Source organism: Silvibacterium dinghuense, from assembly GCF_004123295.1.
In the GTDB taxonomy this organism is placed as follows: Bacteria; Acidobacteriota; Terriglobia; order Terriglobales; family Acidobacteriaceae; genus Silvibacterium; species Silvibacterium dinghuense.
This window is the reverse complement of record NZ_SDMK01000001.1, coordinates 288,358-403,700: the sequence shown is the minus strand read 5'-3', so window position 1 is coordinate 403,700 and position 115,343 is coordinate 288,358. Positions and strand designations below refer to the sequence as shown.

The following is a 115,343-nucleotide window of genomic DNA, read 5'->3' as shown; positions in this document are numbered from 1 at the left end:
TCGGGGCGCCTTTGCGCTGGGTGGACCGCCGAAGCTGGTTGCCGCCGCGCTCAGCTGGGCCATTTACGGAGCTGCCACCTCGGCACTCCGAGCGCAGGGCGAGGCTGGAGAGCTGGAAGACCGGCTGGTGGACGAAATCTATACCTTACTCTTGCCGTTATTAATCCCGGGCTTAACAGCTGCGAACATCGAAGCCAGCCATTCTGCATAGCCACAACGCAAGGAATAGCTTCTATCTAAACAGTGCAGAATGATGATCTTCGGGAGATCATCGTGTGTCCCTCTGCGTTGTGGAAAAGGCGTAAGGGAAGCGCCTGATGGAGTAGCACCCTCCGCTATTTCATAGAAAGTTATTGTTTTATTGATATTTTGGTTTCGGATGGAGCTGTTTCCACTGAATGAGCTCATCGAATCAATAATTTGCGCGTTTGGCTCTGTAATTGCAATTAGGTAGCGTTGCCATTGAGCCAGATAAGTTACGGCTGTCTGGACCAGCGTGACAAATCAAAACGATTGATCCGAGTGAGGACCTAGTGAAGCGCGCTCTTCCGATTCGTCTTCTGCCTGTATTGTTCTTTTTCCTTTTCCCCCTGCTGCTTAAAGCTCAGGATGTGGCCTCCATTACCGGTTTGGTGACGGACCAGACCGGGGCGGTGATTCCGAATGTGCAGGTGACGCTGCACAACCCGGCTACGGGTGTTTCGTACGTGGGTGTGACAAACGGCGGTGGCTCGTACACCATCAAGCTGGTGAAGCCTGGTCCGGGCTATGTGATCGATTTCGAGGCATCCGGCTTTACGAAGACGGAGATTACCGGCCTTTATCTGAATATTGACGCAACGCGTACACAGAACGCGAAGCTGAGCGTGGGCTCCACGCAGACCGTGCAGGTTTCGGGCAGCAATCAGGACGTGACCCTGAATACGACCGATGCCACGGTGGGCAACAACTTCCAGGTGCAGTTCCTGAACGATCTTCCGGTGCAGGACCGCAGCAGTCCGTCTGCGTTGTTTACGCAGCAGCCGGGTGTGACGTTGGATGGCGCGGTTTCGGGTGCACGAGTCGACCAGAGCAATGTGACCCTCGATGGACTCGATGTGAATGACAACGAGACCGGCAATTTCGGCGCGATCGTGGCCAATGCCCCGGTGGACTCGGTGCAGGAGTTCCGTGGCGTGACTGCGGGCGACCTCTCGAGCGCGGGTGAAGGCGGCGGCGGCCAGTTCGAGCTGGCGACGCGCAGCGGAAGCAACAAGTTCCATGGAGCGCTGGTGGAATACCACCGCGACACGGACATGGAAGCCAATGAATGGTTCAACAATAATTCCAATGTTCCCCGCACGGCTCTGGTACGTAACCAGTTCGGTGGGAACGTGGGTGGCCCGATCCTCAAGGACAAGCTCTTCTTCTTCTTCGATTACGATGGTCGCCGCGACGCGAAGACGACAGCGGTTGAGCAGACGGTGCCGCTGGACTCATTCCGCAATGGCACTTTGACATACGTCAATGCGAATGGAACGAATTCTTCGCTGACGTCGGCGCAGGTGGCTGCGCTCGATCCGCAGAAAATCGGCTTCAACCAGCCGCTGCTGAACCTTTTCTCTAGCCGTTACCCGCATGCCAACGATCTCAGCGGTAATTACGGCGATCTGCTCAACACGGCGGGTTATCGCTTCAATTCGCCCGATCCGGTGAAGGAAGATAACTATGTTGGCCGTGTGGACTGGAATATCAACGAGAAGATGAAGCTTTCGCTGATCGGTCATGCGACGCAGCAAAACAGCGTCGAGAGTAACATTCAGTTCCCAGGCGATCCAGAAACCCACCCGTTCCTCGATAAGAGCTACTCGTATGCCATTCAGCACAGCTGGACGCTGAACGAAAACATGATCAATATGGCCGAGTTCGGCTATACCTACGAGAACTACAACTTCCCCGATACCTACAATCCGACTGGTACCACGCAGTTCTCCAACTTCGGCGGCAACGGCAGCGGCGGCAACATCATTACTGCTCCATACAGCAGCGCCAGCAATGCTCAGGGGCGTACTTTCCCCATTCCGATGGTGAAGGATGACTTCAACTGGCAGAAGGGCAAGCATGGCCTGGCCTTCGGCGGCAGCTTCAAGTGGGAGAGCCCGGACAACCACGTCATCCTCGATTACAGCTCACCGTCGATCGGCCTGGGTGGCGCCAACTTCACCGGCTTGAATTCTTCGCTGCGTCCTTCCAACATCACGTCGGGCGACTACCTTGCAAATTATGACAGCGCTTTTGCCCTGGCCCTTGCACCGTACAGCGTCAGTGCTGCGACCTATAACTATGACAACTCGTTGAACCCACTGCCGCTGGGCTCCTCTTCGCTGCGCGATTACCGTTACTACGAAACCGAGCTCTATTTCGGTGACACCTGGAAGGTGACGCCTTCGCTGACTCTCTCCTATGGTCTGCGCTGGCAGAACTACTCCGTGCCCTACGAGCGCAACGGTCTGGAATCAGTTAGCCAGATTACCGGTCTGTCAGCCAAAGATGCGACCTTTAACAACTACTTTGGCGACCGTATTGCACAGAGCGCTGCGGGTGAATCGGGTGATACTACTGTTCCGTTTATCAACTATGTGCTGGGCGGTAAGGCCAACCATGGTCCCAGTCCCTACCATAACGACCTGAAGAACTTCGCTCCGCGTTTTGCGTTCGCTTACAACCCTAGCTGGGATCGCAAGACGGTCTTCAGCGGCGGCGCCGGCGTGATCTACGATCACACCGTTGTGAATGCGATCCTTTACCAGCAGACGCAGTATTCCTACATCTTCCAGGCGTCGAACACTGATCTACTTGGGCCGGCCTCCGATCCGGTCGGCAACCTTCAAACCGATCCCCGCTTCAATGGCCTGACCACGGCGTCGGCACCCGCAGCTCCTGCAGCTCCGAGCGTCACAGTGCCATATTCGCCATATGTCTCTGGTGGAGCTGGCATTGGTCTTGCCAACGGACAGTTCAACGAAACGATCGATCCTTCGTTCAAGACTCCGTATTCGATTCAGTACAACTTCGGTTGGCAGCATGAGTTCCCGCAGGGCTACATCCTGAAGACCACCTATGTCGGCCGCCTTGGCCGCCGCCTGATGGCGCAGGCCGATGCCTCGCAGCTGATCGACTTTCCAGATAAGACCTCGGGACAGGAGTACAGCGCCGCATTTGCCGCTCTGTCGAAACAGCTGCGTGCCGGCGTCAATCCCACTGCCGTTATCGCTGAGCCGTGGTTTGAAAATGTCGTGACACCGGGAGTTGGCGTGGCCCATGGATATGCCAGCAACACGGCCTTTCTCGCCGAAGCCCTGCAAACCTACGCGACCCGCGGCGACTTCGCGGATTTCACGCAGGCGCTGGCTTCTGCCGCACTCCTGCCTGCCAATGTAGGCATGGATAGCCAGTTTGCCGAGAACACCATGTATACCAACAAGGGTTTCTCATCCTACAACGCGCTCCAGACCACACTGCATAAGAACCTGAGCTACGGCCTGCAGTTCGACCTGAACTATACCTTCTCGCACTCGATCGACAACGTCTCGGTGACGGCGAATACGCCGGCCATCGGGGGCGCCGGCTTCATCTGCGACGCGCTGCGTCCGCGTGAATGCCGTGGCAACTCAGACTTCGACGTGACGAATTACCTGAGTGGCAACTTCATCTACGACCTGCCCTTTGGCCATGGCAAAGACTTTGGCACTGCCATGCCTCGCTGGTTGGACGAGATCGTAGGCGGCTGGAAGGTCAGCGGTCTTCCCTCGTGGCATACAGGTAAGGCTTACTTCGCCGCAGCGAATGCCTTTGTAGCTGGCTATGCCAATGATGCTCCAGCGATTCTGACTGGCAACATTAACGACATGAAGGCCCATGTGAACGGCGGTAAAGGCGGTGCGGTGTACGCCTATGACAATCCGTTGAAGGCGGATGCGGATTATGAGGGCCCGCTAGGCTTTAGTATCGGCGGCCGTAACAACCTGCGTGGACCGGGCTTCTTCAACATGGATGCGGGTCTGGGTAAGACCTTCCACCTGTACAACAATATGAACTTTAATCTCCGTGGCGACGCGTTCAACGTCTTCAACCATCCGAACTTCAGCACGCCGAGCACGGATATCACCAACAGTTCGACGCAGTTCGGAACCATCAGCAGCACGGTGGAGGCCTCAGGCGCAGATCAGGCTGCTCGTGTCCTTCAGATCTCGGGACGTATCGAGTTCTAACCTCTATCGGAAGCGCAACTCCACCGGAAGGCTCTCGCCGCACACGCGGCGAGGGCCTTCCGCTTTTTGAGGCATCCGTTTGCAGGCGTATTAGACTGAGGCTCAACCCCTCCTGTCGGAGCATGAATCCTTGAGCCTGGCTGCGGCCGATTCTCCTGCGGATACCACGATCGACCAGCCTCCTGCGCGGAATCTGGCTGCGCCCCACCTGTTTCTGTGGGTGGTGCTGCCGTATGCGATTTACATGGGGTTTACCACCAATGGAGGCGCCTCCTATCTGTTGCGGCAGGTGGGCATGCCGGCCGAAGAGGTCGCAAACGCAATTGCGCTGCTGGGGATACCGTCCTCGTTCTACTTCCTGTGGAGCCCGCTGGCCGATATCTGGATGCCGCGGCGCTTCTGGCATCTTGCTGCAACATGCGGCTCGGCGGCTTCGCTGGCGGTGGGCTCGGTGCTGCTCTACCGGCACGTGCATGCGGCAGTGTGGCTCTACTTCTTTGGGATGGCATTCTGCATGCTCATCTCGTCGGCGTATGGCGGCCTGATCTCGGCGATGATCGAGCCGGGGAGCCGCACGCGCACTGCCGCATGGGCGCAGGCGAGCAACCTGGGAGGCGGCGCGGTTGGGCCGGGGCTGATTCTGTTTCTGGCCTTGCATTGGCCAGTGATGGCGTGGGCCACTGCCGCCGCGTTCCTCATGGTGTTGCCGGGGCTTTCTGTTCTCGGATTGAAAGAACCTCCGCACCGTCAGAGCCCGTCCTTCGTGCAGCACTGGCGGGCTGTAGGACGTGAGCTGCGGCTGACGTGCCTGACACCGAAGAATGCGTTTGGGCTGATCCTGCTGCTGGCGCCTCCAGGCGCAGGTGCGCTGATTGGCCTCTTGCCAGCGATTGCGACCGATTACGGAGTGAGCGGAGCATCGGTGGTGTGGATCAATGGAATCGGCGGCGGCCTGCTGATGGCGGTCGGTTGCCTCGCGGGTATGTGGGTTCCGGTAAAGCTCGATCGGCGGATTGCCTATGCGCTGGCCGGGGCGCTGAACGCTGTTCCGGCATTTTTTCTCGCGCTGGCTACGCCGACCCCGACGGTCTACATGGTGGGAACCGTGACATATCTGTTCACTATCGGGTTTACATCGTCGGTGTGCATGGGGCTGGTGCTCGATGTGGTAGGCGCGGTGGGCCACAGCGGCAGCCTGCGCTATTCGATCCTGATGTCGTGCTCGTATGTGCCCATCGCATACATGTCGTGGATCGAAGGCCGCGCCGCACACTACTGGGGCTTCCGCTCCTTCCCGGCGGCCGAGGCAGTAAGTTCGCTCGCAGACCTGCCGCTGATTTTGCTCTGGCTGTGGTGGAGACGGAGTAGCCGGCGCGTGGCTGCGTGATCTGTCGGATGCGCGAACCACGAGGCTTCGGATTCTGCGGCGGCGTGGTAGTCTTCTGCCGGTACATGTCATGACGCCTGCCTTTACTCCCGGTTTTACTCCCAGTTCGATTGCCGCGCTGGTCATCGCCGTCAGCTTCGCCGCCGGGCTGAACGTTTATGCCACGGTTCTTACTCTGGGGCTGCTGGCGCGCGCGCACTGGGTCATGTTGCCGCCGGGGCTCGAAAGCCTGGGTCACTGGTGGGTAATCGGCGTAGCGGGAGCCCTCTTTGCCGCCGAGTTCGTTGCGGATAAGATTCCTGGTTTCGATCTGCTCTGGAACGCGCTGCACACCTTCATTCGTATTCCGGTGGCCGCGCTCATGGCCTACCATGCCACCGCGCAGCTCTCGCCGCAGATGCAGATCCTGGCCGCAGCTTGCGGCGGAGTCATTGCGCTGGTGACGCACAGCTCGAAGACGGCGGTCCGCGCAGCCGTCACGCCCAGCCCCGAGCCGTTCTCGAACATTGCGCTGAGCACCGGTGAGGATATCGGCGTGGTGAGCCTGACATGGCTTGCGACGCAGCATCCCTGGGTCGCGGCCGGCATCGCGCTGGCGCTGCTGGCCGTGGCTATGCTTGCGGCGCGCTGGCTTGCGCAATGGATCGGCCGCTGGCTGAGGCAAATGCGCAACAGGCCGTCACCGGCCGCCCAGGCCTGAGCGCGGACCCTACCGGTGGCCGAGCTCCTTCGTCATGCAGAGAAAGTGGCAGAGCTGGGTGATGGGCATTTGCGTGGCGGGGAAGGGCTTGGTGCCGGTGATGCGGTAGCCGAGCTTCTCATAGATAGGCGGCAGCTCGGTGCGGAGATTGACCACGGTGATGTCCATGAACCAGGCGCCGGACTCGCGGGCAAACTCTTCGGCCGCGGCGACCAGACGGCGTCCAATGCCGGATTTCTGGTGATGGGGGGAGACGGAAAGCAGGCCGAAATAGGCGCGTTTCGGCTCGCCGTCAGGCGGCGTTTTCACCTCGACAAAGATAGCCCCTGTCAGTGCGCGGTCAGTCTCGAGTAGAAGAAAGGTGCCCTGCTGGAAATATCCGCGGAGCATGGAGGCGTCTACGCGATCACCTGCTTTGAAGAACTTCTCGACTTCAAATGCTGCATTGATGAGGTGCATCAGGGGCTCGAAATCGGCCTCGGTAGCGGTACGAATCTGCATAAAGAAATTGTAGAGCCCGGAAATATTTTGAGGGGAATGGAACCGGAACGCAGGGAGTTCCGTAATTCCTGTGGTGCTGCCACAGGAGTACGTGTTATTCCTGTGGCAGCACCACAGGAGAAAGCATGGGTGAGGCGAAGCTGGATTTGCTGCAGGGGACACTCGATGTCATGGTGCTGCAGACTCTGGTCACGATGGGAGCGCAGCACGGCTACGGAATTGCGAGGCGCATCGAGCAGGTGAGCGGCGATGAAGTGCTGCTGAATCAGGGGACGATCTATGCGTCTCTGGTGCGGCTGCAGCAGCGTGGCTGGATTCGCGCAGAGTGGGGTCTCTCTGACAACAACCGCAAGGCGAAGTTCTATGAGATCACCCGCGCCGGCCGGAAGCAGTTGGCTGAGCACACGGCGCACTGGGAGCGGCTCTCGCGGGTGATGGGCCGGGTTCTGGCGATGGAGAGCGAGGGAGGCCAGTGATGGGCGCGTGGCGCAGGGGTTGGGAGCGGGTGCGGGCGTTTTTTCATAAGCCGGCGCTGGATGGTGAGCTGGAACAGGAGATGGCCTCGCACCTGGAGTTTGCCGTGGAGGAGAATCTGCGGCAAGGTATGTCGCCTGAGGAGGCGCGGCGGCAGGCGCTGGTGCGCTTTGGCGGCGTAACGCAGGTGCGCGAGCAGCATCGCGAAGAGCGCGGCTTGCCCTGGCTCGACGGCCTTACGCAGGACGTGCGCTACACGCTGCGCGTGCTGCGTAAGGACCGTGGTTTTACAGCGATTGCGGTGCTGATTCTCGCGCTCGGCATCGGTGCAAATGTAGCGGTGTTCAGCGTGGTGAATGCGATTCTGCTGCGGCCGCTACCCTTTACCGATCCGGACCGCCTGGTTTGGATCGCGCCGCCGAACAGTGGGCATGATCTTTCTTCATCGACGTATTCGGCCGATGCCTACGACGATCTGCGGGCAATGAATAAAAGCTACACGGATGTGACTGGCTATTATGCTTTTTCCTCGCCAGACAATGTGAAGCTGACGGAAGGACATGGGCAGGTGACTCCTCTGACGCTGATTGGCGTCGCCGGAAATTTCTTCGCGGTTCTCGGCGTGCAGCCGATGCTGGGAAGGTGGTTCAATGCGGAGGAGACACGCGCAGGCTCGGATGTGGTGATGCTCTCCTACCCGCTGTGGATGCGGCGTTTCGGCGGCGATCCGAATATTGTGGGCAAGACGATTGTGCTGGATGGCAAACCCAACCCGGTGATCGGCGTGCTGCCGGAGAGCTTCGACTTCGGAGCGGCATTTGCGCCGGGTTCGCGGGTCGACATGTTCGGTCCGATCAGCATGGACGGCATCCGGATGGAAGGGAACACGCTTACCTTCATCGGTCGACTGAAGCCCGGCGTCACGCTGGGGCAGGCGCGCAGCGAGGCGAGCACGCTTTTCCCGAAATTCTACTGGTCCAAGAAAGAGCCGACTTCGCTGGGTAGTTACAAGGACCGGGGCTGGCCGATTCCGCTGAAGGAGCACGTGAGCGGCGAGGTGCGCAGGCCGCTGATCGTGTTGTGGAGCGCGGTCGGGATGATCCTGGTGATCGTGTGCGTGAATCTGTCCAACCTGCTGCTGGCGCGCGCGGCCGGACGGCAGAAGGAATTCGCCATGCGCATTGCACTGGGCGCGGACCGGAAGCGGATCGTGCGCCAGATGCTGACGGAAAGCCTGATTCTCGCAGCGACCGGAGCGGTATTCGGACTGGTGCTGGCATGGCTGCTGGTCCTGTGGCTCGCACATCAGGGATCGATTGCGCTGCCGCTGTTGACCAGTCTGCGCATGGATACTGCAGGCTTGGTGTGGACATTGGGCATCACGCTCATCACCGCGGTGCTCTTTGGACTCATGCCGGCTTTCCGCATCTCCGGCAAGGAGCTGCAGGGATCGTTGAAGGATTCAGGACAGGGAATGAGCGCCGGACGCGGGCATGAGCGGCTGCGTGCCGGACTGGTGATCGCGGAGATTGCCCTGGCCTGCATTCTGCTCGTCGGTGCCGGGCTGCTGCTGCGCAGCTTCCTGCACGTGTTAAATATCGATCTCGGATTTACTCCGGCGCAGGCAGCGGCCATTCGCATCGATTACAACGATGGCAACGACGCAGAGAAGCGCGGTGCCATCGTTGAAGAGATGCTGCGGCGTGTGAACGCAATCCCAGGTGTCGAGGTGGCTGGTATTACGGATAATCTGCCGCTCGAGCGGAATCGCGGCTGGGGAATCTCCGTCAAAGGCGCAGATCCGAAGAAGGAACGCTCGTCGGGAACCTTTGTTTATCTGGTGACACCCGGCTATCTGCGGTCGATCGGCATGCGGCTGCGCGAAGGACGGGACTTTAGCTGGCAGGATGGACCGAAGAGCCAGAAGGTTGCCATCCTGAACCGAGCCGGCGCCGAGGCTATGTGGCCTGGCGAAGATCCCATCGGTCGAATGGCAAGCATCGGCGGTGAGGATGTCCGCATCATCGGCGTGATCGATGATGTCCACGAGAGCAACGTGGAAGGCAAGCCGGGCGTGCAGAGCTATCTGCAACTCACGCAGTTCGGTCCTGACGACCAGTCTCTGGTGGTGCGCAGCAAGCTGCCTGCGGGCACGCTTGCGCCGATGGTGCTCAATGCGCTCAGGCAAGTGAATCCTGAGCAGCCGGCAACAGAGCTGCGGCCGATTCAGCAGATTGTCGACCATGCCACCTCACCGCGCCGGTTCTTCGTTGTCCTGGTGGCGAGCTTCGCGGGATTGGGGCTGCTGCTGGCCTCGCTTGGCATCTATGGCGTGATTTCGTACGGCGTGACGCAGCAATCCAAGGAGATCGGGATACGGATGGCGCTCGGTGCAACCATGGGCCGGGTGCAGCTGGGAATCCTGCGGCGGACGATGCTGCTGGCGGGGATAGGGCTACTGGTGGGTGGCGTGCTCTCGCTGGCGGTGGCGAAGATGATCGCCAGCCTTCTCTACGGAACCGAGCCGACCGATCCGGTGACCTTTCTCGGGATGATCCTGGTGCTGGGGCTGGTTGCGCTGCTGGCGGGTTATCTGCCGGCCCGGCGAGCTTCGCGCATCGATCCCCTGATCGCGCTGCGGACTAACTGACTGCTGCGCGCAGGGCGAATCGCCTTCGGCCTCTGCTCCCTTTGGTTGTGGTCCGAATGGTCCCGCACCCAGGCTTCGTTTGCTTGGGTGCGGGACAGGATTCACCGCCGTGTCGAGCGCTCTCTGCGGGTTCGAAGAGCCCTTCAGAACATGGCAGGAGAGGAATCCGGGTGCCCACCTCTCACATGGAAGAGGTGCGAGGGCTTTCTGCTGGCCGTTTTGTGACTGACCGCTTCTGCTTCTCTCAGCGCGAAGCCTGGGCCTTGCTGCCCAGACTGTCGAGATCGATCTGCTGATAGTCGCCATGCTCGATGCCGTGGCGGATCTCGTCCGGAGTCTTACCGAGCTTTGTCATCTTGTAGGCGTATGCACCTTCCTTTGCGCAGGTCGTGCACTCGGCACCATGTGTTCCGGAGAAGCAGCTGTGCAGGCTGGTGTGGCCGAGCGCGCGATCGCAGCGGCAATAGCAGGGAAGCTGGTAGAGAACCTTCGGAATCCTGGCTGCTTCGTGATAAACCTCGACCTGCCAGGGGTAATGGAAGCTGGGACCGGTAAGCTGTTTGCCTGAGAGGATGGGAGGAAGCGCTTCGCCCTTCGCTGGTGCCGCATCGTGATAAGCCGGGATGGTGTCGAAAGGATTGGACCACTGGGCATAGCCGGCAACTGTGACGAGAGCAAGAGTAACGGTGAGCAATAGACGGCGCAAGACGGCTCCGTGAACGAGGGATGGCAGCGTCTTCAGGGTAAACCCTGCATCGGTCCATTTTGGGAAAGCGGTCTTCCTTGTGGAGCCGGGAGAAGGAGAAGCTGGTAGCATTTCCAGGCGCAAACAAAAAAAGACGGCACGAACTTGGGGTCCGTGCCGGGAGGCCAGTGACGCAACTTAATGTCTCTGTTGGTGGGGAGCACCGCTCAACCTGTCCAACATGTTTCTACAATAAATCAGATGCTCGATTCTTGCAAATGGTATATCGATTTTTTTGTATCGAGCTCTTCTAATTTATGGAAAGACGTATTTGTTGATTTTAAAAGCCTTGCCATCAATCAACGTCTTTCCTTACACATATTCAGACGAGAAACTCCCAAAAAAAGTTTTCCAATTTATGTAGAGAGCAAACTTTTTGGGGGATTGGGAATCAGTGGTACAGGATGACGATCGACAAAGACGCTGAAATTCAGGGAGAGAACAAGGCTGTGGAGCCCGATATTTCCACAGCTTCGGTGGCTGCGCCACCGATTCAGGGAGCGGCTACGCAAGAGAAGCGCACCGGGCGCAGGATTGGGCGCACGCTGCTCTTTTTTGCCGGCTCTGCCCTGTTTGGAGGCCTGGCCGTGGCGCTATGGGAACGGAAGACGCTGGCAGAGATCCGGAAGCGCGAAGCCGAAGACATCGAGGTCGAGCTAGACAGGTAAATCCCAAAATGGGAAACGAACGCCTCGAAACCGCTTTCCGCGCCGCGTTTCCAGGGGTGACTGCTCCTGCCTAAAGGGCGTCGATGGCGGCCGCGAGATCGAAGTCGCGATGCGTGAGGCCGCCGGCGTCATGGGAAACAAGCGCGAGGCGGACGCGGTTATAGCGGATATCGATATCCGGATGGTGCCCGGCGTGTTCTGCCTCTTCCGCGACGGCGTGGACAAAATTCATGGCCGCGACAAAGTCCGGGAATTCAAAATTCCGGACCATTTCTCCGTGTTCGAGCTTCCATTTAGGAAATTCTTTCAGGCGGAGTTGTACTTGTTCGGATGTGAAGACGGGCATGGGGGGACCTCGGTCTGGGGAATTACGAATCGGTGCCGGTCTGCGGTGTGGCCTGGGGTGTCTTGTTTTGTGAAGCGTTGCCGAAAGAGATAGGGCTGAGCCGGTCCTGACGATTGATTTCGGCGCGCAGGTCAATCCATATTTTGTCCGGCAGTGAGAGAAATGCCTTTACGACTGTGGGGTCGAATTGGGTTCCGGAGCAGCGTTTGATCTCTTTGCGGGCTGCTTCGAAGGAGTTGGCGCGCCGGTAGGGCCGGTCTGAAGTGATGGCGTCGAGGGTGTCGGCAACAGCAAAGATGCGGGCGCCGAGCGGAATCTGTTCTCCGCGAAGCCCTCGCGGATAGCCGGAGCCGTCATAGTGCTCCTGGTGACTGTAGACGATCTCGGCCGCGCCCTGCAGAAAGGGAATTTTGCGGACAATCTGGTAGCCGCGCAGGCAATGCTCGCGCATCATGGCCTGCTCGTGCAGGTCGAGCTTACCGGGCTTGAGCAGGATCGAATCCGGGATGGCCATTTTGCCGATGTCGTGCAGATAGGCGCCGCGGGCGATGGTGCGGATTTCGGCGGAGTCGACATTCATGGCGCGGGCCAGGGCGATGGTGTAGGCGGTAACGCGTTTGGAGTGGCCTTCGGTCTCGGCATCCTTGAGATCCAGGGCATCGCCAAGCGCCTCGAGGGTGATGTCATAGGAGCGCTCGAGATCGGCCATAGCGCGATGAAGCATTTCTGTGCGCGCTTCGACGAGTTGCTCGAGATTCTGCTGGTACATGGCATTTTGCTGGACCAGGCGGCGGTATTCGAGGGCTCGCTTGACGGTGGCCAAAAGTTGCTCCTTTTCAAAGGGCTTCAGCAGATAGTCGTAGGCGCCTTTGCGCATGGCGGAGATGGCCACATCCACATCGTGGATGGCCGTGACCATGACCATGGGCACACCAGGCTGGAGGGTGCGTACGCGCTCAAGCAGGCCGATGCCATCGAGGCCGCTCATCATAATGTCGGAGAGAATCAGGTCGTAGGGAGCGTCTTTTTCGAGATGCTCGATGGCCTCCAGGCCATTCGAAGCGAGGATGGGCTCATAATTGCAAATCTCAAGCATGGCGCACATGACTGCGCGCACGTAGGGCTCGTCGTCGACGATCAGGATGCGTTCTGCCGTCATCAGTCTCCGCGTATATCTCTTCGATGATACCTGTGCTGTGTACGCAAGTGGCAACTCTGTTTCCCGGAGTGCGAAAGAAATTGTACCGTTCGGCGAGGAGAGTGGGTGTGGCAACCCATTTGTCTCAGATTCATCCAAGGAAATAAGCAATACGACATGTCTGTGTAAGGAGCGCACTGGCTGCATGAATCCGGATGGCGGAGCCCATGGGCTGCGTTCCGTCGAAAATGTGAAAGCGTGTTGCGACTTTTCTGGAAGCGCGTTGTTATAAGAGCAGGGCAGCACGGAAACGGAAGACGGGGCTAGGATTTGTACGATTTCGAAAGACTGATCGAGGGGGCAGGAACGGCGCGAGTGGCATTCACGCAGCGCCACGCTCAGCGCGCCGAGGACCGGCGCCGCGATATCTTCGACAGCCACCGGCACCGTGTTTTTGCCCTTTCCTATTACATGACTGGTAATGAGGTGGACGCCGAAAAGCTGCTGGGCGATACCTTCATCGCCGCTTTCCGCAAAACGGACGAGCCTACGTCCCAGGATGTGGATGCGGCCCTGGTGAAACACCTCCAGGAACAGTTTCCATTGCGCGAGACTGGAGCTCCAATTCAGCCCGAGCCGGGGAGCAGCGCACCGATGGGACGGAATGTGAAGCGCACCGAGCTCGAAGAAGCGCTCGCTACTCTGCCTCCCTCGGAGCGGCTGCTGTACCTGCTGCGTGACGTGGAAGGTTATACCCCCGCAGCCATCGCGCAATTACTCGAGATGACTGAACCGCAGGTGAACCGCGGTCTTTTCACCGCACGTCTGCGGCTGCGCAAGGCATTGACGGCCGGGCGAGGCGGAGACAACGCCGCAGCCTGATGGCGGTTGCCATCGGTATCTGGAGATAAGCCTTTAGCGGGGCAAGAGAATCCAAAAGAGGGCGCGCTGTCATCACAGCGCGCCCTCTTTTTCTTTGCCGAAATCAGGAATTCAATGACAGCTTCTTTTTTGCCGCGGCGCTTTTGCTTGTGGCCCAGCCCGGCTTGGTGGTCTGGCGGGAGCGCGCCAGCGCCAGAGCATCTTCGGGCACATCTTCGGTGATCGAAGAGCCGGCGGCAATATAGGCACCGTTGCCGACGGAGATCGGCGCGACGAGGGTGGTGTCGCTTCCCACAAAGACGCCGTCGCCGATCGTGGTGAGGTGTTTATTCACCCCATCATAGTTGCAGGTGATGGTGCCGGCGCCGATGTTGGTGCCTTCGCCGATCACCGCGTCCCCGAGGTAGGTAAGGTGGTTGGCCTTCGAGCCCTTGCCGAGCGTGATTTTCTTGGTCTCGACAAAATTCCCGACGTGAGCGCCTTCGCCGATCCGGCTCTCTGGGCGGATGTGCGCATAAGGGCCAATCAGCGCGCCTGAATCGATGTGGGCGCCGCTGAGGATGCAGCCCTGGCGAACGATCACGTGATTGGCGATGTTGGTGTTCTCGACCACAGAGTAGGAGCGGATACGGCAGTCTTCGCCGATCTTCGTCACGCCGAGCAACTGCACGAAAGGCTCGATGACGGTGTCGGGGCCGACTTCGACCGCGGCGTCAATCACCGTGGTTTCCGGACGCAGGATGGTGACGCCCTGGGCCATCAGCCTGCGTGCTGTTTCCATGCGCAGCTCGCGGTCGAGGTCCATCATCTCGGCAATCGTGTTGGCTCCGAGAACCTCGACGGGATTGCCGGCCTCAATGGCGAGAACGCGCTCCCCGGCCTGAACAAGGAGACCAGCCATGTCGGTGAGATAGAGCTCACGGTGGGCATTTTCGGTCTTCAGCTGGCCAAGATGGGCGAAGAGCGGCTCGGTCCGGAAGGCATAGATGCCGGAGTTGATTTCGCCGACGTGAGTCTGCTCGGATGTGAGCGCCTTCTGCTCGACGATGGCCGAGACCTCATGGACGCCGGGGGCCTTGCGCAGCACGCGGCCATAGCCGGTGGGGTTCTCCGGCACGGCGGTGAGGATGGTCATCGCGGCGCGCTCCAGGATATGAAAGTCGCGTAGCTGGGCGATGGTGCTGCTCTTGAGCAGCGGCACGTCTCCGGAGAGGACCAGGATGTTTTCGTAGCCGCGTACGGCAGCTTCCGCCATCTGGATGGCGTGGCCGGTGCCGAGCTGTTCATCCTGATGGATGAAGTGGACGCCGGTGTCATACACCGCGTCCTTGACGTGCGCAGCCTGGTGGCCAATGACCACGTAGATGTCGTTGGGAGGGACAATGTGGCTCGCAGCGCGGATGACATGGCGCAGAAGAGCTTCGCCGCCGATTTCATGAAGGACTTTCGGTCGCTTGGACTTGAGGCGGGTGCCTTTTCCCGCAGCCATGATGACGATTGCCAGTTGCATATACGGAATAGGGTATAGGGGATGAGGCTCAAGGGGGTAGTGGGCGTTGCTGGAAAGAGACGCCTCGAGTCCATGGGCCATTTTCTGAGATGCGGCTGCCAGGATGCGCGTGCCCGGCCGTGATATACCGGGGATCATGTCGGCTTCGAAAAAAGGATCGGTGCCCGCGCCGGCGGGTGAAGGCAGGCTGACGTTCTTGGTCTGGCTGCTGCTGGTGATGGCCGCGTTGTGTATCGGGCGGGCAGCGGTTTCACAGAACACGAACTATATCGACCTGGGCGACTATGCGCATTACCAGGCGAAGCAGCCTTTCCAGAGCCGGTTGCTGATGGTGCCGGTGTTGCGTGCGGCGGAGGGGAGCCATGGCTTCGCACAGGTGTACGACACGCTCTTTCGCAAGACGGTGGATTCTCCGGCAGACCTTGCCGTGATGTTGACCGATAGCCTGTGCCTGCTGCTCCTGCTTTGGGCGACAGCAGCATTGCGGCGTGGATTTACTCCGGAAGCGAGGACGAGCTGGCTGGCCCCGTTGGTGATGCTGCTGGTGATGGCGCTGACCTACGTGGTGCGCTATGAGCAGCGCTTCACGATGCCGTATGACTTCCTTTCCGTGCTGCTGTATACGGTGGGACTGGTTGCCATCGTGCGCCGGCAGGGGTGGCTGTTGTTGCTGGTGTTATTGGCCGGAATACCGAATCGCGAGACGGCGGTCTTCCTGGTGCCGGTGTGGATGTGGCTCGAGTGGCGCGATGGGCGCAAGGCCTCGGCGGCGGTATATGGCCTGCTGGGGCTGGTCATCGCGATCGGCTGGCGGTTGTGGATCGCGCATTTTCTGCATACGGGGCAGGCCCAGTACGAGTGGCCTTTTCGCAACAACCTGACATCCATGTTCGTTCCCGTTCACTGGCCGCAGTTACTGAGTGTCTTCGGCTATCTCGCGCTGCCGATGTGGATGCTGCGGCGCGAGGTGCGCGATGAGCGGCTGCGGGCGATGTGGGTAGCCACCGTGCCGTTCCTGGCGGCCGCGCTGATCGTTGGCGTCTGGCGTGAAACGCGCATCTTCGGAGAGCTGAGCGCACTGGTGGCAGTGACCTTCGCGATCCAGCTGGAACAGAAGTTGCGTGCGGCGTAATGCACAGAAAAACAAGGCCGGAGCCGATAAGCTCCGGCCTTGTTTTTATGCGAAAAAGACGAGCGCGGCGCTGGCTGCAGGCAACTGAATGTGTGCAGTGCCGTCATGGAGTGGCAGCTTTTCAGTGTGCCGGGGCTGCCAGGGCTGATGGAGATCGAAGGAGGCTCCGGCAAGGGTAATGCCGGAAGTCGCATCGAGTGCCGGGGCTGCGAGACGCCATGCTGTTGCACGATGAACAGCTTGCGGCGCTGTGATGGCGATGTCGACTGGATGAGATTCGTCCTTGTTGAAGATAGCGATCTGATAACCTCTGGCCGTGTGTGCAGCGTAGGCCGTGACATGGGTCTCCGGATGAAAGGAGACATCGAGCATGGTGGCGCCGGCAAACTGCTGGGCGAGAAACATGCCGTAGGCCACGGGCATAAGGCCCACGGGCTGATTCTGCTCCGAATCGATGGGCGTATAGAAGCCGCCGCTGCGTTTATCCGGACCTTTCGCCACATCGCGTCCCGGCGTGTGGTCCCCGAGACTGGCAGTGAGAAAACGGCTGTCGCCGCCGTGCAGGTTTACGCCGGCGCAGCCGAGCGTGGCCAGTTCGAGAAGATAATCGCCCGCCCAGAGTGAGGAGGCGAAAGCATTGCTCATACCCGGCTTGCCGCCGCGATAGCAGGAGTTGCCCTCGGTCATGCGATAGACAAGGTGATGCGCATCCGCGGCGGCGACAACGGCCTGCGTATTCTTCGCGAGCGCGGGATTGCCCGCGAGCAGGCGTGCGGAGGTCACGCGCGGATCATCCGGAGGACCTTCGGCGTAGTAGTGGCCGGTAACGGCGACCAGACTTTCCCCGAGTTGGGGGGCGACCTCATTCGCGAAGCGGGTCATCCAGTCGGACGAGGCGCCGACGTCCGGTCCGCCGAAGCGGGCGCCGGGAACGGCTGCCGCGATGGCGCGGGCAAAGGCCAGCCATTCACGGGCATAGTCGGGAAAGTCCCAGCCCGCGGGACGGGTACCGTTGTTCGCATCGCGATAGAAGTCGGGCTCATTGCCGATCTGGAAGAAAAGAAGGCTGGAACCGAGACGCTTCGCTGCATACGCGGCTTCGACGGCGGCGCGTTCCGGTGTGCTGTTGCCGAAGTTGACGCCGTAGATCACCTGCCAGCCCGTCGCTTCGAGAAACCCGGCGAGGTGATCGATGGCCTGCGGCGGGATGGCAAAGAGGCGGTGCGGCATCCAGTTGGAGGTGAGATTGCCGGGCGGAATGTGGAGCTTTGGTGCAGGCGTCGAAGGCGTAGCCTCGAACCAGCAGAACTCGCTGCTGTTGCCGCCGAGTCTCAGCACGCCTTGTGGGCTGAGCTGGCGGAAGGCCGCGACGAGGCCATGATTTTCCGCCGAGAAAAAGTTGGGTTCGGTGAGCTGGGCAAGCTCATAGCTGAGCCCCGTGAAATTGCGGGGGACGGTGCATCCGGTGCGATCGGAGATGGTGATCGAGAGCGGCTGCTCGCCGCTGGCGGCAAGGGCTGCGCGTCCGAGCGGTGCAGCGAGCGCGGAGACAGTCGCGCTGCGGAGGAAGTGGCGGCGGTTCATGGACGCTCCAGACTGAAGTTCACAACATGGTAATTGCTTTGCTAAAAAGCGAAGCCTGCGGCGGGTGCGCGCAGGCTTCGGGTGGTTGAAGGGGTTGAAGGGGATCAGTTGCCCGGTCCCTGCTGCTGCTCCATCTGCTGGCGCATGGCGGCGGGCATGGGGATGGTGATGTCGACGGGGTGAGGCTGGCCCATGTTCATCTCGGAGAGTGGTGTGCCGAACTCCGACTGGTTGCCGACCACAAGAATGGCGAGCTTCGAGGGATCAATGTACTTCTTCGCCACCCGGGCAAGATCGGCCGTGGTCACTGCCTCGATGGCCTTCTGATACTTCTCGAGAAAATCAGCCGGATAGCCGTAGAACTCGAGAGTCGAGGCCTCGGTGAGCACCTTGTCCTTGCTGTCGACGCGGAAGATGAACGAGTTCAACAGCTGGTCCTTCGCGCTCTGCAGCTCGGCATCGGTGAAGGGCTCGGTCTTGAGCTTGTCGATCTGGTCGAGCATGGCCTTGGTTGCGGCTACGGTGCTGGCGCTCTTGGTCATCGCGGTGGTGTAGAACATGCCGGGATGATCGTAGGAGGCGCCATATCCGCCGCTCACCGAGTAAGCGAGGCCAAGGCGGGTGCGGACATCCTGGAAGAGACGGGAGCCGAAGCCGCCGGAGAAGATTTCGTTCATCACGGCGAGCGCATAAAAGTCAGGATTGCTGCGCTCGGTACCGAGACCCACGATCCAGACATTGCTCTGGTTCACGTCCGGCTTGTTGATGACGTAGAGGCCGGGCTTGGGTCCGGGGAACTCGCCGCCGGGCTTGGGCCACGCTGTGCCGCGCGGCATGCCTTCGAAGGCCGCGCGGAGCTTGTGCTCCATCTCTGCCGGGTCGAAGTCGCCTTCGACGGAGACGATGATGTTGTTGGGTGCGACGGTCTTCTCATGCCATGCCTTCAGGTCGTCGAGCGTCACGGACATGACGGTCGCAATCTCGGGCTGGCGCGCATAGGGGCTGTCAGCACCGAAGACAAGCTTCGTCGCCTCGCGCTGCGCAACTTCCTCGACTTCGTCGTTACGGCGGACGATGCCGGTGATGGCCTGCTGCTTGGCCAGCGTCAGCTTGTCGGCCTTGAAGGCCGGATGCTCGAGCAGGTCGAGAGCAATCCCGAAAACCTGGTCTTCGTCTTTCGCAAGGCAGGACCAGGAGACGCCAGTCGAGTCGATGTCGCCGCTGGTTTCCACTTTTGCGGCCTTGGCTTCGAGCAGGTCGTCGAGTTTATCGCCGTCCTGTGCAGTGGTACCGCTGGTACGCCATGTGTCACCGTAGAGGCCGACGAGACCGACCTTGGCGGCGGGAACATCGCGTGAGCCGCCGCGGATGGTGATGGTGCCACCGATGAAGGGCAGTTCGTGATCTTCCTGCAAGAGAATCACGAGCCCATTCTTGAGCTCAATGCGCTTCGGCTGCTGCGGATGGAATTCCGCAAGCGGGGGGATCGGAATCTGGGTCCATGGTTCAGGCTGATGGGCCGCCTTGGCGTCCGGCGGAACCGTCGTGGTCTGCTGAGCGAACGCAGCGCCAACCCCGGCACCGGTGCAGAGCGTGGCTGCGAGAAGGGGGGATGCGAAGCGATGCATGCGAAGAGAAACGGTCACTGAGCACCTCCGTTGGCAGCCTGCTGAGGTGCGGCGGTTTCGACCATGGCGTAAGTGCGGTTGGTATCGAGGAACACCTTGTTGGCGACGCGGCGGATATCGGCCTTGGAAACGGCATCGATCTTCTGCAGCTGGTTGAAGAGCTCGCGCCAGTCTCCGTATCGCAGCTGATAGGTGGCAAGCTGCTCGGCTAGCCCCTCGTTGTCGCCAAGGCCCTGCAACAGGCTGGCGCGGGCGCGGGTCTTGAACATGGCCAGCTCTTCGTCGGAGACGTCCGTGGTCTTCAGCTTCTCAATCTCCTTATGGATGGCGGTGCGCATCTCCTGCGGCGAGTGTCCCTGGTTGGGCACCGCAAAGAAGGCGAAGAGGCCGGGATATTTATCGCCGGGGAAGCCACTGAAGCCCTCGGCCTCGGCTGCGATCTGCTGGTCGCGGACCAGCGAACGGTAGAGGCGCGAGGTGCGGCCATTCGAGAAGATGTCCTGGATCGCGTCGTACACCGCATCGTCAGGATCGCGGTAGTCGGGCCGGTGATAGCCCTCGAGGTAGAGCGGCTGCGACGGGTCCTTGATAATGACGGACTTTTCGGCAGTCTGCGGCGGCTCGACCGTAGTCATCTCCTCGGGCTTGGGACCGGCGGGGATGGCCCCGAAGTACTTCTCGAGCATCGGCATGTCACTGGGTTTTACATCGCCGACGACGGCCACGGTGATATTCGCAGGCACATAGTACTTCTTGTGGAAGGCCTCGGCCTCGGTCGCCGTAATCTGGCTGAGCTCGCTGGCCCAGCCGACATTCGGCCGGTGGTAAGGATGAGCCACGTACGCGGCAGCGAGGAACTGCTCGACCATGCGGCCGATGGGGTTCGAATCGACGCGCATCCGGCGTTCTTCCATGACCACGTCGCGTTCCTTGTAAAACTCGCGCGGAACGGGATTGGCGATGCGGTCGCTCTCCATGTAGGCCCAGAGCTGGAGGCGGTTCTGCGGCATGCTCCAGAAGTATTGCGTGGAGTCGAGGCTGGTCGAGGCATTGAGGCCGCTGGCTCCGTTCGCCTCGGCGATCTCCGTAAATTCATTGGGGATCACATATTGCTGGGCGTCCTTCTGGGCAGCAAGAAAAGCATCATGAAGCTGTTTCAGCTTTGCGGGGTCCTGGCCGACGCGCTTGCGGTACTCGGTGTCATAGGCGGCATAGGCCGCTTCCACCTTGTCGAGCGCGATTTTCTCGGCGGCATAGTCTGTAGTGCCGATGTCCGTGGTGCCCTTGAAGGCGAGGTGCTCGAACATGTGCGCGAGTCCGGACTCGCCGCCGGGGTCGTTCGCATCCCCGGCGTCCACGATGGTGAAGTAGGAGAAGACCGGCGCCTCGGGGCGCTCACAGATCATCAGCGTGAGGCCGTTGGGCAGCACCTTCACCGTGACCCGCTTCTCGAAGTTGGAGAGGAAACGCGCCGGGGAGGTGTCGGAACTGGTGGCTGGAGCCTGTGCAAAAGCCGCTGCGGGCGCCAGGCCCTCCAGCGCGATCAGCAGGCAGGAGCCGAGCATAAGAGCGCGCACAGTCTGGCGCGCGGCAGGGAGATATCGCATGAAACCTCGATCCCAAAGGTACGGAGTACAGAGAATTGGCCGCTTCATCGATCCGTTGCCGGCCGTTTCCCCGGTTTTTGATGCTGCTAGGATTTGACGCTAACCGGCGGAATTCGGGGTGTCAATCGCATGCGGGGTTGAAAAGGCAACGCGGACCGGACGGAGATTGAAGTAGACCAGCCACCAGAGGCCGACAAACGCGAAGAGCGCATAGAGCAGCGCGAAGAGCAGCAGCAGCGCTCCGATAGGGAAGGGAATGGCCGGATTGGGATGGGCATCCATGCCGGCGACCATGGGGTTGGCGCGGGCCAGCAGCATGAGCCCGGCAAACGCGGCGAAGACGACGAGGTCGATGGCGCCGATGGCGAGCATGGAGAGGCGCGCGGCAGGACGAAGGCGGAAGAGGCCGACGATCGTCCACGCACACCAGAGCAGAAAGAGCAGCAGAACAAGATCGAAGCCGGCGATGCCGGCGCGCACCGCCGCGATACGGGGCACGATGGGATTGCGGGTGAGGAAGAGCGCGAAGACGGCGCTGAGCAGGCAGACGGCTCCGAAAAGCGTCATGAGGCTGAGAACGGCGGCGGCAAGCGTAACTCCGGCCGGCCGCTGCTGGGTGGAAGACATCGCTTGACTCCTTGAACGGAGGAAGATGGAGACGGCTCAGTATGCCACGGAACGAAGAGAATACGCCTTACTGTTTCTGCGGATCGGACCCATGCAGCGAGGCATAGTCGGGCATATAGATCAGCAGGCCGAGGCTGGGGGTGATGCGGCAGTAGCCGGCTTCAACCTGCTCGACATAGTGGTCGAGCGAGAAGTCGAAGCTGTTGGCCGGGGTGCGGTCGATGAGCTGCAGATCGGCGTCGCTCATGACAAACTTGCCGAATTTCATACTGCCGCCCCGGAAATACAGGAAGTTGGCGGCCGGAGTCGGCGGAGTGGGCATGGCGGCCCTGGGGTCGCCGAAGACCTGGATGAGCTGTGAGCCTTCTATACGTACGCTGGTGAGTTTGCCGGTCACGCGCGGCGGCGGAAACAGCGCGTGAATGGGCAGGATGACGTCATTGCCATCAATATAGAAGCGCGAGGTCTTGCGCGGCTGGGCGACCGAGGCCAGCTTGATGCCAAGTGCGTCGAGAATGCCTTTCCTGATGACGCCGGCGACCTTGACTTCAGTGAAATGGATACGCAGCTCATCGTCATCGGCAACGGAGACGGTGCCTGTACCGGAAAAAGGGATATCGACAACCTTGTGCAGCTCGCCTTTGATCAGAACCTGCCCGTTTTCGAACGAGACCTCGATGTCCTTAATGGGGGTGTGCGCATGGGGCAGCAGGTAATCATTGAGCAGGGCGCTGAGGTCTTTGGCTTCGAGGTGCGTCTCTCCGGAGTTGATCTGCAGAATGAAGCTCTTCTTGTCATCGAGCGAGATGGCCTGGCCTTCACGCGGAACGATCCACGCGTCAAGACGAGGGACGGTCACCACGACGTTGTCCATCACATGAAAGAGGCCGTTGCGTACCCACAGGTGAACTCCGCCGTGCGTTTCCGGATGCGCAAGCGGCCGCAGCTCCTGGGCGGGGATGCGGCTCTGCGGACGTGCTGCTGTAGGCATGAAAGCGGCAGCAAGTATGAGCAGGCTCAACAAACGGCAGGTGCGCAAGAGGAAGTCCTTTCGGAGAGAGGAAGCGGAGCCATGGAACAGTGATACGGTGGCTGCATTGTAGAAGGGGACAGGATTGTGCCTCTGTAAAAACTTTCTCTTGAGGGCAGAGAGATTGCCATAGACGTTAGGATGCAGGCGAAGGGCGCGGCTTGACCCGCGCAGAACGCAAACGTATTCTTCCGGCGTGTCGCGTGTCTGGTGAGGAACAGTTTCCGGCGCGGTGCGGATATCGCCTTCGAGGGAGCCATGGGGCAGACAGAAGTTCAGGAAGATCATCGAGCGCAGGTTGCTACCTCCTTCCTTCTGGGCCGTGCGGCGGTTCTGGGGGCAGGGGCCATGGGATCGCGGATCGCGGCGCATCTCTCGAATGCGGGCGTGCCGGTGGTGCTGCTGGATGTGCCTGCGCAGCAGGGGCCGCGTAACGGTGTGGCGGCCGGGGCAATCGCGGCGCTGCTGAAGGCGAAGCCAGCGGCATTCTATGACGTTGCGAATGCGGGCCGCATCACGGCTGGAAACTTCGACGATGATCTCGCGCTCTTAAAGGATTGCGACTGGGTCATCGAAGCGGTGACGGAAAATCTCGCCATCAAGCAGTCTTTGCTCGAGAAGATTGCGCCGCATCTCAAACCCGATGCCCTTGTCACGACAAATACCAGCGGTCTGCCGGTGGTCTCGATCGCGGCAAAGATGGATGCGGGATTTCGTCGACGCTGGTTCGGGACACACTTCTTCAATCCGCCGCGCTACATGCGGCTGGTGGAGGTGATTCCGACCGCCGAAAGCGACCCGGCGCTGGTAGGCGCTCTCGCGCAAATCGTAGACCGGCGCCTGGGCAAGACCGTCGTCATGGCGCGCGATACGCCGAACTTTATTGCCAATCGTATCGGGACCTTCGCCATGTTGACGGCGGTGCGGCTGATGCAGGAGCAGGGGCTGACCATCGAAGAAGTGGACGCGCTCACCGGCTCGGTAATCGGCTGGCCCAGGACCGGAACCTTCCGGCTCGCGGATATGGTGGGGCTCGACGTACTGGCGCACGTAGCGCGGAACTTTGCTGCGGCGAAGGCTGCGGCGGGCGAAGCGGATGCCGGAGCGGTCGACCTGCCGCCATTCCTGGTGACGATGCTCGAACGCGGCTGGCTCGGCGATAAGGCCGGACAGGGCTTCTATAAGAAGGACCCGGCGGTGACCGATCCGAAGAAAAACCGTCTGGCGTTGGACTGGCAGACGTTGGAATACCGGCCAGCGGAGCGGCCGAAGTTCCCAGCCATCGAGATGGCGAAGAATGCCGAGACCGTCGCGGAACGGCTGAAGCTGATCGCGAACGGAGATACGGATCGCGACAAGGCTGGGATATTTCTCTTTGCCCTGCTGACGGCGATCTGGAATTACACCGCGGATGTGTTGCCGGAGATTGCAGACTCAGCCGCTGAGGTGGATCGCGCCATGCGCGCCGGCTTTAACTGGGAGCTGGGGCCATTCGAGATGTGGGATGCTGCCGGTGTTGCAGCGACGGCGGCAAAGATGCGGGCCAGGGGCTTGCCGGTGAGCGCACAGGCGGAAGCTCTTCTGGATGCGGGTGAGCAGAGCTGGTACCGCGAGGATAGTGCGCTGCGTCTGGTTTTCGATCCAGCGGCAAAGGTGTACCGGTCGATCGAGGTTCCGGATGGCGTGGCTTCGGCCGCGGTTTTTCGCCGCGCAGGCAAAGTGGTGCGGAAGAATCCGGGCTGCTCGCTGCTGGATATCGGCGAAGGCATTGCGCTGCTCGAACTGCATTCGAAGAAGAACGCAATCGGTGGGGACATCCTGACCCTGATTACGCAGACACTGAGCCCGGGCAGCGAGGCGGTGCGAAATTTCCGCGGCTTTGTCATCAGCGGCGATGCCTCGGATTTTTCGGTGGGCGCAAATCTCATGCAACTGCTGCTTTCGATCCAGGAAGGCGAATGGGATGAAGTGGACGGGATGATCCGCGCCTTTCAGCGCATGACTTCGGCGATCAAGTTCTGTCCCCGGCCAGTGGTGGCCGCGCCCTTCGGCATGACGCTCGGCGGCGGTGCGGAGATCTCGCTGCATGCGGCGCGGCGTCATCCGCACGCGGAGCTTTATATGGGGCTTGTGGAGTCGGGCGTAGGACTGGTGCCGGGCGGCGGCGGCACGAAAGAGATGGCGCTGCATGCCGCAGACGCGGCGCAGGCGGCTTCGGGGCTGGACCCGGTTACGGCTCCGGCGCGGTTTGCGATTTCGGCGGACCTCCAGGATGCGCTGCGGCAGCGATTTGAGACCGTGGCGATGGCCAAGGTCTCGACATCGGCCGCCGAAGCGCGTGGGCTGGATCTGCTGTCGGTGAAGGATGCGGTGAGCCTGAATCGGGAGCGTCTGCTTCTCGATGCGCGGGAGACGGCCATCGGACTTGCCGAGGCTGGTTATGCGGCTCCGTTTCTGAGATCGATTCCAGCAGCTGGCGAGAGCGTGCTGGCGACGCTGAAGCTCGGTGTCTATCTGATGCGGCAGGCCGAATACATCAGCGATCACGACGTAAAGGTAGCCGGCCACATCGCGCGCATCCTGTGTGGCGGCGCGGTAACGCCCGGCGTCATGGTCACGGAGCAGCAGCTGCTCGACTTGGAACGCGAGGCGTTTCTTTCCCTGTGCGGAGAACGCAGGACGCAGGAGCGGATTGCCTATACTCTGCAGAATGGGAAGCCGCTGCGAAATTAAGCTCTAAGGTCGTTTCCCGCTCGGAGGTGGAATGCCCGCATTGGAATTGAGGATTGCTGAGACCATGACCCCGGTCCCGGCGACCCGCCTGCGTACGTTGCTTGAGAAGCCCAATGCCGTTGTCCTGCGGCGCAATCATGTCGTTGAACCGGAAGTGCTGGTGGAGGGAATGCTGCGGGAAAAGCTGCGCGTGACCTGCATCCTGGCAGTCGATATCACGCATCCGCCTGAGCCGAATGCGCCAAAGACGACAGGGCCGGCCAGTCTCGACGAGGAAGATCCGGATCTGATCGAACAGGTGCAGGAGGATAAGGACGAATTCGCGGATCGTTTTGCCAAGGGGGTGGAGTTTTTCATCGCGACAGAAAAAGGACCGATGCTGCTCTATGCCGATTTCGATGAGCTGACGAGCGCACTCACGCTCTTCGATGCCTACGAGCGGATTGCGCGCTATCAGCCTGCGTATCTGCGGCTCGATCAGCGCTCGATTGGAATCGGTTACGGCTTTCGCGAGGGGCTGGTCGTCGGTATCGCGGGCGAGTTGCCTGAGCTGCGTGATGAAAAGGCCTTTGCGTCTCTCTCCTCGCTGCAGGACCTGGATGATGTGCGCGCGGGGCGTAGGATGGTGCGGCTGCCGCACGCCGGCATCCGCTATCTGCAGGAGCTGCTCGAAGGCGCGGGCGAGTGGCTCGATCGAAACTCGTACAAAAGCATCCTGGGAGCGTAAGCGTCGTGCGTGCAAGAGGCGTGATTCTGGCGCTGCTGGCTCTGCCCTGGTGGCAAGCGATGGTGCTGGGGCAGAATACCGGAGAGCAGATTGAGACCGGCCAGGGGCATCTTGCGGATGGGAGCGAAGTGTCGTATCGCATCCGCCTGATGCCGCTCAATTCCTTTCCCGATCTACCCCGTGCGGTAGAGAAGACACTGGAGCAGCGCGGCTGTCTTATCCCGCAGACCTACGAGGCACGGCAGCTTGAAAATGTGATCCACGGTTCCTTTGAAAAGCAGGGTACCAGCGACTGGGCGGTGCTTTGCTCGACGAACGGAACTACGGCGCTGCTGGTCTTCTTCGCCTCGCAGCCGGGTGTGGCAATCATGCTGCGGCGCCAGCCCGATGCACAGTGGCTGGGCTCGGAGTCGGTAGGCGAATATGGCTCGGCATGGGGCATCGCTGTGGCGCCTGCGTCGCAGGTGACTGCAGCCATGGGGAGAGGCGCAGCTCTGGCGGATCACGACGGCATTGCAGATACGAATGTCGAGCGCTCGAACGCAGTGCACTACTTTCATGAAGGAAAGTGGACGGCTTCGAACAGCGCAGGCTCATGATGGCCGCGTATGATGACCAGCGCGGAGGTGGTGCGTGGGTGAGGATGTCTACATTGCGGCGACGGTACGGACGGCGGTAGGCAAGGCCCCGAAGGGAACGCTGGCGACGACACGGCCCGACGATCTTGCTGCCGTCGCGATCCGGGGCGCGCTCGAGCGGCTGCCGGGGCTTGAAGCGCACGAGATCGAGGACGTCATCCTCGGCTGTGCGATGCCGGAGGCCGAGCAGGGGACGAATGTGGCGCGCATCGCGAGCCTGCGCGCCGGGCTGCCGGTCGAGGTCTCGGCCATGACGATCAATCGATTCTGTTCCTCCGGATTACAGGCCATCGCGCTGGCCGCGGACTCGATTCGCTCCGGGCGCGCCGAGGCGGCGCTTGCCGGTGGTACGGAATCGATGAGCATGATCCCGGGTGCGGGTAACAAGTTCAGCGCAAACCCGTGGCTCGTGGAGCATCACGCGGAAGCCTATCTCTCTATGGGGCTGACGGCGGAGAACGTGGCGCGAAAGTATGGCATCTCGCGCGAAGACGCGGATGCATTTGCCCTGCGCAGCCACCAGCGGGCGCTCGCGGCTATCGAAGCTGGAAAATTCGACGAAGAAATTGTGCCGGTCACGGTGACAAATGTGTCGCCGGCGGCGAATCCTGCAAAGCCTGAGATAAAAACTACGATATTTGCCCGCGATGAGGGACCGCGCGCGGACACTTCGGCGGAAGCTCTGGCAAAGTTGAAGCCGGTGTTTCATGCGAAGGGCACGGTGACGGCCGGGAACTCGTCGCAGACCTCGGATGGAGCGGCGGCAGCGATTGTCATCTCTGAAAAGCTGGCAAAAGCGCGCGGCATTCCTGTCCTGGCGCGATTCGTGAGCTTCGCCACCGCAGGTTGCGCGCCGGAGGAGATGGGCATCGGTCCGGTGTATGCCATCCCGAAGGCGCTGCGGCTGGCAGGGTTGAAGCTTGAGGACATCGACCTGATCGAGCTGAACGAGGCCTTTGCCGCGCAGTCGCTGGCAGTGATCCGGCAGGCAGGGATCGATCCGGAAAAAGTGAATGTCAACGGCGGAGCGGTTGCGCTGGGGCATCCGCTGGGCTGCACCGGAGCAAAGCTGACCGCGTCACTGATCTACGAGATGAAGCGGCGTGGCGCGCGCTACGGTCTGGTGACCATGTGCGTCGGTGGCGGGATGGGTGCAGCAGGCGTGATCGAGAATGTGAACTAGATCGTATCCACGATCAAGTCTCTATTGCTGCTGCAGGGTACTCCACGAAGCAGCATCCGGCGGAGTACACTGCTTCGTGCTTCGCACGCGATCAAACGCGGAGCACGGAGCGGACTTATGGCTACGCTGGTCAGCATGACGCCGGTTGCAGGTGGAAGTTTTCTTCTTCACGAAGCGGAGCCCGGCGCGGTGTTTACGCCGGAAGATTTCACCGACGAGCAGCGGCAGATCGGAGAAACAGCAGCCGACTTCGCGCTGCACGAGGTATTGCCCGCCGCCGCTGAGATCGAAGCCAAGAATTTTGAGGTGACGCTCGGGCTGCTGCGCAAGGCCGGTGAGCTGGGGCTGATGGGCGTCGATGTGCCGGAGGCCTACGGCGGCCTGGCGATGGACAAGGTCACGTCGGCGGTCATTGCCGACCGCTTGTCGGTGCTGGCCAGCTTCAGCGTCGCCTTCAGCGCGCATGTCGGCATTGGGACATTGCCGCTGGTCTGGTATGGAACTGAGGCACAGAAGCAGAAGTACCTGCCGAAGCTGGCCACAGGCGAGTGGATGGCTTCCTATGCGCTCTCCGAAGCCACGAGCGGTTCGGATGCAATGAGCATCCGGGCGCGAGCAGTGCGCGATGGCGACCACTATGTTCTGAATGGCGAGAAGATGTGGATTACCAACGCAGGCTTCTCAAACCTGTTCACCATCTTTGCCAAGATCGTAGACGAGGGCGGGGATGCCTCGAAGGCGAAGATGACTGCGTTTCTGGTTGAGCGCACAGCGCCAGGACTAAGCATCGGGCCGGAGGAGCACAAGCTCGGTATCCGCGGAGCATCAACGTGCCCGGTGATCCTGAACGATTGCCGTGTGCCGGTGGAGAACCTGCTCGGCGAGCCAGGCAAAGGGCATCATATCGCGTTCAACATCCTGAACATAGGACGTTTCAAACTCGGCGCGGCATGTGTCGGAGGCGCGCGGCACTCGCTGGCTAATGCGGTGAGTTATGCGAAGGAGCGTCGCGCCTTCGGCAAGGCAATTGCGGAGTTCGGTCTGATCCAGCAGAAGATCTCGGACTCAGCTATGCGGATTTATGTTGCCGAGTCGATGGCGTATCGCACCATCGGAGCGATCGACGCGGCGCTCGATGCCATCCCGGAGGAGCAGAAGGAAGACGCGCGCGAGATTCAGAAGCGCATCGAGGAGTACGCGGTCGAGTGCTCGATCCTGAAGGTGTGGGGCAGTGAGATGCTGGACACGGTGGTCGATCACACCTTGCAGATCTACGCCGGTTACGGGTATGTCGAGGAATTTCCGGCAGAGCGAGCCTACCGCGATTCTCGGATCAACCGCATCTTTGAAGGCACGAACGAAATCAACCGGCTGATTATCTCCGGCTTCCTGATGAAGCGGGCCATGACCGGACAGCTGCCGCTCCTGGGCGCAATCAAGACGCTGATGGAAGAACTGATGGCGCCGCCTGCGTTTGGGGATAGCGATAATGGAAGCGATTCCTTCACGCGTGAAGCAAAGCTGCTGTCCAATGCGAAGAAGCTGGCGCTGTTCTCTGCCGGTGCGGCCAGTCAGCGTTATATGCAGGCGCTTGGCGAACAGCAGGAGGTGATGGGAGCGCTTGCCGATATGATCGCGGAGATTTATGCCTTCGATTCAGCCCTGGCGCGTGCGCGGAAGCTCGCAGCCGCCGGCAATGCGAATGCGGCAATCGCCCGAGAGATGACGCAACTTTTCTCCGATGTCGCGTTTCAGGGAATAGAGGCTGCGGCGCGCGAGGTGATTGCCGCGGTGAGTGAAGGCGACATGCTGCGCACGCAGATGGCGATTCTGCGCCGGCTGGCCAAGCATGAGCCTGCCGATCGCGTGGCGCTGAGCCGGTCTGTGGCGCAGGCGGTGATCGCGCGTGGGCGATATCCTCTCGCCTAACGGGTAGCCGAAAGCGCGGACGCAAGTAGCCGAAAGATAGTTCAGCGAATCTTGAGCGAGCGGAAGAGCGAGCGCGTCCTAGCTGTTGAGAACGTGTCGACTTCGCGCTCGCTCTTTCCGTCTAAGACCAGACGGCGTCGTGCATTTGCCGATGGTACTGACAGGTGAGCCATGGAGCTTGCAGCAAAGTCGATGACGTCCGAAACGCGAAAGGCACGCGGTGACGCGGAGCCGGCGTTCGAGAGAGGGCTATGTACAGTCGGAGACTGTTGGCAGCAGCTTGCTTGTCTTTGTGCGCGTGGATGGGATTGGGGTGGTCAGCGGAAGCGCAGTCATCGCTGAGAAACCGGATCACGCAGGAGATTCAACCGAACTCGATGACCGCGCTCCAGGGCACGGTTAATCCCATGGCCAACAGCCGGAACGATCAGGGCAGCGTGAGCAGCAGCACGCAGCTTACCGGCATGACGATGTACTTCGCGCCCTCGGCTGCGCAGAAGGCCGCGCTGGATGCGCTGGTGAAGGCGCAGCAGACAAAGGGATCGGCCTATTACCACAAGTGGCTGACGCCATCGGAGTATGCCTCGCGCTTCGGCATGACCGATGCCGACCTGGAAAAGGTGAAGTCATGGCTCGAGCAGCAGGGCTTTACTGTGGACCGGGTATCGAACAGCCGCAATGCCGTGGTCTTTTCAGGCTCGGCTGCGCAGGTGGAGTCGGCCTTCAACACCTCGATCCATCACTACAAGGTGAATGGCGTGACGCATACCGCCAATGCCACGGCACTTGAACTGCCTTCAGCGCTGGCGGGCGTGGTGCAGACGGTGCGCAACATCAGCGACTTCCGTCCGCAGGCACAACACGTACGGATGAGCGCTTCCACTGCGGCTTCGGTTGCCAAGCCTGCCTATACCTCGACCAGCACCTCGGAATATCACTTCCTGGCCCCCGGTGATGTCGCGGTTATCTATGACATCAAGGCTGCCTACAGCGCGGGCTATACCGGTACCGGGCAGTCGATTGCGATCGTAGGGCAGTCGGCCGTCGACCTCTCGGATATCGAGAACTTCCAGAGCGCGGCGGGCCTGACTGAGAAGGACCCAACCGTTGTGCTGGTGCCGGATTCGGGTAGTTCTGCGATTTCATCCGGCGATGAGGCGGAGTCGGACATCGATCTGGAATGGTCCGGCGCGATTGCCAAGGGCGCGACAATCTATTTTGTCTATGTCGGTAGCAATAGCAATTACAGCGTCTTCGATTCGGTGGAGTACGCGGTAGACGAGAAGATTGCGCCGGTGATCAGCATGAGCTACGGCGAATGCGAGGCAGATCTCACGCAGGCTGATATCACAGAGCTCGAGGCCATCCTGGAGCAGGGCGCGAGCCAGGGGCAGACGCTTGTGGTGTCGTCGGGCGACTCAGGCTCAACGGGCTGCTTTTCAACGAACAGCGGCGTGACGGCAACGGAGCTGGCAGCGGAAGAGGTGCTGTCGGTGAATTATCCCGCCAGCAGCGCCTATGCGACGGCGATCGGTGGTACGGAGTTCGAAGGCGATAAGACGGATGCGAGCGAGTACTGGGAGTCAGCCAGCGGCAGCGATGTCGTGACCTCGGCGCTCGAGTACATCCCCGAAGAGGCGTGGAACGACGATTCGAGCAAGTATGGTCTTTCCGCAACAGGCGGCGGCGTGAGTACCTTTATTACCAAGCCTAGCTGGCAGACCGAGGTAACCGGTATTCCGTCCGGCAGCTATCGGTATGTGCCGGATATTTCGCTGGATGCTTCGAACGATTGGGACCCGTATCTCTTCTGCTCGAGTGATGAATCGGACACCGGTATCGCGGGGAGCTGCTCGAGTGGTTTTTACGGCTCGGGTGGAGACACCTATTCCACGATGACCCTGGCCGGAGGCACCAGCTTCGGCGCGCCGATCTTTGCCGGCATGCTGGCCATCCTGAACCAGAAGCTGAACTCGACCGGCCAGGGCGTGGTGAATTCGACGCTTTACACCATGGCCGCTGACAGCACGACTTACGCTTCGGCCTTCCATGACATCACGACGGGCAACAACGAATGCACGGCGGGGTCGAGCTACTGTAGTTCGACCAGCGGCGGTGAGACCCACTACACCACCAACACGGGCTACGACGAAGTAACCGGCCTGGGCACGGTGGACTTCTACAACCTGTTGACGGACTGGCCGACGAGCACCTCCAGCGGTGCAAGCCTGACCTCGTCCACGACAACACTGAGCGCGGCGACCACAACACCCAGCTCGGGTGCGTCGGATGTGATCACGATTACCGTAGCCTCCGGCTCGAGCTCTGTGACCACGGCACCGACGGGCACACTCACCATCACCGTGGATGGCACGACGGAGACTTCGTCGCTGGCCCTCTCCAGCGGATCGGCAAGCTATACCTTCTCCTCGACGACAACCGGTGACCATACGATTGTGGCCACCTACTCCGGTGACTCGACCTATGCCGCCTCCACCGGCTCCCTGGTGGTCGATGTGGGTGGCACGACATCGACTTCCTCCAACGGCAGCTTTACCCTGAGCGCGACGAACGTCACCGTGAGCCAGGGCAGCAGCGGGACTTCGACGGTCACCGTGACACCGAGCAGCTACACCGGCACCATCGACTGGACGATCGAGACGAACTCGGAATCGCTCGTGGATTATGGCTGCTTCAGCCCGGAATCCTCGACGATCAGCAGTGCCTCGGCCGCCACGACCGTGACCCTCACCATCTACACCTCGAAGTCGGACTGCTCGACCACCTCTTCCGCGGCGAAGTCGCATCTGCACTCCTTTGTGAGGTCTTCGAATCTGAAGAGTGCATCGGCGAAGCAGAGTCCTCCGGCCGGTTCGCGGTTCCCACTGAGTTCCGTCGTTGCCGTGGCCGGTCTGCTGTGCGTGGGGCTGGCTCGGCGTCGCAGCCGGATTACCAGCCTTCTGGGTTGTGTTCTGATCCTTGGAGCCATCGGATTTGCATCCGGCTGCGGAAGCAGTGGAAGCTCCTCGTCCAGCTCCTCGACGTCCACCAGCACGGATGTGGCCAAGGGCACGTACTCGCTGACGCTCGTCGGTCAGGATTCGTCGGACTCGAGCATTACCAACTCCACGACCTTCACCCTGACGGTCGACTAACCCGCACAAGCAAAACAGGAAGGGCCGGGGCGATGGCACATCGCCCCGGCCCTTCCTGTTTTGGGCTAACGAAAAAATATTTTCCACCGCTATTTTTCGCGCAACAAGTAAGCGGAAAGTGCGTCTATGCGGCTGCGAGTGTCCTGATTTCAGTCACTTGCCTGATCCGGCCATGAGCCGCCGCCTCCCCAAAGAGGCAGCGGTGGATTTTGCCTTTCCGTAATTCATTGAAAACAAGCCTCTTGCGAGTGTGGCAGCGCTTGACAGCCGCGCCCTCCTCACGTACAAACAAGCCACTTGTGGGACGCTTCGCCGGTTTCCGAACGCGGAATGCACCGGTGAAGGCTTTCCGTCCCAGGTTTTGTCTCGGGACCGGCACTCTGCATGGGAAGCGTGATGCGCCCGGCAGGGGATCGTGCTCATGTCAAATGGCAGCGCGCCGCAAGAGCGTGCCGACGCCAGTGCTTGTCTGATGGCGGCGAAGTTGGACCTGTTGGTGAACTTTTTGAGGATGGCCCCATGGTTGCCACGATGTGGAGTCTCTGCCGTCGCGCAGCGCGCGTCGCGTCTCCGATACTGACCCTGCCCCTTGTCCTGATTGGGCTGGCCGATGTTTCCCCTGCACAAACAACCGCGGCCGTCGCCGCGCAGCCGAGCGTGCGACTCACTCAGCCGATCGTGGACAGCCAGCTGGTGACGCTCAAGCACACGGTGCATCCGCTGGCGAACGCAGCTAATGATCGCGGAGCGGTCTCCGACAGCCTGGGCCTGGACCGCATTCAGGTGGTGCTCAAGCGCAGCGATGCCCAGGAGGCAGCGCTCAAACAGCTGATCGGGCAGATGCACACCAAGGGATCGGCCAGCTATCACAAATGGCTTACGCCGGAGCAGTTCGGCGCGCAGTTCGGGCCCTCCGACCAGGACATCGCGACGGTCGAGGCCTGGCTGCAGGCGAAGGGCTTCAGCGTAAGCAAGGTGAATCCGGGCAAGCTGACGATTGAGATGTCCGGCAATGCCGGGCAGTTCCGCAGCGCGTTTCACACGCAGATTCACAAGTACGTGGTGAACGGCGAGACGCACTACGCCAATGCCACCGATCCGCAGATTCCCGCGGCACTGGCGCCGGTCTTCGGCGGCTTTGTTTCGATCAACAATTTCCGGCCGAAGAACCAGGCCAAGCTGCTGGGCAAGGCGAGCTACGATCCGAAGACGGACAAGGCGACGCCGCAGTGGACTATCGGCAGCAGCAGCACGGGTTACAACTTCGTGGTCGCGCCGGGCGATTTTGCCGTGCAGTATGACCTGAACCCGCTTTACAGCGCAGGCATCAACGGCAGCGGTCAGACGATCGGCATCATCAACGATTCGAACATCAACGTGGGACTGGTAAACCAGTTCCGTACGCTCTTCGGGCTGAGCGCCAATCCGCCTCAGGTGGTCATTGACGGCAATGATCCGGGCGTGGACGGCACCAACAATCCGGATGGTCCGAACTATGACTCGGTCGAAGCCTATCTCGATGTGGAGTGGGCCGGTGCGGTAGCCCCGCAGGCGACAGTCGATCTGGTTATCGCCGCGGATACGGCGCTCGAGAGCGGCCTGTACCTGGCGGCTGAGCACGCGGTCTATGCGAATGTGGCGCCGGTGCTGAGCCTGAGCTTCGGAGAGTGCGAGGCCGGGCTGGGCAGCACGAATGCGTTTTTCAACGACCTGTGGGAGCAGGCCGCGGCGCAGGGCATCACGGTAATGGTGTCGTCGGGCGATGCGGGCTCGGCTGCCTGCGATAACGACAACTCGCAGTACTACGCGGTGGATGGCCAGGCGGTGAACGGCTTCGCCTCGACGCCTTACAACGTGGCCGTAGGCGGTACGGACTTCTACTACAGCGACTATGCGACCGGTGGTGCGAGCATCACAAACTACTGGAGCCTGACGCCGAGCAACAGCACGCCTGCCGTATCTCTGCAATCGACTATTCCAGAGCAGCCATGGAACGCCAGCCAGTATGGACTGAACCTTCTCGACTACTACAGCGCCTATGGCGTGACGACGATTGCCGGCGGCGGCGGCGGCGCGAGCAACGCGGCGGTATGCAGTACCAGCTATGACAGCAGTGGTACGTGCACTGGCACTCTGAGCGGCTATACCAAGCCGTCCTGGCAGACAGGCACCGGTGTGCCCTCCGATAAGGTGCGCGATGTCCCCGACGTGTCGCTCTTTGCCTCGTCCGGTGCGAACTACAGCTATTACGCCGAGTGCTACCAGGATGGCGACTGCCAGACGGGCGGCTCTTCGGTACAGATCACAGGCATCGGCGGCACTTCGGCCTCATCACCGGCCTTCGCCGGCATCATGGCGCTGGTGAATCAGAAATATGGCCGGCAGGGACAGGCGGACTTCGTGCTTTATCCGCTGGCCACGCAGTATGCTGCGTCATTCCACGATGTACAGAATGGATCGAACTCGGAGCCCTGCAACACCACGACGGTGACGATCAGCGGTTATAGCTACACGCCGACGAACTGCATCAGCGTAAGCAATCCGATCTCGATCGACTACTTCGATTCGAGCACGGCGGCTGCAACCACCGAAGGCCAGATCGGCAGCGGCACAACAGCGGAATACAACGCAGGCACCGGTTATGACCTGGCCAGCGGTTTGGGCTCCGTCGATGCCTACAAGCTGGTGACGAACTGGGGCAATGTGACCTTCGCCGGCACCACGACGACGTTGACGCCTTCCTCGGCCAGCTTTACCCACGGCACGGCGGTGACGATCAGCGGAACGGTGACAGCCAGCAGCGGCACTCCGAGCGGCTCAGTGGCACTGATGACCAACAACACGGATACCGCGCAGCAGGGACAAACCAACTTCACTCTGTCGAGCGGTTCCTACAGCGGCAGCGTCAACTTCCTGCCGGGTGGTACCTACGATATCTGGGGCCAGTACAGTGGCGACGGAACGAATGGCGCGAGCACCTCGGAGAAGACGCAGATCACGGTCACTCCGGAAAGCAGCGGTGTCTACCTGATGGTATTGACGCCCTATGGCTCCAGCTATGCCATTGAAAACTCCGGGACGACCGGCATTCCTTACGGTACACAGTTGCTGCTCGAAGGGCTGGTGGCTCCCAGTTCGGAGCTGACGGCGGAGGAGAACTGCATCACCGGGGCGAGCTCGACTTGCCCGAACTTCGGGGTTCCGACCGGGACTGTCGCCTTTTCTGACGGTGGCACGCTGATCAACACTGCGGTGCTGAATGCGTCGGGTGAGGCGGAGTACAAATCCGCCTACAGCGTCGGCTCGCACTCGATCACGTCCAGCTACTCGGGCGACCAGAGCTACAAGGCCTCGACGGCTTCGGCGGTGACCTTCTCGGTGGTGAAGAACAGCCCGAATGCTTACATCGCGGGGGCGACCCTGAGCGCTGCCAGTTCCGGCTCCTTCACCTTTGTGCAGGGGCAGCCGACGACCTTTTACGTGCTGCTGGAAAACAGCGCGTCGGTGACCTCGGAGGCCGCGGCGCCGACCGGTTCGGTTGCGCTGAGCAGCTCGCCCTCGCTGGGAACCGCGTCGAGCGCATCGCTGGTGGCTGGCGTGGATCCTTCCACGGGAGCGCCGGATGGAATTGCCACCTTTACCATCCCCGCGACTGCGGCTGCCGGCACCTATACGATCACGGCGAGCTACGCGGGCGACACCAACTACAGCGCTACCGGTTCGCTGAGCGCGCAGATCGTCCTCACCGCCGCCTCGGGCAGCAAGAGCTCGAGCATCTCGGCGACGGCCAGCGCCTCGGCTACCAGCCCGAATGCCGCCGTCGAGGTAAGCGGCACGGTCACGGGGCAGACCGGATCGGCGGCTCCGACGGGCACTGTCGACTTCTACTCCGCGGGGACGAACCTCGGCTCGGTGTCGCTGAGCGCGCCTTCCTCGGGAGACGTGAGCAGCTTCGCGGTGGACCTTACCAGCCAGCTGCTTCTGCAGGGCTCCAATCCGATCACCCTGCAGTATTCGGGCGACTCGAACTACAAGCCCTCTTCGACCATTGTTACCATCTCAAACCCTCTGTCGGACTTCTCGATGGTGCCGCAGGCGGTGAACATTCCGCTGGCGGCTGGAGGTTCGGCGACCGACACGATCAATGTCTCCTCGGTGAACGGTTTCTCCGGAGCGGTGAACTTCACCTGCACAGCGTCTACCGTCACCTGCTCGGTGACATCCTCGGCAACACTCTCCAGCGGAGGCAGCTCGGCGCTGACGTTGACGGTGAATGCCGGGTCATCGGTGACCGCTGGCTCCTATAACGTGCTCATCACGGGTACTGACTCGACCGGTGAGTATGTGCACACGCTGGGCCTGACGGCGATCGTGAGCGGGACAGCATCGACCGGGAGCTTCTCGCTCAGCGCCAGTCCGACCACTCTGACCGTGGCGCCAGGGGCAACCACAAACAATACGTCTCAGATTTCGGTGACGCCATCGGGAGGATTTACCGGAACCGTCAGCCTCAGCTGCGCGGTGACAACCTCCATGAGCAATGTGACCGACACGCCTACCTGCTCGATTGCGAGCTCGGCTACCATCTCCACCAGTGGAGCGACGACGGCGGTGCTGACGGTAAGCACCACGGCGGCAACCTCCAGCGCTGTAACGCATCCGCTCGATCGTCTCTTTGCGGTGGGTGGAGGCATTGCGGTCGCAGGTCTGCTGATGCTGACGATTCCGGCGCGGCGGCGTAGCTGGCGGACGATGCTCGGCGTGTTCGTCTTCGCGGCGCTCGTCAGCCTGGGCATCGGCTGCGGTTCGGGCGGCAACAGCGGCGGAGGCGGCGGCTCGGGTGGCACCACCGCAGGCAGCTACACCGTAACGGTGACCGGCACCACTGGTACCAGCGGTTCCATTACCCAGACGACCACGGTGAGCGTGACGGTGAGCTAAGCCTCTTTCGCTCATCGAATGTGCTCGAACCAGAAGGCCGCCCTGTCATGGGCGGCCTTCTGCCGTTCTGAGAAAGGAGTGGACGGATGCCGGGGCAGCATCAGCTCTCGCAGCGGCATCTATGGAATGAGATCAGCCATATTTGGTTACGCAGGGTACGTGGCGCGTGCCATAACAGGTTGCCCGGCGGAAGAGCATTTGCTACCATCCGAGACTCGGGGCGGCAAGGTCGGGGACCCGAGGCGGCGACGCCGTGGCAAACTCCAGAATCCACAGGAGAAAGAGCATGTCAGAAGAAAAAGGTTCAAGCGGATTCAGCTGGTTTCTGGCCGGTCTGGGTATCGGAGCATTGGTCGGCGTCCTTTACGCGCCGAAGGCAGGACGCGAGACCCGCGAAGATCTGGCAAACGGCGCCCGCGAAGGCAAGGAGTACCTGCGTCAGCGCTCGCAGGAGGCTGCCGATCAGGTGACGCAGATCGTCGACCGTGGCCGGGTGCAGGTCAATGAATATGTCGATCGCGGCCGCGAATACGTGGACCGCGGCAAGGCGCAATGGGAAGATTTCCTGACGCAGGGCCGCCAGGTCGTGAACGCGCAGAAGGAAAAGGTTGCTGCAGCGGTCGATGCCGGACGCGAGGCCTACAAGCACACGGCGCATGAACCCGAGGCGCAGGAGACGCCCCTCACCTAGTTCGAGCTTTTCCATCTGGCTGCGCCTGCTCATGCAGGCGCAGCCAGTTCGTATTTCTTAGAAATTACCCAGAGGGTTCATGCATAGCCAGTTGCCGCAGATCGTCCAGCTTCTCTTTACCGTGGTTACGGCCGTCGGCATATTGCTGCAGGCCTTGGTTCTGCTGGGTATGTACTTTGCCGTCCGCCAGTCTGCCAAGAAACTTCAAGCCTTGGGCGAAGAGGTGAAGGTACACCTGGTACCCACTCTCATTACCGCGCGCAAGCTTCTGGACGACGTGGCGCCCAAGCTCAAAATCGCCACTTCCAACCTGGTAGAGGTGAGCCATGCGCTCCGCCACGAATCCACCCAGGTGCAGGCGACGGTGGATGGCATGCTGAGCAAAACGAATGCCCAGGCGGAGCGCGTCAACGAGATGCTGACGGCCGTGCTCGATTCCGTCGAGCATGCGACCGCGGTGCTGCAGCATAGCGTGGCAACCCCGGTCCGGCGCTTCTCGGGGATCGTTGCCGGTGTTCGGGCAGGATTCAGCACACTGCGGCGGAAAGAAAAGCCCCCCGCTGCAACGGAGGTTGAGACGGCGGAGGAAGTTCCTGACGGGCAACCGGTGACCGTGCTGGATGATCTCGGTGATCTGCCAGTTTCTCATCGCAACACGCGATAGAGTTCAAGTTTTGATTCAAGAAAAAAGCGCCCCGATGGGCGCTTTTTTCTTGAGAGCTGGTCTGGCTGGAGAATGCGTTAGGAGGCGATCCAGCCGCCGCCGACGACCTCATCGCCGTCATAGAAGACTGCGGCCTGACCGGGGGTGACGGCACGCTGCGGTTCGTCGAAGGCGGCCTCGGCCACGTCGGGAGCGACCATGCGCAGGGTCGCGGGAGCAGGCTCGTGGCGATGGCGGATTTTCACCCGGACGCGCATCTCGCTTTCCAGCGAGGGGATAGAGACCCAGTTGAGACGACCGGCGCGGACGGTGGTGGCCAGGGACTCATGGTCGGAACCGACGGTGACACGGTGGCTGTCGTGGTCGATCTGGATGACATAGAGAGGGTTGGGTGAAGAGACGCCGAGGCCCTTGCGCTGGCCGATGGTGAAATTGTGGATGCCAGTATGCTTCCCGAGCACCTGTCCGGAGGTGGAGACGAGCTCGCCCGCAGTGTCAGGGATCACTTCCCCCTGTTCATCCAAGTACGCATCGATAAAGGCCTTATAGTCGCCGCCGGGGATGAAGCAGATCTCCTGCGAGTCGGGCTTGGCGGCCAGCGCAAGACCGTGCTGCGCGGCCATCTCCCGGACCTCGGGCTTCTGGTAGCCGCCAAGCGGGAAGAGCGTGCGCGAGAGCTGCTCCTGGGTGAGTCCGAAGAGGAAGTAGGTCTGGTCCTTTGAGCGATCAACTGGCCGGCTCAGAATCCAGCGGCCGCGTACCTCGTCGTAATGATTGCGGGCGTAGTGGCCGGTGGCGATACGGTCGGCGCCGATCTGCCTTGCTCTCACCAGAAGCTGGTCAAACTTCAAGTGATCGTTGCAGAGTGAGCAGGGGATCGGTGTGCGTCCGGCAAGATACTCGGAGACGAAGGGGCGGACAACATCGCGCTCGAAGCGCTCCTGCTCGTTGATGAGATAGTAGGGGATGCCGAGCGTTTCGGCGACACGGCGGGCGTCGTAGACATCGTCGATCGAGCAGCAGCGACCCTGCACCTGCTCGGGCATGCCCTCGTGGCCGGCCAGGCGGCGCTGATTCCAGAGCTGGAGCGTCAGGCCGACCAGGTCGAAGCCCTCGTCCTTGAGCATGGCCGCGACGGTCGAGGAGTCGACGCCGCCGGACATGGCCACAGCCACCGTGTTGTTGAAAGAAGACACCACCTACCAGTATCGCGCAATCAGGCGCTACACAACCAGATCCGGAAGTGCGCTTTAGATCATTCCATGCGCAGTGCCCGGACCGGGTCGATCGAGGCTGCCCGGCGGGCAGGCAGGATGCTGGCCACCAGGGCGCAGAGCCCGAGCGCCAGGGTCGAACCGCCGAGGACGAGTGGATCCCATCCCCGGACATGGAAAAGCTGGGCGGAGATGAGCTTGGAGCATCCGATGGCGATGGGGATGCCGATGGCCAGGCCGATGAGGATGTGCGTGAAGGCACCGCGCAGTACGAGGCGGGTGATATTGGTGCGGTCGGCGCCGAGGGCCATGCGGACGCCGATTTCGCTGGTACGGCGTGCGACGGTATAGGCGGTCACGCCATAAAGTCCGATGGCGGCAAGGACCAGTGCGAGGATACCGAACAAGCCGGTCATCTGGGCGACGACGCGCTGCTGATCGAAGTTTGAGTCGACTTGATCTTCAAGCGTCCGAACGCCGAGCAGGGTGAGATTGGGATCGACCTGGGCAAGGACGTGGCGGACTTCCGCTTCGAGCCCATCCGTGCTGCCTCGTACCTGGAGGACAGCGCCTTCGATGTAGTGGGTCTCGTCATCGATGGACTGCATGGTCGCGTTATCGTAGTGGACACGCTGGGCCAGGGGAACGAAGAAGATGGGGCGCGGCGGCTCGGTCCCGGCGGGGTCCGAATACGTGGCACGGGCCACGACACCGACGATCTTGTAGGTGCTGCTGTACTGGGGTAGGTCAAGACCGAAAGATTGACCGATAGGGTCTTCTCCGGGCTTGAAGAAGCGATGGACGAAGGTCTCATCGACGACGGCGACCTTCTCGGTAGTGGCGGTGTCATCTTCAGAGATGGAGCGGCCGCACAGGATTCTTTGGCCAAGGGTTTCCAGATAGCCGGGAGCGACGTGATCCCAGGAAGAGCCGACCTCTTCGTTGAGGTTTGGCATGGGATGTCCTTGACGAATAATGAGTTCGCCCCAGTTGTCGGTGAGCGGGGTGTATTGCGCGAGGGCGGCGCGGCGGACGCCGGGCAGGTGCGCGAGCTGGTCCTCCAGATCACGGTACATAGCGTCAATGCGAGCGGGCGTATAGCTGGCCCAGGGCGCGGAAAGGCTGATGGTGACGCGGTGATCGGTCTGGTAGCCGAAGTCCTGGTGCTGGAGGTTGGCGAGGCTGCGGGTGAGCAGCCCGGCTCCGGCGAGCAACACAATGGAGAGCGCTGCCTGGGCTATGACGAGCACCTTTTGCGAGGCCGAGGAGCTGTCCCGGGTGCTGCGATTGACGCCGCGCAGCGCCTCGGCCGGATCGGCATGGGACGCGATCCACGCCGGGGCTACGCCAAAAAGTACGCCTGTCACGAGCGAGAGCGCGAAGGCGAAGCCGAGCACGGGCAGCGAGGGTGTGGCCGCAATGGGGACCGAATGTGCATGGCGGAAGACCAGCGCGACGATGAGGCGGACGCCGGCATAAGCGACAGCGAGTCCGGCAAGCCCACCGAGTACGGAGAGCAGCAGGCTCTCGGTGAGCGTCTGCCGGATGAGACGCCGGCGTGATGCACCGAGAGCCAGCCTCACCGAAGTCTGGGCGCGGCGGGCTGCGCCGCGGGCCAGCAGCAGGTTGGCAATGTTCGCGCAGGCGATCAGCAGCACCAGAGCGCAGACGGTGATGAGAATGCGCAGGCTGGCGGCATAGTTGTCGCGCATGGTGCCGACGCCGGCTCCGGCGGGAACGATATGAATCACCTGATGCGAAATGCCGGACTGAATGCCGCTTATCCATTCCGAGGGCATGTCGCTCTCATGCAAGAGCCACTGACGGAGCAGTGCGGTGAAACGATCCGGAAGCGGAGCCACGCTGGCGCCTGGGCGCAGGCGTCCGATGATGCGCAGCCAGGCCTGGAAATGGCCGTTGAGCGAGTTGCTTCCGCGGAAGAGCGGTTCCTGCTCGAGAGGGACATAGAGGTCGGGGGGATCGGTGCGGATGGTTTCGCCAAAGAATCCGGGTGGGGTGATGCCGATGATGGTGACCGGATGGCTGTCGACGATGAAGGTAGAGCCGATGACCGACGGATCAGAGCCATACTGCTGCTGCCAGGTGCGATAGCTGAGCATGGCTACAGGAGAAGACGAGCGGCGATCGTCGTCGGGGCCGAGTGCGCGGCCGGCAAAGGCGCCAATCCCGAAAGTGGAGAAGTAGTTGCCGCTGACGAACTCTCCCTGGAGCGGCTTGGCAACGCGATCGCTTTCTCCGCGGCGGACGCTGAACTGCGATCCTCCAGCCTGGAAGGCGGCAAGTTCGGAGAACTCCGGAGCCGAAGCCTTCAGCCGCTGGTAGAAACCGTATGAAAACATCCCCCAGTTGTCTTGCGGGCCGCCTTCGATGCAGCAGTCGGAACCGCTGCCGATGCGGTAGAGGCTGGCGGGATCGACGACCGGCAGCGATTTGAGCATGACAGAGTCGATCAGCGAGAAGATCGCAGTGGTAGCGCCAATGCCCAGAGCCAGCGTGAGCAGTGCGGTGAGGGTGAAGAGCGGTGCTTGGCGCATCTGCCGCAGCGCGTACGCGAGATCCTGTCGGAGAGTCTGCATCGGCGGTTCCTTTGTCAGCTGTACGGAATTGGCTGGCAGCAGGTTCCGCCGCCGGGGCTATTTCTCGAGAGCAGCCGAGAGCGCAGCGACGGTTGAGGGCCAATCGCCGGAGACAGGCTGGCGAAAAAGCCGGGCAGTGGGATACCAGGGGCTATCGCTGCGGCCTTCAAGCCAGCGCCAGTCAGCCAGATGAGGCAGAAGAATCCAGAGTGGCTTGCCGAGTCCACCCGTAAGGTGGGCGATCGAGGTATCGATGGAGAGCACCAGGTCGAGGGTGGAGATGAAGGCGGAGGTGTCGGCGAGATCCTTGTCCTGTGAGCTTGCGTTGTGGATGGGGAAGGGGGCGTGCTGGAGCTCGCCGGCGGCTTGCCCATACTGGAGCGAATAGAAGTCGATGTGCGTAGGGTGGCCGAGCGGCGCGAAGAGCGCCAGGGGGAGCGAGCGCTGGTGATCGGCGCGGTGCGAGGGGTTGCCGGCCCAGGTGATTCCGACACGCATGCGGTCATCGCGGCGCGGCCAGCGCTCCCAGGCTGCGGAGACCAGGGCCGGATCGGGGCGGAGATAGGGCACGGCGGCAGGGATGGTTTCGAGGGTGGTGCCGAAGGCCAGCGGCAGGCTCATCAGCGGGCAGTGCCAGTCGAAGGCGGGTAGGTCCTCGCCGCGGGTAAGGACCTGCGCGATGCCGTCCATCCCGGTGAGCAGCCGGCGGAGACGCGGCTGGACTTCCAGGATCACCTGAGCGCCGAGAGCGGCGACCAGCGGCGCATAACGGATGAACTGCAGGGTGTCGCCGAGGCCTTGCTCGGCGTAAAGGAGGATGGTCGCACCTGCCAGCGGTTCTCCTTGCCATTGCGGCTGGCGGAAATCCCGGCGGCTCTGGTGGAGTTCGCGGAACTCCCAGCGGTGCTCGTGCCGCTGCCAGCCTTCGGCGTAAAGCCCGGCGCGGAGGCAGGATAAGGAGAGGTTGTACTGGCCGCCGGCGTTGGTGGGCTCGAGCTCGATGCCGCGGCGATAGTGCTCCATCATCGGACCGGTCACAGAGCCGTGTTCGCCCTGGTAAAGCAGCGTATTGGCGAGGTTGATGTGGGCGGTGGCATAGTCGGGGCGCAACTCGAGTGCGCGCCGATAACAGCTCTGGGCATCGGCGGTGCGCTGTTGCTGGAGCAGGGCGTTGCCGAGGCTGTTGTGATGCTCAGGGCTGGTGGCGTCGGCTTCGAGAGCGGCGCGGAAACATTGCTCGGCGCGGCGGTATTCGCGCTCGTGGAGCAGGGCGTTGCCGAGATTGTGCCGGGCGGCAACGGTCTCCGGCGCGAGGGAGAGCGAGCGTTCGTAGGCAGCGGTGGCTGCCTTGTAGCGCTCAAGCGCCGAGAGCGCATTGCCCAGGTTGCACCAGCCCTTGGCGTAGTTCGGCCGCAGCGAGACGGCGCGGGCATAGCAGCGGGCGGAGCCGAGGAAGTCGTTGCGGTCATAGAGCAGGTTGCCGAGGTTGAGGAAGGCCTCAGGGAAATCGGGGCGAAGCCGGACGGCGCGGCGATATGAGGAAATGGCCTCGTCGCGGCGGCCGAGCGAGGCTGCGGAGGCGGCGCAGGCGAAGTGCAGCCGCGCGTCGCTGGGGGCGTGGCGCAGCCCGTTCCGATAGACGCGAATGGCGTCTTCGTGACGGCCCTCGCGGGCAAAGAGGATGCCGATCGAGTATGCGGCGCGGCCGGCCCCGCTGGTGCGGCCGTGCCGGCCGGCGCGTCGCGGCAGGCGGAGAGCCTGAATCCAGGCGGCACGAGCTTCGTCCCGATGGCCGCGGCGGTTTTCGATGGAGGCCAGGCAGGACCATGCCTGTCCGTTGCCCGCATCGAGGGCAAGCGAGCGCCGGCAGGCGCGCTCGGCTTCCTCAAGAGATTGTGGGGAAGCGAAGCCGAGATCGAGCCAGGAGCGGGCAATATTCAGGTGCACATGCGCGGCTTCGGGCATCTGCCGGGCAGCAAACGTCAGCAGGTCGATGGCCTGCCGCGGGCGGCGCGCCTGCCGGGCGAGGATGCCGAGCAGCAGGAAGGCTTCCGGATCGCCTGGACTGGACTCGAGCGCCTGCTGGTAGAGGACAGCGGCCTCGGCAAGGCGGCCGGCTCCGTGATGACGCAGACCTTCCTGCAAGGGCTGGGAGAGTGGGAGCATCGCGGGCTCGGAAACGGTGGCGTACACGCCGGATCTACAAGGCATGCGCTGCGCCAAAGAACTTGAGCCGGCATGAGAGCCGGCTCAGGTTTGCTGTTGCGCGTAGCCGTTAGCCGAGGGTTCCGGCGTTGACCGGGGCGATGGCGCGCAGGCGTTCGACGGCTTCGGGGACGACGGCGAGCGCGGTGTCGATGTCGGCCTCGGTGGTGAGTTTCGAGAGTGAAAAGCGGACACTGGCACGGGCGCGGCTGGCGGGGTAACCCATGCCGGCCAGCACATGCGAGGGCTCCGATGCGCCGGACTGGCAGGCCGAGCCTCCGGAGACAGCAATGCCCTTCATATCGAGCGCAATGACCAGCGCCTCGCCTTCGACGTCGCCAAAATACAGGCTCGAAGTGTTGGGCACGCGCGGGCCGTCGCCGTTGACGGCGGTGCCGGGAACGCGGCTGAGGATGCCCTGCTCGAAACGGTTGCGCAGCGCTGCAACGCGGTCGAGCTTGCCGGAGGCAATGGCTTCCGCAGCCAGCTCGGCGGCGCGGCCCAGGCCGACGATGCCGGCGACGTTCTCCGTCCCGGCGCGGCGCTGACGCTCGTGCGATCCGCCGAAGAAGAGCGGTTCGAGGCGCGTGTTGCGGCGGATGTAAAGGATGCCGGTGCCTTGCGGGGCGTGCATCTTGTGGCCGGAGAGGCTGAGCAGGTCACAGCCGATGGCGTCGACGTCGAGCTTGAGCTTGCCGGCGGCCTGCACGGCGTCGGTGTGGAACCAGACGTCGGCCTCGTGGGCGATGCGGCCGATCTCTTCGACCGGCTGAATGATGCCGGTCTCATTGTTGGCCATCATCACGCTGATGAGCTTGGTGCTGGGGCGCAGCGCGGCGCGGACCTCGGCGGGATCGATGATGCCTGCGGCGGATGTGGTGAGGAAGCTGACCTCGACGCCACGGTCGCGCAGGCGCTCGGCGGCATGGAGCACGGCATGGTGCTCGATGGCCGAGGTGATGAGGTGATCGCCGGGCGTGAGCAGGCCGAAGAGGGCCATGTTGTCGCTCTCGGTGCCGCCGGAGGTGAAGACAATTTCGGCCTCGCGGCAGTGGAGCAGGGCGGCGGCCTGGGTACGCGCCTTTTCGACCGCGGCACGGGCCTGCTGGCCGTAGTGATGAACCGAAGAGGCGTTGCCGAAGCTTTCGAGCAGCCAGGGACGCATCGCGTCCAGCACCTCGGGAACCAGAGGCGTGGTGGCATTGGCGTCCAGATAAATGCGTTGCATGAAAGGTATTTTACGGCGAAGTGCAGCGATCGGTGGGGCCTCAGGGGAGCGGTGAGGCAAAGAGGGGTTTCCACGAGGGATCGAGAACCAGCCAGCGCGGGCGGGAGAACCAGCTGGTGGGCAGTGCGGGGATGTGCAGCAGGCCATGGCCGGAGGCGCAGATGAGCTCGGTGCCGCTCCAGGCAAGAAAGCTGCGCGAGGCGAGGCCGACGCGTGCCGGATGGGTGAGGCGGCCGAGGCATTCCGGGCAGCGGCAGCGCTGATCCTGCCAGGCCCAGCGGAAGAGAAAGAGCAGGCCGAAGAAGGCAACGGCAAGCTGGAGATAGAGTGCGGAGCTTTCGTGCGGGAAGACGCCGTAAGCGGCAAGCATCGAGGCGGCGTAGACCAGAGGAAGAATGAGAATGATCTTGGCCGCAAAAAAGAGCCAGGCGCGCAGGCGAAGTTTCAGGCGCCGGGTGCGCTGGGTTGTGCCCCCGAGGGGAATGGGCAGCGTTGCCGGCACGGCGATGGCAGCGAGCAGCAGCGCGAGGCGGAAGATCGATGCCGGGCGGTGGGCAATATCGGCCAGCGAGAGGCAGGGGTAGCGGATGCCGTCGCTGGTGATCATGACGCGATGCGACGAAGGGAAGGCATTCGGCTGAATGCGGGCGACGATAAAACCGCGTGCGAACGCCGGCGTGGCGGCGAGGCTGGAGTCATCCACGAGAAGCCATGCGTCGGGCTGTCCGGGGAGCTGCCACTGATTGTCGGGCAGGATGCCGGATAGGGAGATGCGACGTCCGGCGATCTCGGCGTAGGCCTGGGATGCGTTGTGAATGGACTGCTTCCACAGCCGGCGGCTGATGAAGAGCTTAGGCTGGCCGGGCTCGGCCGATGCCGGGAGCCACTGCGGCTGCATGCCGAGCAAATCGAAGAGATTACGGGAGGCGCGGACCACGGTGGCTTCGACTGCCTGATGCGGTGCAAGGTGAAGCCGGTGCTGCTGGAACTGGTAAAAGGCGAGTCCGCTGTAAAGGTGGCGGGCGGAGATGCGCCAGTCCTGATAGTCGGAAAAAGAGATAGCGGGGCGATTGACCTGCGCGACGCCGTTGCGAGTGATGAGCACGATGTCGTCGGCTACGGGCTGGGGCAGAAGGGCGTGGCGCGATCCGGGAAGAGCCAGTGCCAGCACCAGGAGGAAGCCGCCACAGAGCGCCAGTGCGGCAAGGCAGCGGCGCGGGCCGGCACTGGCACGCGGACTAGGTTCTTCGGCGGAAGGTGGGGTTTCGCGGCGCAGGCAGAGAGCATCGGGGATGGCTCCGCGGACGAAGGCGAGCGGGGTGGTGCCGGTCTCAGTGTCGGAATTGGGACTGCGAGTCACATGCCAGAGCTCGGCTGACCACTCGGCGTGCCAGTCCGCGCGATCCGGCGCAGGAACCAGCCACGAGACTGCGCGCAGCAGGGTTCGGGCGAGCAGGCTGCTGCATGTCATGCTCTGCCTGCGGGGCTTCATGCGTTGCTCGCGGGTGTGGGGATGAGTTTCTCGATCAGCGGATAGCGTTTGAGGACGTTCTCGAGCGCGGTGAGGCCCTCGCGAGTCAGGCGGTAGTACTTGCGGGGTGGGCGCTGCTCGCGGTCGGCAATCGACTGCGCCTCCCACTTGGAGGCGATAAGGCCATCGCGCTCGAGGCGGCGCAGGGCCGGGTAAACAGTGCCGCTGGGCAGGCCGGTCTGCTCCATCACGCTGAAGCCGTAAATCTGGCCGGTGTGGATGGATTGCAGGATGAGAGCGGCAGTGTGAGAGAGCCGCGGGTCTGTCTTGTCTTTTGGCTCGGCCGGCATGGCAGGGATTGTACCCTATGTAGCATTCTGTTGACTTGTGTTTAGGTAGAGTGCTACATAGGGTAGCCATGAGGGAAGCACCGGTTCTGGAACTGGACAGGGTTTCACGGAGCTATCGCGGTATTCCGGCGATCCGCGAGGTGAGCTTTCGCGTGGGGGCGGGTGAGGTGGTCGGATACCTGGGCGCGAATGGCTCGGGCAAGTCGACGACGGTGAAGATCATCACTGGCTTGTTGCAGCCGGACGATGGCCGGGTGCTCTATTGCGGCTGGAATATCCGCGAAGACATGACGGGCTTTCGCGCGGCGCTGGGTTATGTGCCGGAGGAGGCGCATGTCTACACCTACCTCTCAGGGATGGAGTATCTGGAGCTTGCGGGGCGGCTGCGGAGCATGTCCGAAGCGCAGATAGCATTTCGCGCGGAGCGGTTGCTCTCCCTGCTCGGATTGACAGACTGGCGGCATTCCCCCATCGGGCTTTACTCGAAAGGCATGAAGCAGCGTGTGTTGATTGCCGCTGCGCTGCTGCACGATCCATCATTGCTGATCTTCGATGAGCCCTTGTCGGGCCTCGATGCGACCACGGCGCGTCTCTTCCGCAACCTGCTGCGCGAGCTGGGCGGGCAGGGCAAGGCTGTGCTTTACATCTCGCACGTGCTCGAGGTGGTGGAGCAGGTGTGCGACAGGGTGGTGGTTATCACGAAGGGGCGCGTGGTGGCCGATGCCTCACCTGCGGAAGTACGGGCGCTGACCGGAGATGTGGAGTTTGAGGATGCCTTTGCGCGGCTGGTTGAGGGCGAGGACACAGTAGAAGTAGCGCGACAGGTGGTTGCCGCGGTGCGAGGCTGACCGATGATCGGTGTGGGGGAACAGGGCGAGAAGAAAAATGTGCAGCGATTGTTCGGAGTATTAGTCCGGCACTTTCTCGAACGGCTGTGGAACAACGAACTGGCTTCTGCGAGCGGCGACGCGAAGCTGCGCATGGTGCAGGCGGCATGCGCAGCCGGGCTGCCGGGATTTGTGATGGCGCTGTATCTATACCCGGTGTATCACCCGCCGCGCGGCCATCGCGCATACTGGTCGCAGGTGGGCGATCACTGGTTCTATGTGGTGTATTCCTTTGTGGCGATGGGGCTGATGACGCTCTTCGCATGGGATTTTTTCTTCCCTGACCATCTGGATGTGTATGCGCTGGGCTCGCTGCCTGTGCGCGGAGGTCTTCTCTTCCGGGCGCGCATCGCGGCCATTGCGGTGTTTCTTGGTGCGGCGCTCTTCGATGCCAATTTTCTTGCGTCGCTGGTGCTGCCTGAGGCGACTGATCCGCCGCACCTCGGGCGATTTCTGCTGGCGCATCTGCTCTCGGTGGCGATAAGCGGAGCCTTCGCTGCATTGCTGGTGCTCGCCATGCAGGGACTGTTACTGGCGATGCTTGGCGGCCGGATGTATGCGCGGCTTGCGCTTGCGATGCAGGCGGTGCTGGGAACAGGGCTCTTCACGCTGCTGCTGACCGCTCCCGCAGTGAGCGACGCTCTGAAGGGCGTGCTGACGGAGCGGGTGATGTGGGCAGGATGGATGCCGCCGATGTGGTTCCTCGGGCTCTACCAGAGATTGATGGAGGGCAATGGCGCAGCCCCTGTATATGGGCAACTGGCGGTGCGGGGCTGCGTGGGGACAGTCTTGGTTATGGTCGTTGCGGCTGCCGTGTATCCGCTGGCCTACCGGCGGCGAGTGCGTGAACTGGCCGAGGGATCAGGCGTGCGGAGCGCGCGGCGCAGGGGCGGCTCGCTGCAGGTAGTCCAATTGCTGCCGCGGCCGGTTGCGCGTGGGATCTGGGGCTTTGTTTCGCAGACGCTGGCGCGGGTGCCGCGCTATCGGACGTACCTGGCCATGTATGGAGGGCTTGGGCTCGCGCTGCTGGCCGGCTGCGCGGTGCGCTTCGCGGTGAAGGCGGATGGTGTACAGGTGCTGCTCTCACCCGAGGGATTGCGTGCAGCGGTGATCGTCGCGTCCTTCTGGGTTGCGGCGGGGCTGCGTGCGCTCTTTCTTGCGCCTGGCGACCGGCGCCCTGGATGGGCTTTCCGCGTCCTCGGGCGACCGCAGTGGGCGATGCTGGAGCCCGCGCGGCAATGGGCTTTGACTGCAACGATGGCCGCGAGTATGGCGGTTGCGGCAGCTGCGTTGCTGGGCGACGTGGGATTACGGTCGCTGGCGGGCATTGTCTCGCAGGCAGTCATGGCGGTGGGTTTGAGCCTGCTGCTGGCGGATAGCTTCTGGTTCGGGATGAGGACACTGCCGTTCCAGAACTCGGCTGCGCCTCCGCCCACGCGCATTGCGTGGGTGATCGCGCTGTATATGGGGCTGTTGCCGGCGTTGGTTGCGGCTTCTCTTGCGATCGAGGATTGGATGGGAACTGGTTGGGCAAGAATTGTCACCGTCGCGGTTGCATTTGCGTTTGTGCACACGGTGATGCGCCGGTTGGACCGGCGGCGATTCGACGCGTGGATGCGCGAGCCGGAGATCGATGAAGATGCCGAGGCATTTCCGCAGCGGCTGGGACTGCGCTATTAATGCAGGCTCTAGATCAAACCTCGTGCTTTGATCTCAAGATACTCGTTGATGGCGTCGGACTGCACCGATCCGGCGGTGGTTTCGACGACCAGCACGCCTTGCGCGCGCAGGCGGACGATGAGCTCGCGGCGGCGCTCGGGCACTTCGACGGCAGCAGCAGAGTGGAACATCTCTTCGACCGAATTCGGTTCGCGGCGGGCGAGCGTGTCGAGCTCGGGGTGGATGAGCAGGATCAGCAGTACGAGATGACGCCGGGCGAGATCGGCTGCCGCGTCGACGACCTCGGGACGGCGGGCGGTGTCGGCGAGTTCGGTGATCCACAGGACCAGACTGCGACGGCGCTGCAAGTGCTTGAGGCGAGCGGCGGCGGCGAGGTGCGCAGCCTCGGCGGATTCGGGCCGGATCTGGGCGAGGGAATCGATGAACTGGCGCAGATGCGCCGGACCGGATGCAGGCGGCAGCTGTTGCTGGATGCTGCGTCCGTAGACGAGCAGAGCAGCCTTATCGCCGGCCTGCATGACAGTCTGGGCGAGGGCGACGGCTGCGCCCGACGCCTGGTCCAGCTGGGTGAGCTGGAGAGTCGAGGACTCTTCCGAGGTTTGTGCGGCCTTCGTGCGAAGCTCGAAGGCGGTGCGCGAAAGACGGCCTGCATCGAGGACGATCCAGACCTGCTGGCTGCGCTCGGTGGTGAACTCGCGGGTGATCACCTTGGCGCGGCGGGCGGTAGCGGTCCAGGAGACGTTGCGCAGCTCGTCGCCGCGCTGGTATTCGCGCAGGCTCTCGAACTCGCGGCCTATGCCGCGCAGGTGCAGGCGGCGCTTCTGGAGCGCGATCTGGCGGATTCGTAACAGATATAGTGCCGAATTCTCGGGCGAACGCTCAAGGGGCGGATAGACGCGGATCTTCTGCTCGAGATTCGCTACGGCCCAGCGTTCGGCGAGCTGCAGCGTGCCGCGATAGCGCAGGAAGAGCTGTCCAAGGGCGATGTCGCCGCGAGTGTTGGGGGTGACGGTGAAGCTGGTCTGCGCGGGATCGCGCGGGAAGGCCTGCAGCGTATGCGTTGCTGGCAGTGGATCGAGATAGGGGTGCAGTGCGTCGGTCAGACGGACTTCGAGAATGCGTGGCGCCGTGTGCGTGACCGAGAGCGTGATGCGCGTGGACTGGCCGAGGACGGGCGACTCATCGAAGCGGCGGCCTGCGGTGATCGCGGCAGGCGTGGGAAGCAGTATGGCGTCGAGCATGGCGAGTGCGAGCACCAGCGCATCCCAGACGAGCATGGCGACGATCCAGCGCGGATGAAAGAAAGCGGGGACGGCGAGAAGGCATCCGGCAACGAGGAGCGTGAGCGCGCGCGGGGTGAGCGCCCATCCGAGGCGGCCTTTGAGCGGGCCATGCGGTTTGGCGGGTGCTTCAATCGGCGGTGGAACGAGCGTCTGGATCATGGGGAAATGCTTAACGTGGTAAGGGAATGGCGGCGAGCAGGTCGGCGATGACGCGATCGGGATCGAAGCCTTCGAGCTCGACTTCGGGCTTGAGGATGAGGCGATGGCGCAGGCAGGGGATGGCCGCTTCCTTCACATCGTCGGGCAGCAGGTAGGCGCGGCCTTCGCGGGCGGCGCAGGCGCGGGCGACGAGCAACAGCGCGGCGGCGGCGCGGGGGCTGGCTCCGAGCGAGATCGACGGCCACTCGCGGGTGCGGCGGATGACGGCGAGCAGGTAATCGAGCACGGCAGGCTCGATGCGGATGGAGCGGACTTCGGCGCGCGCGGCAGCCAGTTCTTCCGGTGCGATGGGCTCGATGGGGAACTGGTCGAGCGCGGTCGCGGCGAGATGGCGTTCGAGGATGGCGCGCTCTTCGTCAGCCGAGGGATAGCCGACGCGGATTTTGAGCAGGAATCGGTCGAGTTGCGCCTCGGGTAATGGATAGGTGCCTTCGAATTCGAGCGGGTTCTGCGTGGCGAAGACCGTGAAGTAGGGATCGAGCGGATGCGTCTCACCGTCCATCGTTACCTGGCGCTCTTCCATGCTCTCGAGCAGCGCGGCCTGGGTGCGCGGCGGCATGCGGTTGATCTCGTCGGTGAGCAGGAATTGAGTGAAGACGGGGCCGCGATGGAAGGTGAACTCACTGGTTTTGAGCGAGAAGACGCTGGTGCCGAGGATGTCGGCGGGCATCATGTCGGGAGTGCCCTGCACGCGGCGAAAATCGAGGGCGAGGAAGCGGGCGAGTGTCTTCACGGTAAGCGTTTTTGCCACACCGGGCACGCCTTCGATGAGCGCGTGGCCGCCGCAGAGCAGCGTGAGGATAGCCTGGTCGATCATCTCGGACTGGCCGGCGATGATGCGGCCCAGCTGGTCGCGGCCGCGGGCGAAGAGAGCTTGCGTGGGGCGATAGTCGTTTGCTTCGGTTCCGGTGAGTTCGGAGATGGTTTCGTTCACGGTCTTATCCTTAACGGCGGTCTGCGGAGCTTGCGGCTGACGGCTGGCCTGCGGTGATGGCGGCAGACAGCGCGGCAATGTGGTGGTCGATGCGGCGGATGAGTGCGAGGGCGCTTTTCGGACTTAGATTGGATTGCTCGGCATTGCGGAGCGCGGTGATATCTTCGGCAAGACTGGCAGGTGCGGTGCGGAAGCGTTCGGCCACAGCTGCCGCGATAGTCCCGGGCGAGGCCTGCAGGGTCGCGCGAGGAATGCCTCCCTGGGCTTCGAGGAAATGCAGCAGGCGGCGCTCGGCTGCGGATGCGGCGACAGTGACCGCTCCGGCCTTGCGGTAGAGATCACCCATGGAGTGTACGAATTCGAGGGGCGAAGTGCGCTGCACGCGGATGGGTGTACGCAGCGGTCCGTTGCGGCGGCCATAGCTGAAGACGAGCAGCAGTCCGACAGCGGCGAGCTGCCATCCCATGGGCACAACGGGCGTGCCAGCGGCGGTATCCCACAAGTCTTCGCGCGCGCCGTGGATGTATTCGTCGAAGAGGACGGTGCCGCCGGGCGCGCCGACGGCGGCGAGCAGCAGACGGAGGTTGGCGTCATTCTGCAGACCACGGTTGGTGAGCGGGTAAGGCGAGGTCCACCAGATGGCTTCGCCGCTCTGCATGGGATAGTGCACGACGACGGGATCGGTGCCGCAGGCCTGGTCGACGATAGCGACGGCGTCGATGGTGTCCCAGCTCATTTCAATGGGGAGCTGGAGGCGGCCGGCGCGAGCCTGCGGGCTGAGACCCTGAGGAACCGTCTCGCAAAGCGCGGTGTAGAGGCGCGAGGCGGGGCGCTGGCTGGAGCCGGGGAGCATGGCTCCGCTGGTCATGCCGGCGGCGAGAATATGTCCGCCACGGTTCAGGAAGGCGGTGAGGTGATCCTTGTCGGTGCGGTAGTCGTAGAGACCGGCTCCGGCAAGGATGAGCGTGGTGTGATCGGCAGGCAGGCGGTCGAGCGCGGCTGCGGGCTCGTCAAATCGCTGCACATGATAACCAAGCTGGCCAAGCAGCGTATAGGCAGCCTTGGCGCCGGCCGATCCGCTGTTGTCGATCGAGGGTGTCGGATTGTTGTCGATGCGTGCGGGTGCAAAGAAGGCGCCGACGGCAATGATGGCCAGAGCGAAGCCGGTGATACCGAGGAGGATGCGGGCATCGCGGCCCGGCGAGCGAAGATTCATGCGGCGCGCAGCTCCTCATGCAGATGGAGAGCCTGCTGGTAATCGCCGGGAGCAGCGGTTTCGAGGCCGTACCAGATGCGCTCGAAGGCGCGGGTCTGTTGTTCGAGCAGCGTGCGGCGGGCAGAGCCGGGCTCGACGAGGCGCACATACTCGCGGGGGGTGCGGGAGCGGCTGGGTGCCCACATGCGGCGGCCTTCGAGCAGGACGATGCTGGCCCAGTAGAGACAGTGGATGGCGTCGCGCCATTCATGCGCTTCGGCGTGGCGGGCGGCAAGCTCGCGCCAGTTGCGGGAGGCATCTTCGGCTGGCTCCATGGCTCGGCCAGGTTCTGCCGCGAGGCGGAGACGTTGACGGCGGAAGACGCGCATGGCCCAGAGCGTGAGGCCGGTGAGAGCAAGGACGATGAGCGACCACTCCATGAGCGGTCCGATCCATGGGGAGCGGCGGCCGAAGCCGGCTACGTTGCCGAAGAGACGGTCAAGCCAGGAGTAGAGTCGGGCAAAGATGCGATCCCAGATGGAAACCTGGGTGACGGTGACATATTCCGGGCGGGCGAGGATGGCGTCTCGTCGCTGGACGGCCTGCGAGGGAAGTTTCGCTGGCGCGGCGATACCGGCATCGCGGAGATCCTCGTCGAGATGGCGTGCCGCGTCGTCAAGGAGCGTGGCGCGGTCTTTGAGCGAGGGGTCGTGGGCTTTGTGGAGGGTATCGCGGAGCCACTCATAGTGCGCGTCGAAGCTGACTGAGGCTCCAGAGACCTGCTCGTCGCTGCCGACCTTGTCCGGATCGCACTGGGCGGGCGATTGCCGGCAGGCCTCGACAAGGCTGCGGAGTGTGCCGAGATGCATGGTGTAAGCGGACAGCGTCGCCGCGGCCAGAGCGTGGCTGCTGAGCGGTGTGGCAAGGATGGCCACGGCGAGCGGAAATGGACGGACTGCTGAGCGGAGGCGCGGCATCACGGCAGGGGATCAGAAGGGCTGGGTGCCTTCCGGAGCGGATTGCGGGATCGTGCCGGGGGCTGGCGGAGCGATGCGGCCCATCATCCACTCGATATCGAAGCCTTCGCGACGGACGCGCTCATCAATATAGAGCAGGCAAAGGGCGATGGCGCCGATGGGGCCGATGAGCGTGCCGGAGATGAAGCTGAGGGTGAGCGTGATGGTGTGGATCAGGAAGGCCTGGCTTCCGCGTGAGCGCAGGGCTAGGATGGCGAGCGGCGTCTGGATGGCGCCGATCACTATATAGAGGACACCGAGGAAGAGCAGGACGAGAAAGACGCGGACTTTGCGATCGACCAGCAATTTGCGGCTGCGCTTCAGGGCAGCGCCGACGCGGAGCGACTCGACGATGGAAGCGGGCACAGCGAGCGAGACGCGAATGTAGGCCCAGAGGCAATAAATGAGAGAGAGGAAGGCGGCAAAGAAGATAAAGCCGGAGATTACCAGCGAGCTGGCCGAGCGATGGCCGACGCCCTGCACGACAAACGCCGCGACCACCAATCCAAGGAAAGGCCAGAAGCCGGTGAGAACCTGACGGAGGACGATGACGACGTAGCGGAGCCAGTGCTCCCGGGCCCTGGCGAAGGCAGTGCCGGTCGAAGTGGCCTCGCCGAGGTAGAGGGAGGATACTGCCGAGGTGGTGGCAGCCTGCACGACGCCGTAGACCACAAGCGAAATCACGCTGGCGAGCAGGGTGATTACGCCATTCGTGATTTGCGAGCGGTAGAGTGCGGGGCCCGGGTGAGCGGCCGTGCCATTGTGGGCGCTCACCAGGAGCTGGATAATCTGCATGGCTACGCTGGTGCCTGCCGCGATCGCCGCAAGCCCAGCGAAAAGCGAGAAGCGGGAACGATAGATCTGGAAGGTGCGGTCGAGGATCTCGCCGGTCGAAAGCGGGCGAAGATCATAGGTAAGAGCGCGTGGGGGCTGAACGTGGGGGCTGTTTGCCGAGTGAGTCCAATCCGTGCCGCTGGCCATGGGGTCCCTTGTGTGTTGCCTGATCGTAGCACGGGTCCGCAAGCGTTTCCCGGCGGAATGGGGAGCGTTTTCGATACACTATTCATGGCTGACGCCGTGGGAGGATTGCCTGGACCGCAGGCCTTTTCGCGTGGCAAAAGAAATCGTCAGAATTTGACCGGCGTTTAGGTCTCGGCGGCATGGATCGTCGTCTATGGTGGGAGGAGCTCCTCCCGCGGACGGAATTCCGTCCGTTTGTCCACGCCCACGATTGAGGTACTCTGCTTGAACCATAGTTTACGGTTGGCGGCTCTTACGCTGGCTCTGTCGACCACCGTGTTTTTACCCCAAGGCTGGTCCCAGACCTCCGGCCTGCCCGCTGATACCGATGGACACGATGCGGCAGCCAGTTCTGCGCCTCTGCCGGAGAACGCGCTCCCGGACGCGCCTGGCCAGTCCTCTTCCTCCTCGACCCAGAATCAGACCCCGGCTGATGCCGCGACCGGCCAGCAGACGCAGGGACAGCTGACAGATCAGCAGAAGCGGGAAGCGGCTGAGGAGCAGCTCAAGAAGCAGGAACAGCAACGGGTGATGGGGGTGATGGCCACCTTCAACACCACGTCGAATCGCGATGCCGTTTCACTGACTGCGGGGCAGAAATTCCAGCTCTTCTTCAAGAGCTCGACTGATCCCTGGCCCTTCACCTTGACGGTGTTTTCAGCGCTTATCGACCAGGCCGAGGGCAGCCCGACAGAATATGGGGGCGGAATCGGCGGCTATGCGAAGCGTTATGGCGCAAGTTATGCCGATTACTTCACTGGAAACTTCTTCGGTAACGCGGTTTTTACCTCCTGGTGGCATGAAGATCCGCGCTTCTTCCAGAAGGGGACGGGCAGCAAGATGAGCCGTGTTCTCTGGGCCGCTGCGAGCACGGTATGGTGCCGTCGCGACAATGGCAGCTGGGGGCCGAATTACGCGAATGTGGCAGGCAACCTGGTGGGTTCGGCTATCTCGAATCTGTATTATCCGGACTCGGAGCGCTCTGTGGGCGATACCTTCCAGCGTGGCCTTACGGTGACGGCGGAAGGGGCTGTGGGCGCTGAAGTCATTGAGTTCTGGCCGGATTTCGTGCGCCATCATCGGCGCAAGCAGGCCGAGAAGCAGGCACGTCAGCAGGCCGCGCAGGATGCCCGCGATGCTCAGGCTGGCAAGAAGCCGGCTCAGACACCGCAGCCGTAGCTGGCTGGAGTCTGAATGCCGATTTTTGCAGAAACGCAATGTTGGAACTGAAACCTCCTGACGAAAGAAAACCCTGGTTCTCTCGAACCAGGGCAGGAGGTTTTATGTATTTTGAGACTTCTACAGGGTAGAAGTCTGTCTCCTGACCGTCCTGATCCAGAGGACGGTTTTTTCCTTCCATCTTTTGGTTGAGTACCGCCTCCTGCCGGTGTCAGAAGGAAACGATAGAATCGCCTGGGAGCACGAACCATGAACAGCCAGCCGCAGGGCTATGCAAACCACGCCAAATTTCAGCCGGTTATTCATTTCTTCTTATTGCCGGTACTGCTGGCGAACTTCATTCTGTGTGTGGTTTGGGCGGTGCGGCATCCGGGCTTTCAGACCGTGTGGATGGTGGTGATGGCTGTGGCGCTGCTGGTCCTGATGCCGCTGCTCCGCCTCAATCCGCTGAAGGTGCAGGACCGTGTCATTCGCCTCGAAGAGCGAGTGCGTCTGGCTGCGCTGCTGCCGGAGCCGCTGAAGGCGCGGATTCCGGAACTGAGTGTCGATCAGCTGATCGGCCTGCGTTTTGCCTCGGATGCGGAACTGCCCGCGCTGGCCGCGCGGGCGATGAACGAGAAGCTGGACCGCAAGCAGATCAAGCAGGCGATCCAGAACTGGCGGCCGGACGACTGGCGGTTGTAGCTTTTATCCGCGTTTTTCTTCGAGCTCGCTCCAGCGGGCGTAAAGCTGGTCTACCTGTGCCTGTGCTTCCGCGACTGCGGACAGTTCCGTTTGCAGGCGCGTCGCATCGGTGACGACCGCGGGATCTTCGAGCGCGGACTGGTGAGCCTGGAGCTTTGACTCGGCCTCGGCGATGCGCTCTTCGATCGTCGACCACTCGCGCTCTTCCATGTAAGAGAGTTTTTTCTTCTTCGCGGGTGCGGCTTCGCTTGTAGCTGGGGTTTCCTTCACAGGTGCAGCTTTTTCAAGCTTCTTCGCCTGCTCGCGGGCCTGTTCTCGTTCAGCGAGCCATGCCTCCCACTGCGCGTAATCGGCGAAGGCTCCGGCGTTGCCTTCCCCATCGAGGCCGATGACGACGTTGGCGATGCGGTCGAGCATGTAGCGGTCGTGGGTGACAAGCACCAGCGAGCCGGGATAGTCGAGCAGCGTCTCTTCGAGAATCTCAAGGGTGGGGATATCGAGATCGTTTGTCGGCTCGTCGAGCACGAGGACGTCGGCAGGCTGCAGCATGAGCTGCGCAATGAGCACGCGGGCGCGCTCGCCGCCGGAAAGGCGCGAGACGGGCTGATTGAGCTGCTCGCCGGTAAAGAGAAAACGCGCGGCCCAGGATGCGACGTGCACGATGCGGTCCTGATAGACGATGGAGTCGCTGTCGGGTGCGAGGGCGCGGCGCAGCGTCTGGTCACCGTTGAGAGTGCGGTTCTGCTCGAAGTAAGTAAAGCGGAGCATGTTGGCGCGCTTGATTTCACCCGAGGTCGGTTCGAGGTCGCCGGTGAGCAGGCGCAGCAGCGTAGTTTTGCCGCTGCCGTTGGGACCGACGAGTCCGACGCGCATGCCGGACATCAGGTGGAAGTTGAGACTGCGGAAGAGGACGCGCTCATCATAGGCATAGGTCAGGTCGTCGAGTTCAATCAGTCTCTTGGTTTGCCGGCCTGTAGACGCGAAGTCGAAACTCGCATTCGAGACCTTGCTGCGATTGCTGAGGTCGGCAAGCTCGGCGATGAGGCGATTGGCGTTGTCGATGCGTGCCTTGGCCTTGGTAGCGCGGGCTTTCGGGCCGCGCCGCAACCATTCCTTTTCGACCCGGACGCGGTTTTCGAGCGCCTCCTGATGGCGCTGCTGCGCGTGCAGGAACTCTTCCTTGGCTTCGAGAAAGTCGCTGTAGGTGCCCTTTGCGCGCAGCATGCCGTTGGGATAGGCACGGTTGAGCTCGGCCATCTGCGTGGCGACATTCTCGAGGAAGTAGCGGTCGTGGCTGATGACGACGGTGGCGAAGGAGCCCTGCGTCAGCAGAGATTCGAGCCACTCGATGCCGGCGAAGTCGAGGTGATTCGTCGGTTCGTCGAGGAGAATGAGATCGGGCTGTTGCACGAGTGCTTCGGCGATGGCCATCCGCTTGCGCCATCCACCGGAGAAAGTCGCTGCGTCATCGTCGAGGCTGTTGAAGCCGGTGAGGCCAAAGATGGAGTGGATACGGGTATCGTGCTCGTCGGCAGGCACGCGGGCGCGTTCGAGCGCGGCCTCGAAGACCTTGCGGACGGTCGACCCTTCAGGGAAGTGCGAGTCCTGCGCGACATACGCCATGCGCATGCCTTTGCGCGTGGTGACCTCACCATCGTCGGTGTCGATCTCCCCGGCGAGCATCTTGAGTAGCGTCGATTTGCCGCTGCCGTTGGGGCCGATGAGTCCGATGCGGTCGCCGTCGTTGACGGTGAACGAGACATCGCGGAAGAGCGTGGTCGCTCCGAAGGACTTGGAGATGGATTGTGCGTTGAGAATCAGCAAGCACTTCTGATTTTACTTGGTTGAAGGCGAGTCTTCCGGCTCGAGGCAGCGTACACAGTAGAGGATGAGGCCGAGCTGGGCGTGGCGTCCTTCTTCTGTGCTAACCCAGGGGCGCAGCTCCCATGGCGGGCGATGACGCACATGCTGGCCGTGGCCGCAGGCCAGCTCGGCGACCCAGTCTCCGTGTTCGTCCTGGTGGAAGCCATGGATGGGTTGCGGTTTTCCTGGCTGAGTAGAGGCGGGCATGGGAAGTGGGTAGAGCGCGAGATGCCATTCGCCCTCGGCTTCGATTCTATTTCGCTCAGGAGGTGCAGTGCACAAAGTTGCCGCCACTGCTTTTGACGGCATAGAGAGCCCGGTCGCACTGCTGCATGAGCTCGTCCCAGCCGCCGGCGGCGCTGCTCAACTCGGCAACGCCGAAGCTGGCTGTCAGGGAGAACTCATGGCTGCCGTAGCGCACGCACAACTGTTCGAGCGCCATACGCAGCCGTTCGGCCAATGCCTGGGCCGCTTCGAGCTCTGTGGCATCGAGGAGGATGGCGAATTCATCGCCGGCCCATCGTGCCAGGGTATCGCCGGGGCGGGTTTCGCGCTGCAGGCAGCGGGATACGGCGATGAGCGCCGCGTCGCCGCCGAGATGTCCGAAGGAGTCATTGATCTCCTTGAAATTATCGAGATCGAAGAGGATCGCGGAGATGGGAGTGTGGTTCTTTCCCTTTGCGGCGATGGTGCGCTCGGCTATGGTTTCCAGGGCACGGCGATTGTAAAGGCTGGTGAGTGGATCGGTCGTGGCCTGTTGCACCAGGTCGTGATGAAGACGCGCGGCGGTCATCCAGACGAAAGAGACGATGATACCGCCCTGCAGGACGGAGGTATTGATAACCACCCAGGCCAGCAGCGGTCCGCCGCGCAGGTAGTTGCCGGGTGCGCCCTGCAGTACAACGCCGGCCAGGCGGATCAGGTTTCCGGCGGCGAGCAGAAAGAGCACAATGCCCATGATCCAGCCGGCACTGCGCATGTAGGGTGGCGTACTGCGGAAGACAAGCCATCCGGTAATGGTGAGCTGTACGGTCAGCACAATGCTCAGAGCGATCAGGCGTCGACTGGTATTGGGGTGGACAGCTCCGTACTCGATCATGGCCAGGATGAAGGCTGACACCAGTGCAATCTGAAAGCGCCAGCCATAGGCTCCGCGGCCGAAAAAGCTGGTCATCGAGCGATGGAGAAAGAGATAGCCGAGCGAGAACAGGGCATTGCCGCAGACGATCGAGAGCCAATCGGGAATGGTGCCACGGAGCGCCACCAGCGCAGCGCCTCCACATACGGAGACGGCAAAGGCAGGGAACCAGGCTAATCCGGGGGCACCGCGATGCACACGCAGGTTGAGGAAGGTCAACAGCGTGTATAGCGCGAGAAGCACCGCGTGCTCGACATGGAGAGTGTGGAGATCCATGTGCTCGACCCAGGTTGTGAGCGTGCGTCTATTGTGAAGACCGCTACAGGCCTGCGTCCATGGGAAAGTTGCGATACGAAGTATTTTTGCTGCAAAGCTCCAGTACAGGCAAAGTGGCAGGAAATGTAAAAAGGCCATCGGCTGGATATGCCGATGGCCTTTTTCGGTGCGTTTCTAGACTTCTGTTACTTGGAAGCCTTCATGGCCTGCTGAAATTCCTCGTAGGGGCCCTTGAAATCGTCGATTTTGCCGCCCTCGAAGTTCCAGATGCGGGTCGCGACTTCTTCGATCAGGTCCTGATCGTGGGTAACGAGCAGGACGGTGCCCTCGTACTTCTGAAGAGAGATATTGAGCGCATTGATCGATTCGAGGTCGAGGTGATTCGTCGGCTCGTCGAGGATGAGGATGTTCGGCTTCTGCATCATGAGCTTGCAGAAGAGCAGACGTGCAGCCTCACCGCCCGAGAGCGCGGAGGTGGGCTTGAGGCCTTCTTCGCCGCGGAAGAGCATCTGGCCGAGAATGCCGCGAATTTCTTCGGCGGACTTCTTCATGTCCCACTGGTGCAGCCAGTCGGCAACGGTCAGGCCGTGCTCGATCATGCCGGTGTGATCCTGCGGGAAGTAGCCGATCTGGGCTTCGTGTCCCCACTTGATTTCGCCAGCGGTGAGATCGAAATCCTTGTCCCTGTGCTCCGGGTCGGCAGAGAGCAGGGCCTTGAGCATGGTGGTCTTACCCTGGCCGTTCCGGCCCATCAGCACGATCTTGTCGCCGCGCTGCACCATGCCGCTGAATCCGTCGAAGACCTTGAGATCGTCATAGCTCTTGCCGATATTCTCGAACTCGAGCGCGGTCTTGCCCGAAGGTCGGTTGAGGTCGAAGCGGATATAGGGGCGTTGAATATTCGAGCGCGAGAGCTCGGTGGTCTGCAGGCGCTCGACTTCCTTCTTGCGGCTGGTCACCTGGCTCGAACGGGTACCGGCGGCGAAGCGCGCGATGAACTCGTTGAGCTGAGCGATCTTCTTCTCGCGCTGCTCGTTCTGCGATTCCAGGCGCGAGCGGATCTGCGTCTTCGCGACCACCATGTCGTCATAGCCACCGGTGTAGGTGATGATCGTCTGGTAGTCGATATCGGCGGTATGCGTGGTGACGCTGTTCAGGAAGTGACGGTCGTGCGAGATGGTGATGAGCGTGCCGTCGTAGTTGAGCAGGAAGTCCTGGAGCCAGTGGATCGAGTCGAGATCGAGATGGTTCGTAGGCTCGTCGAGGAGCAGGGCCTGGGGCTTGCCGAAGAGCGCCTGCGCGAGCAGTACGCGGACCTTCTGGCCGCCCTGGAGCTCGCCCATCTTGCGGTCGTGCAGCTCGTCGGGGATGTCGAGGCCCTGGAGCAGGATGGCGGCGTCGCTCTCAGCGGTGTAGCCGTCTTCTTCGCCCACGATGCCTTCGAGCTCTCCGAGGCGCATGCCGTCATCGTCGGTGAGTTCGGCCTTCGAGTAAATAGCGTCGCGCTCTTCCATGGCGGCCCAGAGCGGTTTGTTGCCCATGATGACGGTATCGATGACGCGGTAGGCGTCAAAGGCGAACTGGTCCTGGCGCAGCACACCGAGCTTCTTGGGGCGGACGACGTTGCCCTTCTGCGCATCGAGCTCGCCGGTGAGGACCTTCATGAAGGTGGACTTGCCCGCGCCGTTCGGGCCGGTGAGGCCGTAGCGGCGGCCGGCGACGAAGGTGACGGAGACGTCCTCGAAGAGGATCTTGGCGCCGTAGCGCATGGTGACATTGCTGACTGAAATCATTCGGTTCTCAGGAGAGGAAGTGCGGAGGCTCGGTGATGCGGAAATCACTTCCCCCTTTTGCTATTGTATCGGGGAAAGTGATCTGGATGAACGATGGGAAGCCTGATCGAGATAAGGCTTCCCATCGTCATGCGACGAATTAGAAGCATTTTGAACTGCAGGTTAACGCACCAGGTGGCTTACGATCTGGTTGGTCGCCAGGGCTGCGAGATATGCCAGCGCGCTCATGTATGCAAACTGCAGCGCCGGCCACTTCCAGCTGTTGGTCTCGCGCTTCACGATGGCCAGCGTGGAGGTGCACTGCATGGCGAAGGCGAAGAAGACTACCAGCGCGAGTGCGCCGCCGAGCGTGAGATCGTGATGGAGCGCGGTCTGCAGGGCTGCGCCCTCGGCGCCGTAGAGCGTGCCAAGCGTGCCGACGATGACCTCGCGGGCGACCACCGAGCTGAGCAGGCCGATACCGATCTTCCAGTTGAAGCCGAGCGGGCGGATGATGGGTTCGATCAGGTGTCCGACGCGGCCGATGATGCTGTCCGGCAGATCGGAGTGCATGGGCAGGTGGCTGAGTACCCAGAGGATCAGCGTGACCGTCAGAATGATGGTTCCGGCCTGCTTCAGGAAGACCTTGCCGCGATCGAAGACGCGCAGGCCCAGCGAGCGCAGGGTGGGCAGGCGGTACTGCGGCAGTTCGAGGATGAATGGCGCGGTCGAGGTCTTGAGAATCGACGACTTGAGCAGGCGCGCGGTGCCGAGCGCGGCCAGAAATCCGAGCAGGTAGAGCGAGAGCATAACCGCGGCGCGCATGCCGAAGAAGTCGCCGAGCAGCGGCTTGTTGGGGATAAAGGCCGCGATCATCAGCAGATAGATGGGCAGGCGGGCCGAGCAGGTCATGAAGGGTGTGACAAGGATGGTGGCAAAGCGGTCGCGCTTGTTCTCGATGGTGCGTGTGGCCATGATGGCCGGCACGGCGCAGGCGTAGGCCGAGAGCAGCGGGATGAAGGCCTTGCCGTTGAGGCCGATCGAACGCATCATGCGGTCGGCGATCAGCGCGGCGCGGGCCAGGTAGCCGGAGTCCTCGAGCACGCCGATGAACAGAAAGAGCAGCAGAATCTGCGGCAGGAAGACGAGCACGGAGGCTACGCCTTTCCAGACACCGTCAATGAGCAGCGACTCGAGCCAGCCGTGGCCGAGGTGCGCGCCGATGGCGTCACCAGCGTTGTTCAGGATGTCACCGAAGCCGTCGCTGAGCGGCTGACCGATGGAGAAGACCACCTGGAAGACGGCGATGACGACCACGAGGAAGAGAATCGGGCCAAGGATGCGGTGCAGCAACACGCGGTCGAGCTTGCGCGTCCATTCGGACGAGAGCGGCGCCTTGTACTTGGTGCGGGTGCTGATGCCGGTGGCCCACTGGCGGTAGGAGCGCGGGTTGTCGACGACCGGCAGCTCCAGCCTTCCTCCCGCTCCTGGGCTGGGGATGGCCGGCTCGCTCTTGCGATTGAGAAAGTGGGTGATGGCGTCGATGCCGGTGCCGCGTGCGGCGCTGATCTTGGCCACGGGAACACCGATTTCCCGGGCGAGAGCCAGCGTGTCTACTTCGCCGCCGCGGGCCTCCATCAGGTCGCTCATGTTGAGCAGGACCATGGTGGGTAGCTTGAGCGCAAGAATGGGGGCGGCGAGCATGAGCTGGCGGCTCAGGTGCAGCGAATCCAGGACCAGCAGGATGGCATCGGGCTGGGGTGTGCCGGGCATCCGGCCGGTGAGGACCTCGACCGAGACGCGGGCATCTTCGGAGTAGGAGTCGAGGCTGTAAATGCCTGGAAGATCAATCAGATACAGATCACTGCGGCCAATACCGCTAAGCTTGCCGACATGCTGTTCGACGGTGACGCCGGGGTAGTTGGCCACCTTCTGGCGGAGACCGGTCAGGCGATTAAAGAGCGTGGATTTGCCGGAGTTCGGAGGCCCGATGAGCGCGACGGTTCGAAGCTTTCCTGGAACCTTCGGTTCAGGCAGGATCTCGATGGTTTCCGTGGTGCAGCAGTCGCTCATGGGCAGCTATTCCGCCTCTCCTTCGTACATATCGGCCTTCATCCCTCGGCAGGACGGACCTGGATCGAGCGGGCGGTTTCCCGGCGGAGCGCGACCTCGAAGCCCTCGATGGCATAAACGGTGGGATCGCCGGCGGGGGCGCGGCGGACGACGATCACGCGTGCATCCGGGACGAATCCCATGTGCATGAGGTGGTGCCCGATCTCGTCCGGCAGCTCCAGCGCATCCACAATGGCTACGGTGCCGATTTCCAGTTCACTCAGTGCTTTCAAGATGCATCCAGCTGACGGCCCGGCATACCAGATTCAACCGTCTTCCTCTGATGATAGCGCAATTGCGACCAAAGAGCTCGGAGTTTATGCCGAGCGGTCTAAAGCAGCGTCGGAGCTGCGTAGAGAGACGGCTCAGCGGTTCTGCACCCTTCGAAAAGAGCTGCCATAAGATAGGGCGCATGAGCGAAACGATGAGTCTGGAGACACTGCGGGCGGCGCTGCGCGAAGCCCACCCACCTGTGGGTCTGACGCCCCTGGTGGAGGCGATGTGGTGGGAGGCAAAAGGCGACTGGACGCGGGCGCACGAGATCGCCCAGGCGATCGACAGCCGCGACGCAGCCTGGGTGCATGCTTATCTGCACCGGCGCGAAGGCGATGAGGGAAATGCCGGCTACTGGTATCGGCAGGCAGGCCGGCGAGCGGCGCACATTCCGATGGATGACGAGTGGCGGGAGATCACGGAAGAACTGCTCGGACGCTGATGGCTTTGTTCTCGCGCGATGCCAGCCCCGCATGTTCGATTCTGAACAGAAATAACTGTCGCCGGACAGCAGGGATCAACGCGTTGGCAGATAAAGTGCAGATTGCATAGGGGATATGAGCCGGATGGGAACGGTCCTCGGCATGCACGTGCAGGCTCTGGACGGAGCCCCGGCTGAAGTTATGCCTGTGGACCGGATCGAGTTCCATGGGAGCTTGCGCCATGATGGCAGACCTGAAGTATGCCTTTCGTCAATTGAGGAAGTCGCCGGCATTCACTTTGACGGCCATGCTGACGCTGGCTATCGGCATCGGCGCAAACACCGCCGTTTTCAGCATGCTGGATGCCATGATGCTGCGGCCGATCGCGGTTCCGGACCTCGGGCGGGTGATGACGCTCGGAGGGCAGCAGAAAGGCAGCGACGATGCGCGGGTTTCGCTGGCCGATTTTCTGGACTGGCAGCGGGAGACGCGCTCCTTCGAGTCGATGGCGATCCGACAGGACCGGGAGATGAACCTGACTGGCGCGGGCTCGGCGGTGCATGTGGAGGCCGAGGCGGTTTCGCAGGAGTTCTTCTCCCTGTTGCAGGTCCAGCCGCTGCAAGGACGGCTCTTTCGCGCCGATGAGTCGGAGCCAGGGCGCGACGGCGAGATCATTCTGAGCTATCGCTTCTGGGCGCGGCAGTTCGGCAGCGATCCCGGTGTGGTGGGACGGCCGGTTCTGCTGGGAGGCCGCAATTACACCGTCGTCGGTGTGATGCCGCGCTCGCTGGCTTATCCCCCGGAAGCCGAGCTCTTTATCCCCCTGGCGCCGACTCCGGCGCAGCGGACGGACCGCAGCGATCGCCGCTATTTTGCGGTGGGCCGGTTACGGCCTGGCGTCGCGCTGGGCGTAGCCCAGGCAGAGATGCGCGCGGCAGCGGAACGTCAGGCAGCGCAGTATCCGGAGGCAGACCGCGGCTGGAGCGTGACGGTGGAACCGCTCCTCAAGGGCATCAACGGGCCGATGACGCCGCTCTACCTGAAGATGATCATGGCGGCGACGACCTTTGTATTGCTGATCGTTTGCGCAAATGTGGCCAACCTGCAGTTTGCGCGGGGACTGAGCCGGCGCGGGGAGATGGCGCTGCGGACGGCGCTCGGCTCAAGCCGTTGGCTGCTGCTGCGTCAGCTCCTGGCGGAGAGTCTGCTGCTGAGCATCGGTGGCGCGGCAGTAGGCGTGCTGCTGGCGATTCTGGATCTGCATATCCTGCTGGCTGAGATGCCGGAGCGGATTGCGCGCTATATCGCCGGCTGGGAACAGGTCTCGCTGAATGGCCGCGCACTGGTACTTTCGGTGGTGCTGGCGATGGCTGCCGGGATGATCTCGGGTCTGGCACCGGCGCTCGAGGCGCTGCGTGTAGACCTGGTGGGGCAGCTGAAGGCCGGCGGCCGCACGACCACCGGTGCCCGATCGACGCATCGGCTGCGCAGCATTTTTGCCGTGGCGCAGATTGCGTTGGCGGTGACGCTGGTGATCGGCTCGGCGCTGATGGCCAAGGGCATGTGGTCGATGTTGCACAAGGAAGACCGGCTGGAGCCGGCAAAGGTGTTGACCTTCGAGTTATGGACGCCGACAGGCCAAAGCAACGATCCTGCGCGGCTGGCGCAGCAGTATGAGCAGAGTCTTGACCGGCTGCGCGGTCTGCCGGGTGTGCAGGCCGTTGCGTTGACTAGCAATGTGCCAGACGGCAATGAAGGAACCTGGGATCAACAGCTCGCGATCGAAGGTCGTCCAGTGGCGCCGGGACAGGTGCAGATCGCATCGCGGATCACGGTGAGCCCGGGGTTCTTCGATGCGATGCAGGTGAGGCTGCGGAGCGGACGTCTGCTGACACAGCGGGATGGTATCGATACGCCACTGGTTGCAGTGGTGAGCCGGCAGTTTGCCGAGGTCCACTTTCCGCACGAGTCGCCGCTGGGACATCGGGTGCGGCTGGGGGAGAACGATCCGACGCCCTGGGTGACGATTGTGGGAGAGGTGGAGGATATGCAATATGAGTGGATCGATCCCGGACCGGAGCCGGCGATCTACTTGAGCGTGATGCAGTTTCCGACAGCCTCCACGCGCTATGTGCTCCGCACGGCTGGCGATGCGCCGGCGCTGGCTTCTGCGGCGCGGGCGGCGATTGCGGGCATCGATCCGACATTTGCGATCTCCGGCATGGAGAGTTATGCGGGATATCTGCATGATGCGCTGATCGGACTGCTGTATGCCGCGGGGACGCTGGTGCTGGATGCCGGAATTGCCTTGCTGCTGGCCGCGCTCGGTATCTTCGGTGTGATGGCGAGTGTGGTCGGCGAGCGCCGTAAAGAGGTTGGACTGCGGCTGCTGCTGGGCGCAACACGTGGCGATGTGACGCGGATGTTTCTGCGCCGTGCGGGCATGCTCACGGCTGTCGGCATGGGGGTCGGCGTCGTGGCAGCGGCAGGACTGGCTCGCGCTGTCGCGAGTTTGCTCTTCGGTGTGCGCCCGGACGATGTGGCGGTCTTTGGCGCGGCGCTCTCGGCGATTGCGTTGCTGGCGCTGGGAGCGAGCTGGATTCCCGTCCATACCGCATCGCGGATCGAGCCAGTCACGGCGCTGCGTGACGAATAAAAATATGTAACCACCGAGGTGACAATATGTGGGCAGAGTTGAAGCTGGCTTGCAGACAGATGCGCCGGGCGCCTGGGCCTGCGTTGGCGGTGGTCGTTACACTCGCTTTGGGCATCGGTGTGAACACCGCAGTCTTCAGCATGGTGGATGGCTTTCTGCTGCGCCGGCTGCCCTATCCAGAGCCGCAACGTCTGGCGGCGCTGGTGACGCATATCGAAGGCACGGACCGCAGCGGGCATTGGTTGGATGAGGATGACAGCCATGGTCTGGATGATTGGCGTCTAGTCAAACAGCATGTGACTGCAGCAACGGTGGCGGCGTACGAGGGGCAGGTGGGGTCGACCGCGAATGGTGTGAATCTTGCGGCAGAAACAGCCTCGGGCCACGTCGCACGTTTTGTCACGGCGGCAGCGGTCACGTCTCATTTCTTTGAGGTGCTGGGTATCGAGCCGCTGCTCGGCCGTGCGTTCACCGATGAGGAGAGCCGCGCGGGGGGCACGCGTGCTGCCATGTTGAGCTATGGGTTGTGGCAGTCGGCGTTTGCCGGGGATCGCGGTGTGCTGGGCCGCACTATCAGCGTAAAGGGTGAGCCGTACACGGTTGTTGGAGTTCTGCCGGCCGGCTTCACGAAGCCGCATGGCGACAGTCAGCTCTACACTGTGCTGCAGCCGGGCGACGCGCAGGGCGCGTGCTCGGGATATGACTGCGGCATTCTGCTGCGCCTCCGTGCAGGCGCGACATGGGACAAGGTGCGCGGAGAGCTGGCGCACCTGCCGATTCATCCCGATGCGCGTTCGACGCCGAGCCGCGCGTGGCTTTATGCGCAGCCGATGCAGCAGTATCTCGGGGAAGATAACCGGCCCAGGATACTGGCGTTGATGCTGGCAGTCGGATTCATTCTGCTGATTGCGTGCGCGAATCTTGCCGGGTTGACGATGGTGCGCATCGCGGGGCGCACGCAGGAGCTGGCCACACGGCTGGCGCTGGGCGGTACGCGCTGGAGACTTCTGCGGCAGCTATGGCTGGAGAGCCTGTTGCCGGCCGGGCTGGGCGCGATGGCAAGCGTCGGGCTGGCTTCTGCATGTCTTCGCATGATGGAGCATCTGCTACCACCCGAGCTGCAGCCTATGGGAGGTTTTGCCATCGATGGCAGAGTGCTCCTGTTTACGCTTGCAGCCACGCTGGTCACAACGGTCCTGTTCGGAGCTCTGCCTGCGCTGGCTGTGCGCAGGGTGGAACTGCGCGCCGCGATGGCTGCGAAGAACTACAGCATCGCCGGTGGCTCGGGGCGGTCGCGTCGTCTATTGATTGCGGGCGAGGTCGCGCTCACCGTCGTGCTGGTTGCGGCATCCGGCGTGATGACGAGAACGCTTGTCTATCTTGAAACGCTGCCGCCCGGATTCAATGCGCATAACATCACGCTGGGCAAGTTATCGCTCGATGAAGACCGCTATCATGAGCCGGCGGCTTTCGATGACCTGCTTACTCGCAGCCTCGCCGCCATGCGGAGTATCCCTGGCGTGGAGAATGCCGCCGCGGGGCTGAGCGTTCCCTATGAGCGCGGATTGAACTGGAACGTACAGATCGCAGATGGCAAGAGCGCGGGTGAGCGGACGAACACCAACCTGAGCTGGGTGAGCCCGCAATACTTTGAGGCTCTTCGCGTGCCGGTGCTTTCCGGGCGCGAGGTAAGCGAAATCGATACGGCGGCGAGCGAGCCGGTAGCCGTGGTCAATCTGGCGTTTGCGAAGCAGTTCTTTGGAACGGCGAACGCAGTCGGTCATCATTTGAAGCTGCCGAAGCTGGGCAAACAGGATTTGCCACCGATGCGCATTGTTGGCGTGGTTGGAGATGTGACGAAGGAGCAGGGCATTGTATGGACAGCTCCGCTCGGCACCGAGCCGGTGCTCTATCTTCCGGCGGCGCAGTTTCCTGCCCGCATGCTTGCACCGGCTCACCTCTGGTTCGAGCCCTCGTGGATCATCCGCACGCGCGTGCCGGTTGCGGATTTGAGCCGGGCGATGACGAGCAGCCTTGCGAGTGTCGACCGCGATCTGTCGTTTTCGGGCTTCTACAGCTTTGATGACCTGATGGGGCATGAACTCGCCATGCAACACGTCGAGGTGACGCTGCTGGGCACGCTGGCGATTTTGGCGTTACTGCTTTCCGCCGTCGGCGTGGGATCGCTGGTGGCGAGCGCGGTGGTCGAGCGGCGCAGGGAGATCGGCATCCGCATGGCGCTCGGTGCGACGCTGGGCGAATCTATGCGCAGAACCGTGCGGGCAGGCCTGATGCCGGTACTCTTCGGTGTCAGCGCCGGAATGATGAGCTGCTTCGCCGTGCTGCGCATGCTGCGGAGCGAGATTTACGGTGTGAAAACTTACGATGTATGGACTCTTATGCTGACGCCTCTGCTGCTTCTCGGGATTTCGTTGCTCGCCGCGCTTGTGCCTTCCGGGCGCATTGCGCAGATCGATCCGGCGGAGACACTGCGCAGCGAGTAGCAGAATATTTCGATAACGAAAATTTATGTCCGCGTTGGTGGTAAAAGCGCATGACGGGTCCGCTGTCGCTGGGAGCGTTGTATCTGCCGGAATAAAAAGGGAACTGGCAGAGTTATTCGGATCTCCGGCTGAAATCAGCGATAAGTGCCAGCTTATCGCTGCTATTTCTCTTGCTGATCGCGCTTATTTTTCGCTTTGCCCTGATAGATTCCAACGCTATTTTCGGGCATGGCAGTGCTATCTCGCATACTCTGCGCAATTCCTTTCCTCTCTGATCCGCTGAAGATCCCAGACCGTAACTGACGGTGCCGGGCGCGAGCTTGCCGCTCCGTCTTTTCTCGGCACGCAGAACAAATGCAGAGCAGTACCCATGAATCCTTTTGGAGGCTTTGTACCCATGACGAAGCGATACAGGAAATCTCTGTCTCTATTGGGCATGATCTCTGGCCTATTTCTGTTGTTGTTCGCGGAGGCGCATGCGCAGACATTTCGTGGCGGTATCAACGGCACGGTGACGGACCCGTCCGGCGCAGTGCTGGCATCGGCGAAGGTGATAGCCACAGATGTGTCGACAGGCATCTCGCATGACACGATCACTTCCAGCGCGGGCGAGTTTTCGTTTCAGGATCTGCCGCTTGGTACCTATACCGTTGTTACCGAGGCTTCCGGTTTTCAAGAGATCAGGGTCAATAACGTCATGGTGCGCGCGGGCACGATCTACACGCTACCCATCAAGCTGTCCATGGCGCGGATGGCGACGACCGTGGAAGTAAGCGCGGCGGCGCTGGCTCTGGACACCACGACGACAACACAGACCTCGGGCGTGACTGGCAAGATGTTGCAGGATACGCCGCTGAATGGCCGCGACTTTACGCAGCTCGTGGTGCTGGCTCCGGGCTTTGCGAATTCCGGCGCGGGCGGCTACGGCTCGCTGAATGGTACACGCGCGAACCAGATCAACTGGCAGATCGACGGCATCGACAACAACGATCTCTGGCATAACATTCCGGCCGTGAATCAGGGGGGCGTCTCCGGTATCGCCGGCATCATCCTGCCGATCGATGCTGTCGACCAGTTCTCAACCCAGACGCAGGCACAGGCCGAGTCGGGCCGCAACCCGGGCGGCAGCGTGAACCTCTCGCTCAAGTCGGGTGGCAATGATCTGCACGGTTCGCTCTACTACTACAATCGCAATGAGTTTTTCGGTGCGACCAATCCATTCTCGGCTCCGGTCAAGCAGGAAGTCCGGAACTATAACTATGGCTTTTCTGCCGGCGGCCCTTTCATCAAGGACAAGCTCTTCTGGTTTACCACCTATGAGCACCAGCGCTTCCTGATCGGTGTGCCAGCGCAGGCCACCGAGCCCTCGGAAGCATGGCAGACGGCCGCGCAGGCCCAGCTGACGACGGCGGGAGTGCCGGTGAACACGGTGACCGAAAACCTGTTGAAGACGCTCTGGCCTTCGTCGGTGACGGGATCGCTGGCCGGCGACACGGGTGGGCAGCCGACCGTGGATAACTACACCAACACCGATCCGGAGTATGGATACAGCTACAACGGCCTGGCGAAGATCGACTATACGATCGACGATCGGAACAGCCTGACGGCGCACTGGTTTGTCGGGCAGGGCAACCAGGTGGCCCCGGTGGGTTCGGAGTTGAAGTACTACTACGAAGTCGCGCCGATCCACGTGCAGAATTACGCGGTGGTGTACAACCACGTGTTCTCCCCGACGATCACCAACCAACTGCTGCTGGGCGTGAACTATTTCAACCAGGTCTTCAACGACTTCAACAACAGCTTCAATGTGTCTTCGCTTGGATTGGTGACAGGCTCGACCCTCTCGGGCGCACCGAATATCTCGATCACCGGCTTCGATCCGGTAGGTGAGACACCTCCCGAGGGCCGTAATGACATTACCGGTCACCTGACGGACGATGTTTCCTGGACTGTGGGAAGGCATCAGATAAAGTTTGGCGGTGAACTACGGAAAGCGCAGCTGGACGAGTTCTACCATCGCCATGCCCTGGGCAGCTTTACTTTCGATGGAAGCGAAGGGCCGTGGACTTCGAGCGACTCGCGCGTCAATGCACTGTCGGACTTTCTGGCCGGCTATGTGAAGACATCTTCGATCGCGCTCGGTGATCCCGATCGCCAGGTCTTCGTCAACACGCTTGAGTTTTTCGGGCAGGACTCCTGGCAGATCAATGCAAAGTTCAACCTGAACTATGGACTCCGTTGGGATTACGAGGGTCCGCTGCATAATCCATGGAAGAATCTCTCCGTTTTTCGTCCCGACCAGGGCGGCGTGGTTTACCAGGGCAACCAGATCAGCAACCTCTATGACCCGACCTATCTCAACTTCAGCCCGCGTGCTGGCATCAGCTACCAGTTGACGCCTTCCACCGTGCTGCGTGCCGGCGCGGGACTCTTCTATGACACGCCGAACCTCAACCCATTCCTCGACAATCGTCCGGGCAACGGCGCACCGAACGGCGTCGAAGGCAATCCCGGCGGTCCGGACCCGGTGACGACGGCGACGGCCTCGTCGTACACGATTGTGGATGGCGAAAATGTCTTTCCCGATGCGACGGCTTCGGACAGCATTTTCTCGATTGCGAAGAACTTTGTGCCTTCGCACAACCTGAACTACAACATCCAGGTGGAGCAGGGCCTGGGCAGCAAGCTGGTGGCGCAGCTGGGTTATGTAGGCAGCGGCGCACGGCATCTGCTTTCGATTCTCGACATCAACCAGGCGGCGCTGAACAGCGGCAACGTGACCAATACGGCAGCCGGCATGGATGTGCCGGGCACAGATATCTTCTGCGCTCCTCAGTACACGATCCAGAACTGCAGCCGGCCGTATTTTTCGCAATTTCCCAGCTATACCTTCATCAACGAGGTGCGCAGCATCGGAACCTCAAACTACAACGCATTGCAGGCGACCATGCGTGTTGCGGCTGTCCATGGTTTGAGCGGGCAGGCGACTTACACCTGGTCCCACAACATGGACGAAGTCACTGCCTATCGCGGAGCCCTGCCGCAGGACAGCACCAATTTTAAGGGCGACTATGGTCCGAGCGATTTCGACCAGCGGAATATCTTCGTTGGGTTGCTTACTTATGATGTGCCCGGTTCGCAACACTGGAAGAGCCTCACCAGGGGGTGGCAGCTCAACAGCCTGCTGACCTTCCATGGCGGTCTGCCGTTTTCTGTCTACAGCTCGTCGGATACCTCGGGCACCGATGATGGGAACCAGCGCGCGAACTATGTAACCGGAGTGAATCCGTATGCGGGCTACCGCAAGGGCGCGGTGAATGCCAACTGGCTGAATCCCAATGCCTTCGTCGATGCATCGGCGGGAACGTGGGGCGACACGCGGCGCAATGCTTACTACGGGCCGGGCTACAACGATGTGGACCTGTCCGTCTTCAAGAACACGCGGATCGGGGAGAAGATTACCACGCAGTTCCGCGTGGAAATGTTCAATGTCTTCAACCATACAAATTATGCTTCGCCAGCCAGTATCAATCCGTCCTACACTACGGACACCAGTCTTCAACTGACAACCACCATTGGCAATTACAACGGCGCGCCGGGAATTGGCGCGGGTGAGCCTTTTAACACGCAGCTGGCGTTGAAGATCATCTTCTAGCGCCGGAGATATATCTGCATTTGGGCTTCAGGGCGTCTGCGTTTGAGCGGGCGCCCCGGGGCTTTTTGAGCGAGCTTTTCAACACCGGAAGTGGAGTCGAAAAATGGGTGTAACACGTCGTGATTTTCTGATGCGGGTAGGCCAGGCCGGCGGCTTTGGTGCAGCGTTTCTTACCATGCAGCACCTGGGATTGATGCCGGTGGCCGCAGCCGAGGCTTCGCGTGTGGAGCTGGCGGCGGGCGCGGGCACGAAGGTGGTGATCCTGGGCGGCGGCATCGCCGGCCTGGTGGCTGCGTACGAGATGGGCAAGGCGGGCTACTCGTGTACGGTGCTCGAGGCGCGGCAGCGCCCGGGCGGACGCAACTTTACCGTGAGAAACGGCACGAAGATCGAATTTGCCGATGGCGCCAGCCAAACGGCGATCTGGGAAGCAGACAGCTACTTCAATGCAGGCCCGGCGCGCCTGCCCTCGATTCACAAGACGATGCTCGGTTATTGCAAGGAACTTGGGGTTCCGCTCGAGGTGGAGGTGAACACCTCGCGGAGCGCGCTGCTGCAGAACGACGACGCCTTCGGCGGGAAGGCAGTGGAGCAGCGGCAGGCGATCAACGACACGCGCGGCCACGTATCGGAGCTGCTGGCCAAGTGCATCCAGAAAAATGCGCTCGATGACGTGCTCTCCAAGGAAGATCACGACCGGATGCTCGAGTTTCTGAGCTACTACGGAGACCTGCAGAAGGATTTTAGCTACACAGGGTCGGAGCGTAGCGGTGTCGAGAAACTGGCTGGCGCTGGATTGGATACGGAGGTACTGCGTCAGCCGCTACCCATGCATGCGCTGCTCGATGCAAAGTTCTGGAACGGCATGATGTATGAAGAGATGTTCGACATGCAAGCGACCATGTTCCAGCCGGTAGGTGGGATGGACCGCATCCCGTATGCGTTTGCGGAAAAGCTTGGCGATACGGTGCAGTACACCGCGGTGGTCAAGGAGATCCGCAAGACGCCAAAAGGTGTGAGGGTGGTTTACAGCAAGAGCGGTCCGGACCAGGTGATCGAAGCAGATTACTGCATCTGCGCGCTGCCGCTGACGATTCTCAGGAATATTCCAAATGACTTTTCACCGCAGGTGAAGCAGGCGATCAGCGAGGTCTACTACGACAGCGCGTATAAGGTGGCGTGGGAGTCGCGGCGCTTCTGGGAGCAGGACTACAACCTCTACGGTGGCCTAGGTTTCGTCGTTAAGGGGCCGGTTAACCTGATGTGGTATCCGAGCGGAAAGCTGTTCTCGGAGAAGGGTGTGCTGGTGGCGGGCTACGGCGTTGAAAACCAGTCGGATTTTGGCAAGTTGCCCAGCATGCAGGCCAAATTCGAAGCTTCGCGCGCGGCGGTTGAAAAGCTGCACCCTGGCCATGGCAAGGAACTGACCAATCCGGTCTATATGAACTGGGGGATGATGCGCTATAACCTCGGTTCGTGGGTGGGCGCGGCGCCGAGCTATGTGAAGAATCGGCGCAGTGACTATTACGACGGACCATACAAGGCGCTGATCGAAGCCGATGACCGCATTTATTTCTCCGGCGATCACTGCAGCCACATCATCGGCTGGCAGGAGGGCGCGGCTCTGGCATCGCATCGCGTGACGCGCATGATTTCCGACCGCGTGCAATCGGCGCGGCTGAGCGCATCCACCACAACGCAGCAGGCATAGCAGAAGAGTAGAAAGGACAGAATTGATGTTGCGAATGAGAACAGGCCTGGCCGCTGCCGCACTGCTGTGCGCCGCTGTCGGCACGGCGATGGCGCAGACGAAGGTTGTCCACGTGCAGTCGGATGCATCCCCGCTGGCAACGGCGGTGTGGGCCGGCGATACGCTTTATGTGAGCGGACAGCTGGCTTCGCCGGTGACTCCGGCGGATCCGGCGACGGGTAAAACTGCGGATTATGGCGATACGCAGGCGCAGGCAACGAGCATCTTCAAAAAGCTCGATGCGATCCTGAAGGCGCAGGGCCTCACGCTGGGTGATGTGGTGAACATGCACGTCTACATGGCAGGCGATCCAAACAAGGGCGGCAAGATGGACTTTGCCGGTCTGCAGGCGGCTTACCTGCAATACTTCGGCACAAAGGACCAGCCGAACAAGCCATCGCGTGCAGCGATGCAGGTGGCTGCGCTGGCGGCTCCGTGGGCCCTGGTGGAGATCGAGGTGATCGCTGTTCGCTCGAAATAACGAGTGCCGGCAAATGAAAAAGCCCCGGCTCTGGCCGGGGCTTTTTTTGTGCATCGTGATCAGAGACTACGACAGGACGCTGAAGCGATGGCTGCGATCGAGCGCTGGCAGAGCAAGCTCGGCATTGCTGGCGTTCATCACCTGCTTATAGGCAGACTGGAACTTCGCCATCTCGGCGCGGGTGCCGACGGTGATGCGAACCCAGGTGGGCATCACCGGCCACACGCGGCCGATGAAGACATCCTGCTTCGCCATGGCGGTCATCACGTCTCTGCCCGGGCGGCGAGTGTCCATCATGAAGCAGTTGCTCTCCGATGGAATGAAGGTCACATTGTTCGCGGTAAGCCACTCGAAGGTTTCCGAGCGAATTTCGGCGTTGAGCTTCTTGCGCTGTGGGACGACGTCCTTATCCTGCAGGCTGGCTGTGGCCGCGGCGACCGCGGTGATGGGCATGGCATTCATGCCGAAGTACTGCAGCTTTTCGAGCAGGTCCGGGCGGCCGATGGCAAAGCCGCAGCGGATACCGGCCATGCCGTAAATCTTCGAGAAAGTTCGCAGCACGATCACGTCTTTGTCCGCTTTGACCAGATCGAGCGACGATGTCGTGTCGGAGAAGTGGATGTAGGCTTCGTCTATGAGCAGGATCGAGCCTTTGGGCTTGTTCGCCAGCGCGTATGCGATGTCTTCGTGAGGAGTGGTTGTACCGGTAGGGTTGTTCGGATTGCAGATGTAAATGACGCCAGCATTGGGATCGGCAGCGACCATGGCCTTGACGTCGTGCGCGTGCGTGGCGGTGAGTGGAACCTTGATGACTTTCGCACCCTTGAGGTCTGCTGCGCGCATGCCGGCTTCATAACCAGGATCGGCGGTGACGAAGGGTTTCTCCGGTGAGGTAAAGGCGAGCACCGTGTAGTGGAGCGGCTCGCTCGAACCCGCATAGGGCATCACGTATTCGGACTTGAGGCCTTCCATGGCGGCGAAGGTCTCGGCCAGCTTGAAGGTGAGATCGGTGTCGTAGCGTCCACCTTCAGCGATCATACTGGAGATGGAAGTACAGGCCGCGGCGCAGGGACCGAGTGGATTTTCATTGGCATCGATGCGGATGGCGCCGGCGGGATAGGCCTCCATGTGGAAACGGCGGCGCTGCGCCTGTGCGAGATGCGGCTCGGTGAGGATGGGGACTGCGGCGAGTGCGGAAGCGGTGGCGGCGAGCCGAAAGAATGTACGGCGGGAGAGTGCGGATGCGTCAACAGCCATAGCGGGCTCCTTGCTGGTGGCGAGATGTGTGCGCGGGCCCAGGACAACGGCGGCAAGAGGGATGTGCGTGAGCCATAGCTCAATCTAGTCCCGTCCAGCTTCAGGGACAAGCAGGATGTGCAGGCAGGAGTTCTTCGTTTATGGGCGCTATAAACAATTGCATGGCTACGCTGGTAGGATGAGTGCGATGGCTGCCGAAAACCCTATCCTGTCTGCCAGAACCCGCTGGATTAACTGGTCGAGCTTCGTTTTCGCCCTGCTGCAGAGTCTGTGCACCGCGGTACTCACCATCAGCGGTGTGCGCGTTCTCATTGGCCTGGGAGCGCTGGCTGTGGCTGCAGGAACCGATGCTCCGGCGCGCGGCTGGCATCAGGATGCGATCCGGATTCCGATGATGCTGCTGGCATTGGCTGGTGCGCTGGTGAATCTTTACGTGCTGTGGCGGGTGCGCCGGCTGCGCCAGCGTCCGGCGGCTCAATGGCGTATCCAGCCGCTTACGGCGAAGGAGCGGCGTTCGGAGCGATGGCAGTTTGCGCTGGCGATTGTGACGCTGGTCCTGCTGGCTCTGGAATGGTGGACGCACTCCATGATGCACCATCCGCATCTTCACTAGGGTGTAGCTCGCGTCAGGCTGGTTCCGGCGGCTCCTCGCTCAGAACCTTGTCGAGCCGGGCATGCAGCCGTTTGCTGAAATCGACAGGCAGCTCGAAGACACGATCGTCGGCCACGAGAATGATAATGTTCCGCGTCGAGTCGAGGATCGCCGAGCAGATTTCGCAATGGGCGAGATGGCGCTCGACCTCGAGACGCACTTCGGCGGAAAGCGTGCCGTCGATGTATCCGGAGATGTGGTCCCAGACGTGGCGGCAGTTCATAGCCATGAGAACCTCCCCAGCCAGGAGCGTTTGCCGGATTGGAGCACATTGTTTGCGGTGCGGCTGAGCTGCGGCGCGAGTATCTTCTGCAGCATCATGCGCGCCCGATGCAGGCGTACCTTCACCAGCGCAACGGAGATGCCCAGCAGCTCGGCGGTTTCATTCACACTGAGCTCTTCGACATCCCGCAGGATGATGATCTCGCGGTAGCTCTCGGGCAGTTCGGCGAGTGCACACTCGATGAGGGAGCGGATCTCCTGCCGCTCGAGCGCGGCCTGCGGCACCTCGCGCCAGTCAGTAAGTGCAGCGGGCGTAAAGTCGCCCTGATCCTCCCGCCTTTCGTCGAGCGAGTCGGTGGGGACGCGGTTCTCACGGCGCAGGCGGCTACGTGCTTCGTTCAGGGTAATGGCGATCAGCCAGGTGCTGAATTTCGCATCACCGCGGAAACTGGCCAGGCGGCGATAGGCCTTGAGCACCGCGTCCTGCACCACGTCTTCGGCCTCTTGGGTGTTCTTTACGAGTGCAAAAGCTGTGCGGTAAAGCTGCGCTTCATAGGGAAGGATGAGGAGATGGAACTTGTCCCGCTCTCCGGCCAGCACGGCGGTAATCAGCGCGGCCTCAGTGGAGAGGCCCGGCGCGGCGCCGATGGGGCCGGAAGCGGTCATTCCTCCATTGTGCCTCGGCGCGCCATGTATTTGCCAATGAACGTATCGAGCGCAAAGAACCCGGACCCGAAGACGAGCACAAGCAGGGAAGCAAAGAGGAAGGTGAAAGGATCGGCGATGTAGAACTTGCCGGGGTCGCTGAAGACGGAGGTGAGCGCCTCACGGTCGGCAGTGAGATAGGCGACAAACATGTTCGCACTGAGTAGCAATGCGATGAGCCGGCTGCCGAGCCCGAGCATGAGTAGAATGCCACCGGCAAACTCCAGCACCGAGATGGCCGGAGCCATGAGGCCGGGCGCGGGAATGCCAAGGGAGGTAAAGAAATCCTTCACATGTGCAAGGTTGTGCAGCTTGCCCCAGCCGGTCTGCGCGAACTGCCATCCCCAGTAGAGCCGGATGGCGAGCAGCAGCGGCGACTGGAGCCGCGAGACCAGACGGCAGAAGTGGACATAGAGCTGCGCCATGCCGGAGCGGGGCACGGCTGGAGAGACGATCGCGGTCATCGGGATTCTCCTGAATTTGTGATAGCTGGATCTGTAATGGCAGGGCTTGTAGTCAAATGTGCGGCGAACCAGCCCATTGCCATCCAGGAGGCAAAGGACTGCTGCAAGATCGTGCTCTGATCCGCTTCGGGGAGATTGCTGCCAGCGAAGGCGGCATGGATGGCTTCGCCGAGGGAGTTGCCGGCAATCAGTGCGGCAAGCAAATGAAACTCTTCGGCGTCGAGGCGCTTGTAGTAAACGGAATTTTCATGGCGATGAACAGCCAGATGGATGGCCTCAGGCGCAAGCGATGCGACACGGCGAACGCGCCTGCTGCGCCGGGCAACGCTGGCGCTGTTGCTCGCCGCGTCCTGGCTGCCCGCTTCGCTGCGCAGTGCAATCAGCAGATCTTCGACCGGATAGCGCAGCGCGAGCACGTGGAGATGCGGCTGCAGGCGGAGCACGGAATCCGCGTCCATGGCTGCGAGTTCGTCGGGATCGAGCAGTGGCAGGTGTGCGGAATCGAACGCTTCGATGTGCGCCCATTCGAGCCGCGCCATATCCATGGCGAGATCGCGGCGCGGCCCCAGGAATTCGGGGTGCGCTTCGAGCCAGCCTTCCAACGCGGAGCCGAGGTTACGGAGAGAAAAAGAGCGCGACGGGCATGCGGTGAGGTAATTGCGCATGAGGCGGTCGAAGGGTTTCGCGCCAAGGATGGCCTTGAGCCCCGGGAAGTCTTCTTCAAAGGACGAATAGAGGCGGAACCAGTACTGGCGGTTGTAGATCTCGAGGCGCTCGAATGCGGTGAGGCGGTCATTGGGGCGAATCAGGGATTCGGCTTCGGCGCGGTTCGATGTGCCGTCATGGCGCATGCGCGGCATCGCCTCGCTGCCGGTGAGCGGGTGCATGATGGCTGCGGCGACGCGGCGCTGTAGCTGTTCAAGTGTGGGCGCTGAGATTGCGATGTGGCTCATCGTGCGCCTGCTTTCCCTGCAAGCTCCGGCTCTTCAATGACGGTGTGAGATGCCGAGGCCGCGGACTGCAGATAACGATTGGCCTTGAGCGCTTCTGCATGCACTTCGTCGAAGCTGGGAATGTTGTCATCCCATTCGAGCAGCGTGGCTGTGGGGCCGGCGCGCTCGATGGTGCGCGCATAGAGATCCCACACCGGGTCAAGCACGGGGTGGTCATGCGTGTCGAGGATGTACTTCTCGAACTTCGAATGGCCGGCGATGTGGATCTGCGCAATGCGCTCGGCAGGCACCGCATTTACGTAGGTAAACGGATCGAAGCTGTGGTTCTGCGAGGAGACGTAGATGTTATTCACGTCGAGCAGGATGCCGCAGTCCGCTCGCTCAACAACTTCATTGAGAAACTCCCACTCGGTCATCTCAGAGATGTGATATTCGGCATAGCTCGAAACGTTTTCGACGACGACCGGGATTTCAAGATAGTCCTGAACATTCCGGATGCGCTCGGCGGTATGGCGCACGGCCTCCCAGGTGTAGGGCATCGGCAGCAGATCGTGCGTGTAACGGCCATCCACTGAGCCCCAGCAGAGATGATCGCTGAGCCACGGCGTCTTCGTGCGGCGCACCAGTGTCTTGAGCCGCTTCAGGTGCTCAGGGTCCGGCTCGGTGACCGAGCCGAAGTACATGGAGACGCCGTGCTGGACGACCTTGTACTGATCGAGGATGCGATCGAGAACTTCCAGCGGGCGTCCGCCGTCGACCATGTAGTTCTCCGAGATGATCTCGAACCAGTCGACGCCAGGTTTGCGCGTGAGGATGTGATTGTAGTGCGGGACGCGCAGCCCGATGCCGACTCCGTAATCGGTATATCCGTTGAAGCGATTTGCAGCCATAGGGAACTCCGGTGGGGTAGCGTACGGGCCGGAGATCATGTCCGGCCCGCGAAGTAGCTGGTCGGTGGAGTTAGGAAGGCTTCTTGGAGCCGTCGGTTGCGCAGCCACCCTTGCCCTTGCAGCTGTTTTTGCCCTTGCAGCCGTTGTCGCTGGACTTGCAGCCACCCTGACCCTTGCAGTCGTTCTTGCCTTTACAGGCGTGCTTGGCAGTCTTGTCCATGTTGACGGTGCTGTACGATGCCTTGCCCGCCTTCAGCACGGGGTTGGCGCTCTGCGGCGTGGCTGCGTGCAGTGCGGCAGCGCCGCTCAACATGCCGGAAACCGCAGCGGCCACCAGGGCGTTCTTCATTGAGTGCTTCATCGGTCATTTCTCCTTATACGGCTCGTGACCTGGCGCGGATGCGCCGGCGGGAAGCCGTCTACCGCATGGGACTACGGCAGCCGGATAAGGTTACAGAGAGGAAGAAGAATTATGCGACCGGGGTGCGAGGACGAACGCAACCAGCGTCGATCCATGCTGCCCGCTGTCCAGCTCGGCCTGTGCATTCAGCTCGTCCTCAAGCGGTGACCAGCTGGTGTCGAGCTCGGCGGCAAGAATATCCTCCTGCGGGGCGCCAACAAAGCAGAGCTCGCAGACGCCGATGCCTTCGGCCGAGCGCACGGGCGGTCCGAAGATGCGGCAGGTCATGGGGCGCGCCGCATAGAGGTCGCAGCCGCCAGTTGCAGGGTCGAGAGCGGGACAGGGTTCGTCGTTGGCGAAGTCTTCGAACGCTTCATTTGCTGCGTCGTCTTCCCGCAGGATCCCGGTCTCCGGATCTCCGGGAAAATGCGGCGTGAGGCGCTCGCGCGAGCGTGTCGCACGCTCATGAACACGGGCGGCGCGCTCCGGATCGTCATGCTCGAGCGCGGTGATTCCATCCCGTAGCCGCTGGGCATCGAGTGCGCTGATAGGAAAGACTCCGATGCAGCACTGGTTGCATCCGAGATGGCATGGAAGCCACGAACCGGACATGGAGCTGGAACGGCGTGCTGCGTCGGTGAATGCGTCAGCGACAATCTGTACGAGTTGGGTGTCGTTCGGCATGAGAGCGAGATGTCTCTTCAAGGATAGTCGAGATTGAGTGCGGTGGAGATGACAACGGCTTCAGCAACGCATGCTAGGGTGAGTGGAACAAGACATGCGGGAGAGTAAAAGTTGAGGCGCAGGATGTGGCATGAATGTGCATGGTGGCTGGCTATCTGCGCGGTGCTGCTGTTTGCGCGCGTCGCACACGCACAGGATAACTATGAGATCCAGGTCTACGGTTCGGAGACCGTGGCGCCGAAAACTACCATGCTCGAGCTGCACAGCAACTTCACCGCGGACGGAACGAAGCCGCTGCCCGGCTCGCCTTTCGCCGCCGATCGCCTCTATCCCACGAATCATGCCGAGCATGAGACGGTGGAGATCACGCAGGGTGTCAACAGCTGGTCGGAGGTTGGTTTCTACATCTTTACGAGCCTGCGCGATGGGCAGGGCTGGCAGTGGGTCGGCGATCATATTCGTCCGCGTGTGCGTGTCCCGGACAGCTGGCACTGGCCGGTGGGCGTGAGTCTGTCGACGGAGGTCGGCTACCAGCGCCGCGATTTTTCGACCGATACCTGGACCTGGGAAATTCGACCGATTGTGGATAAGCAGATCGGTCGCTGGTACTTCGCGGTGAATCCTGCGCTGGAACGATCCTTCCATGGCCAGACTGTGAATGAGGGCCTGGGTTTCTCACCCAATGCGAAGGTCAGCTACGACTTCAATAAGTATGTGACGGGTGGACTTGAGTATTACGCGTCCTATGGTTCGCTGCGTGGCTTCGATTCCCTGCATGACCAGCAACAGCAGTTTTTTCCGGCGATTGATCTGAATGTGTCGCCGAACTGGGAGATTAACTTCGGCGTGGGGGTGGGGCCGACTGCGAGCACGGATCATCTCATCGTGAAGGGCATTGTGGGGAGACGCTTCGACTGGACGCATCATCGCACGGGCAGCTCCGACAGCCTGCAGTAGAGGAGAATCATGAACCGGCGTGAATTCGTGAAGAGCACAGCGATGACTGCGGCACTCGCGGCCGCGGCCAGATTGCGGGCGCAGCAGACGGCTGACGTAACGCTGGAAATTGCTCCTCTGAAACTGGAGATTGCTCCAGGCAAGACGATCTCTACCCTTGCCTATAACGGGCGCGTGCCCGGGCCGCTTATCCGCTGGCCAGAGGGAAAAGCGATCACCATGGACGTGCACAATCGCACGGATATCCCGGAGATTGTGCACTGGCATGGGCTATGGATTCCTGCCGATCAGGATGGCGCAATGGAGGAAGGATCGCCGATGATTGCGCCGGGCGGCGAGCGGCGTTACCACTTCACGCCGGAGCCGGCAGGCACGCGCTGGTATCACACACACACCTTTGCCGGGCACGATCTGAAGCGGGCACTCTACTCCGGTCAGTTCGGTTGCTTTTATGTCGAGCCGAAACAGGAGCCTGGCGATTATGACCAGGAGGTCTTTCTTACCCTGCATGATTGGAATGCCTACATGGGCAATGGCGGCGATACATCCATGGATGCTTCCTACGACTACGCGACGATCAATGACCGCATGCTTGGGCATGGGGAGCCGATCCGCGTAAAGCAGGGGCAGCGTGTGTTGTTTCGCATCGTGAACGCCAGCGCCACGGTCACGCACTGGCTGGGCATGGCTGGCCATCGCATGATGGTGCTCTCGCTTGACGGCAATGTGGTGCCGGTCCAGAAAAACATTGAGGCGCTGCGGCTGGCCCCGGCCGAGCGTGCCGATGTGCTGATCGAGATGACGAGGCCCGGCGTGTGGGTGCTGGGGGAGACGCGCGACGAGGTGCGCAGATCCGGCATGGGCGTGGTGGTGGAATATGCCGGTGCAAGCGGGGAGCCGCAATGGATCGCGCCGCCCGAGGCAGTGTGGGATTATGCGCAATTTGCCCATCCGCAGGCAGAAGCGGCTGTACCCGATCACGTATTGCCGCTGGTCTTTACCTCGAAGTTCCATGGTCACGGCGAATTCGATTCCTGGATGATCAATGGCAAGTCGTATCCGAAGACGGACACCATCATGCTGGAGCAGGGGAAGCGATATCGCTTGCAGATGGTGAATAAGAGCATGGACGATCATCCAGTGCATCTGCATCGCCATACTTTCGAGGTGACGAGCCTCGATGGCCGCCCGATGTCCGGTCTGCGCAAGGATGTGGTGGTGGTTCCGGGAAAGTCCACGGCGGAGATAGACTTCGTTGCCCAGAACCCGGGAGCCACACTTTTTCACTGCCATCAGCAGACGCACATGGACTTTGGCTTCATGATGCTTTTGCGATATTCCTGAGACATGGTCAACGTGGAAGAGATCGGGCCGGTTGAGATTGGAGAAGAGGACCGGCTGTTCGTACTTACAGGCGCGGGCGTGAGCGCCGAGAGCGGGCTGCCGACATTTCGCGATAATGGCGGGCTTTGGAATGGCTATCTTGTAGAAGATGTGGCCACGCCTGAAGCCTGGCATGAGGATGCGGAACAAGTGTGGCGCTTTTATGCCATGCGCCGCCGGGATGCGCTGAGCGCCAGGCCGAATGCGGCGCACACTGCGCTGGCCCGGCTCGAGCAGCGACTCGGGGACCGGTTCTATCTCTGCACGCAGAATGTGGACGACCTGCATGAGCGCGCCGGCTCAAAGCGGGTGGTGCACATGCACGGCGAACTTTTTCGTTCGCGCTGCGAGCGGGCATGCGGCCGGGGCGACTTCTTCGATGAAGGCATCTATACGGCAGCCGCGGAGATTCCTCGCTGTACCTGTGGCGGCCGTATCCGGCCGCACATTGTGTGGTTCGGAGAGACGCCGCTCTTCATGGATGAAATCTATGCCGAGATCGAGCGCTGTACCATGCTGCTCGTGGCTGGTTCTTCGGGAGCGGTATATCCGGCTGCGGGATTTGTGCAGTGGGCGCGGCGGCGTGGATTGCGGACGTTCTATGTGGGGCCGGAGCTGCCGCTGAACGCGAGTCAGTTCACCGAGCGGGTTATGGCCAACGCGGGTGAGGCTCTGCCTCGATTGTTCCCGTAGTTTCACCTGATTGCCCTCGCGTTTGCCAAAGCTCTCCTCCTGCGGATACCTTGTTGGGTTTTGTTGAGGAGCATGGAAATGGATAGGCTTCGCTACCAATCGGGATTCGGGAACGAATTTGCCTCTGAGGCTGAGGCGGGCGCGCTGCCGCAGGGGCAGAATTCGCCGCAGCGGTCGCCGCTCGGGCTTTACACGGAGCAGTTCAGCGGTACTCCCTTTACTGCGCCGCGTGCTGTGAACCGGCGGACGTGGACCTATCGCATACGGCCATCGGTGACGCACAAGCCCTATGAGCCGATGCAGTGCGGGCTGCTGCGCAGCGGGCCGTTCGACGAGATACCGACTTCTCCCAATCAGCTTCGCTGGAATCCTCTGCCGATCCCCGAGCAGCCGACTGACTTCGTGGATGGGCTGGTCACGTTGGGAGGCAACGGCGATCCGGCGTTGCAGGTAGGTGTGGCGATTCACCTTTATGCGGCGAATGTCTCGATGGTAGATCGCTTCTTTTATGACGCCGATGGCGAGTTGCTTCTCGTTCCGCAACAGGGCGCGCTCAGGCTGCATACCGAGCTTGGCGTGCTCGCCGTCGAGCCCGGTGAAATTGCAGTCATTCCGCGGGGCGTGAAGTTCCGCGTTGTGCTCGATGGGCCGTCGCGTGGATACCTCTGCGAGAACTATGGTCTCGCATTCCGGTTGCCGGAGCTGGGGCCGATCGGTGCGAATGGTCTCGCGAATGCGCGGGATTTTCTCGCTCCTGAAGCCGCCTATGAGGATCGCGAAGGATTGTTTCACATCGTAAGTAAATTTCTCGGAAAGCTGTGGCAGGCGGAGATCGATCATTCGCCGCTGGATGTCGTCGCGTGGCACGGAAATTACACCCCGTATAAGTATGATCTGCGGCTCTTTAACTGCATCAATACGGTAAGCTTCGATCATCCTGATCCTTCGATTTACACGGTGCTCACCTCGCCTTCGCACACACCTGGAACCGCGAATGTGGATTTTGCCATCTTTCCTCCGCGCTGGATGGTCGCCGAGCATACCTTCCGTCCTCCGTGGTTCCATCGCAACCTGATGAATGAGTTCATGGGGCTCGTCTTTGGGCAGTACGACGCCAAGGCTGAAGGATTTGTGCCGGGAGGCGCAAGCCTGCACAACTGCATGGCCGGACATGGACCGGATGCCGAGACCTGGGAGCGCGCGTCTGCGGCAGAGTTGAAGCCGCAGTATCTCGACAACACACTGGCCTTCATGTTTGAGACGCAGATGGTGGTGCGGCCAACGAAATTCGCCATGGAGACGAAGATTCTGCAGCATGAATATTACGAATGCTGGCAGGGGCTGAAGAAGCACTTCCGGGCGCCGCAACGATGATGCGCAGCTGGGTAGAAAGTGCGAACACGGAAGAGACGGATTTTCCGCTCGAGAACCTGCCGCTGGGTGTTTTTACTACAGGGGAAGAGGCGGCGCGGATCGGTATGGCGATTGGAGACCGCGTGCTCGATCTGCGCGGCGCTGCGAGAGCCGGGTTGTTCGATACTCTCGATGCGGAGGTGCGTAAGTCTCTCGAGGCCTCTGTCTTGAATGCGTTGATGGCATTAGGCCGGGATGCGAGTCGAGAATTGCGCGCACGCGTGCAGGAACTGCTGGCAGACGCCGCGGCACAGCGCTTCATGAGCGGGCTGCTGCATCTGCAAGGCGCAGTGCAGATGTGCATGCCTGTAGTGGTCGGAGATTACACCGACTTCTATGCCTCGATTCATCACGCGACGCGTGTGGGGCGTATGCTGCGGCCGGACAATCCGCTTCCTCAGAGTTACAAATATCTGCCGATTGGCTACCACGGCCGTGCATCGTCGCTGCTGGCGAGCGGAGCGCCGATCCGCAGGCCATGGGGACAGTTCCGCAGATCGGGGGAAGTGGCTCCGTGCTTTGCGCCCACGGAAGCGTTGGATTATGAGCTGGAGGTGGGATTTTTCATCGGCAGAGGTAATCTTCCTGGCGAGCCGGTAGCGATGGCGGATGCGGAAGCGCATCTCTTCGGGGCCTGCCTACTGAATGACTGGTCGGCGCGGGATATCCAATCATGGGAGTACCAGCCTCTGGGTCCGTTTCTAGGGAAGAATTTTGCGACGACCATCTCTCCATGGGTGGTGACGATGGAGGCACTCGAGCCATTTCGTGTGCCAGCTCCGGTGCGAGCGGATGGAGAGCCAGCTGTTTTGCCGCATCTTGCAGGGAAAGAGAATGGTCGGCGCGGTGGTATCGATCTGCAGCTTGAGGTGTGGCTGCGGACGGCGCAGATGCGGAGGAACGGTCAGGCTGCTGTGCAGCTGAGTGCGGCGAATCTGAGAGATTTGTACTGGACACCGTTACAGATGCTTGTCCATCACACCAGCAATGGCTGCAACCTGCGTGCCGGCGATTTGTTTGCGACTGGCACCGTTTCCGGCGCTGAGGATGGAGGCCGCGGATGCCTGCTCGAGATCACGCAACGCGGAACCGAGCCGCTGCTCCTGCCGAACGGCGAGCAGCGGCTGTGGCTTGAGGATGGCGATGAGGTGACGTTGCGAGGTTTCTGTGCCGCCGAAGGCCAGCGGAGGATTGGCTTCGGGGCCTGTATCGGCGTAGTGCGCGGCGCTGGAGTATTTCCTCTGATGGTGTAGCGTGTGGCGAGGTCGCTGGTGCTGTCTTTCGCAAGGAAAATGTTGTGGCACCCCGTTGGCGGCTCCACGGTATCAGGGGAAATGCTTATTCCGCGCGGGTGAACTCGATGTAATTGCGGCCGAAGTAAAGGCGGTAGCTGCCGGCCTTTTCCCCTGCAACAACCTGAAGCGGTGTCGGGCGATGCAGTTTCGCATCGGTGGCTGCATCGACTGTGAACAGGTCATGCGCCCCGATATCCTGCACGACAAATTGCGGTGAGCCATTGGGCTTGATGATGCCTATGCCGTAGGAACCGGGAATAAGCTTTTGGCCATGGAAGTCGAGCGGGACTTCGGTCAGCAAATAAGCCTGATACTTTTCCTGAATGCCGGTGGAGTAGCCGGAGTTGTCGACAAGCGCTGTGACGAGATAGAGGCCATCGGCGAATTTGATCCCGCCGGAGTTCCGCGCCTGTGTGGTTGCGGTCTGGCCGCGGAAGAAGACGGCATCCGGCAATAGTTTGCCAAGATCGGCGGGGTGAAGAATCGCAGTTGATGCGGGCGCGGCCTGTGCCAGCGAGGGAAGCGGGGCAAGAGTCAGCGCGCAGGCGAGTGCGAGCTTGAGAAGGGACATGCTTGTGATCCTTTCTGTCATGCGTCGAGTCGGAGTATATCGCCTCGACGCATGACAAGGATGCACAGGCGCTCAGGCCTCGAGGCGGCTGGTTGCTGCGACGCGGCCATACCAGTGACCGGAGTCCTTGATGGTGCGGCGCTGATCGCGGAAATCCACATAGACCAGACCGAAGCGCTGGCTGTAGCCCTCGGCCCACTCGTAGTTATCGAGCAGGCTCCAGGCATGGTAGCCGCGCACGTCGGCTCCATCCTTGATGGCGCGAGCCAACTCTGCGAGATGCCCCTTATAGAACTCGATGCGGCGTGCATCGGGAACCTTCGCCGAGTCCTCGGGCAGAGGGCCGTCGGAGTAGGCGCAGCCGTTTTCCGTGATCTCGATGATGGGGCGGTCGTACTCTTTCGAGATGCGCGTAACGATGTCGTAGATCCCGCGCGGCCATACCTCCCATCCGTTGTACGTGATGGGGCCTTCGGCCGGCATCCACTCGTTGTAGTGCGTGTAAGGGTTGCCGCCCTTGCCGGCGTCGGAGACGATGCGGCGGTTGTAATAGTTGATGCCGACCCAGTCGAGCGGCGCCTGCATGAGTTTGCCGTCGCCTTCCTGGAAGCCCATCACTTCGTAGGGCGCTTCTCCGACGAAGGCATCGGGGTATTTTCCGTGCTTCGCGGTGTAGAGGAAGTAGACGTTATTGATGGCGTGGAAGCGCTCTGCCGCGGCGTGGTCTGCTGCGCTGTCCGTAGCTGGTTCCACGGGAGCCATGCTGAAGGCTGAACCGATCTGTGCCTTCGGAGAGATTGCTTTCATTGCACGGAAGGCCTCACCCTGCGCGAGGTTGACGGTATGCGCAGCCTTGAGGAAGTCGTCGAAGTTTCTACGGCCGGGCGCATGCACACCGCTGCCATAACCGAGATATGTGAAGACCCACGGCTCGTTGAAGATGGCCCAGGTGGTGACGCGGTCGCCGAGCGCCTTAGTGAGAATGGAAGCGTAGTCCGTAAAGCGCTTGTAGAGATCGCGCTTCGGCCAGCCACCCTGATCTTCAAGAGCCTGTGGCAGATCCCAGTGAAAGACGGTGCACATGGGGCGGATACCAGCTGCCAGAAGCTCATCGACATAGCGGCTGTAGAAGTCGATGCCTTTCTGATTGGCCGCACCGGAGCCATTGGGCTGAATACGGGGCCAGGAGACGGAGAAGCGGCAGCTCTTCTGGTGGAGCTGCTTCATGATGGCGATGTCTTCCTTGTAGCGATGGTAGGAGTCGCAGGCGATGTCGCCGTTGTCGCTTCCTTTAATCTTGCCGGTGGTGTGGGCGAAGGTGTCCCAGATGGATGGGCTCTTGCCGTCTTCTTTCCATGCGCCTTCGACCTGGTAGGAGGCCGTGGCCGTGCCCCAGTGGAAGCCCTCGGGAAAGCGGGCTCCGGCGACATCAATGACTGGTGGTTCGGCTCCGGTGGAAGCCAGAGGCAGGGCATGAGAGAAGCGCGAGAAGGCAGCTCCGCCGGCGAGTGTGGCGGAGTAATTCAAAAAGGTGCGGCGATTGATCAAGGCAGTGGGGCTCCTTTGGCACGGCCATGCTAGCACCGCCACTGCAATTTAGTAAAACTGTTTACTGCTGAGGAAAATCGGTTTGGGGCGGCGATTCTGGAAGGGTGCGCTCAAGCAGGGCGCAGGTGAGGATGGCGAGCATTGCGCCGAGCGGGATCAGGAATGCAGTGCGCAGCGAGCCGGAGCGCTCGGAGAGCATCCCCATGGACCATGGCAGCACAGCGCCGCCGGAGCCGCAGATGGCGAAGATCCATCCTGAGCGCTGGGAACGGCCGACGCGGGCCAGCAGCCGCGAAGTTGCGAGAGGAAAGATAGAAGCGCAACCCATGCCTGTGATCACGATCGAGCCGATGGCGAATCCCAGGGAGTGACGCGCAAGCAGCGGCAGCAGTCCGAGGATGGCAGCGAGAATGGACACGATGAGCAGCGCGAACTCCGGCATGAGGCGGAGCAAAATGGGAGCGAGAAGGCGTCCGGCGACGATGGAAAGCCAGAAGATGCCGACGATGAGGCTGGATGTAGCCACGGTGAGGCCTGCGAAGCGGTGCATGTAAGTCGAGATCCATCCGGCGATGGCCGTCTCTCCTCCAACATACAGAAACAAGATGGCGCTGAAGAGCACAAAGAGCGGTGCGGTCAGATTGTCTCGAGTGGGAATGTTCTGCCGGGTGCGGAAAGAGAGCGCGCCGCGCAGCATGGGCGAGAGCCAGAGCGATACGGCAAAGGTCGCCATCGCGATGGCCAGCAGGAAGAGACGCAGCGCGCCATGGTGTTCGGCCCAGGCGGCGAACTGCGGCGCGGAGACAGCGCCGAGCCCCCAGCAGAGATTGGTGCGCGTAAGCAGGCGGCCGCGCATTTCCGGATACTCTGTGCCGAAGATGAGGTTGGTTGCTGTGACGGCAGCTCCGATGCCTGTGCCCATGATGACCAGCGCGGCGAAGGCTGCGAAGTAGTTGTTGATGGCAAGGCCGGCCAGTCCAAGGGCGATGGCCATGTGGCCGAAGACGACACTGTGGCGGCGGCGATAGGACGAGACGATCGAGCCTAAAACGGCGCCGATGAATTGCGCCGTAAAGAGCGCTCCGGACTGTGCGTCGGTGAGATTCCAGCGGACACTGATGGCCGGCAGAATGGGGCCGAGTAGCACGGTGGCGAGCCCGCTGAGAATAAGGCCGGCATAGAACGGGGCTGCGGGCAGGGATTCAAAACGATAGACAGGCTTGCGAGAAGACATGCGGGGAAACGATGGGATCAGCCGTGGCGGGGAAGCGTGCGTGGATTCGGCGGAAGCGTGGATTCGCGGATGATGAGCTCGGGAACGATCGCGACCTGCTCCGGATAGTCTTTGAGTCCGCGGATGCGCTGCAGCAGCAGGCGCGCAGCGGTCTGGCCCATGCTATTCAGCGGTTGGCGGATGGTGGTGAGGCTGGGATTATGGAAGGCTGCGCCCTGGATATCGTCGAAGCCGACGACAGAGACATCCTCGGGCACGCGGATATTGTGATCGCGGAAGGCGCGGATGGCGCCGATGGCGGCAAAGTCGTTGAAGCAGACCAGCGCGGTGAAGGGACGCTTCTGATGCAGCAGCTGTTGCACGACCGGATAGCCCAGCTCCGGCGACGAGATATTGAGCTGCAGCTGGAAGGTGAGTTCGGGGTGAATTTCGATGCCCAGCTCCTTGGCCGCGGCGACCAGGCTGCGCCAGCGGTCGTCGGAGTCGGAGCTGAAGGTCTGGCCGCGCATGAAGGCGATGTGCCGGTGGCCGAGCTGGTAGAGATGGCGGAGCGTGAGTTCGGCGGCGCGGCGATGATCGAGCGAGATGTTGGTTACGCCCTCGATTTTGCGGTGGTTGGCGATGGCCACGACCGGAATCGGCAGGCTGTGCTGGAGGGCCGTATCGATGGCGATAAAGCCTTCGACAGAGCGGTCCATGAGCATGCGCGGATATTCTTCGATGAGATCGCTTTTACGGCGATGGCTGGCGGCGAGGTAAAAGTAGCCCTCTTCGATGAGGATCTCTTCGATGCCGCTCATGACCAGCGTGGAGTAGCCGTCGCTCAGCTCAGGCACCAGGACGCCGACGGAGAAGCTCTGGTTGCGGCGCAGCGAGCGCGCATAGAAGCTGGGGCGGTAGTCGAATTTTTTCGCCGCGGCCAATACGCGATCGCGCGTCTCCTGTGGAATGGAGCGGACGCCGGGCGCGTTATTGAGGACCAGGGAGATGGTAGCCGGGGAGAGATCGAGATACTCGCCGAGAATCTTCAGGCTGATCGGCCGGTTGGTCGGGATTTCCTTGTTTTGCGTGGCCGTGGTTGGCTGCTTGCGCCTGGGCATACCAGTGTTTGTAGCGGCTGGCGGGGTGTTTGCGCAACTCCGTAGTGAGAATCCGGGATAAGACAGAGAGAAGAGAGCCGCGCGGGCGGACGCCGGAGGCTCCGCCCAGCCCGCGCAGACTGCTTTTACTTCGCCTGAAGGGCGGTAAGTACGTCCTGGGCACTGGGCGCGGACTTACCCAGATATTCGGAGACACGCTGGCGTTCTTCGGCCGTGAGCGTGGGGATGAGGGCCTGAATGCGGCGCAGCGTGGTCGCGACGTCGTCAACGTAGTTCATCATGCGAATGGCTTCGCCGGACAGGGGCATGGCAACTCCTCAATGCGAATCAAGCACGGGGAACGTGCTGGGGTTATTGTCTGCGACGGGAGGCAATGGCGTAAAGCGGAGCGGTGGAAGCGGCTCGACTTGATTAGCTCTTTTTGCCGACCAGGTTGTGGTACTCGGGATTCTTTTTGACGAAAGCAGCCGCTGCCGGGCAGATGACGTCCACACGCAGGCTGTTTTCCCGTGCATGATCGAAGGCGCTGCGGGCGAGAATTCCGGCGATGCCGCGGCCACGCAGGGCTTCGGGCACCTCGGTGTGCCACAGAGTGAGCCAGCCGTGGTCGTCGGTGTCGAACTCCATGTAGGCGATGTGGCCTTCTTCTTCGTACTCGAATCGTTTCCGCGTGACGGTGGTGGTTTTGCTGTCGGACATGCCATCAGTCTACCGCGTTCGTGGCAGCCGGGCGGAGCCTTTGCCATGCAAACACAGGCAGTCGATCCGGCATCCAATGCGGAGGCAGGCAGGGGCGCCGGCTCTAATTTTTTGCAAGTCAGACGCAGCAATGCGGGAATGAGGAAGCTTGATGAGCGAATCGCTCGAGCAGTGTGTGCCGCGCATCCTTCATGAAAAGGCGCGCGCGCCGCTTTCTACCTACCGGTTGCAGATGCACGCGCAGTTCAGCTTTGCCGATGCGGAGCGGATTCTGCCGTATCTCAGGGAGTTGGGCATCGGGGACATATATACGTCGCCGGTTTTCGAGGCACGGCCCGGCAGCACGCACGGCTATGATGTCGCGCGGCATGATCGCTTCAACCTGGAATTGGGTGGCGACGAGGGGTTCCATCGTTTTTGCGAGCGGCAGCGCGAGGCGGGAATGGGCTACCTGTTGGATATCGTGCCCAACCACATGGGGGTGGGTAACGACTCGGTGTGGTGGCAGGACGTGCTCGAGAATGGGCGTGCTTCGGAGTACTCCGAATACTTCGATATCGATTGGACGCCGCTGAAACCGGATATGCAGGGCAAGCTGCTGCTGCCGATCCTTGGGCAACAATACGGCGACGAACTCGAGGCGAAGCATCTGCAGATCGCCATCCAGGATGGCCGTGCCGTGGTTTGCTATTACGACCACATCATGCCCCTGGCTCCACGCTCTTTGCCGTTGCTCTTTCCCGAAGTTCAGTGGGAAGCATTGGGCATGCCGGAGGGTTTTCGTCGCCTGCTGCGCGAACTTGTACACATTGCTCCGCATTACACGGCCGATGCGGAACTGGCGGCACAGCGGCGCGAGCAGCTCAGAGAGCTGAAGCCGCGACTGCAGGCATTCCTTGCCGATCCTGCATTGCGACCGGTTTTCGATGCGGTGCTGGCCGAGGTGAATGGCAGGGAAGACGATCCGCGCAGCTTCGACCAATTGCATGAAATCCTCGAGGCGCAGCCTTACCGTCTGGCGCTGTGGAAGGTGTCATCGGAGGAGATCAACTATCGGCGCTTTTTCGATGTGAATGATCTTGTCGGGCTCAAGATGGAGAACCCGGCGGTGTTTGCGGCGACGCACAGCCTGATCCGTAAGATTCTGGCGACGAAGGAAGTGACTGGGCTACGCATCGATCACTGCGATGGCATGTTCAACCCGCGCCAATACCTCATTCGCCTGCAGCTGCTTTATGCGGCGAGCCAGTGCGCCGGGCCTGAGGCGCATGGTCTGGTTGCGCCGAATGGCATTGAGGCAGATATCCGCGAGGAGGTGCGCGGATTCGAGTGGAGCTCGATTACCGGGCCGCTCTATGTGGTGGTCGAGAAGATTCTCGAGCCGCGTGAGGCGCTGCCGAAGGAGTGGCCGGTAAGCGGCACATCGGGCTACGACTTCGTTCACTTTGCCAATCAGGTCTTTATCCAGCAGAAAAACCAGAAGAAGTTCGACCAGCTGTATACAGTGCTGCTCGGACGCGTGCCGGATCCGGACGAGATCATCTATCGCGCGAAGCTGCAGGTGATGCAGAATGCGCTGGCCAGCGAGACGTATGTGCTAACCAACCTTCTCAGCCAGCTGGCGGCAGCGAATCGCCGGGTGCGCGACTTCACGGATAACACGCTCGAAACTGCGATTCGAGAGACGATCGCCTGCTTTCCGGTTTATCGCACGTATATCGACGATCGTGGTCAGTACACCGGGCATGATCGCGCCGTCATTCACCATGCCATCGTGCGCGCAAAGTATCGCAGTCCGGATATCGATGGCTCCGCCTTCGATTTCTTGGAGCAGACACTACTGGTGCATGGGCGCGAAGGTGAGGCAATCGACGAGAAGGAACTGTACTTCGCCCTGAAGTTCCAGCAGCTCACCGGCCCGGTGATGGCGAAGGGGGTCGAGGACACGGCATTTTATGTATACACGCGCTTCCTCTCCTCGAACGAGGTCGGAAGCTCGATGAAGTCCTTCGGCATTTCCATTGAGACCTTCCACGCCAGCAATGAAGAGCGGTTGGCGAATTCGCCGGATGCCATGCTCAGTACTTCGACACACGATACCAAGCGCAGCGAGGATGTGCGTAATCGGCTCAATGTGATCTCGGAGCTGGAGAGCCTATGGCCGCGCATGGTGCGCCGCTGGTACCGCATGAATGCCAAGCTGCGGCGGAAGATCGACGATGGGCGCCTGGCACCGGATGCGAACGAAGAATACCTGATCTATCAAACAGTTCTCGGCGCGTGGCCGTGGAAGATGGATTCGCTGGAAGATCGCAAGGCCTTTGTCGAGCGGCTGAAGGAGTATCTGCACAAGGCGTTGAGCGAGGCGAAGATCAACCTGAGCTGGGTAAGCCCGAACCCGGAATACATGGCGGCGGTGCATGGCTTTGTCGAAGACCTGCTGCTGCCCAGGCCGGGCAGACGGGAGACGCAGTTTGTGGAGTCGTTGAACGGGCTGATACCTGTGCTGCGGCTCTTCGGCGCGGTGAATTCGCTGGCGCAGGTGGCGTTGAAGTCTGCTTCGCCGGGCGTACCGGATTTCTACCAGGGCACTGAGATGTGGGATTTGAGCCTTGTCGATCCGGACAACCGACGGCCGGTTGATTACGAACGGCGCATCGCGGCATTGCACGCGATGAAGCAGTTGGAAGACAAGGTTGCGCTGTGTCGAGAGCTGGTTGCAGAGGTCTCCGATGGGCGCATCAAGCTATGGACTGTGCATCGCGCACTTGAGACGAGGCGGCAGCTTGCCGAAGTCTTCGCGCGCGGCGAGTACATTGCTCTCCAGGCTTCAGGCGATGCTTCGCAGCAAGTGATCGCATTCCTGCGGCGATTGGAAGGGAAGGCGGTGCTGGTCGCGGTGCCGCGCTTTGCCTGCACGCGGATGCGCGGTGAAGCGAAGATGCCGCTGGGTGAGGCGTGGGGTGGTGATACGCTCTCGCTTGCCGGTTACGATGGCCGGCGGTTTTTGGATATCTTCACCGGTCTCGAGCGTGCTGTGGCCGACGATGGCGCACTGCGGCTGGCAGATCTGTTCAATACCTTCCCGGTGGCCATGCTGACTCTGGCCGAATGATCTGCATATACGTAGAAGCAGCGTTCCTGAGAGTTGGAACGCCGCTTCTACGCTTTGTCGTCCTTACTGTGGCTTATTCTTCAGTTTTTGCGGCCTCTTCGGTCTGCTCCTGTGGAGGCACATAGTCGCGATCGCTCACCGCGGTGATGGCGGCGAGCTTTTCTGCGAGCTCCGTGGTGAGCACGCCAGGCTCGCAGCGCCAGCTCCAGTTTCCGGCCGCGCGTGAGGGCATGTTCATGCGCGCGAAGGAGCCGAGGTTAAGGAGATCCTGTACGGGGATGAGGCAGAGATCGGCGACCGAAGCCTCGGCGCTGCGGATCATGTCCCACACGAAGTCGTTCCCAGCGGTTCCGAGGTACGCGCTTGCCTCAGTTTTTTCGATGGCGGAAGACTCTTCTTCCCACCAGCCTCGCGTAGTGTTGTTGTCATGCGTGCCGGTGTAGACGACGGTGTTGCGCACGTAATGGTGCGGCAGATAGTTATGCGCGTGGCGGTTGCCGAAGCCGAACTGGAAGATGCGCATGCCGGGAAACTCGAACTGCTCGCGCATCGCATCGACTTCTGCGGTAATGACGCCAAGGTCCTCGGCAATAAAGGGCAGCACGCCGAGCTCATCGCGTAGCGTCTGGAAGAGATGTACTCCGGGAGCCTTGATCCATGCGCCTTCGACAGCGGTATCGTTCTCCGCGGGGATGGCCCAGAAGGCCTCGAAGCCGCGGAAATGGTCGAGGCGGATGATGTCATAGAGCGACTGAGCGCGGCGCACGCGATCGATCCACCAGGCGAAGCGCTGCTGCTCGAGTACATCCCAGCGGTAGAGCGGATTGCCCCAGCGCTGTCCGGTGGCGGAGAAGTAGTCAGGAGGTACACCGGCCACACGGATGGGAGCGAGGTCTTGATCGAGCTCGAAGATGCCGGGGTTGTTCCAGACATCGGCGCTATCGTAATTCACGAAGATGGCGACATCGCCAATCAATTGAATGTGACGCTCATTGCAATAGCGGCGCAGGGCGGACCACTGCTCGTCAAAGATGTACTGGATGATCTGCTGAATCTGAATGTCGTCGCGATGCTCATCCCACAGCCGCTGTATGGCGTTGGGGGCGCGATGGGCAAGTCCAGATGGCCATTCGTTCCACGATACCTGGTTGTACTTGTGGCGCAGCACGCTGTAGAGCGCAAACGGTTCGAGCCAGCTCCAGTTGGTACGGCGATAGTTCTCAAAGAGCTGCCATTGCTCATCCGTATGCGAGAAGAGGAAGCCTCTGGCGGCCTCTTCAATGAGCGGCATCTTGATGCGTGCGGCTGCTTCGAAGTCGACTGGGCCGTGCGGCGCAGGGAGGTCCTTGATCTTCTCCGGCTTGAGCCAGCCGCTCTGTGCGAGCAGTTCGAGCGAAATGAGCAGTGGATTGCCGGCGAAGGCGGAGAGCGCAGCATACGGTGAGTTGCCGTAGCCGGTGGGGCTCAGCGGTAATACCTGCCACAGGCGCTGCTTGGCGGCGTGAAGGAAATCAGCAAACTCGTAGGCCGCGGGACCGAGATCGCCGATGCCACCATACGAGGGAAGAGACGTAATGTGCAGGAGAAGTCCAGAGGCGCGCTCAAAAGGCATAAGGAGTATCCCGGGCTGATATGGAAAAAGAAAAGGCCCGCCTTTCGAAAGATTCGAGAACAGCGGGCCTTGGTTGCTTGTGTGCTCCCTGCGGAGCGATGAGGGGTTAGCCGGGCAGGTTCTGTTGCTGCTGCTGGGCCTTCTTGTTCATGCGGATGCGGCCGGCCTTGATGTACTGCTGCTGCAGGTTCGAGGCGAAGACAGAGAACATCTCCTCGCGCCGCTGATCGAGCAGGGCATCGCGCGTGGCTTCGAAGTTCTTCGTAACATCGTCGTTGCTGGGCAACTGCTTGTCGGTCAGCTTGGCGACAACACCGCTGTGGCCGGTGTTGATGGCCGAGCTGAGCTGGCCGGTGTTGAGGTCGAAGAGCTGCGGAGCCACCTGTGCCAGGGCGCCGATCTCCGGCACCTGGGCATCGCGGCCTACCAGGTCGCTGCTCTTGATCGTTGCGCCGACTTCCTTGGCAGCCTTGGCCAGATCGTTCTCGGCATGAGCGCGATCCGCCAGCTCGGCAGTCTTCTTGGCCAGCAGCTGAGGCAGCTGCTCGTCACGGAAGTCGTCGGTGATGTGATCCTTCCACGCATCGAAGGTCGGCGCGTGGGCGGCCTGGATGTCGATCACCTGGAAGACGGCATAGCCGTCGCCGGTGGAGGCGGTCTGCGGTGCTGCATTCTTCTTGGCTGTGAAGGCTGCGGCGAGCAGCTTGGAGCTGTCGGTGACGCCGGTGAGGTTGCTGCTCTGGTTCACGTCATCCGTAGTAACCAGCTGCAGATGATGGGCCGACGCGGTAGCCGCCATGCCGCTCTTCTGCGCCTCGGAGGAGAGCTGAGCCGCAAATGCGAGCTCTTGCTGGCCTTCCTTCTGGCGGATCAGCATTGCCTGGATCTCAGGCTTGACCTCGTCGAGCGGACGGGTGTGCGCAGTCTGCTTCTCTTCGGTCTGGATGATGTGGTAGCCGAACTGGGTGCGAACCAGGCCGGAGGTCTGGCCGGGCGCGAGCGAGAAGGCTGCCTTGTCAAACTCGGGGACGGTGGTGCCGTGCTTGATCCAGCCCAGCTCGCCGCCCTGGACCTTGCTGCCCGGGTCGTCGGAGTTGGCCTTGGCCAGCGCGGCAAAGTCGCCGCCGTGATGCAGCTGATCGAGAATACCCTGCGCCTTTGCCTTGGCCGCGGCGTCAGCTTTCGGATCGCTGCCATCCACCTTGATGAGGATGTGCCGGACCTTTACCTGGTCCTCGATCTGGTAGTCCTTTTGGTGGGCGGTGTAGTACTGCTGAATCTCGGCGTCGGAGACCTGCGGGGCACCCTGCGGCAGATTGGTATCCGTGAAGGCGAAGTACTGGATCTTGCGCGCTTCGGGGACGGCCGTCGCGTAGCGGGCGGCATTCTGCTTGAAGAAGGCCTGCAGCTCGGTATCGGTCGGGTTGATGGTCTTGCGCAGGTCGTCGGAGCTCAGCACGGCATAGTCGAACTTGATCTTGGTGCCCTGCTGGATGTAAGTGGTGCGGACCTCGGCATCGGAGACCGTCACGCTGCCGGTGATGAGCGCCTGCAGGCGATTGGTGAGGATCTCCTTCTTCAGCTGATCCTCGAACTTGTCGCGGCTCAGGCCGAATTGCTCGGAGACGAAGTTGGCATACTGCGCATCGCCGATGTACTTGCCGCCGGGGAAGAGCACCTCGCCCCACATGCCGGTGTGCAGGAAGCGGCGAACGTCTTCGTCGGTGACAGTGAGGCCGAGGCGGTGCGCCTCATTGAGCAGAATCTGCTGCTGAATGAGCATCTGGCCGGCCTGCCCCATCATGAAAGGCAGAGCGAAGGCCGGCAGGCCCTGGCGCTGCAGGATACGGCCGGCGAGCTGCTGGACTTCGGTTGTCGACACCTGCTCTTCAGCCGGAAGGAAACGTCCGAGGAAGCCGCCGTGGCCGATGGTGGCGTAGGTGTCAGACGAGGACCCCTGATCCTGGAAGATGCCGGGCACCAGGGTAATGACCATGGTGATGCAGGCAACCGAGATGATGGCGATGAATACGCCTTTGATGAAGCGGCTGTCCTTTTGCAGGAAACGAATCATGGATGGACGACGACCTTTGCTGTAAATCGCTCGCGGGCAGCGGAAGTCAGCCTCGGTGACCGGAGAGCGGGACCGAATTGCGAGACCGGGGGCTGCGCGAGGAGATTTTCCTGATTGCGACAGGAAGTGCCATCAGTATAAATGACTTCCCCCACAAATGACTTCCGGAAGCAGGCTGGATCGAGGCGTGGCTCAGGCCAGCGTGAGAACCGTGATCTCCGGCGGACAGTTGAAGCGGAAAGGGACACCCACCGCGCCAAGGCCGCGATTTACGTAGAGCTGGGTGGGGCCGAGGCGGTAATAGCCTTCGGTGTAGATTTCGCCGAGCTCGGGCAGGAACATGGGCGGCAGAAAAGGCAGGCGTACCTGTCCTCCGTGCGTATGGCCGGAGAGCATCAGGTCGACGCCGTGAGGGATCACTTCCGGCAGGATATCCGGCTCATGGGCCAATAGAATCAATGGCTCACCGGGGCGTCCCGAAAGCGGAGGGATGGCCAGATCGAGACGGGCGTGCTTGGTCACAGCATCCCCGATCCCGGACAGCCAGATGCGCTGGCCTTCCCGCTCAAGAGGAACGGCTTCATTGTTCAGGACCGGGATGTGATGTTCTTCGAGCGCCGCGGTCACCGCCTTGGGGTTGAATCCGGCGTCATGGTTGCCCATGATGGCGTAACGCTGCGGGCAGCGGATGTGTGACAGATGCGCGGCGCAATCGTAGGCGAAGCGGAGAATGTCCGGACGTGCCCAGGTGTTGTTGGAGATGAAGTCGCCGGTCAGCACGACAAGGTCGGCCTGGATATGGTTGACCCGCTCCACGACGAGCCGGAGGAAGAACGGCTCGGTGAAGTTCGCGTAGTGAAAATCGGAGATCTGGAGAATGCGGAAGCCGCGAAAGGCCTCCGGCAGGCCGGTAATGCGGATTGCGACGTGCTCGACGCTGATTTCATGTCGGGAGACTTCGGCGGCGTAAAGTGGAACGCCCAGCGCCGTGGCGCCAGAAAGAGCGAGGAAGCGACGCCGGCTGATACGAGGCTTCTGCTGAGTTGCAGATGTCTCCATTCTTAAATTCTACCTGCAGGGTTGGGAAGCCCCGGTTGAAAAGCCCCATGGTGGAAAAGCGCAACGGCCGGACGGGGAAGCCGTCCGGCCGCTCAACTGTTGCGATACCTGCGCGTTAGTAAGGGTAAATGTAGCCTGGCGGAGGAGGATAGCCGCCGTAAGGATAGTACGGACGACGCACCAGCCGGGGCTGGGCCGGAGTCGCCGGTGCGGATGAGGCCAGGCGCTGCGCCTCCTGCCAGGAGACTGGCTGTACGGTAACCGGGGTGGTCAGGTGGAAGTCCAGCTGAGTCTCGGTGGGCAGGATCAGCCGCGGACCGTTGGTGGCCGCCGAGGCTCCGAGGCCAGCAGCGCCGCCGACACCGGCGCCGATCGCCGCGCCTGCTCCGCGTCCGATGATTCCGCCGATGAGAGCGCCGACCGCAGCTCCGCCCACGGTGTTCGCGGCAGTGTAGCCGGCCTTGTTGGGACCCTTGTTGTCCCATACGTCGGTGACGACGGGATAGCTTCTGCCTTCGAGGTTAATGCTGGTCAGGTTCAACTGCAGCTTGGCCGATCCGCCTAGCTCGCCGCCCTTCTTGGCTTCGACGACCTGGCCGGTGAGCACGGCGCCGCGGGGAATGGCGAGTACGCCGCCCTGAAAGACGTCGGCAGCCGCTGTGGCCTGAAAATAGGCTCCGGTCTTGATGTTCGAGGTATCGATGGTCTCGTTCAGGCGCACGCGGACGAGCGTTCCCTGCGGGATGGTAACCGGCCCGCTGGGCGGCTGCGGAGCCTGGTTGTAGTAGGCCTGCGCAGGCTGTTGCTGATAGCCGCTCCGAGGCGCGGTCTGAGCGCCATATCCGCCCTGTCCGTAACCCGACGATCCGGCATCGGCCGGAGGCTGCGGAGCTGTGCTCTGTTGGATATTGGCTTCGTCAGGTGGCGCCGGAGCCTGGTCGTCACCGGAAAGGGTATTGGCCTGATTTGCAGCCGAGGAGTTGGCGGCCGGCATCGGGGAGTTGGGATCGGTCACCTTGAGGTTGTTCGCAATCCCGCTGACCCCGGTCACATTGGCGGCCACGGTTTCCGCTTCCTGCCGCTGGGCATTGGTCTGCACCGTGCCGGCCAGGGTTACCTGCCCATTGGAGGTGGTCGCCGTGATCTGCTGGCCCTGGAGAGCCGTGTCGTGCGTGATGGCATAGGCCACGTTGGACTGCACATTGTCGTCGGAGGGAGCTGCATTTTGTGCAAGCAGCACCGGGACTGAGAGCCAGAGGCAGCCGGAAAGCAGGCCGACAGTTCCAGCCTTCAGGAAGTTCATCTGCATAGTCCGCAACGTTTTATTCTGATTGCCGCTCATCTCGTTCAACCTCGCCGCTTGTGGGCCGGTCCGCATCTCGGATGCCGGCCGGCGTTTTCCGTTCCTGCTCAACAGTAAGGACGCGGACGCCGTTCCAAGCGTTATCTATTTGAACCACAGACCGGCAAAAAAGTTTCGGGGAATGGAGCCGGGCAGTTGCCTGACTTCATTCCCCGAAGTATTTGCTGTGGCAGCGCTTTAGCCGCGCTGCTTCTTGTAGAGATTGATCAGGTTGTTGGTCGAGCTGTCGTGCGACGTCACCTTCTCCGCGCCCTCCAGCTCGTGGCCGATGTTCTTGGCCAGCACCTTGCCCAGTTCCACGCCCCACTGGTCAAACGAGTTGATCTGCCAGATCACGCCCTGGGTAAAGACGCTGTGCTCGTAGAGGGCGACCAGCTTGCCGAGGGCTTCTGGTGTCAGCTCGGGAACGAGAATGGTGTTTGACGGGCGGTTGCCTTCGAAGACGCGGTGGGGGACCAGCCAGTCGGCCGTGCCCTCGGCTTTGACCTCTTCGGCGGTCTTGCCGAAGGCCAGGGCCTCGGCCTGTGCGAAGACGTTGGCCATCAGCAGGTCGTGGTGGTTGCCGAGCGGGTTCAGCGTCTTTGAGAAGCCGATGAAGTCACAAGGGATCAGCTTCGTGCCCTGGTGGATGAGCTGGTAGAAGGAGTGCTGGCCGTTGGTGCCGGGCTCGCCCCAGAAGATCGGGCCGGTCTCGTAGTTCACATGCTTGCCGGAAAGCGTGACGTGCTTGCCGTTGCTCTCCATGGTGAGCTGCTGCAGGTAGGCCGGGAAGCGCTTGAGGTACTGGTCGTAGGGCAGAACCGCGACGGTCTGGGCATTGAAGAAGTCGGTGTACCAGACGGTCAGCAGACCCATGAGCGCGGGCAGGTTCTTCTCGAGCGGAGCGGTGCGGAAGTGCTCGTCCATCGCGTGGAAGCCGGCCAGCAGCTTGCGGAAGTTGTCCGGACCGATGGCCAGCATGGTCGAGAGACCGATTGCCGAATCCATGGAGTAGCGGCCGCCCACCCAGTCCCAGAAGCCGAACATGTTCGCGGTGTCGATGCCGAACTTGGTGACTTCTTTCTCCGCCGTCGAGACGGCGACGAAGTGCTTGGCGATGGCGGCTTCGTGCTTGAGCTTGGCCAGCGCCCAGACGCGCGCCGAGTGCGCGTTGGTCATGGTCTCGAGGGTGGTAAAGGTCTTCGAGGCGATGATGAACAGCGTCTCTTCCGGATCGAGGTCGCGCGTGGCCTCGACAAAGTCCGTGCCGTCGATGTTCGAGACGAAGCGGAAGGTCAGGTCGCGCTGGCTGTAGTGCTTGAGCGCCTCATAAGCCATGACCGGGCCGAGATCCGAACCGCCAATGCCGATGTTGACGATGTTCTTGATCGCTTTGCCGGTGTAGCCCTTCCACTCGCCCGAGCGGACGCGGTCGGAGAAGGCGGCCATCCGGTCGAGAACCGTGTGCACTTCCGGCACGACATCCTCGCCGTCGACGACGATCTTCTCGCCCTTGGGCGCGCGCAGCGCCACGTGAAGCACGGCACGATTCTCGGTGATGTTGATCTTTTCGCCCGAGAACATCGCGTCGATGCGCGACTTCAGGCCGCTCTCTTCGGCGAGTTGGAGGAGCAGCTGGATGGTTTCGTCAGTGATGCGGTGCTTCGAGTAGTCGAGGAAGATGCCGTCGGCTTCGGCCGTGAGGCGGGTGCCGCGCTCGGGATCGTTCTTGAACAGATCGCGCAGGTGCGCGGTGCTGATGCTCTTGTAGTGCGCCTCGAGCGCCTTCCAGGCGGCCAGTTCGGTCAGGGGTGTCTGGGCGGGAGCGGAAGTGTTGCTCATCGTTGTGCCATCTACCTTTCACAAAAAAGTGTTCTCTTTGAGCCTAATACACTTGCTTGGATTCCGAATGCAGGCTGGTCGTCTCGTGAAAGTGCTGTAAATGAACTGGCCGTCCAGGCTTCTCGCCTTCGGCACCCTCGACAAAGCCTTTGCCCGCCGGCGGCGCGTGCGCCGGTTGAGCTAGACGAGGGCTGATTCTTGGTACCCATCGCTGGACTTGTGGATGTGGCCAGTTCAGCAAACAGCAAAACGCCGCGACGGATCGATCCGTCGCGGCGTTTGTCGTTTTCTAAGAAGGATTACGACTCAAGTGCGAACTTCCGTCCGGCTTCGAGCAGCTTCTGCACTGATTCCTTCGAGCACGATTCAGAGTAGATACGCATCAGCGGTTCGGTGCCAGAGGCGCGGAGCAGCAGCCAGCTCTTGGCGGCGTTCGGCTTGGTCTTCGCCTCAGGGTTGTCGAGGAAGAACTTGATGCCGTCGAGCGTCTCGACATGCTCGACCGCCATGCCTGCGAACTCCTTCACGCCGGCGCGTGCGCGGGCGATGGCGGCATTCTTGATGTCGTCCGGAATATGCAGATCGATGCGGCCGTATTGGTGCTCGCCGTACTCGGCTTGCAGATCGGCGACCAGCTCGCCGAGGGTCTTGCCTTCCTCGGCCATCACGTTCGCGAGCAGTAGCGAGTTGAGCAGGCCATCGCGCTCGGGCAGGTGACGCGAGATGCCGATACCGCCCGACTCCTCGCCGCCGATCAGGATGTCCTTCTCGAGCATGAGGTCGCAGACGAACTTGAAGCCGATGCCGTGCTCGTGCAGGGTGCGGCCATACTTGGCCGCGATGCGGTCGAGCATGAGTGTGGTGTTGAAGGCGCGGGTGATGTCGCCTGGCCAGCCCTTGCGCTTCAGCAGCCACTCCAGCAGCACGGCGTAAATCTTGTGCGGATCGACAAAGTTGCCATGCTCATCGGCGGCGCCAATGCGGTCGGCGTCACCGTCGGTCGCGAGGCCCGCGTCACACTTGTTTGCGACGACCGCTTCTTCGAGCGCGATGATGTGCGGCTCGATGGGTTCAGGGTTGATGCCGGGGAAGAGTGGATCATGTTCGGCGCGGATCTGGATGTGGTTGACGCCGATCTCGGTGAAGATGGCGGAGATGATGCCCGCGCCCGCGCCGTACATGCAGTCGATGGCGAACTTCTTGCCGGCCTTGGCGATCAGGTCGAGGTCGACAAACTTCTTGATCGCGTCGACGTAGGCGGGAACAAAATCAACCTCTTCGATCGAGGCAGGCGTTGCGGCCTTGATGGGCGCATCGGCCAGGTGCGACTCGATGGCGGAGATGATGGAGGGCTTGCCCGAACCACCGTACCAGGCCTTGTACTTCACGCCGTTCCACTGGAAGGGGTTGTGGCTGGAGGTGATCATGACGCCGCCGGCCGCGCCGAGCTCGCGCACGGCATAGGACAGAGCCGGAGTGGGTGTGATGCGGCTGGCCAGCTTGATCGGGATGCCGGAGGCGGCGACGACTTCGGCGACGGCGCGCGCGAAGCGGTCGGAGGCGAAGCGGGTGTCATAGCCGATGCAGATGCCCTTGCTCACGGCTTCCTTGGGATCGGTGGAGGCGTGCAGATAATTCGCGACGGCGGAGGCGGCAATACGGACGTTGTCGAAGGTGAAATCGTCGGCGATGATGCCGCGCCAGCCGTCGGTGCCGAACTTGATCGCTGTGGTTTGGGCCATGCTGTATTGTCTCGCTCTTAAGGGGGATTCGGGGGTGGTTTTGGACGCCAGGCCTCTGATTCGGCTGCCGATCAGATGAGGTCTTTGCGTCCCTGTGCGGCGAGTTCCTTCACAACTTTGCCGACGTCCTGAGAATGATGGCGCGAGGTAATCAGAACGGCGTCCTCGGTTTCGACGACGACCAGATCCTTTACCCCGACCAGAGCGACGAATTTCTGCGGGGTGTACACATAATTATCGTGCGCCTCGATGGCCAGGCTGCCGGAGGCTTCCGTGACATTGCCGTGCTCGTCGAGATTGGCCTTGATCTCATGGCTGTGCTCGAAGAGCGCAGCCCAGGAGCCGAGATCATTCCAGCCGAAGTTGGCCGGCAGGCAATAGAGGCTGGAGCGGCTCTCACCCTTGGCCGAACGGGGCTCGAGCACGGCGTAATCGACGCTGATGTTCTCGCACTGCGGATAGAGCGCGGCGAAAACCTCGCGGAACTCGGGGGTGCCGTACGCGTTGGCGATCTTTTCCAGTAGTGGCGCGGTCTCCGGCAGATGCTCGCGGATGGCGTTGGCGATCGTGCGGGCGCTCCAAATGAAGATGCCGCTGTTCCAGTGGTAATTACCGGCGGCGAGGAACTCCTCAGCGCGCTCCTGATTCGGTTTCTCCGTAAAGCGGCGTACGCGGGCCACGCCTTCGCCGATTTTTTCTCCGGTTTCGATGTAGCCGTAGCCGGTCTCCGGGCGCGTAGGTGTCACGCCGAGCACGACCATATTCTCACCGGCTGCCGCGAGGTTTACGGCCTGTTCGATGACACGGATGAACTCAGGCTGGTTGCCGATGACGTGGTCGGCAGGAAAGATGCCGATCACCGCTTCCGGGTTGAGTTTTTCGATGAGGAATGCGGCCAGGCCCACGGCAGGTGCGGTGTTACGTGCAGCCGGCTCGCAGACCACATGCTCATCGGGAACCACGTCGAGCTGTCCGCAGATGGTGCCGGAGAGCAGGTCGTTGGTGATGACCCACACATCCTCGGGGCTGGCCAGAGGAGCCAGGCGGTCGACGGTGCGCTGGATCATGGTGCGTTCGCCGTCGAGCGCGAGCACCTGCTTGGCGCGGGCCTTACGGCTGCGGGGCCAGAAGCGCGTGCCGCTGCCGCCGGCGAGGATGATGGGACGGAAGTCGATCTTCAATGCGCGTCACCTTTCATGGAGGATGAGGGGGACCGGTGTGATGCGGCTTCGTGGTGTGTGCCCTCAGTGTTGCTGTGGATGGAGAACAGGCGCTGGGGAAACGTAAAACCGGCGCGCGGCCAGGTGATCCCGGGCCGCGGCTTGGAAGGCGGACTAAACTTCGTTCGGGCGGATACGCACCACGCTCGAAGGCGAAGTGGCGGTCACGGTAACGCCGGCGGCGTCGGCTGGGATCACAGCGAGCTGGCAGCGGCCGACAGTGAAGGGTTCGGCGCCGGTTGCGGCGATCTCGAGCGAGCCGTCGACGACGAAGAGCATCTGCACCTTGCCGATGGGAGTCACCAGGCTATTTGCCTCACCCGCAGGTACATCCCAGCGCTCGATGCGGAAGTACTTCTCGTCGATCAGGATGGTTGAGCCGTTGGCGGCCTGCGGCGGAATCTTGCCGGCGTGTGTCTCAAGGCGCATGGCCTCGATCGACTTCTCGATGTGCAGCTCGCGCGGGCGGCCGTAATCGTACATCCGGTAGGTACGGTCGCTGGTCTGCTGCGTCTCGAGGATGACGACGCCCGGGCCCATGGCATGCACGGTGCCGGCGTCGACGTAGAGCATGTCGCCCTTCGAGACCGGAACCATCTGGAGCAGGTCTTCGAGCGTGGAGTTCTCGATCGAGGCGCGGATTTCATCCGCAGTGACACCGTGCTTGATGCCGAGCGCGACCGCGGCGCCGGGCTGGGCGTCGAGCGCATACCAGCACTCGGTCTTGCCGCGCGGCTCGCCGTACTTCTGCGCCAGCGCGTCGTCAGGATGCACCTGCACGCTGAGCTTTTCCTTGGGGAAGAGCAGCTTGATGAGCAGCGGGAACTCGCCGGTGCCGAAGGCCTCGCCGAGCAGGCCGTGGCCGAGCTTGGCCGTGATCTCGGTCAGCGTGAGGCCGGCATCAGGGCCGGTGGCTACTTTGCACATCTCGCCGGTCAGCCAGACTTCGCCGATGGGCTCGCCGTCGGTGTGGAAGTCATACCAGGGAGCAAGGTCGTGGAATCCCCAGATACGGGTACGGAAATACGGCTCGAGGCGGAAGGGGGCAAGTTCACTCATGCTCTTCCAGTATGCCTGAGAAGTGGGAAACAACTGAAGAGGAAAGGATTACGGGTTAGTGAAAGGGCGATCCCGGCACTCGTCTTCTGGGCAATTTACGATGAAAGAGATATGGCTCGTTATCTGGTGACCGGCTGTGCCGGCTTTATTGGTTCGTGGCTTACGCAGACTTTGATCGAGCGTGGCGACGTGGTGCGGGGGCTCGACAACTTCGAGACCGGGCGTAAAGAGAATCTTGCTGCAATCGACGGAAAATTCGAATTTGTCCACTGCGACCTGCGCGATGCCGAGGCGACGGCGCGGGCCTGCGAGGGCGTGGACTCTATCTTCCACGTGGCGGCGCTGCCCTCGGTGCCGCGCTCGGTGCTCGATCCGCGCACCAGTCACACGGCGAACATCGACGGCACCTTCAACCTGCTCGAAGGCGCGCGCGCGGCGGGTGTGAAACGCGTGGTCTACTCGGCCTCGTCTTCGGCCTACGGCAACCAGCCCGGCTTTCCGCGCGTGGAGACGATGGTGCCCATGCCCATCGCGCCCTACCCGGTGCAGAAACTCACCGGCGAGTACTACATGAAGAGCTTCTGGCAGGTTTACGGACTTGAAACGGTCTGCCTGCGTTACTTCAACATCTTCGGGCCGCGCCAGGTGCCGGATTCGCCCTACAGCGGCGTGATGGCCAAGTTCACGCTGCAGATGATGCAGGGCGAACGGCCCAGCATCCACGGCGACGGCGAGCAGGGTCGCGACTTTACCTACGTCGCCAATGCCGTTTCCGCCAACATCAAGGCCATGGAAGCGCCTGTCGAAAATGTCTCCGGCCGCGTCTTCAACGTGGCGTGCGGCGATCGTCACACGCTCAACGACACCTTCCGCGTGCTGGCGCAGCTGCTCGGCTTCAAGGAGCAGCCCATCTATGGACCGCCGCGCACCGGTGACATCAAGGACTCTCTGGCCGATATCTCCGCCGCGCGTGAGGCCTTTGGCTACGATCCGGCTATCGGCTTTGAAGAAGGCTTGCGGCGCACGGTCGAGTGGTACAAGGAGCAATACGCCGCTACGGCTGGCCGCTAAGGCGACTTCCTCTGGCGTGGGGAAAGAAAGGCTCCATCGCGGCAACAATTTATTAATTTGTTGCCGCTTGGATTTTGCTTTGCGCATGAGTTTCCCGAGAGTAAATTGAGCCTCGTCAGTTATTTCCTGATAACGAGGTCCTACGTATGAAGAAGCTCGCTGCGGAAGCGATCGGTACCTTTGTTCTGGTCTTTGGCGGCGTTGGCAGCGCGGTACTCGCCGGCAGCCATATCGGTTTTCTCGGAGTGGCATTTGCCTTTGGACTTACGCTTCTGACCATGGCCTACGCCATCGGGCCGATATCCGGTTGCCACATCAATCCGGCGGTGACACTGGGTTTGCTCGTCGCCAGAAAGATCGGCGTAAAGGATGCGGTCGGCTACGTGATCGCCCAGATTGTTGGTGCGATCATCGCTGCAGCCTTGATCCTTTTCATCGCGCAGGGCGCTCCCGGGGGTTACTCCGCTGCCACGTCCGGCCTGGGAGCGAACGGGTATGGCGCGCACTCGCCCGGCCTCTATTCTCTGCCGGCGTGCTTCCTGGCTGAGGTTATTCTCACCGGTTTTCTGGTCCTGACCGTGCTCGGGTCGACGGACATTAAGGCTCCGGTAGGCTTTGCCGGCATTCCGATCGGTCTGGTGCTGGTGTTGATTCATCTGGTGGGCATTCCGATTACGAATACCTCGGTGAATCCGGCGCGCAGCATCGGTCCTGCGATCTTTGTCGGTGGCTGGGCCTTGCAGCAGCTGTGGCTGTTCATCGTCGCGCCTTTCGTCGGCGCAGTGATTGCAGCGGTTCTCTATGGAGCCATCCGGCCGTCGGATACGACGATTACGGCAGGAGAGGCTGAGCGGGCTCTGCCGAGCGAACAGCGCGAGCGCAGAGGATAAGGCTCGCACCAAATGGAGGATGCCGGGCCGTCCGAGCGGGATTGCGGACGGCTCCGGAATCCACGCACCGAACCTTAGTACTTACGCGCGACAAACTTCTGACAATTGTCACTGGTGTACCTCTGGATGCGGCCTACACTGTTTTCACGCGGAGCCATGCTCCGCATGTGAGACAACCGCATGAGCTCTGCCAGCACCACTCTTCCTTCCGAGATCATTCCCACCAGCATTCCGGCTGTCGAAGTTTCGGCTCCGGTCGCGCTCGGCGAACGTATCGCCTCGATTGACGTGATGCGCGGCGTGGCGCTGCTCGGCATCCTGGCCATGAACATCCAGGATTTCTCGATGATCGGCTCGGCGTATCTGAACCCGACGACCTATGGCGATCTCCAGGGCTGGAATTATGCGGTATGGATTGGCTGTTATCTGTTGGCCGAGCTGAAGTTCATGTCTATCTTCTCCATGCTCTTCGGTGCTGGTGTGCTGCTGATGACCAGCCGCATCGAGGCAAAGGGAAGGCCAAGCGCGGCGATTCATTATCGAAGGATGGGCTGGCTGGCCCTTTTCGGTTGCCTCCACGGCTACCTGCTCTGGCCGGGAGACATTCTTTTTACCTACGCACTGGGAGGAGCAGCGGTCTATCTCGCACGCAAGCGCAAAGCGCGCACCCTGATCGTCTCCGGGCTGCTGGTGACGGCGGTGGCTTCGGTACTCTATGCCGGCAGCTATGAGACGCTTCCTTATTGGCCGAAGCCGCAGGTGCAGCAGATGGAGGAGAGCTTCTGGCATCCTTCTCCGGAGGCCAAGGCGAAGGAGCTGGCGACATATCGCGCCGGCTGGCGTGTCGAGGAGCCGGATCGGATCAAGCAGGAGATTGCCATGCAGGTGCAGGGCAATCTCTTCATGGCTTTCTGGCGCGCCTACGGTCTGATGCTTGTCGGCATGGGCCTCTTCACGCTGGGTGTTTTCAGCGCCAAGCTGCCGGCGCGTGTTTATGGCTGGTTTATCGCTTCGGGGGTACTGATTGGCCTGCCGATGGTGGCCATGGGCGTGCATGAAGCGTTTGCGCATGGCTGGACACTGCGGCAGGGCTTCTTCCTCGACTCGCAGTGGAATTACTGGGGCAGCCTGCCGGTGTGCCTCTTCTGGATCGGGCTGGTGATGCTTGCCTGCCAGAAGGGCTGGGTGACGGGTGCGCGGCGCAGGCTGGCCGCGGTCGGCCGCATGGCCTTCTCGAATTACATCTTTGACACGGTGCTGTGCACTTTTCTCTTTTATGGATGGGGCCTTGGCCTCTTTGGCAAGGTCAGCCGCATGGATCAGTTCGGGATCGTGGTGGCGATCTGGGCTGTCCAGCTGCTTGTTTCACCGCTATGGTTGCAGCGCTTCCGCTTTGGGCCGCTCGAGTGGATGTGGCGTTCACTGACCTATTGGAAGATGCAGCCGATGCGATGGAAGTCCACGCCTGAGTTGACACGGGGCGAAGTCTGAATCGGCCGGCGGCGCAACTTCCACCCCCTGTCGTGCGTCAACAGGGGGTGGATCAGGCTGCAAGGAAGGCTGGAGGGTCCGATGCTTCGTTATGTCGGTAGCGTGTTTGCAGGGGTTCTGCTGATTGGTGGAATCAGTGGATGGGCTCAAAGCCAAAGTGATAGCCAGACTGCACCACCACCACCACCCGCTGCCGGGGCATCTTCGGCGCAGGATAAGGCCCGGCCGGATTATCAGCCTGCACCCTTCACCTTCCGCGCTGAGTCGCGCGTGGTGCTGACCGATGTCACGGTGACCGATAGCCATGGCAATCCGGTCCGCGGACTGCCCAAGGGGGCCTTTCGTGTCTTCGATAATGGCAAGCCGCAGAAGATCGATTCCTTTCAGGAGCACAGTGCACAACCCGGCGAGAAAGCTGAGCCCATTGCCGCTGCCGCTTCAGGCAACACCTTCTCGAATGCTTATCTCAAGAGCCTGCCGCCGACACTCAACGTGGTGGTGATCGACATCTCGAACCTCGGCCTCTCCGACCAGATGTACCTGAATTACGAGCTGACGAAGTTCTTTGAGCAGGTGCCGCTTAACCAGCCGATCGCCATGTACCTGCGCGCCGGCTCTGGCTGCTTCCTGGTGCAGGACTTTACCGCCGACCGCAGCCTGCTGCAGGCGGCGCTGCGCCGCGCCATCCCGCGTTTTCCGCCCACTGGGCGCGAGTGGCTCTCCGAGCTCGATACCATGCACAGGCTAGCCATTTCTCTCGGCCAGTTTCAGGGCCGCAAGAACGTGATCTGGTTTTCCGGTGGCTCCACGCTTTTCAGCGGCGACTGGTGGCTCATGGACAATTACTCCGACTGGCGCATCCTCTACGATGAGCTCGAGCAGGAGCGCATTGCTCTTTATCCGGTCGATGCCCGCGGTCTGGGAATGACGCCGCACGTGGGCCAGCACATGCTCATGGCGGAGATGGCACAGGCCACCGGAGGCCAGGCGGTCTACAACAACAACGGTTTCAAGGAGGCGATGACCCGCATCCTCGACACCGACCGCAATTACTACACGCTTACCTACTCGCCGAGCGAGTTCAAGCGGGACAACAAGTACCACAAGGTGCGTGTGGAGATGGCCGATGGCAGCCACTATCAGCTGAGCTACCGCCAGGGCTATTTCGCCGATGGCAGCATCGGAGGGACGGCCGACCTGATCGAGCGCCCGCGTCCGCGCACCCGCATCCTGAGCGATGGCCAGCGGATTACGCTGCCCAGCCTCGGTGACCAGCAGATTGTCTTTAAGGCGCAGCTGCTGGCCGCTGACAGCCCGGAGGCGACGCAGGCGAAGGTCAACGCTACGATTCCGGCGCCGAAGAGCCGCCGGGGCTCAAAGCCCTATATTCTTCGCTATTCGTTACCGTTTTCCGACATCGTGACGACCCCTGGCAGCGGGCAGGAGAATGGGCTGCAGCAGATCAAGGTGGCTGTTGCCTCCATGCAGCTCAGCTCGGTGGGCACACCGCTCGAGAAGCGTGCCGAGCTGGTTCAGCTGACCACCACCGATCAGAACGCGCAGGCTGGAGCAGGCAGGGTCATCCTGATCGATCAGCCTGTGAACATCGGTAAGGATGACGCCTACCTGTACCTCGGCGTCTGGGACCAGACAAGCGGCCGGACCGGCACTGTCACGGTGCCGATCCCGGGGGCAAAGCGGTAAGGCTTAATTCCTAATTCCGGAAGAAGTTCTTCGCGAGGAAGAGCACGTTGGCGGGGCGTTCCGCCAGGCGGCGCATGAAGTAGGGATACCATTCGGCACCGAAAGGCACATAGACGCGGACGTTATAGCCCTCGTCGATGAGCTTGCGCTGCAGGTCGCGACGGATGCCATAGAGCATCTGGAACTCGAACTGCGATGGCGCGATGTTATGACTCTTCGCGTAGGCCTTGGCGGCTTCGACCATGGCTTCGTCGTGCGTGGCGAGGCCGTGATAAAGGCCGGAGTCGAGCAGCTGACCGGAAAGCTTTACATAGTTGGCATCTACGTCTGTCTTTTGCGGGAAAGCGAGATCGGCCGGCTCCTTGTAGGCTCCTTTACACAGCCGGATGCGGATGCCTTCGGCCGTGAGCCGGGCGAT

At 61.6% G+C, this 115,343-nt stretch carries 89 protein-coding genes (2 of these 89 only partly in view); 39 read left to right on the top strand and 50 right to left on the bottom strand.

Annotated elements, in window-relative coordinates:
* The 4 genes from ESZ00_RS01565 to ESZ00_RS01550 form a co-directional block, all read left to right on the top strand.
* Positions 1 to 211, top strand: the final stretch of a protein-coding gene (locus tag ESZ00_RS01565; RefSeq protein ID WP_129206411.1) for a TetR/AcrR family transcriptional regulator. The gene continues 476 nt to the left of window position 1, outside the view; only the last 211 of its 687 coding nucleotides appear in the window; its start codon lies off the left edge, out of view; the stop codon is at positions 209 to 211.
* 322 nt (positions 212 to 533) lie between these two features.
* Positions 534 to 4,250, top strand: a complete 3,717-nt coding sequence (locus ESZ00_RS01560; protein ID WP_164981282.1) for a TonB-dependent receptor — start codon at positions 534 to 536, stop codon at positions 4,248 to 4,250.
* A 130-nt stretch (positions 4,251 to 4,380) separates the two neighbouring features.
* On the top strand, positions 4,381 to 5,637 hold the full coding sequence (locus ESZ00_RS01555) for an MFS transporter (RefSeq protein WP_129206409.1): 1,257 nt from the start codon (positions 4,381 to 4,383) through the stop codon (positions 5,635 to 5,637).
* Between the two features lie 70 nt (positions 5,638 to 5,707).
* Positions 5,708 to 6,337, top strand: a complete 630-nt coding sequence (locus ESZ00_RS01550; protein WP_129206408.1) for a DUF4126 domain-containing protein — start codon at positions 5,708 to 5,710, stop codon at positions 6,335 to 6,337.
* 9 nt (positions 6,338 to 6,346) lie between these two features.
* On the opposite strand, the gene ESZ00_RS01545 is transcribed toward ESZ00_RS01550, so the two are convergent.
* A complete protein-coding gene (locus tag ESZ00_RS01545; protein WP_129206407.1) occupies positions 6,347 to 6,838 on the bottom strand; it encodes a GNAT family N-acetyltransferase in 492 nt (163 codons plus the stop codon).
* 125 nt (positions 6,839 to 6,963) lie between these two features.
* Between ESZ00_RS01545 and ESZ00_RS01540 the strand changes: the two genes are divergently transcribed.
* Entirely contained in the window at positions 6,964 to 7,314 is a 351-nt protein-coding gene (locus tag ESZ00_RS01540) for a PadR family transcriptional regulator (protein WP_129206406.1), read from the top strand.
* Positions 7,315 to 7,343: 29 nt separating this feature from the next.
* Entirely contained in the window at positions 7,344 to 9,962 is a 2,619-nt protein-coding gene (locus ESZ00_RS01535; protein WP_308419037.1) for an ABC transporter permease, read from the top strand.
* Positions 9,963 to 10,206: 244 nt separating this feature from the next.
* Here the strand turns inward: ESZ00_RS01535 and ESZ00_RS01530 are convergent, their stop codons facing one another.
* The gene (locus ESZ00_RS01530) at positions 10,207 to 10,668 is read right to left on the bottom strand and encodes a CYCXC family (seleno)protein (protein WP_229740884.1); all 462 of its coding nucleotides are present in this window, start codon (positions 10,666 to 10,668) and stop codon (positions 10,207 to 10,209) included.
* A 443-nt stretch (positions 10,669 to 11,111) separates the two neighbouring features.
* Between ESZ00_RS01530 and ESZ00_RS01525 the strand changes: the two genes are divergently transcribed.
* Positions 11,112 to 11,375 (top strand): hypothetical protein, encoded by a 264-nt coding sequence (locus ESZ00_RS01525; protein ID WP_129206403.1) that lies wholly within the window; start codon positions 11,112 to 11,114, stop codon positions 11,373 to 11,375.
* Between the two features lie 70 nt (positions 11,376 to 11,445).
* Here ESZ00_RS01525 and ESZ00_RS01520 read toward each other — a convergent pair whose 3' ends face one another.
* Complete coding sequence (locus ESZ00_RS01520; protein WP_129206402.1) at positions 11,446 to 11,721, bottom strand: 4a-hydroxytetrahydrobiopterin dehydratase; 276 nt, start codon at positions 11,719 to 11,721, stop codon at positions 11,446 to 11,448.
* 22 nt (positions 11,722 to 11,743) lie between these two features.
* Positions 11,744 to 12,880 (bottom strand): HD domain-containing phosphohydrolase, encoded by a 1,137-nt coding sequence (locus ESZ00_RS01515; protein WP_129206401.1) that lies wholly within the window; start codon positions 12,878 to 12,880, stop codon positions 11,744 to 11,746.
* 354 nt (positions 12,881 to 13,234) lie between these two features.
* On the opposite strand from ESZ00_RS01515, the gene ESZ00_RS01510 reads away from it, so the two are divergent.
* Complete coding sequence (locus ESZ00_RS01510; RefSeq protein ID WP_129206400.1) at positions 13,235 to 13,741, top strand: sigma-70 family RNA polymerase sigma factor; 507 nt, start codon at positions 13,235 to 13,237, stop codon at positions 13,739 to 13,741.
* Between the two features lie 103 nt (positions 13,742 to 13,844).
* On the opposite strand, the gene glmU is transcribed toward ESZ00_RS01510, so the two are convergent.
* Positions 13,845 to 15,230 (bottom strand): bifunctional UDP-N-acetylglucosamine diphosphorylase/glucosamine-1-phosphate N-acetyltransferase GlmU, encoded by a 1,386-nt coding sequence (glmU, locus tag ESZ00_RS01505; RefSeq protein ID WP_229740883.1) that lies wholly within the window; start codon positions 15,228 to 15,230, stop codon positions 13,845 to 13,847.
* A 157-nt stretch (positions 15,231 to 15,387) separates the two neighbouring features.
* Between glmU and ESZ00_RS01500 the strand changes: the two genes are divergently transcribed.
* The gene (locus ESZ00_RS01500; RefSeq protein ID WP_129206398.1) at positions 15,388 to 16,383 is read left to right on the top strand and encodes a hypothetical protein; all 996 of its coding nucleotides are present in this window, start codon (positions 15,388 to 15,390) and stop codon (positions 16,381 to 16,383) included.
* Positions 16,384 to 16,428: 45 nt separating this feature from the next.
* Here ESZ00_RS01500 and ESZ00_RS01495 read toward each other — a convergent pair whose 3' ends face one another.
* From ESZ00_RS01495 to ESZ00_RS01475, 5 genes are all read right to left on the bottom strand, one after another.
* The gene (locus ESZ00_RS01495; RefSeq protein WP_129206397.1) at positions 16,429 to 17,967 is read right to left on the bottom strand and encodes a glycosyl hydrolase family 79 C-terminal domain-containing protein; all 1,539 of its coding nucleotides are present in this window, start codon (positions 17,965 to 17,967) and stop codon (positions 16,429 to 16,431) included.
* A 104-nt stretch (positions 17,968 to 18,071) separates the two neighbouring features.
* Positions 18,072 to 19,613 carry a M16 family metallopeptidase gene (locus ESZ00_RS01490; RefSeq protein WP_229740882.1) on the bottom strand — a complete coding sequence of 514 codons (1,542 nt, stop codon included), beginning with the start codon at positions 19,611 to 19,613 and terminating at the stop codon, positions 18,072 to 18,074.
* Complete coding sequence (locus ESZ00_RS01485; protein ID WP_229740881.1) at positions 19,610 to 21,202, bottom strand: M16 family metallopeptidase; 1,593 nt, start codon at positions 21,200 to 21,202, stop codon at positions 19,610 to 19,612. The genes ESZ00_RS01490 and ESZ00_RS01485 overlap by 4 nt, the downstream gene beginning before the upstream one ends.
* Before the next feature lie 99 nt (positions 21,203 to 21,301).
* Positions 21,302 to 21,829 (bottom strand): hypothetical protein, encoded by a 528-nt coding sequence (locus ESZ00_RS01480; RefSeq protein ID WP_129206396.1) that lies wholly within the window; start codon positions 21,827 to 21,829, stop codon positions 21,302 to 21,304.
* Positions 21,830 to 21,896: 67 nt separating this feature from the next.
* On the bottom strand, positions 21,897 to 22,820 hold the full coding sequence (locus tag ESZ00_RS01475) for a hypothetical protein (RefSeq protein WP_129206395.1): 924 nt from the start codon (positions 22,818 to 22,820) through the stop codon (positions 21,897 to 21,899).
* A gap of 297 nt (positions 22,821 to 23,117) precedes the next feature.
* On the opposite strand from ESZ00_RS01475, the gene ESZ00_RS01470 reads away from it, so the two are divergent.
* From ESZ00_RS01470 to ESZ00_RS01430, 9 genes are all read left to right on the top strand, one after another.
* Entirely contained in the window at positions 23,118 to 25,592 is a 2,475-nt protein-coding gene (locus ESZ00_RS01470; RefSeq protein ID WP_129207864.1) for a 3-hydroxyacyl-CoA dehydrogenase/enoyl-CoA hydratase family protein, read from the top strand.
* 31 nt (positions 25,593 to 25,623) lie between these two features.
* Positions 25,624 to 26,319 (top strand): hypothetical protein, encoded by a 696-nt coding sequence (locus tag ESZ00_RS01465; protein ID WP_129206394.1) that lies wholly within the window; start codon positions 25,624 to 25,626, stop codon positions 26,317 to 26,319.
* Between the two features lie 5 nt (positions 26,320 to 26,324).
* A complete protein-coding gene (locus ESZ00_RS01460; protein WP_129206393.1) occupies positions 26,325 to 26,918 on the top strand; it encodes a hypothetical protein in 594 nt (197 codons plus the stop codon).
* A gap of 34 nt (positions 26,919 to 26,952) precedes the next feature.
* Positions 26,953 to 28,140 carry an acetyl-CoA C-acyltransferase gene (locus ESZ00_RS01455; RefSeq protein ID WP_129206392.1) on the top strand — a complete coding sequence of 396 codons (1,188 nt, stop codon included), beginning with the start codon at positions 26,953 to 26,955 and terminating at the stop codon, positions 28,138 to 28,140.
* 117 nt (positions 28,141 to 28,257) lie between these two features.
* Positions 28,258 to 30,069 carry an acyl-CoA dehydrogenase family protein gene (locus ESZ00_RS01450; protein WP_129206391.1) on the top strand — a complete coding sequence of 604 codons (1,812 nt, stop codon included), beginning with the start codon at positions 28,258 to 28,260 and terminating at the stop codon, positions 30,067 to 30,069.
* A 377-nt stretch (positions 30,070 to 30,446) separates the two neighbouring features.
* Positions 30,447 to 33,224 (top strand): protease pro-enzyme activation domain-containing protein, encoded by a 2,778-nt coding sequence (locus ESZ00_RS01445; RefSeq protein ID WP_229740879.1) that lies wholly within the window; start codon positions 30,447 to 30,449, stop codon positions 33,222 to 33,224.
* 519 nt (positions 33,225 to 33,743) lie between these two features.
* The gene (locus ESZ00_RS01440; RefSeq protein ID WP_164981281.1) at positions 33,744 to 38,165 is read left to right on the top strand and encodes an Ig-like domain repeat protein; all 4,422 of its coding nucleotides are present in this window, start codon (positions 33,744 to 33,746) and stop codon (positions 38,163 to 38,165) included.
* Between the two features lie 286 nt (positions 38,166 to 38,451).
* Positions 38,452 to 38,856, top strand: a complete 405-nt coding sequence (locus ESZ00_RS01435) for a YtxH domain-containing protein (protein WP_129206388.1) — start codon at positions 38,452 to 38,454, stop codon at positions 38,854 to 38,856.
* A gap of 79 nt (positions 38,857 to 38,935) precedes the next feature.
* Positions 38,936 to 39,520 carry a hypothetical protein gene (locus ESZ00_RS01430; RefSeq protein WP_129206387.1) on the top strand — a complete coding sequence of 195 codons (585 nt, stop codon included), beginning with the start codon at positions 38,936 to 38,938 and terminating at the stop codon, positions 39,518 to 39,520.
* 77 nt (positions 39,521 to 39,597) lie between these two features.
* Here ESZ00_RS01430 and mnmA read toward each other — a convergent pair whose 3' ends face one another.
* From mnmA to ESZ00_RS01400, 6 genes are all read right to left on the bottom strand, one after another.
* Positions 39,598 to 40,719 (bottom strand): tRNA 2-thiouridine(34) synthase MnmA, encoded by a 1,122-nt coding sequence (mnmA, locus tag ESZ00_RS01425; RefSeq protein WP_268235245.1) that lies wholly within the window; start codon positions 40,717 to 40,719, stop codon positions 39,598 to 39,600.
* Between the two features lie 56 nt (positions 40,720 to 40,775).
* On the bottom strand, positions 40,776 to 43,331 hold the full coding sequence (locus ESZ00_RS01420; RefSeq protein ID WP_129206386.1) for an ABC transporter permease: 2,556 nt from the start codon (positions 43,329 to 43,331) through the stop codon (positions 40,776 to 40,778).
* A gap of 57 nt (positions 43,332 to 43,388) precedes the next feature.
* The gene (locus ESZ00_RS01415) at positions 43,389 to 45,542 is read right to left on the bottom strand and encodes a tetratricopeptide repeat protein (protein ID WP_129206385.1); all 2,154 of its coding nucleotides are present in this window, start codon (positions 45,540 to 45,542) and stop codon (positions 43,389 to 43,391) included.
* 64 nt (positions 45,543 to 45,606) lie between these two features.
* On the bottom strand, positions 45,607 to 46,764 hold the full coding sequence (locus ESZ00_RS01410) for a cysteine desulfurase family protein (protein WP_129206384.1): 1,158 nt from the start codon (positions 46,762 to 46,764) through the stop codon (positions 45,607 to 45,609).
* Between the two features lie 40 nt (positions 46,765 to 46,804).
* On the bottom strand, positions 46,805 to 48,235 hold the full coding sequence (locus tag ESZ00_RS01405) for a hypothetical protein (protein WP_129206383.1): 1,431 nt from the start codon (positions 48,233 to 48,235) through the stop codon (positions 46,805 to 46,807).
* Positions 48,236 to 48,252: 17 nt separating this feature from the next.
* Positions 48,253 to 48,585: a PadR family transcriptional regulator gene (locus ESZ00_RS01400; RefSeq protein WP_129206382.1), complete on the bottom strand. Its 333-nt coding sequence runs from the start codon at positions 48,583 to 48,585 to the stop codon at positions 48,253 to 48,255.
* 68 nt (positions 48,586 to 48,653) lie between these two features.
* On the opposite strand from ESZ00_RS01400, the gene ESZ00_RS01395 reads away from it, so the two are divergent.
* Positions 48,654 to 49,433 (top strand): ABC transporter ATP-binding protein, encoded by a 780-nt coding sequence (locus ESZ00_RS01395; protein WP_129206381.1) that lies wholly within the window; start codon positions 48,654 to 48,656, stop codon positions 49,431 to 49,433.
* 39 nt (positions 49,434 to 49,472) lie between these two features.
* The gene (locus tag ESZ00_RS01390; RefSeq protein ID WP_129206380.1) at positions 49,473 to 51,152 is read left to right on the top strand and encodes a hypothetical protein; all 1,680 of its coding nucleotides are present in this window, start codon (positions 49,473 to 49,475) and stop codon (positions 51,150 to 51,152) included.
* Positions 51,153 to 51,160: 8 nt separating this feature from the next.
* On the opposite strand, the gene ESZ00_RS01385 is transcribed toward ESZ00_RS01390, so the two are convergent.
* The 5 genes from ESZ00_RS01385 to ESZ00_RS01365 are packed head-to-tail and all read right to left on the bottom strand — an operon-like array spanning position 51,161 to position 56,780.
* Complete coding sequence (locus tag ESZ00_RS01385) at positions 51,161 to 52,594, bottom strand: DUF58 domain-containing protein (protein WP_229740878.1); 1,434 nt, start codon at positions 52,592 to 52,594, stop codon at positions 51,161 to 51,163.
* 10 nt (positions 52,595 to 52,604) lie between these two features.
* Complete coding sequence (locus ESZ00_RS01380) at positions 52,605 to 53,588, bottom strand: AAA family ATPase (protein ID WP_229740877.1); 984 nt, start codon at positions 53,586 to 53,588, stop codon at positions 52,605 to 52,607.
* Between the two features lie 10 nt (positions 53,589 to 53,598).
* Complete coding sequence (locus tag ESZ00_RS01375) at positions 53,599 to 54,804, bottom strand: DUF4350 domain-containing protein (RefSeq protein WP_129206379.1); 1,206 nt, start codon at positions 54,802 to 54,804, stop codon at positions 53,599 to 53,601.
* Complete coding sequence (locus tag ESZ00_RS01370) at positions 54,801 to 55,760, bottom strand: DUF4129 domain-containing protein (protein ID WP_229741078.1); 960 nt, start codon at positions 55,758 to 55,760, stop codon at positions 54,801 to 54,803. The genes ESZ00_RS01375 and ESZ00_RS01370 overlap by 4 nt, the downstream gene beginning before the upstream one ends.
* A gap of 12 nt (positions 55,761 to 55,772) precedes the next feature.
* On the bottom strand, positions 55,773 to 56,780 hold the full coding sequence (locus ESZ00_RS01365) for a hypothetical protein (protein WP_129206377.1): 1,008 nt from the start codon (positions 56,778 to 56,780) through the stop codon (positions 55,773 to 55,775).
* Positions 56,781 to 57,044: 264 nt separating this feature from the next.
* On the opposite strand from ESZ00_RS01365, the gene ESZ00_RS01360 reads away from it, so the two are divergent.
* Together ESZ00_RS01360 and ESZ00_RS01355 are read left to right on the top strand one after the other, a co-directional pair.
* Positions 57,045 to 57,998: a hypothetical protein gene (locus ESZ00_RS01360; RefSeq protein WP_129206376.1), complete on the top strand. Its 954-nt coding sequence runs from the start codon at positions 57,045 to 57,047 to the stop codon at positions 57,996 to 57,998.
* 249 nt (positions 57,999 to 58,247) lie between these two features.
* On the top strand, positions 58,248 to 58,682 hold the full coding sequence (locus ESZ00_RS01355; RefSeq protein ID WP_129206375.1) for a DUF6526 family protein: 435 nt from the start codon (positions 58,248 to 58,250) through the stop codon (positions 58,680 to 58,682).
* Between the two features lie 3 nt (positions 58,683 to 58,685).
* Here the strand turns inward: ESZ00_RS01355 and abc-f are convergent, their stop codons facing one another.
* The 6 genes from abc-f to ESZ00_RS01325 all read right to left on the bottom strand — a co-directional run bounded on the left by abc-f (position 58,686) and on the right by ESZ00_RS01325 (position 66,076).
* A complete protein-coding gene (gene abc-f, locus ESZ00_RS01350) occupies positions 58,686 to 60,506 on the bottom strand; it encodes a ribosomal protection-like ABC-F family protein (RefSeq protein WP_129206374.1) in 1,821 nt (606 codons plus the stop codon).
* Positions 60,507 to 60,518: 12 nt separating this feature from the next.
* Entirely contained in the window at positions 60,519 to 60,752 is a 234-nt protein-coding gene (locus ESZ00_RS01345) for a DUF3565 domain-containing protein (RefSeq protein ID WP_129206373.1), read from the bottom strand.
* A gap of 55 nt (positions 60,753 to 60,807) precedes the next feature.
* The gene (locus ESZ00_RS01340; protein WP_164981280.1) at positions 60,808 to 61,959 is read right to left on the bottom strand and encodes a GGDEF domain-containing protein; all 1,152 of its coding nucleotides are present in this window, start codon (positions 61,957 to 61,959) and stop codon (positions 60,808 to 60,810) included.
* Positions 61,960 to 62,144: 185 nt separating this feature from the next.
* Positions 62,145 to 63,752: an ABC-F family ATP-binding cassette domain-containing protein gene (locus ESZ00_RS01335; RefSeq protein ID WP_129206371.1), complete on the bottom strand. Its 1,608-nt coding sequence runs from the start codon at positions 63,750 to 63,752 to the stop codon at positions 62,145 to 62,147.
* A 162-nt stretch (positions 63,753 to 63,914) separates the two neighbouring features.
* Positions 63,915 to 65,804, bottom strand: coding sequence for a ferrous iron transport protein B (feoB, locus tag ESZ00_RS01330; RefSeq protein WP_129206370.1), 1,890 nt, complete (start codon positions 65,802 to 65,804; stop codon positions 63,915 to 63,917).
* 38 nt (positions 65,805 to 65,842) lie between these two features.
* Positions 65,843 to 66,076, bottom strand: coding sequence for a FeoA family protein (locus tag ESZ00_RS01325; RefSeq protein ID WP_229740876.1), 234 nt, complete (start codon positions 66,074 to 66,076; stop codon positions 65,843 to 65,845).
* Positions 66,077 to 66,267: 191 nt separating this feature from the next.
* On the opposite strand from ESZ00_RS01325, the gene ESZ00_RS01320 reads away from it, so the two are divergent.
* The 6 genes from ESZ00_RS01320 (at position 66,268) to ESZ00_RS01295 (ending at position 77,584) form a co-directional block, all read left to right on the top strand.
* Positions 66,268 to 66,558: a hypothetical protein gene (locus ESZ00_RS01320; protein ID WP_129206368.1), complete on the top strand. Its 291-nt coding sequence runs from the start codon at positions 66,268 to 66,270 to the stop codon at positions 66,556 to 66,558.
* 221 nt (positions 66,559 to 66,779) lie between these two features.
* Positions 66,780 to 69,194 (top strand): ABC transporter permease, encoded by a 2,415-nt coding sequence (locus ESZ00_RS01315; protein WP_164981279.1) that lies wholly within the window; start codon positions 66,780 to 66,782, stop codon positions 69,192 to 69,194.
* Between the two features lie 26 nt (positions 69,195 to 69,220).
* Positions 69,221 to 71,698 (top strand): ADOP family duplicated permease, encoded by a 2,478-nt coding sequence (locus ESZ00_RS01310; RefSeq protein WP_129206366.1) that lies wholly within the window; start codon positions 69,221 to 69,223, stop codon positions 71,696 to 71,698.
* Positions 71,699 to 72,134: 436 nt separating this feature from the next.
* Positions 72,135 to 75,353: a TonB-dependent receptor gene (locus tag ESZ00_RS01305; RefSeq protein ID WP_229741077.1), complete on the top strand. Its 3,219-nt coding sequence runs from the start codon at positions 72,135 to 72,137 to the stop codon at positions 75,351 to 75,353.
* A gap of 103 nt (positions 75,354 to 75,456) precedes the next feature.
* Positions 75,457 to 77,064, top strand: coding sequence for a flavin monoamine oxidase family protein (locus ESZ00_RS01300; protein WP_129206364.1), 1,608 nt, complete (start codon positions 75,457 to 75,459; stop codon positions 77,062 to 77,064).
* Positions 77,065 to 77,098: 34 nt separating this feature from the next.
* Positions 77,099 to 77,584 carry a Rid family hydrolase gene (locus tag ESZ00_RS01295; protein ID WP_129206363.1) on the top strand — a complete coding sequence of 162 codons (486 nt, stop codon included), beginning with the start codon at positions 77,099 to 77,101 and terminating at the stop codon, positions 77,582 to 77,584.
* Positions 77,585 to 77,650: 66 nt separating this feature from the next.
* Here ESZ00_RS01295 and ESZ00_RS01290 read toward each other — a convergent pair whose 3' ends face one another.
* Positions 77,651 to 78,841, bottom strand: a complete 1,191-nt coding sequence (locus ESZ00_RS01290) for a pyridoxal phosphate-dependent aminotransferase (protein WP_129206362.1) — start codon at positions 78,839 to 78,841, stop codon at positions 77,651 to 77,653.
* A gap of 187 nt (positions 78,842 to 79,028) precedes the next feature.
* Here ESZ00_RS01290 and ESZ00_RS01285 point away from each other — a divergent pair, with 187 nt between their 5' ends.
* Positions 79,029 to 79,454 carry a hypothetical protein gene (locus ESZ00_RS01285; RefSeq protein WP_229740875.1) on the top strand — a complete coding sequence of 142 codons (426 nt, stop codon included), beginning with the start codon at positions 79,029 to 79,031 and terminating at the stop codon, positions 79,452 to 79,454.
* Between the two features lie 13 nt (positions 79,455 to 79,467).
* Here the strand turns inward: ESZ00_RS01285 and ESZ00_RS01280 are convergent, their stop codons facing one another.
* From ESZ00_RS01280 to ESZ00_RS01250, 7 genes are all read right to left on the bottom strand, one after another.
* A complete protein-coding gene (locus tag ESZ00_RS01280) occupies positions 79,468 to 79,722 on the bottom strand; it encodes an anti-sigma factor family protein (protein WP_129206361.1) in 255 nt (84 codons plus the stop codon).
* Positions 79,713 to 80,381: a sigma-70 family RNA polymerase sigma factor gene (locus ESZ00_RS01275; protein ID WP_129206360.1), complete on the bottom strand. Its 669-nt coding sequence runs from the start codon at positions 80,379 to 80,381 to the stop codon at positions 79,713 to 79,715. Before ESZ00_RS01275 ends, ESZ00_RS01280 begins: the two co-directional genes overlap by 10 nt.
* Positions 80,378 to 80,884 carry a DoxX family protein gene (locus tag ESZ00_RS01270; RefSeq protein ID WP_229740874.1) on the bottom strand — a complete coding sequence of 169 codons (507 nt, stop codon included), beginning with the start codon at positions 80,882 to 80,884 and terminating at the stop codon, positions 80,378 to 80,380. Before ESZ00_RS01270 ends, ESZ00_RS01275 begins: the two co-directional genes overlap by 4 nt.
* Positions 80,881 to 81,837 (bottom strand): HvfC/BufC N-terminal domain-containing protein, encoded by a 957-nt coding sequence (locus tag ESZ00_RS01265; RefSeq protein ID WP_129206359.1) that lies wholly within the window; start codon positions 81,835 to 81,837, stop codon positions 80,881 to 80,883. Before ESZ00_RS01265 ends, ESZ00_RS01270 begins: the two co-directional genes overlap by 4 nt.
* A complete protein-coding gene (gene bufB / locus ESZ00_RS01260) occupies positions 81,834 to 82,727 on the bottom strand; it encodes an MNIO family bufferin maturase (protein WP_129206358.1) in 894 nt (297 codons plus the stop codon). The genes ESZ00_RS01265 and bufB overlap by 4 nt, the downstream gene beginning before the upstream one ends.
* 70 nt (positions 82,728 to 82,797) lie before the next feature.
* Positions 82,798 to 83,088 carry a hypothetical protein gene (locus ESZ00_RS01255; protein WP_129206357.1) on the bottom strand — a complete coding sequence of 97 codons (291 nt, stop codon included), beginning with the start codon at positions 83,086 to 83,088 and terminating at the stop codon, positions 82,798 to 82,800.
* A 90-nt stretch (positions 83,089 to 83,178) separates the two neighbouring features.
* Positions 83,179 to 83,811, bottom strand: a complete 633-nt coding sequence (locus tag ESZ00_RS01250; protein ID WP_129206356.1) for a YkgJ family cysteine cluster protein — start codon at positions 83,809 to 83,811, stop codon at positions 83,179 to 83,181.
* Positions 83,812 to 83,934: 123 nt separating this feature from the next.
* Here ESZ00_RS01250 and ESZ00_RS01245 point away from each other — a divergent pair, with 123 nt between their 5' ends.
* From ESZ00_RS01245 to fahA, 5 genes are all read left to right on the top strand, one after another.
* Positions 83,935 to 84,768 carry a hypothetical protein gene (locus ESZ00_RS01245; RefSeq protein ID WP_129206355.1) on the top strand — a complete coding sequence of 278 codons (834 nt, stop codon included), beginning with the start codon at positions 83,935 to 83,937 and terminating at the stop codon, positions 84,766 to 84,768.
* Positions 84,769 to 84,777: 9 nt separating this feature from the next.
* Complete coding sequence (locus ESZ00_RS01240) at positions 84,778 to 86,112, top strand: multicopper oxidase family protein (protein ID WP_129206354.1); 1,335 nt, start codon at positions 84,778 to 84,780, stop codon at positions 86,110 to 86,112.
* A gap of 3 nt (positions 86,113 to 86,115) precedes the next feature.
* The gene (locus ESZ00_RS01235) at positions 86,116 to 86,844 is read left to right on the top strand and encodes an NAD-dependent deacylase (protein ID WP_129206353.1); all 729 of its coding nucleotides are present in this window, start codon (positions 86,116 to 86,118) and stop codon (positions 86,842 to 86,844) included.
* A 78-nt stretch (positions 86,845 to 86,922) separates the two neighbouring features.
* Positions 86,923 to 88,218 (top strand): homogentisate 1,2-dioxygenase, encoded by a 1,296-nt coding sequence (gene hmgA / locus ESZ00_RS01230; RefSeq protein WP_129206352.1) that lies wholly within the window; start codon positions 86,923 to 86,925, stop codon positions 88,216 to 88,218.
* A complete protein-coding gene (gene fahA / locus ESZ00_RS01225) occupies positions 88,173 to 89,510 on the top strand; it encodes a fumarylacetoacetase (RefSeq protein ID WP_204520141.1) in 1,338 nt (445 codons plus the stop codon). Before hmgA ends, fahA begins: the two co-directional genes overlap by 46 nt.
* An 85-nt stretch (positions 89,511 to 89,595) precedes the next feature.
* Here the strand turns inward: fahA and ESZ00_RS01220 are convergent, their stop codons facing one another.
* The 6 genes from ESZ00_RS01220 to ESZ00_RS01195 form a co-directional block, all read right to left on the bottom strand.
* Positions 89,596 to 90,123, bottom strand: coding sequence for a hypothetical protein (locus ESZ00_RS01220; protein WP_129206351.1), 528 nt, complete (start codon positions 90,121 to 90,123; stop codon positions 89,596 to 89,598).
* A 72-nt stretch (positions 90,124 to 90,195) separates the two neighbouring features.
* Positions 90,196 to 91,671: a GH1 family beta-glucosidase gene (locus ESZ00_RS01215; protein WP_229740873.1), complete on the bottom strand. Its 1,476-nt coding sequence runs from the start codon at positions 91,669 to 91,671 to the stop codon at positions 90,196 to 90,198.
* Positions 91,672 to 91,732: 61 nt separating this feature from the next.
* Complete coding sequence (locus ESZ00_RS01210; protein ID WP_129206350.1) at positions 91,733 to 92,905, bottom strand: MFS transporter; 1,173 nt, start codon at positions 92,903 to 92,905, stop codon at positions 91,733 to 91,735.
* A gap of 17 nt (positions 92,906 to 92,922) precedes the next feature.
* Positions 92,923 to 94,005, bottom strand: coding sequence for a LacI family DNA-binding transcriptional regulator (locus ESZ00_RS01205; protein WP_129206349.1), 1,083 nt, complete (start codon positions 94,003 to 94,005; stop codon positions 92,923 to 92,925).
* A gap of 125 nt (positions 94,006 to 94,130) precedes the next feature.
* Positions 94,131 to 94,313 carry a hypothetical protein gene (locus ESZ00_RS01200; RefSeq protein ID WP_129206348.1) on the bottom strand — a complete coding sequence of 61 codons (183 nt, stop codon included), beginning with the start codon at positions 94,311 to 94,313 and terminating at the stop codon, positions 94,131 to 94,133.
* A 103-nt stretch (positions 94,314 to 94,416) separates the two neighbouring features.
* Complete coding sequence (locus ESZ00_RS01195) at positions 94,417 to 94,704, bottom strand: GNAT family N-acetyltransferase (protein ID WP_129206347.1); 288 nt, start codon at positions 94,702 to 94,704, stop codon at positions 94,417 to 94,419.
* Between the two features lie 151 nt (positions 94,705 to 94,855).
* Between ESZ00_RS01195 and treY the strand changes: the two genes are divergently transcribed.
* Positions 94,856 to 97,819, top strand: coding sequence for a malto-oligosyltrehalose synthase (treY, locus tag ESZ00_RS01190; protein ID WP_129206346.1), 2,964 nt, complete (start codon positions 94,856 to 94,858; stop codon positions 97,817 to 97,819).
* A gap of 73 nt (positions 97,820 to 97,892) precedes the next feature.
* On the opposite strand, the gene malQ is transcribed toward treY, so the two are convergent.
* The 8 genes from malQ to ESZ00_RS01150 all read right to left on the bottom strand — a co-directional run bounded on the left by malQ (position 97,893) and on the right by ESZ00_RS01150 (position 109,769).
* The gene (gene malQ / locus ESZ00_RS01185; RefSeq protein WP_268235270.1) at positions 97,893 to 99,440 is read right to left on the bottom strand and encodes a 4-alpha-glucanotransferase; all 1,548 of its coding nucleotides are present in this window, start codon (positions 99,438 to 99,440) and stop codon (positions 97,893 to 97,895) included.
* A gap of 97 nt (positions 99,441 to 99,537) precedes the next feature.
* A complete protein-coding gene (locus tag ESZ00_RS01180; RefSeq protein WP_129206344.1) occupies positions 99,538 to 101,505 on the bottom strand; it encodes a peptidyl-prolyl cis-trans isomerase in 1,968 nt (655 codons plus the stop codon).
* A 192-nt stretch (positions 101,506 to 101,697) separates the two neighbouring features.
* A complete protein-coding gene (locus tag ESZ00_RS01175; protein WP_129206343.1) occupies positions 101,698 to 102,564 on the bottom strand; it encodes a metallophosphoesterase in 867 nt (288 codons plus the stop codon).
* Between the two features lie 115 nt (positions 102,565 to 102,679).
* Entirely contained in the window at positions 102,680 to 103,906 is a 1,227-nt protein-coding gene (locus tag ESZ00_RS01170; RefSeq protein WP_164981276.1) for a BON domain-containing protein, read from the bottom strand.
* Positions 103,907 to 104,104: 198 nt separating this feature from the next.
* Positions 104,105 to 105,748, bottom strand: coding sequence for a glucose-6-phosphate isomerase (gene pgi, locus ESZ00_RS01165; RefSeq protein ID WP_129206341.1), 1,644 nt, complete (start codon positions 105,746 to 105,748; stop codon positions 104,105 to 104,107).
* A gap of 299 nt (positions 105,749 to 106,047) precedes the next feature.
* Positions 106,048 to 107,490, bottom strand: a complete 1,443-nt coding sequence (locus ESZ00_RS01160) for a phosphoglucomutase/phosphomannomutase family protein (protein WP_129206340.1) — start codon at positions 107,488 to 107,490, stop codon at positions 106,048 to 106,050.
* Between the two features lie 71 nt (positions 107,491 to 107,561).
* Entirely contained in the window at positions 107,562 to 108,671 is a 1,110-nt protein-coding gene (locus tag ESZ00_RS01155) for a mannose-1-phosphate guanylyltransferase (protein WP_129206339.1), read from the bottom strand.
* A gap of 153 nt (positions 108,672 to 108,824) precedes the next feature.
* Positions 108,825 to 109,769, bottom strand: coding sequence for a type I phosphomannose isomerase catalytic subunit (locus tag ESZ00_RS01150; RefSeq protein WP_129206338.1), 945 nt, complete (start codon positions 109,767 to 109,769; stop codon positions 108,825 to 108,827).
* Between the two features lie 111 nt (positions 109,770 to 109,880).
* Here ESZ00_RS01150 and ESZ00_RS01145 point away from each other — a divergent pair, with 111 nt between their 5' ends.
* From ESZ00_RS01145 to ESZ00_RS01130, 4 genes are all read left to right on the top strand, one after another.
* Positions 109,881 to 110,840 carry an SDR family oxidoreductase gene (locus ESZ00_RS01145; RefSeq protein ID WP_129206337.1) on the top strand — a complete coding sequence of 320 codons (960 nt, stop codon included), beginning with the start codon at positions 109,881 to 109,883 and terminating at the stop codon, positions 110,838 to 110,840.
* Between the two features lie 146 nt (positions 110,841 to 110,986).
* A complete protein-coding gene (aqpZ, locus tag ESZ00_RS01140) occupies positions 110,987 to 111,730 on the top strand; it encodes an aquaporin Z (RefSeq protein ID WP_129206336.1) in 744 nt (247 codons plus the stop codon).
* Between the two features lie 180 nt (positions 111,731 to 111,910).
* On the top strand, positions 111,911 to 113,221 hold the full coding sequence (locus tag ESZ00_RS01135) for a DUF418 domain-containing protein (RefSeq protein ID WP_129206335.1): 1,311 nt from the start codon (positions 111,911 to 111,913) through the stop codon (positions 113,219 to 113,221).
* An 81-nt stretch (positions 113,222 to 113,302) separates the two neighbouring features.
* A complete protein-coding gene (locus ESZ00_RS01130) occupies positions 113,303 to 114,925 on the top strand; it encodes a VWA domain-containing protein (protein ID WP_129206334.1) in 1,623 nt (540 codons plus the stop codon).
* A 10-nt stretch (positions 114,926 to 114,935) separates the two neighbouring features.
* Here the strand turns inward: ESZ00_RS01130 and ESZ00_RS01125 are convergent, their stop codons facing one another.
* On the bottom strand, positions 114,936 to 115,343 hold the 3' end of the coding sequence (locus tag ESZ00_RS01125; RefSeq protein WP_308419036.1) for a proline dehydrogenase family protein. Its footprint extends 438 nt past the window's final position; only the last 408 of its 846 coding nucleotides appear in the window; its start codon lies beyond the right edge, outside the window; the stop codon is at positions 114,936 to 114,938.

What these genes read in the sequence shown, in the direction of transcription:
- ESZ00_RS01550 (WP_129206408.1), top strand. Translation starts at nt 5,708, where the DNA reads ATGACGCCTGCCTTTACTCCCGGTTTTACTCCCAGTTCGATTGCCGCG.
- ESZ00_RS01545 (WP_129206407.1), bottom strand. Translation starts at nt 6,838, where the DNA reads ATGCAGATTCGTACCGCTACCGAGGCCGATTTCGAGCCCCTGATGCAC.
- ESZ00_RS01540 (WP_129206406.1), top strand. Translation starts at nt 6,964, where the DNA reads ATGGGTGAGGCGAAGCTGGATTTGCTGCAGGGGACACTCGATGTCATG.
- ESZ00_RS01525 (WP_129206403.1), top strand. Translation starts at nt 11,112, where the DNA reads ATGACGATCGACAAAGACGCTGAAATTCAGGGAGAGAACAAGGCTGTG.
- ESZ00_RS01520 (WP_129206402.1), bottom strand. Translation starts at nt 11,721, where the DNA reads ATGCCCGTCTTCACATCCGAACAAGTACAACTCCGCCTGAAAGAATTT.
- ESZ00_RS01515 (WP_129206401.1), bottom strand. Translation starts at nt 12,880, where the DNA reads ATGACGGCAGAACGCATCCTGATCGTCGACGACGAGCCCTACGTGCGC.
- glmU (WP_229740883.1), bottom strand. Translation starts at nt 15,230, where the DNA reads ATGGCTGCGGGAAAAGGCACCCGCCTCAAGTCCAAGCGACCGAAAGTC.
- ESZ00_RS01500 (WP_129206398.1), top strand. Translation starts at nt 15,388, where the DNA reads ATGTCGGCTTCGAAAAAAGGATCGGTGCCCGCGCCGGCGGGTGAAGGC.
- ESZ00_RS01495 (WP_129206397.1), bottom strand. Translation starts at nt 17,967, where the DNA reads ATGAACCGCCGCCACTTCCTCCGCAGCGCGACTGTCTCCGCGCTCGCT.
- ESZ00_RS01485 (WP_229740881.1), bottom strand. Translation starts at nt 21,202, where the DNA reads ATGCGATATCTCCCTGCCGCGCGCCAGACTGTGCGCGCTCTTATGCTC.
- ESZ00_RS01480 (WP_129206396.1), bottom strand. Translation starts at nt 21,829, where the DNA reads ATGTCTTCCACCCAGCAGCGGCCGGCCGGAGTTACGCTTGCCGCCGCC.
- ESZ00_RS01475 (WP_129206395.1), bottom strand. Translation starts at nt 22,820, where the DNA reads ATGCCTACAGCAGCACGTCCGCAGAGCCGCATCCCCGCCCAGGAGCTG.
- ESZ00_RS01470 (WP_129207864.1), top strand. Translation starts at nt 23,118, where the DNA reads ATGGGGCAGACAGAAGTTCAGGAAGATCATCGAGCGCAGGTTGCTACC.
- ESZ00_RS01465 (WP_129206394.1), top strand. Translation starts at nt 25,624, where the DNA reads ATGCCCGCATTGGAATTGAGGATTGCTGAGACCATGACCCCGGTCCCG.
- ESZ00_RS01450 (WP_129206391.1), top strand. Translation starts at nt 28,258, where the DNA reads ATGGCTACGCTGGTCAGCATGACGCCGGTTGCAGGTGGAAGTTTTCTT.
- ESZ00_RS01445 (WP_229740879.1), top strand. Translation starts at nt 30,447, where the DNA reads ATGACCGCGCTCCAGGGCACGGTTAATCCCATGGCCAACAGCCGGAAC.
- ESZ00_RS01440 (WP_164981281.1), top strand. Translation starts at nt 33,744, where the DNA reads ATGGTTGCCACGATGTGGAGTCTCTGCCGTCGCGCAGCGCGCGTCGCG.
- ESZ00_RS01435 (WP_129206388.1), top strand. Translation starts at nt 38,452, where the DNA reads ATGTCAGAAGAAAAAGGTTCAAGCGGATTCAGCTGGTTTCTGGCCGGT.
- ESZ00_RS01430 (WP_129206387.1), top strand. Translation starts at nt 38,936, where the DNA reads ATGCATAGCCAGTTGCCGCAGATCGTCCAGCTTCTCTTTACCGTGGTT.
- ESZ00_RS01420 (WP_129206386.1), bottom strand. Translation starts at nt 43,331, where the DNA reads ATGCAGACTCTCCGACAGGATCTCGCGTACGCGCTGCGGCAGATGCGC.
- ESZ00_RS01415 (WP_129206385.1), bottom strand. Translation starts at nt 45,542, where the DNA reads ATGCCTTGTAGATCCGGCGTGTACGCCACCGTTTCCGAGCCCGCGATG.
- ESZ00_RS01410 (WP_129206384.1), bottom strand. Translation starts at nt 46,764, where the DNA reads ATGCAACGCATTTATCTGGACGCCAATGCCACCACGCCTCTGGTTCCC.
- ESZ00_RS01405 (WP_129206383.1), bottom strand. Translation starts at nt 48,235, where the DNA reads ATGACATGCAGCAGCCTGCTCGCCCGAACCCTGCTGCGCGCAGTCTCG.
- ESZ00_RS01400 (WP_129206382.1), bottom strand. Translation starts at nt 48,585, where the DNA reads ATGCCGGCCGAGCCAAAAGACAAGACAGACCCGCGGCTCTCTCACACT.
- ESZ00_RS01395 (WP_129206381.1), top strand. Translation starts at nt 48,654, where the DNA reads ATGAGGGAAGCACCGGTTCTGGAACTGGACAGGGTTTCACGGAGCTAT.
- ESZ00_RS01385 (WP_229740878.1), bottom strand. Translation starts at nt 52,594, where the DNA reads ATGATCCAGACGCTCGTTCCACCGCCGATTGAAGCACCCGCCAAACCG.
- ESZ00_RS01375 (WP_129206379.1), bottom strand. Translation starts at nt 54,804, where the DNA reads ATGAATCTTCGCTCGCCGGGCCGCGATGCCCGCATCCTCCTCGGTATC.
- ESZ00_RS01370 (WP_229741078.1), bottom strand. Translation starts at nt 55,760, where the DNA reads ATGCCGCGCCTCCGCTCAGCAGTCCGTCCATTTCCGCTCGCCGTGGCC.
- ESZ00_RS01365 (WP_129206377.1), bottom strand. Translation starts at nt 56,780, where the DNA reads ATGGCCAGCGGCACGGATTGGACTCACTCGGCAAACAGCCCCCACGTT.
- ESZ00_RS01355 (WP_129206375.1), top strand. Translation starts at nt 58,248, where the DNA reads ATGAACAGCCAGCCGCAGGGCTATGCAAACCACGCCAAATTTCAGCCG.
- ESZ00_RS01345 (WP_129206373.1), bottom strand. Translation starts at nt 60,752, where the DNA reads ATGCCCGCCTCTACTCAGCCAGGAAAACCGCAACCCATCCATGGCTTC.
- ESZ00_RS01340 (WP_164981280.1), bottom strand. Translation starts at nt 61,959, where the DNA reads ATGGATCTCCACACTCTCCATGTCGAGCACGCGGTGCTTCTCGCGCTA.
- ESZ00_RS01335 (WP_129206371.1), bottom strand. Translation starts at nt 63,752, where the DNA reads ATGATTTCAGTCAGCAATGTCACCATGCGCTACGGCGCCAAGATCCTC.
- feoB (WP_129206370.1), bottom strand. Translation starts at nt 65,804, where the DNA reads ATGAGCGACTGCTGCACCACGGAAACCATCGAGATCCTGCCTGAACCG.
- ESZ00_RS01320 (WP_129206368.1), top strand. Translation starts at nt 66,268, where the DNA reads ATGAGTCTGGAGACACTGCGGGCGGCGCTGCGCGAAGCCCACCCACCT.
- ESZ00_RS01315 (WP_164981279.1), top strand. Translation starts at nt 66,780, where the DNA reads ATGATGGCAGACCTGAAGTATGCCTTTCGTCAATTGAGGAAGTCGCCG.
- ESZ00_RS01310 (WP_129206366.1), top strand. Translation starts at nt 69,221, where the DNA reads ATGTGGGCAGAGTTGAAGCTGGCTTGCAGACAGATGCGCCGGGCGCCT.
- ESZ00_RS01305 (WP_229741077.1), top strand. Translation starts at nt 72,135, where the DNA reads ATGATCTCTGGCCTATTTCTGTTGTTGTTCGCGGAGGCGCATGCGCAG.
- ESZ00_RS01300 (WP_129206364.1), top strand. Translation starts at nt 75,457, where the DNA reads ATGGGTGTAACACGTCGTGATTTTCTGATGCGGGTAGGCCAGGCCGGC.
- ESZ00_RS01295 (WP_129206363.1), top strand. Translation starts at nt 77,099, where the DNA reads ATGAGAACAGGCCTGGCCGCTGCCGCACTGCTGTGCGCCGCTGTCGGC.
- ESZ00_RS01290 (WP_129206362.1), bottom strand. Translation starts at nt 78,841, where the DNA reads ATGGCTGTTGACGCATCCGCACTCTCCCGCCGTACATTCTTTCGGCTC.
- ESZ00_RS01285 (WP_229740875.1), top strand. Translation starts at nt 79,029, where the DNA reads ATGGCTGCCGAAAACCCTATCCTGTCTGCCAGAACCCGCTGGATTAAC.
- ESZ00_RS01280 (WP_129206361.1), bottom strand. Translation starts at nt 79,722, where the DNA reads ATGGCTATGAACTGCCGCCACGTCTGGGACCACATCTCCGGATACATC.
- ESZ00_RS01275 (WP_129206360.1), bottom strand. Translation starts at nt 80,381, where the DNA reads ATGACCGCTTCCGGCCCCATCGGCGCCGCGCCGGGCCTCTCCACTGAG.
- ESZ00_RS01270 (WP_229740874.1), bottom strand. Translation starts at nt 80,884, where the DNA reads ATGACCGCGATCGTCTCTCCAGCCGTGCCCCGCTCCGGCATGGCGCAG.
- ESZ00_RS01265 (WP_129206359.1), bottom strand. Translation starts at nt 81,837, where the DNA reads ATGAGCCACATCGCAATCTCAGCGCCCACACTTGAACAGCTACAGCGC.
- bufB (WP_129206358.1), bottom strand. Translation starts at nt 82,727, where the DNA reads ATGGCTGCAAATCGCTTCAACGGATATACCGATTACGGAGTCGGCATC.
- ESZ00_RS01255 (WP_129206357.1), bottom strand. Translation starts at nt 83,088, where the DNA reads ATGAAGCACTCAATGAAGAACGCCCTGGTGGCCGCTGCGGTTTCCGGC.
- ESZ00_RS01250 (WP_129206356.1), bottom strand. Translation starts at nt 83,811, where the DNA reads ATGCCGAACGACACCCAACTCGTACAGATTGTCGCTGACGCATTCACC.
- ESZ00_RS01245 (WP_129206355.1), top strand. Translation starts at nt 83,935, where the DNA reads ATGTGGCATGAATGTGCATGGTGGCTGGCTATCTGCGCGGTGCTGCTG.
- ESZ00_RS01240 (WP_129206354.1), top strand. Translation starts at nt 84,778, where the DNA reads ATGAACCGGCGTGAATTCGTGAAGAGCACAGCGATGACTGCGGCACTC.
- ESZ00_RS01235 (WP_129206353.1), top strand. Translation starts at nt 86,116, where the DNA reads ATGGTCAACGTGGAAGAGATCGGGCCGGTTGAGATTGGAGAAGAGGAC.
- hmgA (WP_129206352.1), top strand. Translation starts at nt 86,923, where the DNA reads ATGGATAGGCTTCGCTACCAATCGGGATTCGGGAACGAATTTGCCTCT.
- fahA (WP_204520141.1), top strand. Translation starts at nt 88,173, where the DNA reads ATGCTGGCAGGGGCTGAAGAAGCACTTCCGGGCGCCGCAACGATGATG.
- ESZ00_RS01220 (WP_129206351.1), bottom strand. Translation starts at nt 90,123, where the DNA reads ATGTCCCTTCTCAAGCTCGCACTCGCCTGCGCGCTGACTCTTGCCCCG.
- ESZ00_RS01210 (WP_129206350.1), bottom strand. Translation starts at nt 92,905, where the DNA reads ATGTCTTCTCGCAAGCCTGTCTATCGTTTTGAATCCCTGCCCGCAGCC.
- ESZ00_RS01205 (WP_129206349.1), bottom strand. Translation starts at nt 94,005, where the DNA reads ATGCCCAGGCGCAAGCAGCCAACCACGGCCACGCAAAACAAGGAAATC.
- ESZ00_RS01200 (WP_129206348.1), bottom strand. Translation starts at nt 94,313, where the DNA reads ATGCCCCTGTCCGGCGAAGCCATTCGCATGATGAACTACGTTGACGAC.
- ESZ00_RS01195 (WP_129206347.1), bottom strand. Translation starts at nt 94,704, where the DNA reads ATGTCCGACAGCAAAACCACCACCGTCACGCGGAAACGATTCGAGTAC.
- treY (WP_129206346.1), top strand. Translation starts at nt 94,856, where the DNA reads ATGAGCGAATCGCTCGAGCAGTGTGTGCCGCGCATCCTTCATGAAAAG.
- ESZ00_RS01180 (WP_129206344.1), bottom strand. Translation starts at nt 101,505, where the DNA reads ATGATTCGTTTCCTGCAAAAGGACAGCCGCTTCATCAAAGGCGTATTC.
- ESZ00_RS01175 (WP_129206343.1), bottom strand. Translation starts at nt 102,564, where the DNA reads ATGGAGACATCTGCAACTCAGCAGAAGCCTCGTATCAGCCGGCGTCGC.
- ESZ00_RS01170 (WP_164981276.1), bottom strand. Translation starts at nt 103,906, where the DNA reads ATGAGCGGCAATCAGAATAAAACGTTGCGGACTATGCAGATGAACTTC.
- pgi (WP_129206341.1), bottom strand. Translation starts at nt 105,748, where the DNA reads ATGAGCAACACTTCCGCTCCCGCCCAGACACCCCTGACCGAACTGGCC.
- ESZ00_RS01160 (WP_129206340.1), bottom strand. Translation starts at nt 107,490, where the DNA reads ATGGCCCAAACCACAGCGATCAAGTTCGGCACCGACGGCTGGCGCGGC.
- ESZ00_RS01150 (WP_129206338.1), bottom strand. Translation starts at nt 109,769, where the DNA reads ATGAGTGAACTTGCCCCCTTCCGCCTCGAGCCGTATTTCCGTACCCGT.
- ESZ00_RS01145 (WP_129206337.1), top strand. Translation starts at nt 109,881, where the DNA reads ATGGCTCGTTATCTGGTGACCGGCTGTGCCGGCTTTATTGGTTCGTGG.
- aqpZ (WP_129206336.1), top strand. Translation starts at nt 110,987, where the DNA reads ATGAAGAAGCTCGCTGCGGAAGCGATCGGTACCTTTGTTCTGGTCTTT.
- ESZ00_RS01135 (WP_129206335.1), top strand. Translation starts at nt 111,911, where the DNA reads ATGAGCTCTGCCAGCACCACTCTTCCTTCCGAGATCATTCCCACCAGC.
- ESZ00_RS01130 (WP_129206334.1), top strand. Translation starts at nt 113,303, where the DNA reads ATGCTTCGTTATGTCGGTAGCGTGTTTGCAGGGGTTCTGCTGATTGGT.